Here is a 110,780-nt window from a genome sequence, read left to right on the forward strand (position 1 = left end):
GATGCCTTGTGGGGGGCCGTGGGCGGCTACCTGTTTCTGTGGTCCGTGTACTGGCTGTTTCGCTTGGTGACGGGCCAAGAAGGCATGGGCCAGGGTGACTTCAAACTGCTCGCCGCCCTGGGGGCCTGGTTTGGCTGGCAGGCCCTCATCGCCCTGGTCATGGTGGCTTCGCTGTCCGGCCTGGTGGTCGGACTCTGGCTCAAGTGGCGTCAGCGTCTGCCTGCGGGCGGCTATATTCCGTTTGGGCCGTTCCTGGCCCTGGCCGGGGTGGTCCAGATGGTCTGGGGCAGCTCCACTTGGTTGACCTTGTAAGCATGCACACATGAACCCATCCCCTCCTTGGCGCATTGGCCTCACGGGCGGCATCGGCAGCGGCAAAAGCACCGTGGCTGGCATGCTGGCCAGGCTGGGCGCAGCGGTGATCGACGCCGACGCCATCTCGCGCAGCGTCACGGCCTCAGGCGGGCGGGCCATTCCCGCCATTGCCGAGCGGTTTGGTCCAGGCATGATCGGCGCAGACGGCGCCATGGACCGGCAAGCCATGCGCGAGCGGGTGTTCAGCGACCCGGCGGCGCGCCAGCAGCTTGAAGCCATCATCCATCCGTTGGTGGGCACCATCACCCGCGAACAGACCGAAGCGGCCATCGCCCAAGGCGCGCGCTGTCTGGTGTTTGACGTGCCTTTGCTGGTCGAATCCGGCAAGCGCTGGCGCAGCCAGGTCGACCGGGTCTGGGTGGTCGATTGCGAACCCGCCACCCAACGCGAGCGGGTCATGGCCCGCAGTGGCCTCTCGGCCGATGAAGTCGATCGCATCATCGCCCAGCAAGCCACACGTGTTCAGCGCCTGGCCTGCGCCGATCTGGTGGTTTTCAACCAAGGGCTGAACCTGCCACAACTGGAGCACCAAGTCACCGAAATGGCCCATCACTTCGGGCTATGATCCAGACAGATTGAAAGACGCTGCGTGATCCTGTACGAATACCCCTTCAACGAGCGCATCCGCACCTACCTGCGGCTGCAACAGCTGTTTGACCGGCTCGGTCAGTTGATGCCGCGCCCGGACGCGATGGACCACCATTTTGCGCTGACCACGCTCTTTGAGGTGATGGAAGTGGCCTCGCGCTCCGAACTCAAATCGGATGTCTTGAAGGACCTGGAACGCCAGAAACAGGTTTACAACAGCTACCGAGGCAATCCGGCGATTTCTGAAAAAGCGCTCGACGGCGTGATCGCCCAGCTGGACACGCATTTCGAAGCGCTCAACGCCATCAACGGCAAGCTCGGCCAGTCCCTGACCGAAAACGATTTCCTGATGAGCATCCGTAGCCGCGCCGTGATCCCCGGCGGCACCTGCGAGTTCGACCTCCCGGCTTACCATGCCTGGCAACACCGCGACAGTGCGAGCCGCCTGGACGACCTGACGCGCTGGACGGCACCATTCGCTTCGCTGTCGCAAGCTGTGGGCCTCTTGATCCAGATGCTGCGCGAATCGGGCAGCAAGCAAAAGGTCATGGCCGTGCAAGGCCAGCTGCAGCAAAACCTGCCGCAAGGCCGCAGCTTCCAGCTGCTGCGTTTGCGCATTGACCCGAGCCTGGGCATCACCCCCGAAATCAGCTGCAACCGGTTGGTGGTGGTGATCCGCATGATGCAGCAATTGCCCGACGGCAAGCTGCAGGCGTGCACCGAAGACGTGCCGTTTGAAATGTCCTTGTGCGCATGAGCGGATCGAGCCAGCCCGAATTCGCCGAGCGCCGGGTGCGCTGCCCCGGTTGCGAAGGCCTGAGCCTGTACAGCCCACGCAACCCCTACCGCCCGTTTTGCTCGGCCCGCTGCAAAGGCATCGATCTGGGCGCTTGGGCCGAAGAGAGTTTTCGCCTACCGGAAGACACCCCGCCTGACGAGCCGTTTGGCGACCCCAGGCTGCAGTAACTCACGCGTGAGTGGGGCCTGAAAAACTGCGCTCTTCGGCCAGCCAGGCCAGCACAGGCACTGTGCCGGGCAAGACAGGGGTTTCTGTCACAGGCAGCACCTGCCACGCGAACGATTGCCCCTCGCGCATCTGCAAGTCCCCCTGCCAATCCCGCACCTTGCAAAAGTGCAAGCGCACCAAGGCATGGGGATAGTCCACCATCTGGGTTTTCCAAAGTTCTGCAGCACCGATCGTGATGCCCAACTCTTCCTGCAGTTCGCGGCGCAAGGCCTGCTCCACCGTTTCACCGACTTCGAGCTTGCCGCCCGGGAACTCCCAGTAGCCTTCGTACACCTTGCCCACCGGGCGCGATGTCAGCAAGAAGGCCCCCTCGGGCTGCAGCAGGATGCCGACAGCGACATCCACCACCTTGCGATCAGCACCACCCTCGCGGGCCCGCTCGCCATCGGCCACCAATGTGCCCATGACACTCAGGCCTCACGGCCCATGTAATCACGGGCGAACTGGTAAGCCACACGGCCACTGCGCGAGCCGCGCTCCAGTGCCCACAGCAAGGCGGCAGGCCGTGCCTCTTCGATCTGCGCAGCCGTGGCCCCCAATGCGCCCAGCCACTGATTGGCAATGGTCAGGTATTCGTCCTGCGAGAAAGGGTAGAAGCTGATCCACAGGCCAAAGCGCTCGGACAGCGAAATCTTCTCTTCCACCCCTTCGCCCGGGTGCACCTCGCCATCGGGCGTGTGCTTGTAGGTGAGGTTCTCGCTCATGTACTCGGGCAGCAGGTGGCGGCGGTTGCTGGTAGCGCACACCAGCACGTTGGGCGTCGAGGCGGCGACCGAGCCGTCCAGGATAGACTTGAGCGCCTTGTAGCCGGGCTCGCCGTCCTCAAAGCTCAGGTCATCGCAATAGACCAGAAACTTTTCAGGACGCCCCGACACCACCTCGACGATGTCGGGCAAATCGGTCAGGTCTTCCTTGTCCACCTCGATGAGGCGCAGGCCCTGCGGGGCATAGGTGTTCAGGCAAGCCTTGATGAGCGAGGACTTGCCCGTGCCGCGCGCGCCCGTGAGCAGCACGTTGTTGGCCGGGCGGCCATGCACGAACTGCTCGGTGTTGCGTTGCAGCTTTTCTTTCTGGTCGTCGATTTCCTTGAGGTCGCCGAGCGTCATGGCGGCCACATGGCGCACCGGCTCGAGCACACCATGGCCCGACGAGCGTTTGCGGTAGCGCCAGGCGATGGCCTGCGTCCATTCTGGCGCCGACAAAGGTTGGGGCAAAACCGAATCAATGCGGTCGACCAGCTGGCTGACCTTGTCCAGCAGTTGTTCGAGGGTGGTGCTCATGAGCGGTAGTCGGCGTTGATGGACACGTAATCGTGGCTCAGATCACAGGTCCAGACGGTGTCACTGGCGGTGCCACGGCCCAGGCCCACGCGCACGGTGATCTCGGCCTGCTTCATGACGCGTTGGCCGTCCTCTTCCTGGTAAGCCGGGTGGCGGCCGCCCAGGGTGGCCACATGCACATCGTCCAGGTGCAGCTCGATCAGGCTCTGGTCCAAGTCTTCAATGCCTGCGTAACCCACAGCCGCCAGGATGCGGCCCAAATTGGGGTCACTGGCATACATGGCGGTTTTGACCAGGGGCGAGTGGGCAATGGCATAAGCCACCAGACGGCATTCCACCTGGGTCTTGCCGCCTTCGACCTGCACGGTGATGAACTTGGTCGCGCCTTCGCCGTCGCGCACGATGGCATGTGCCAACTGGCGTGCCACCTGCAACATGGCGGCCTTGAGGGCCTGGCCTTCGGCAGAGTCCCAGGAAGTGATGGGCGCGTGGCCCGCCTGGTGCGTGGCGATGACCACAAAGGAATCGTTCGTCGACGTGTCGCCATCGATGGTGATGCGGTTGAACGAACCATCGGCCAGCTCGCGCGCCAGCGCGGGCAGCAGCTCAGGCGCAATGGCCGCGTCGGTGGCCAAAAAGCCCAGCATGGTGGCCATGTTGGGGCGGATCATGCCCGCGCCCTTGCTGATGCCGGTGATGCTCACCGTTTTGCCACCGATCTGCAGCTGCACGCTGGCCGCCTTGGGCACGGTGTCGGTGGTCATGATGCCTTCGGCGGCCTTGGCCCAGTTCGAAGCCGCGGCATCTGCCAAGGCCGCTGGCAAGCCCGCCACAATGCGGTCCACAGGCAGCGGCTCCATGATCACGCCGGTCGAAAACGGCAGCACCTGACCCGGCTGGCATGACAGCAAAGCCGCCACAGCCTCGCAGGTCTGGCGCGCGTGGGCGAGGCCCGGTGCGCCCGTGCCTGCATTGGCGTTGCCCGTGTTGATGACCAAAGCGCGGATGTCTTGGTTGGCCTGCAGGTGCTCACGGCAGACCTGCACAGGCGCGGCGCAAAAACGGTTTTGGGTGAAGACACCCGCCACGCTCGCTCCGGCGTCGAGCAGCAAGAGGCTCAGGTCCTTGCGGTTGGCTTTGCGCACACCGGCTTCGGCAATGCCCCAACGCACACCGGCAACCGGATGCAACTGGGCGGGATCAAGGGGGGGCAGGTTCACGGGCATGAGAATCTTTCTGCGAATGTCGGGTGAAATGCTCCGTCAATCGGAGGCCTCAAAGAGAAGCGGGCCGAAGCCCGCCGAGAAAAATCAATGCAGCATCAAGCCAGCTTGCCGTGGCACTGCTTGAACTTCTTGCCACTGCCACAAGGGCAAGGGTCGTTGCGGCCCACACCGGCAAACTGGCCGATGTCAAAGCCGTCTGCGGTGGTGACGTGTTCTGCGCCGGTTTCGTCCGGCGCGCTGTAGGTCACATTGCTGATGTGTTCGGCACGCTCTTCGATCGACTGAGCCGCTTCCTGGGCCTGCTCGCCGGACTGGATCTGCACATTCATCAAGACACGCGTGACTTCGTTCTTGACCGAGTCGAGCAATTGACCGAACAGCTCAAACGCTTCGCGCTTGTATTCCTGCTTGGGTTGCTTTTGGGCATAACCACGCAGGTGGATGCCCTGGCGCAGGTAGTCCAGCGCACTGAGGTGTTCGCGCCAGTGCGTGTCGATGCTTTGCAGCAAAACCATGCGCTCGAAAGACACAAAGTTCTCGGCACCCACCAGGTCCAGCTTGGCCTGGAAGTGGACATGCGCAGCAGCGATCACAGCTTCGAGGATGTCCTCGTCGGTGATGGCGCTGGACGCCTGCACTTTTTCACGCAAATTCAGTTGCAACTGCCATTCGCTGGCCAGGACATTTTCCAGTCCGACCAAGTCCCATTGTTCTTCCACCGACTCATGGGGCACAAACTGACGCACCAGATCGGTAAAGCACCCTTCGCGCAACGAAGCCATCTGGGCATTCAGGTCCTGCGCATCCAGGATGTCGTTGCGCTGCTGGTAGATCACCTTGCGCTGGTCGTTCGATACATCATCGTATTCAAGCAGCTGCTTGCGGATGTCGAAGTTGCGGGCCTCGACCTTGCGTTGTGCGCTCTCGATGCTGCGGGTCACGATGCCCGCTTCGATGGCTTCGCCCTCGGGCATCTTCAGGCGGTCCATGATGGCGCGCACACGGTCACCCGCAAAGATGCGCATCAACGGGTCGTCGAGGCTCAAATAGAAACGCGAAGAACCGGGATCACCCTGGCGGCCCGAGCGGCCGCGCAGCTGGTTGTCGATGCGACGCGACTCATGGCGCTCGGTCGCGATGATGCGCAGACCGCCTGCGGCCTTGACCTGCTCGTGCGTCTTTTTCCATTCCTCGCGCAGGGCGGCCACCTTGGCCTGGCGTGCGTCTTCGGACAGCGATGCGTCTGCTTCGATGGCCTGCACTTCTTTTTCGATGTTGCCGCCCAGCACGATGTCGGTCCCGCGACCGGCCATGTTGGTGGCGATGGTGATCATGCCGGGGCGACCGGCCTGGGCCACGATGTCGGCTTCACGGGCGTGCTGCTTGGCATTGAGCACCTGGTGGTCCAGCTTGGCGCGGGTCAGCAGTTCGGAAATCAGTTCAGAGTTCTCGATCGAGCTGGTGCCCACCAGCACGGGCTGACCCCGGTCGTGGCACTCACGGATGTCGGCGATGGCCGCATCGTATTTTTCCTTGGCGGTCTTGTACACGCGGTCCAGCTGGTCTTCGCGCTGGCTCTTGCGGTGCGGCGGAATGACCACGGTCTCCAGACCGTAGATTTCCTGGAACTCGTAAGCTTCGGTATCGGCCGTGCCCGTCATGCCGCCCAGCTTGGTGTACAAGCGGAAGTAGTTCTGGAAGGTGATCGAGGCCATGGTCTGGTTCTCGGCCTGGATTTGCACCCCTTCCTTGGCTTCGACCGACTGGTGCAAGCCATCGCTCCAGCGGCGACCGCTCATGAGGCGACCTGTGAACTCGTCCACGATCACGATTTCACCGTCCTGCACCACGTAGTGCTGGTCACGGTGGTACAGGTGCTGCGCGCGCAGTGCCGCGTTCAGGTGGTGCATCAGCGTGATGTTGGCCGGGTCATAGAGGCTTGCGCCTTCAGGGATCAAGCCCAGCTTCGCCAGCACCTGCTCGGCTTTCTCGTGGCCGTCTTCGGTCAGGAACACCTGGTGAGATTTTTCATCCACCGTGAAGTCGCCCGGTGTGATGATGCCCTCGCCCGTGCGGGGATCGGCTTCGCCTTCCTGGCGTGTCAGCAGGGGCACCACCTGCTTCATGGCCAGGTAGACCGCAGTGTGGTCTTCGGCCTGCCCGCTGATGATCAGGGGCGTGCGTGCCTCGTCGATCAGGATGGAGTCCACCTCGTCCACGATGGCGAAATTGAGCACGCGCTGAACGCGGTCCTGCGGCTCGTAGACCATGTTGTCACGCAGGTAATCAAAACCGTATTCGTTGTTCGTGCCGTAAGTGATGTCGGCGTTGTAGGCCGCCTGCTTTTCCTCGCGCGAGAGGTTGGGCAGGTTGATGCCCACGGTCAGGCCCAGGAAGTTGTACAGGCGCGCCATCCATTGGGCATCGCGGTTGGCCAGATAATCGTTCACCGTCACCACATGCACGCCCTTGCCTGCCAGCGCGTTGAGGTACACCGGCAGCGTGGCCGTCAGCGTCTTGCCTTCGCCGGTGCGCATCTCGGCAATCTTGCCGTTGTGCAGGGCAATGCCACCCGTCAGCTGCACATCGAAGTGGCGCATTTTCATCACGCGCTTGGAGCCTTCACGCACCACGGCAAACGCTTCGGGCAAGAGGGCGTCCAGCGTTTCACCAGCGGCGAGTCGGTCACGGAACTCTTGGGTTTTGGCCTTCAACGCCTCGTCGCTCAAACCTTCCAGACTGGGCTCCAGGGCATTGATGCGCTCAACGGTCTTGCGGTATTGCTTGAGCAAGCGGTCGTTGCGGCTGCCGAAAATTTTGGTGAGGAATGGAATGGCCATGTCTGCACGGTGCAAGGCGGCTTGAAGCCACGCCTGGACCGCTCGTCCTGTCTAGTTAAAGGTTGCAATCTGCCGGGGGTGAAGCAAGCCCCCCCTTGTCCCGGCCAACCTTGGATTTTAGCGGGTGAGCAAGGCATTTCCGGGCTGAAAACGTGCCAATCACCCCTGTGCCTCAAGGTCTGATTGATAATTGGTCAAGACCGCCACACCATGCAACGACGCCACCACGCCATCCCCCTGCAGCAAGCTGCGCACGAGTCACCGACTTTTGCCTTGCTGGCCAGCCGGATCCAAGCATCATCCGAGCGGATGCAGGCCATCAAAAGCCTGCTGCCCGCCCCATTGCGCGCCAGCATGCAGGCAGGCCCCATTGAAGATGGGCAATGGTGCCTGCTGGTCAGCTCCAACGCGGTGGCCGCGAAACTGCGCCAGTTTGTGCCCGCCTTGCAGGCCCACCTGCAAAGCAAGGGCATGCCCGTCAACGCGATCCGCATCAAGGTCCAAAGCCGCAGCCTCTGAGCGAGGGGCCAGCTTGAAAGCAGGCAAAGAAAAAGGCCCTGATTTGCATCAAGGCCTTTTCAATGTGTGGTGCCGCTTGTCGGATTCGAACTGACGACCTACCGCTTACAAGGCGGGTGCTCTACCAACTGAGCTAAAGCGGCACGGGTGAGATTCTAACCTCACAGAACGCAGAGTCTGCGCCCGTGATGAATTTTTATTTCACGCGTTTGAGTGCCGGTCGCGGACCCGCAGGCGGTGGCGCATCGCCATCGTCTGCCGTGTTCAGCGACGCTGGCGTTTGCGCAGGCACAGCCGACAAAGGCTGCGCCGCTTCATCGTCGCTCACTGGGAAGGCCATGCCTTGCCCGTTCTCACGGGCATACACCGCCATGACCCGGTGCACTGGCACCATGATGTCGCGTGCCTGTCCACCGAAACGGGCCTTGAACTCGATGAAGTCGTTGCCCAGCTTGAGTGAGCTGGTGGCGTCATAGCTGATGTTCAGGACGATCTCGCCGCCTTGAACATGCTCGCGGGGCACTTGCACCGACGCATCGACCTTCACTGCCACATAGGGCGTGAAGCCGTTGTCAGTGCACCACTCGTACAAAGCCCTGATCAGGTAGGGCCGGGTCGAAGGCAATTGCGCGTCCTGCATGATCGGCATGGCGATTACTTGCGCATGACCTTTTCAGAAGGGGTCAGTGCCTCAATGTAGGCTGGGCGCGAGAAGATGCGCTCGGCGTACTTGAGCAGCGGGGCGGCGTTCTTGGACAACTCGATGCCGTAGAAGTCCAGACGCCACAGCAGCGGTGCAATGGCCACGTCCAGCATGGAGAAGTTGTCGCCCAGCATGAACTTGTTTTTCAGGAACACGGGGGCCAGCTGCGTCAGGCGGTCGCGGATGTGCGAACGGGCTTTTTCCAGGGCCTTGTCGTTGCCTTTGAGCGCGCGGTTTTCCAGCGTGGTGACGTGGGTGAACAGCTCTTTTTCAAAGTTCAGCAGGAACAGGCGCACACGGGCACGGTCCACCGGGTCACCGGGCATCAGCTGAGGGTGTGGGAAGCGCTCATCGATGTACTCGTTGATGATGTTCGACTCGTACAGAATCAGGTCACGTTCCACCAGGATCGGCACCTGGCCGTAGGGGTTCATGACGCTGATGTCTTCGGGTTTGTTGTACAGGTCAACGTCACGGATTTCGAAGTCCATGCCCTTTTCGAACAGCACAAAGCGGCAACGATGGGAAAAGGGACAAGTGGTTCCAGAATAAAGCACCATCATGGCTAGAGGCTCCTCTACAAAATCAAAAAGAGTGGGCAGCCATTTGGAGGCCGACCCACTCTGCAAGACCCGAAGCTTTCGGGTCGAAGGGGAAGATTACTTGACGTCTTTCCAGAACGCGGCGTTCAGGCGCCAAGCGATCACAGTGAAGCACAACAAGAACAGCAGCACCCACACACCCACGCGCACGCGTGTGTTCTGTGCGGGCTCACCCATCCACTGCAGATAGTTCACCAGATCACCCACAGCCTGGTCGTATTGCAGGGGGGTCATGGTGCCAGGCTTGATCTGCTTCCACTTGCCGGTGAAAACTTCCACCGTGTGGCCATGCTCTTCGCGTTCTTCGAAGATCGGCTGACGCTCGCCCTGCAACTCCCACAGCACGTGCGGCATGCCCACGCTCGGGAACACCATGTTGTTCCAGCCAGTGGCCTTGGTCTCGTCACGGTAGTAAGTGCGCAGGTAGGTGTACAAGTAGTCAGCGCCTGTGCCCTGGCCAGCTTTGGCGCGGGCGATCACGGTCAGGTCGGGCGGGTTGCCACCGAACCATTCCTTGGCCTGCTTGGGATCGATCGCGGCCTTCATGGTCTCGCCCACTTTATCGGTCGTGAAGAGCAGGTTGTCCTTGATCTGCTGGTCGGTCAGACCGATGTCTTTCAGGCGGTTGAAACGCATGAAAGCAGCAGAGTGGCAGTTCAGGCAATAGTTCACAAACAGCTTGGCGCCGTTTTGCAGGGAAGCCAGGTCGTTGGTCTTGACGGGCGCCTTGTCCCAGGCAATGCCGCCACCGCTGGAAGCGTGAGCACCTGCAGCCAAACCGAGGGCCATCACCAAGCCCAGAGCGATATTTTTCAGATTTTTCATGTTCGTCACTCTCCGGGATCTCAGTGAGGCTTGAAGGTCACGCGGTCAGGCACGGCCTTGGGCGTACCCAGCTGGCTCCACCAGGGCATCAGCAGGAAGAAGCCAAAGTAGAACAGGGTACCGAATTGAGACACGCGCTCACCGATGGGGGAAGGTGGCTGAACACCCAAATAACCCAAGATCAGGAAGATGATCACAAACACGCCATACAGGTATTTGTGCCAGTCAGGACGGTAGCGGATCGACTTGACCGGGCTGTTGTCCAGCCAAGGCAGGAAGAACAGGATGACGACAGCGCCACCCATCACGACCACACCCCAGAATTTGGCATCGATCGACAGCATCAGGGCAGAAATCACCACGGCAGCACCGACCACGGCCAGCTTGAGCACCTGAGGCAGCTTGCCCTTGACGACGGCCAGCACAGCACCACCGACCACGCAAGCGATCAGGACGTACATCATTTCGGTGGTGATGGCACGCAGCATCGAATAGAAGGGCGTGAAATACCAGACGGGCGCGATGTGCGGCGGAGTCTTGAGCGGATCGGCCGGGATGAAGTTGTTGTACTCCAGGAAGTAGCCGCCCAGCTCAGGCGCGAAGAACACAATCGCTGTGAACGCCATCAGGAAGACGCTCACACCAAAAATGTCATGCACGGTGTAGTAAGGGTGGAAAGGGATGCCATCCAATGGCTTGCCATTGGCATCCTTGGGGGCGTTCGGGCCCTTGATTTCCACGCCATCGGGGTTGTTGGAGCCCACGTCGTGCAAAGCCAGCAAGTGCGCCACCACCAAGCCCAAGAGGACCAGCGGCACAGCGATCACGTGGAAGCTGAAGAAGCGGTTCAGTGTGGCATCGCCCACCACGAAGTCGCCACGGATCAGCAAAGCCAAGTCAGGACCAATGAAAGGAATGGCCGAGAACAGGTTCACGATCACCTGGGCGCCCCAATAGGACATCTGGCCCCATGGCAGCAAGTAGCCCATGAAGGCTTCGGCCATCAGGCACAAGAAAATCGCGCAACCGAAGATCCAGACCAGCTCGCGCGGCTTGCGGTAGCTGCCGTACATCAGGCCACGGAACATGTGCAGGTACACCACCACAAAGAAGGCCGAAGCGCCAGTGGAGTGCATGTAACGGATCAGCCAGCCCCAGGGCACATCGCGCATGATGTACTCGACCGAAGCAAATGCCAGATTGGCATCGGGCTTGTAGTGCATGACCAGGAAGATGCCGGTCACGATCTGAATCACCAGCACCAGCAAGGACAGCGAACCGAAGATGTACCAGAGGTTGAAGTTCTTCGGTGCGTAGTACTCGGCCATGTGGACGCGGTAGGCGTCGAAGGCGGTGGGGAAACGGTTTTCAAACCAATTGCTCAGTTTGGCGCCCGCTGAGGCGTTGGGGGAAATTTCCTTGAATTCAGCCATGTCTCTCTCCATCAGGCCTTCTTGTCTTCACCCACCAACAACTTGGTGTCCGACAGGTACATGTGCGGTGGCACTTCGAGGTTGTCTGGTGCGGGCTTGTTCTTGAACACGCGGCCAGCCAGGTCGAAAGTCGAGCCATGGCAAGGGCACAGGAAGCCGCCATTCCAGTCATCGGGCAGCGAAGGCTGAGCGCCGGGCTGGAACTTGTCGGAAGGCGAGCAGCCCAGGTGCGAACAGATGCCCACGCCGACAAAAATTTCCGGCTTGATGGAGCGGTGCTGGTTCTTGGCGTACTCGGGGGTGGGGTAAGCCTTGCGATCCGAGTTGGGGTCGGCCAACTGCGCCTCGGTTTTTTTGAGAGACTCCAGCTGATCGGAAGTCCGCTTCATGATCCACACGGGCTTGCCGCGCCATTCCACGGTCATTTTTTCACCGGGTTTGAGGCCGGAAATGTCCACTTCCACCGCGGCACCGGCGGCTTTCGCCTTTTCGGATGGCTGGAAAGTGCTGACAAATGGGGTGGCCACGGCCACTGCACCGACGGCTCCGGCAGCACCGGTGGCGACAAGCCATGTCCGTTTGCTGCTGTCGACTGGGGTATCACTCATGGAAATCCTCTGCGAGTCTGAATCTGGGTCAACCTTGGATTGTAGCGGACAGAAACAGACAGACTTCTTACAAAATTTAAGCCGCTGTGGCCAAACGAATCTGGCAGGATGATCCCCATCTTCACCGACGGAGTTTCACCATGTCGTTCATTCATGAATTTAAATCTTTTGCACTCAAAGGCAACGTCATGGACCTCGCTGTCGGGGTGATCATCGGCGGCGCCTTCGGCAAAATTGTGGATTCGGTCGTCAGCGACCTGATCATGCCCCTGGTCAGCAAAGCGTTCGGCGGACTTGATTTTTCAGGCTACTACATTGCCCTGTCGGGCCAAACGGCGGGCCTGCCGTTGGCCGAAGCCAAAAAACTCGGTGCAGTCTTCGCTTATGGCAATTTCATCACCGTCGCGCTGAACTTCGCCATTTTGGCCTTCATCATTTTCGTGATCATTCGCCAAATGAACCGTCTGACGGCCAGCCGCGATGCGGCCCCTGCAGCCCCCACCGAGCCGCCTCCCCCCAGCGAAGATGTGCTGCTGCTGCGCGAAATCCGCGACAGCCTGAAAAACAAGTCCTGAAAGTCCTCAGATCGGCAAACCCGCCAGCTGGCGCGCCATGCGCAAGGCCTGGATCAGGCTGCTGGGGTCTGCCCTGCCTTGTCCGGCCAGTTCCATGGCCGTGCCGTGGTCCGGGCTGGTGCGGATCAAGGGCAGGCCCAGGGTGACGTTCACGCCCTGCTCCACCCCCAGGTACTTGACCGGGATCAAGCCCTGGTCGTGGTACATCGCGATCACCACATCGAACTCACCCGGCTGGTCGGCTTTGCGCCGGGCCCGCATGAACACGGTGTCCGGCGCAAAAGGCCCATGCACATCCATGCCCTCTGTGCGCGCCTGGGCCAGCGCCGGTTGCAGCACCTCGATTTCTTCCCGGCCAAACAAACCGCCTTCGCCTGCGTGCGGGTTCACCCCCGCCACCCCGATGCGAGGCGCGTGCCCCAGCAAGCGGCTGAGCGATGCATGCGTGATGCGCAGCGTCTGCAACACCTGCTCATGGGTGATGGCCTCCAGCGCATCGCGCAGCGACACATGGATGCTGACCAGCACCGTGCGCAACTCGTCATTGGCCAGCATCATGCGCACCGGCATGGCGCCCGGCGCCACACCGGCATGGCGAGCCGCCTCGGCTTGCAGCAACTCGGTGTGACCCGGGTACGCATTCCAGGGCACCCCTGCGGCGTGCAAAGCCTCTTTGTGCAACGGCGCGGTGACCAATGCAGCCACCTCGCCGCGCAAGGCGGCCCGGGTGGCCCACAACACGCATTCACCCGCCAAGCGTCCTGCGCGGGCATCGATCTGCCCCCAAGGCAATACAGGCGCCGCGTCCACCACCTGCAGCACGGGCACGCAGCGCTCAGGCACTTGCCAAGCCTCAGCGGCGGCGGTGATTTCGCAAACCGGCAGGCCCACGGGCGACGCCACCAGGGCGGCTGCGCGGCGCATGACACCCACATCGCCCGCTACAAAGCAGCCCCGCGTCAGGATCGGCGCTTGCAGCCAAGCTTTGGCGATGGTCTCGGGGCCGATGCCGCACGGGTCACCCGGCGTGATGGCGATGGGCAGGGGATGGAGTTCGCTCATGGCTCAGGCCGGGTTGTCGATGTCGATGAACTCGTGCACCAGCCCCAGCTGCGCCGCCACATGCGCGGCCACAGCGGGCGCGCCATAGCGCTCGGTGGCATGGTGCCCACAGGTCAAAAAGGCCACGCCCGTCTCTCTGGCCAGGTGGGCCTGCGGCTCGGAGATTTCGCCCGTGATGAAGGCATCCGCCCCGGCTGCGATGGCCGCTTCAAAATACCCTTGTGCGCCCCCTGTGCACCAGGCCACACGGCGAATGGCGCGCCCATCACCCGGCACGCAGACCACCGAGCGCCCCAGCAACGACTGCACGTGCGCCGACAGCGCATCGGCATGGGTCAGATCGCAAGCGCCCACAAAACCCAGATCCTGTTCACCAAAGCGGGCATCGGCCTGCCAGCCCAGCACACGGCCCAGCTGCGCGTTGTTGCCCAGCTCGGAGTGCGCATCCAGCGGCAGGTGGTAAGCAAACAGGTGGATGTCATGCGCCAGCAGCAAACGCAAACGCTCACGCATCCAGCCGGTGATGCGACCATCCTGGCCTCGCCAGAACAGCCCGTGGTGCACCAACACAGCGTCGGCCTCTGCGGCTATGGCCGCCTCGATCAAAGCACGGCTGGCCGTGACGCCGCTGACCAGCTTGCGGATGTCACGCCCACCCTCGACCTGCAGGCCGTTGGGGCCGTAGTCGCGGAATCTCTCAGGCTGCAGCAGCGCGTCCAGCGTCTGGCCCAGGGTTTTGGCATCGATCATGGGTGTGTGGCGTGTGGGTGAATCGCTATTGTGGCGCAAGCCTTTGCATGCGCCGTACAGGTCAAGCATTCTCCGAGCCACACCCCGGAAAATGGCAGCACGGTCGAAAAAAGGGACAATCCCGACCATGAAACGCTCCTGGCTTCTTTTTTCGCAATCGGTGACCGTGCTGTTGGCCCTGTGGTTCATCGTCGCCACCCTCAAACCTGAATGGCTGCAAGGCGTACAACGCAGCGGCGGCATGACCCTGCTGCAGGCCCCCGCCACCAGCACCGAGGCGCGCGTGGCGGGCAGCCTGAGCGGCGCAGCACAAAAAGCGTCCCCGGCCGTGGTCAGCATCAACACCAGCAAGGCCAAGCAGTCCAAGCTGCAAGACCCCTGGTCACGTTACTTTCATGGCGACCCGGACGAAGACAACTCGGCAGGCCTGGGCAGCGGCGTGATCGTCAGCCCCGAGGGGCACATCCTCACCAACAACCATGTGATCGAGGAGGCCGACGACATCGAAGTAGTCCTGACCGATGGCCGCCGCGCGCAAGCCAAGGTGATCGGCACCGACCCGGACAGCGACCTGGCCCTGCTCAAAATCACCATGGACAAACTGCCGGTCATCGTGCTCGGTCAGTCGGAGGGCCTGCGTGTGGGCGACATCGCCCTGGCCATTGGCAACCCCTTTGGCGTAGGCCAGACCGTGACCTCGGGCATCGTCAGCGCGCTGGGCCGCAACCAACTGGGCATCAACACTTTTGAAAACTTCATCCAGACCGATGCCGCCATCAACCCCGGCAACTCGGGCGGTGCGCTGGTCGATGTGAATGGCCACCTGATCGGCATCAACACCGCCATCTATTCCCGCTCGGGCGGCAACATGGGCATCGGCTTTGCCATTCCCGTGTCCACAGCCCTGTCGGTCATGAAAGACCTGATCCGCGACGGCAAAGTCACCCGAGGCTGGATTGGCGTGGAGCCCCAGGACCTGAGCCCGGAGCTGGCCGCGACATTCAATCTGCCCTCTGGCACAGGCCAGGACGCCTTGACGGGCGTGGTCATCACCGGCGTGCTGCAAAACGGCCCGGCAGCCAAAGCGGGCATCCGCCCCGGAGATGTGATCGTGAAAGTCAACAGCCAGTCGGTTGGCAATGTGTCCGAGCTGCTCAGCAGCGTGGCCAGCTTGTCACCCGGTGCCAAAGCCCAGCTGCAGGTCTGGCGCCGTCAGGGCCTGACGGACATCACCATCACGCCAGGCCAGCGCCCCTCGCCGCGCCATCGCTGATGGCCGCAGGCTGCGCGGCCAACTCAAGCCGAAGGTTCTGCGTCAGGTGCCTGCGTGTGCTTGATGAAAATCTGCGCCGCCCAAATGCCCATTTCGTAAAGCAGGCACATGGGAATGGCCAGCGCCAGTTGTGACACCACATCGGGCGGCGTGACCACGGCTGCGATCACGAAGGCCAGCACCACAAAGTAGCCGCGGAAGTCCTTGAGCTTTTGCACGCTCACAATGCCCATGCGGGCCAGCACCACCACCACCACCGGCACCTCAAACGCCAGGCCAAAGGCCAGGAACATGGTCAGCACAAAGCTGAGATAGGCCTCGATGTCAGGCGCGGCCGTGATGCTCTTGGGTGCAAAGCCCTGGATGAACTTGAACACCTGCCCGAACACGAAGAAGTAGCAAAACGCCACCCCCACGAAAAACAACAAGGTACTGGACACCACCAAAGGCAGGATCAGCTTTTTCTCATGGGCATACAGGCCTGGCGCCACAAAGGCCCACATCTGGTAGAGCACCACCGGCAAGGCGATCAAAAACGCCGTCATCAGCATGATCTTGAGCGGCACCATGAACGGCGAGATGACCGAGGTCGCGATCAGCGTGGCCCCCTTGGGCAAATGCGCCACCAAAGGCGCGGCCAGCAGGTCGTACAGCTCGCCTGGGCCAGGGTAAAGCGACAGGGCCACCGCCGCCACCGCGATGGCCAGCATGGCACGCACCAGGCGGTCGCGCAGCTCGATCAGGTGAGCGACAAAGGGCTGCTCAGTGCCGGCCAATTCGTCTTCGGGCTTGGGAGGGGTATCGGACATGAGGGAATCCAGGGGTCAGCGCAGCCGCTTGCCGCAGTGACCAGTGCAATCAGTTGAGTGGCTTGGGCCGGTAACGGGCCACGCGGGCCGCGCCGGACAAGGCTTTGGTCCGCACGCCCGAGCGGGCTTTGTACCACTGCGGCACAGCGCCGCGCTTGAGGCGCCAGTGCTTGCCAGGGTGCTTGTATTCAGGCGGGGGTGGCGTCCAAGGCGACGACTCGGCCGACGCGCTGGACGTCACCTCGGCCCAGTCCTTCTCGAAATCCGAAGCACTGGTCTGCACCGACTGCTCCACATCGCGGGCGGCGGATTCGACCGTGTCCTTCATCTTTTTGAGCTCTTCCAGGTCCATGGACCGGTTGACCTCGGCCTTGACGTCGGCCACATAGCGCTGCGCCTTGCCCAACAAGGTGCCCACTGTTCGCGCCACGCGCGGCAGTTTCTCGGGGCCGATCACAATCAGCGCCACAGCGCCAATCAGCGCGATTTTGGAAATGCCTAAATCAAGCAAAACGGGCCTGGCTGTTCAGTTCAGGACTTGGTCTTGGCTTCCACGTCGATCGTGGTTTTGTCAGCCTGAACCTGCTGCGCTGCCACAGGGGTCGCGGGCTTTTCTTCGGAAGTGTTGCCTTCTTTCATGCCGTCCTTGAAGCCCTTGACGGCGCCGCCCAGGTCAGAACCGATGTTCTTGAGCTTTTTGGTGCCGAACACCATCACGACGATCAGCAAAACGATCAGCCAGTGCCAAATGGAAAAGGAACCCATGAAATTCTCCTAACGTTGATTCGGGATTCTAAAGGGGTTGTCCGGGTGCATGGCAAACGCCTGCAAACCCAAGGCCATCCCCAGTCTGTCAGCCCCTGAGCCAGGGACGCGGGCCACCCATGACGTGCATGTGCAGGTGGTGCACCTCTTGGCCGCCCTCTGCCCCATTGTTGACCACGATGCGGAAACCGCCCTCCGGGTAGGGGTTACAGCCCTCCTGCAAAGCCAGCTGGGGGGCCAGGGTCATCATGTGGCCCATCAGAGCCGCATGCTCGGGGGCCAGGTGCGCCATCGAGGGGATGTGCAGCTTGGGGATGATCAAAAAGTGGATCGGCGCCCAGGGCGCGATGTCATGAAAGGCATACACATGGTCGTCCTCGTGGACCTTGCGCGACGGGATCTGGCCCGCCACGATCTTGCAGAAGATGCAGTTGTCGCTCATGGTTGAAAACTTCATACAGCAGACGGGTCCGGCATGGCCTGACCCCGATTGAGCCGCACCATGCCCAGCACGACGCGGTAAAGAAACCAGATGGAAATCACCACCCAGGCCAGCCAGCCCGGGAAGAAAAACAGAGCCCACAGGGGCGCGGTCAGCAGGTACAGCAGCGCCGCCCACAGCACCGTGCGCAGGCGGTAGCCAAAATGGCTGCGCTGCCAGCCCTGCACATCACCACGCTTGACCAGATCGATGATCAGCGCCACCACCAGCAGCAAGGGGCCGACCTGCCCGCCCGGAATCACCGCCCCGACGGCCACCACCAGGTGCAGCACGTAGCTGACCCAGCTGATCGTCAGATCGCTGTCCTGCTGGAAGTCGTCGGTGCTCATGGCATCACTCGCCGGACGCTTCGCGCGCTTGCGCCTTGCGCAGGGCTTTTTCTTCGAGGCCGCTCAGGCCCTCACGGCGGGCCAGTTCGTTGACCACATCGGCGGGCGTCAAGCCATAGTGGGCCAGCGCGATCATGCTGTGGAACCACAGGTCAGCCACCTCGTAGACCAGCTTGGCTTTGTCCCCGCCATGGTCCACGTCTTTGGCCGCCATCACGGTCTCGGTGGCCTCTTCGCCGATCTTCTTCAAAAAAGCGTCGGGCCCTTTGTGCAGCAGGCGGGCCACGTAGCTTTTTTCAGGGTCGCCGCCATTGGCGGGTTTGCGGCTTTCGACCACGGCCGCGAGGCGGTCAAGGATGTCCTGGTTGGTCATAGGCTTAGGGCGCTCACTTGTAAATGGTTTCAGGGTCCTTCAGGACCGGGTCAACAGCCCGCCAGCCGTCGGGCTGCAGACTCTGGAAAAAGCAGCTGTGCCGCCCCGTGTGGCAGGCAATGCCCGGCTCGTGGCCCAGCTGGGTCACCTTGAGCAGCACGACATCGTTGTCGCAGTCCAGCCGGATGTCGTGCACGGTCTGTACATGGCCGGACTCCTCGCCCTTGAACCACAGCTTGTTGCGCGAACGGCTGAAATACACCGCCCGTTTCAGTTCGGCGGTTTTTTGCAGCGCCTCGCGGTTCATCCACGCGAACATCAGCACGTCGCCAGTGTCTTTTTCCTGGGCGATCACGGGCACCAGGCCTTTGTCGTCCCATTTGATCTTGTCGAGCCAATTCATGTTCACAACCTGACAGGAATGCCACGCTCGCGCATGCGCTCTTTGGCTTGTTGTACGGTGTACTCCCCGTAATGGAAGATGCTGGCCGCCAACACCGCATCCGCCCCGCCGATGCTCACGCCGTCAGCCAGGTGATCGAGGTTGCCCACACCGCCCGATGCGATCACGGGCACGCTCACAGCGTCGCTCACGGCGCGGGTCAGTTGCAGGTCAAAACCGCTTTTGGTGCCGTCGCGGTCCATGCTGGTGAGCAGGATTTCACCTGCGCCGTACTCGGCCATTTGCGTGGCCCAGGCCACGGCGTCCAGGCCCACGTTTTTGCGGCCCCCGTGGCTGTACACGTCCCAGCCGGGGCCCATGGGCAAACCGTTGGCGCCGATGCGCTGTTCGTCTTCGGGCGTGCGACGTTTGGCGTCGATGGCGACCACGATGCACTGCGCACCGTATTTGTCAGACGCGTCGCGGATGACTTGCGGGTTTGCAATCGCTGCCGAGTTGAAACTGGTCTTGTCGGCCCCGGCGTTGAGCAGGCGGCGCACGTCTTCGACGGTGCGCACGCCGCCACCCACCGTCAGCGGAATGAACACCTGGCTGGCCACGGCCTCGATGATGTGCAGGATCACGTCGCGGCCGTCGCTGGTGGCGGTGATGTCCAAAAAGGTGAGTTCGTCAGCGCCCTGCTCGTTGTAGCGGGCCGCGATTTCGACCGGATCGCCCGCGTCGCGCAGTTCGACAAAGTTGACGCCCTTGACCACGCGACCGCCGGTCACGTCGAGGCAAGGGATGATGCGTTTGGCGAGCATGGAGACTTCTCTTGTTGGATGGTTCAGGGGTTCAGCACTTGCAAGCGCTGCCAGCCCGCCCAGCGCCCGCCCGCAGGCAAGGTGATGGGCTCGTACACCTGCGCAGCTTCGACGCAGAGCATCTGGCGCCAGCCGTCATCGGGCATGTCGGCCAGGCGCTTGCACAGGTCTTGCGCAGGGTTCCAGACCACGGTGTTGACCCAGCTGGGGCTTTGGCTGATCTGCAGGGTCTGGTTCAGCGTCATCGGATTCGGTGCAGCTTCGTACACGCGGTCAAATTCGGCGGCAAAGCGGAGGGTGTCGGCAGCGGTCGCATGGGTGTCGCTGAGCGAATCCCATTCGGGCTGGCCGCCCAGGCCCTGCAGCGTGGCTTGCGTCACGTCGGGCACGGCCAGGTAGGTGTGCAGTGCGCCCGAAAACGCCAAGGGCTGCGCATCGGTGTTGTGGATGCTCAGGGTCAGCTGCACCGCGCCAGGGCTCAGATCGATGTGCAGCTGGGCCTCAAAGGCTTGAGGCCACCACTGGCGGGTCTGGACGTTGTCTTGCAAGCGCAGTGTGAGGCGTGCATGCTCAGCGGTCAGTTCAGCTGCATCGGCCAGCCAGGCCACGTTGCGTGCAAAGCCGTGTTTGGGCAAGCGGTCGGCCAGGGGGCCGCGCTGGTTGAACTGCGGAAAGCACACGGGCACACCGCCTCGGATGGCGGCCTGGCCGTTCATCACGCTTTGAGGGCTGAGGTACAGCCGCTCTTGCCCGCCCGAGACCCAGGACAGCACATGCGCGCCGTGCAAGGCCACCACCAGGCGGTCGCCCGCTGGCAGCGCCAACTCGCAAGCCGGCAGACCTGCGAACACGGTGTCGCGACAAGTGGCCTGCCCGGTCATCTGGCGTTGCCTGTGGGGTTCAACCGTTGAGTTCGTCAGCGCGTTGCTGCGCCAGCGCAAAGTCGAGGTCGCCCGAGTAGATCGCACGGCCGCAGATCACGCCTTCCACGCCTTCGTCTTCGACCGCGCACAGCTGCTCGATGTCGGCCATGTTGGACAGGCCGCCCGAAGCGATCACGGGGATGGTGAGGGCCTGCGCCAGCTTGACGGTGGCGTCGATGTTGATGCCACTGAGCATGCCGTCACGGCCGATGTCGGTATAAATGATGGACTCGACGCCCCAGTCCTCGAACTTCTTGGCCATGTCGACCACTTCGTGGCCGGTGAGCTTGCTCCAGCCGTCGGTGGCGACTTTGCCGTCCTTGGCGTCCAGGCCCACGATGATGTGGCCACCAAAGGCGGTGCAGGCGTCTTTCAAGAAACCCGGGTTCTTGACGGCAGCGGTGCCGATGATGACGTAGCGCAGGCCGCTGTCGATGTATTTTTCGATCGTGTCCAGATCGCGGATGCCACCACCCAACTGCACTGGAATGTCGTCGCCCACGGCCTTGAGGATGGCCTTGATGGCGCCAAAGTTTTGTGGCTTGCCTGCAAACGCGCCGTTCAGATCCACCAGGTGCAGGCGGCGTGCGCCTTTTTCGAGCCAGGTGCGTGCCATGGCGGCCGGGTCTTCACCGAAGGTCGTGGCTTGGTCCATATCGCCCTGCTTGAGGCGAACGCAGTGGCCGTCTTTGAGGTCAATGGCGGGGATCAGAATCATGGCAAGTTAAAAGCAGGTGAAAGAAAAACGGCAGTGAAAACCACTCAAGGCTGCCAGTGGAGAAAATTGCGGAACAAGGCCAAGCCCTGGGCCGCGCTCTTTTCGGGGTGAAACTGGGTCGCAAAAATATTGTCGCGGGCCACTGCGCAGGCAAAGCGGCCGCCGTAGTCGGTCTGGGCCGCACTGTGCGCCGGGTTGGCCACTTGGGCGTAGAAGCTGTGCACAAAATAGTACCAGCTGCCGTCGGCAATGCCGCGCCACAGCGGGTGCGCAGGTGCATCTTGCCAGACCTGGTTCCAGCCCATTTGCGGCACTTTGTAGCGGGTGCCGTCGGGCTGCGTTTGTCCGACCAAATCGAACTTGACCACGCGGCCGGGGATCAAACCCAGGCCGGGCGTGTCGCCCTCGTCGCTGTGGTCCAGCAGCATCTGCATGCCCACACACACGCCAAACAGGGGTTTGCTGGCGGCGGCTTCAAGCACGGCCTCCATCAGGCCCGACTCGCGCAACTCGCGCATGCAGTCGGGCATGGCACCCTGCCCCGGCAGGACCACGCGGTGCGCGTCGCGCACCACTTGCGGGTCAGACGTCACCGTCACTTCGGCATGGTCCACGCTGGAGGCCGCATGGATGACCGCCTGCGCCACGCTGCGCAGGTTGCCCATGCCGTAGTCCACCACTGCGACGCGATTGACGCTCATGCTCAGAGACTTCCCTTGGTCGATGGGATCACGCCCGCCGAACGTGGATCAAGTTCAAGCGCTGCGCGAATGGCCCGTGCGAAAGCCTTGAAGATGGTCTCGCACTGGTGGTGCGCATTCACGCCCTTGAGGTTGTCAATGTGCAGCGTGCACAGGGCGTGGTTCACAAAGCCCTGGAAGAACTCGAATACCAACTGGGTGTCGAGCGCGCCGATCATGCCGGAGGTGAAATTCACGTCCATGTGCAAACCCGGGCGGCCCGAAAAATCCACCACCACGCGGCTCAAGGCCTCGTCGAGTGGCACATAGGCATGGCCATAACGGCGGATGCCTTTTTTATCGCCAATGGCTTGCGCGAAAGCCTGACCCAAGGTGATGCCAACGTCTTCCACCGTGTGATGGCCGTCGATGTGCAAGTCGCCTTCGCAGGCGATGTCGAGGTCAATCAAGCCGTGGCGGGCGATCTGGTCGAGCATGTGGTCCAGAAAACCGATGCCGGTATTCAGCTTGGCCTGGCCCGTGCCGTCCAGGTTGAGGGCGACGCGGATGTTGGTCTCGGCCGTCTTGCGGGTGACTGCAGCGGTGCGGTTCATAAGGAGGCTTTCAAAGCGGCGAGGAGTTGGTCGTTTTCTGCGGCAGTGCCCACCGTCAGACGCAGGCAATTGGCCAGCAATGGGTGCATTTTAGAAACGTTCTTGACCAGCACTTTGTGGGCTTTCATACCCTCAAAGATTCGGGCCGCATCGGGCACGCGGGCCAGGACCATGTTGGCCTCGCTCGGGAACGGGGTCACGCCGGGCAAGGCGGCCAGCGCTTGCAGCAAACGGGCACGTTGCTCGCGCAGGTCTTTGGCCTGGGCAGCAAACACCTCGGCATGCTCCAGCGCGAACAGCGCGCACTCGTAATTGAGCACACTGATGTTGTAAGGGGGGCGCACTTTGTCAATCTCGGCCACCAGGGCCTTGGGGCCCACCATGTAGCCCAGACGCACACCGGCCAGACCGAACTTGCTGAGCGTGCGCATCAAGAGCACATGCGTGTGGCGCGTGATGCGGTCCATGTAGCTCTTGCTGGCAAAGGGCTGGTAGGCCTCGTCCATGACCACCAGGCCGCCTTGTGCGCCTTGGGCCAGGACGATCTTCTCGATCGTGTCGTCGTTCCACAGGTTGCCCGTGGGGTTGTTGGGGTAGGCGAGGTAGATGATGGACGGCTTGTGCTCGGCAATGGCGGCCAGCATGGCCGCTTCGTCGAGTTCAAAGTCAGCCGTGAGCGGCACGCCGTGGAAGGCCAGGCCTTGCAGCTGGGCGCTCATGGCGTACATCACAAAGCCGGGCAAGGGCGCGAGGATGCTTGCTCCAGGCACATCGCAGGCCATGGCCAAGAGCGAGATCAACTCGTCCGAACCGTTGCCCAGCATGATGTCAAAACCATCGGGCATGCCCGCGTGCTGGGCCAGCGCTGCGCGCAGGTCGTTCACGCGGCCATCGGGGTAGCGGTTGAGCGCCAGCGCGCCCAGGCGCTCGCCCAAAGCCTTTTGCAAATCAGCAGGCAGGCGGTGCGGGTTTTCCATCGCATCGAGCTTGACCATGCCGACCGAATCCTGGATGGCATAGGCGTGCATGGACTGCACGTCCTGGCGGATGCGTTGCATGAGTTGGGGGCTGACGTTGCTCATTGGGTGTCTCGCATCGGGGGCACAGGGTTCAAACGCAACTCAGCGGCACGGGCATGGGCCTGCAGGCCTTCGCCATAAGCCAATTCTGCGGCGATGCGGCCCAGCGGCTGCGCTCCGGCTTCGCTGACCTCGATCAGGCTGCTGCGTTTTTGAAAGTCGTACACGCCCAAGGGCGAGGAGAAACGCGCCGTGCCGCTGGTAGGCAGCACGTGGTTGGGACCGGCGCAGTAGTCGCCCAGCGACTCGCTGGTGAACGCACCCAAAAAGATCGCGCCCGCATGGCGCAGCAGCGGCTCCCAGCGGTGCGGGTCGCGGCTGGAGACTTCCAGGTGCTCGGGCGCGATGCGGTTGCTGATGGCGCAGGCTTCTTCCATGTTGCGCGTGAGGATCAGCGCACCCCGGTCGTTCAGGCTCTTGGCGATGATCTCGCGGCGCGGCATCTCGGGCAACAGGCGGTCAATGGCGGCCTGCACCGCATCAATGTAGGCCGCATCGGGGCACAACAAAATGCTTTGTGCGAGCTCGTCGTGCTCGGCCTGGCTGAAGAGGTCCATCGCCACCCATTCGGCGGGGGTGGTTCCATCGGCCAACACCAGAATTTCTGAGGGCCCCGCAATCATGTCGATGCCCACGGCGCCGAAGACGCGCTTTTTGGCGCTGGCCACATAGGCGTTGCCCGGGCCGGTGATCTTGTCGACCTTGGGGATGGTCGCCGTGCCGTACGCCAAAGCAGCCACGGCCTGCGCGCCGCCCACGGTGAAGGCGCGGCTCACACCGGCCACACAGGCGGCGGCCAGCACCAGCGGGTTGCGCACGCCAGCTGGCGTGGGCACCACCATGATGATGTCCTGCACCCCGGCCACATGGGCAGGGATGGCGTTCATCAACACCGAAGAGGGGTAAGCGGCTTTGCCGCCGGGCACGTAAATGCCCACGCGGTCGAGCGGCGTCACCTTCTGGCCCAGCAGCGTGCCGTCTTCGTCGCGGTAGCTCCAGCTCTCGCCCGAGGCTTTCTTTTGGGCCTCGTGGTACCGGCGCACACGGCTGGCTGCGGCTTGCAGGGCTTCGCGCTGGGCAGCGGGCAGACTGTCCAAAGCGGCTTGCAGCTCGGTCTGGGTGATTTCGAGCGCCTTCACATCGGTCGCTTGCAGGCCGTCAAAGCGCTGGGTGTACTCGAGCACGGCCGCGTCGCCGCGCTTTTGCACATCGGCCAGGATGTCGGCCACGCGCTGCTCGATGGCGGCGTCGGTGTCGGCAGACCAATGCAAGCGGGCCGCAAAGGCCGCTTCAAAACCGGCGTCGGCCGTGTTCAGTTGCAATGGTTTGGCGTACAGGGCCATGTTCAGTCTTTCTTCACGGCGCCCGCAAAGGCGTCGATGATGGCGCGGATCGGCGCCTGCTTGAGCTTGAGCGCGGCCTGGTTCACCACCAGACGCGAGCTGATGTCCATGATGCGTTCGACCTCGACCAAGTGGTTGGCCTTGAGCGTGTTGCCTGTCGACACCAGATCGACAATCGCATCGGCCAAGCCCGTCAGCGGGGCCAGCTCCATGCTGCCGTAGAGCTTGATCAGGTCGACGTGCACGCCCTTGGTGGCAAAAAAGTCACGCGCAATCGCAGTGTATTTGGTGGCCACTTTCAGGCGTGCACCGGTGCGCACCTGTGCGGCGTAGTCGTAGTCGGCGCGCACCGCCACGCTCATGCGGCATTTGGCGATGTTGAGGTCCAGCGGCTGGTACAGGCCCTGGCCGCCGTGTTCGATCAAGGTGTCCAAACCCGTCACACCCAGATCGGCGCCGCCGTATTCCACATAAGTGGGCACATCGCTGGCGCGCACCAGCACCACGCGCACATTGGCCTGGTTGGTCGGCAGGATCAGCTTGCGCGATTTTTCGGGGTCTTCGAGCACCTCGATGCCTGCAGCCTGGAGCAGCGGCAGGGTTTCGTCAAAGATGCGTCCTTTGGACAGGGCCAGTGTGATCATGTTCGTTTCAGCCAGGGCTTGCGCCCCGGGTTTCATTGGATGCGTTCGATGTCGGCGCCCACAGCGCGCAGTTTGGCTTCCATGCGGTCGTAACCGCGATCCAGGTGGTAGATGCGGTCCACAATGGTTTCACCTTCAGCCACCAGCCCTGCAATCACCAGACTGGCCGAGGCGCGCAGGTCGGTCGCCATCACGGTGGCGCCCGAAAGTTTCTCCACGCCTTCGATCACCGACACCTTGCCGTCGATCTGGATGTGCGCGCCCAGGCGCACCAGCTCGTTGACGTGCATGAAGCGGTTTTCAAAAATCGTCTCGGTCACCTTGCTGGCCCCCTTGGAGATGCAGTTGAGCGCCATGAACTGCGCCTGCATGTCGGTTGGGAAGCCCGGGTATTCGGTGGTGCGAAAGTTTTGGGCCTTCAAGCGCCCTTCGGACTTCACACGGATGAAGCCCTCACCGGCTTCGATCGTGGCCCCGGCATCGCGCAGCTTGTCGATGACCGCGTCCAGGTGGTCAGCACGGCCGTGGCGCAGCACCACATCGCCGCCCGTGGCGGCGACCGCACACAAGAACGTGCCCGCCTCGATGCGGTCAGCCACCACCTGGTGCTCACCACCATGCAGGCGCTCTACGCCCTGGATACGGATCTTGCTGGTGCCGTGGCCTTCGATCTTGGCGCCCATGGCAATGAGCATTTCGGCCAGGTCGGTGATCTCGGGCTCCTGGGCCGCGTTTTCGAGCACGGTTTCGCACTCGGCCAAAGCGGCCGCCATCATGAAGTTCTCGGTGCCCGTCACTGTGACCATGTCGGTGGTGATGCGCGCGCCCTTGAGGCGCGTGCGGCCTGCGGGCAGGCTGGCCAGCATGTAGCCGTGCTCCACCGTGATCTCGGCACCCATGGCCTGCAAGCCCTTGATGTGCTGGTCCACCGGACGTGAGCCGATGGCGCAACCACCGGGCAGCGACACTTTGGCGCGACCAAAACGGGCCAGCAAGGGGCCCAGCGCCAACACCGAGGCGCGCATGGTTTTGACCAGCTCGTAAGGGGCTTCGGGGTTGTTCAGTGCGCCCGCATCGAGCGTGACACTGCCGTCAGCGTGGTGCTCGGCCTGTACGCCCATGTTGCGGATCAACTTGAGCATGGTCGACACGTCCTGCAGGCGCGGCACATTGCGCAGCGTCACCGGCTCGGCCGTGAGCAAAGCAGCGCACAGCTCGGGCAAGGCAGCGTTCTTGGCACCGGCCACGTCGATCGTGCCTTGCAGGCGGTTGCCGCCACGAATTTTGAGTTTGTCCATTGGAAAAATCGGTACGGTGTGGGTGTCAGGCAGCGGAGCGGCTCAGCGCCCTTGTGCAGCCCACTCGGCGGGCGTGAAAGTTTTCATCGACAGGGCATGCACCTCATCGGTGTGCATTTTTTGGCCCAAGGTGGCGTACACCTTCTGGTGGCGGGCAATCAGGCGCAAGCCATTGAAAGCCTCGGACACGACCACTGCATTCCAGTGGCGGCCATCGCCATCGACCTCCAGATGGGCGCATGGGAGCCCTGCGGCGATGATGGCGTGAAGTTGCTCTGCGTTCATGAAGGTTCAGCTCCGGATCTTGTAGCCGGTGCGCAAGAGGTGAAGGGTGACGCCGCTGACCAGCGCCAGGGCCGTGCCCACCACGGCCAGACTGGTCCAGGGTGAGACATCGCTTTGGCCAAAGAAACCATACCGGAAACCGTCAATCATGTAAAAGAACGGGTTGAGGTGGCTCAGCTGCTGCCAAAACGGTGGCAAGGAGTGGATGGAATAAAACACGCCCGACAGGAACGTCATGGGCATGATGATGAAGTTCTGAAAGGCGGCCATCTGGTCGAACTTTTCAGCCCAAAGGCCCGCGATCACGCCCAAAGCGCCCATCATGGCCGCGCCCAGAATGGCGAAGGCCAGAATCCACAAGGGGTAGACAAAGTGGATGTTGACCATCCAGCCGGTGATGACGAACACGCCCAGACCCACCGCCAGACCGCGCACCACCGATGAGCCCACATAGGCCACAAACCAGCTGCGGTGCGACAGCGGCGTGAGCAGCAGGAACACGATGTTGCCCATGATCTTGCTCTGCACCAGGCTCGACGAGCTGTTGGCGAAGGCGTTTTGCAGCACGCCCATCATGATGAGGCCCGGCAAAAGGAAGGAGGTGTAGGCCACCTGGTCGTAGACCTTGACATGGTCTTCGAGCACATGGCCAAAGATCAGCATGTAGAGCACCGAGGTGAGCACGGGCGCAGCGATGGTCTGGAAAGCGACTTTCCAGAAACGCAGGACTTCTTTGTAGAGAAGGGTTTGCCAGCCGGTCATGCCGAAACTCCGGTTGCGGGTTGCTTGCGGTTCATGACTTCCAGGAACACATCTTCGAGGTCAGGCTGGCGAATTTCCACATCTTCGGCCACCAGGCCCGCCGCGCGGATGGTGGCCAGGTGGTTTTCGATTTCGAGCGCGTTGTGCACCGGCAACTGAACGATGCGGCCGGTCACACGCGCCATGGCGGCCAGGGCCGCAGGCAGCTCGCCATCGAGCTTCATGCGCAGCACCTGGCTGGTGGCGGACTTGAGCAGGTCGGAGGTGCGCTCCAAAGCCACCACCTCGCCGCGCTTGAGCATGGCGATGCGGCCGCACAGGGCTTCGGCTTCTTCCAGGTAGTGCGTGGTCAGCAGCACGGTATGGCCTTGCTTGTTGAGCTTGGCGATGAACTGCCACAGTGTCTGGCGCAATTCGACGTCCACACCTGCAGTGGGCTCATCGAGCACGATCACACGGGGTTTGTGCACCAGGGCCTGCGCCACCAGCACGCGGCGCTTCATGCCGCCCGAGAGTTGGCGCATGTTGGCGTTGGCTTTGTCGGTCAGGCCCAGGCTGTCGAGCAGCTCGTCGATCCAATCGTCGTTGCCCTTCACACCGAAATAGCCCGACTGGATACGCAGCGATTCACGCACGGTGAAAAACGGGTCAAACACCAGCTCTTGCGGCACCACACCCAGCAGACGGCGGGCGGCGGCGTAGTCGGTCTGCACATCGTGGCCATGCACCTGCACACGGCCTTCGCTCGCCCGGCTCAAACCGGCCAGGATGCTGATCAGGGTGGTCTTGCCTGCGCCGTTGGGGCCCAGCAGGCCGAAGAATTCGCCCTCCTGCACCTCCAAAGACACCTGTTTGAGCGCCTGAAACGCAGACGCACCCGCACTGCGGGCAGGGTAGATCTTGGAAACGGATTGGAAAGAGAGCGCAGACATGAAGGGCCTATTTTAAGTGTTCCATCGGTCTGGGCTGGCAGATGCACGGGGAATTGGCCTGCAAACGGCAAAGCACCTGGACAATCCGGCGCTGGCAGAGCCTGTGCCCAGCGAATTCAGTCACCCAAAAGCGCCTTCACCCCATACAAAGCCGCCAACTCCTGCAGCTTGGCTGGTATGTGCCGGACCTCAAAGGCTTGGCCCAAAGCCAGCGCCTCGCGGCGGCAAGCCAGCAACACCGCGAGCGCCGAAGAGTCGAACTGGGTGAGGGCCGAAGCGTCGAGCTGCCAGGCCGCACCGACAGGTGCCGCGCGCATGGACTGCACCCACCCGTCCCGGCAGGCTTTGGCCTGGGGGTGCATCAAGGTGGCGGGCAGTTTGAATGCGGTCATGGCGCAGGTGCTCAGGATTTTTGCGCGTTGGCCTTGTTGCGCTCGGCCAGGCTGTTGATCAGCGCGTCGATGCCGCCCGCATTGATTTCCTTGGTGAACTGGCTGCGGTAGTTCTCAATCAGCCAGACACCGAGCACATTCAGGTCAAAAATCATCCAGCCCGCGCCTTCGCCGGGGGTTTTTTCCAAGCGGTAGTCCAGCTGTATCGGGTCGCCCTTGCCGCGCACCTCAGTGTTGACCACCAGGTTCTTGTCGTCTTGCCCAGGGCGCAGCGGCTTGACCACCACACTCTGGTCACTGACTTGGCTCAAGGCACCCGAATAGGTGCGCACCAGCAGCAGTTTGAATTCGTCCTGCAGGCGTTTTTGTTGCTCGGGTGTGGCCTTGCGCCAGGCGGGGCCAGTGGCCAGCGCCGTCATGCGTTTGAAGTTCACATTCGGCATGACTTTGCTGTCGACCAGCTGGATGATCTTGCTGACGTCGCCGTTGCGCAAAGCCTTGTCGGCCTTGATCGTGTCCAGGGTTTCGGTGCTCATGCGCTTGATGAACGCGTCTGCACTCTCTTCGGCCGCGTGGGCGACACCCATGCCGGTCATCCCGATCAAGGCCAGGGTCAACAACAAACGGCGGGGCCAGGTGGCCAATGACAATGTATTTTTCATGCAGCTGACTGTAAAAACAAAATCCGGCTTCGCACGGATGGAGGTGTGAACATCTGTAACGGTCTCACTTGCCGGACAGCTCCGGGTCGTTGTAATCGAAATCGGACGGCGGATTGCCGTCGTAGATGTCATTTTCGCGCTTTTGCAAATAGGCATCGCGCACGAAGCTGTAGGGGTCGAGCGAAGCTGCCTTGACTGTGTCGACCGTCTTGAGCAGGCTGGCGCGCAAGTCCGTGACACGCAGTACGGTCAGGGTGCTGCGCGTGGCCGTATCCCTGACGTTCTGGCTCGGATCGCCCTTGAAGTCGAGCGGCAAAGCCAGACCGTCGCGCAAAGTGGATGGCCCCAAAATGGGCAGCACCACATAAGGCCCGGAAGGCACACCCCAGTAACCCAGGGTCTGGCCAAAGTCTTCCTTGCGTTTTTCGATGCCCATCTCGGTCGCGATGTCCAGCACGCCGGCCATGCCAAACACCGAATTGACCGACACGCGCATCAGCGTCTCGGCCGTGGCCTGCCCCTTGAGCTGCAAAGCACTGTTGGCCATGGACCAGACATCGCTCAGGTTACCCAAAAAGTTGTGCACCCCCGTGCGTGCAAATTTGGGAAGCACCTTGTCGTAAACCTGCGCCACAGGGCGAACCACGGCGGTATCGACCACATCGTTGAAGGCGTAAATGCGGCGGTTCATGGCCTCCCAGGGGTCACGCGCATCGGCCGCCATCGCGCTGCACTGCAGGGCCGCCAGCGCAATTGCCAGCCACAGCGAGCGCAGAGTTTGGGAACTCATGGCTTGCCGCCTTCCGACTTGGCAGGCTCGGCGGCCTTGCTGTACAGGAACTGGCTGATCAGGTTTTCAAGCACGATGGCCGACTGGGTCGAGCCAATGCGGTCACCCGCAGCGAGGTTTTTTTCATCCGCACCGGGCACGATGCCCACATACTGCTCGCCGAGCAAACCGCTGGTCAGGATGGACAGCGAGCTGTCTTTGGGGAATTCGTTTTTGGATTGCAGCGCCAGAGTCACCTGCGCCTGAAAGGACTCGCCGTCGAACACGATCTGTTTGACGCGGCCGACCACCACGCCCGCGCTTTTGACCGCCGCACCGGTCTTGAGGCCGCCAATGTTGTCGAACTTGGCCGTGACTTCGTAGTCCTTGCTGAAACTCATTTGCAGCAGGTTGGCCGACTTGAGGGCCAGGAACAACACCGCCACCGCACCCAGCAACACAAACAAACCCACCCAGACATCATTTTTGGAACGTTGCATGGCAATCCCTCTTCTTCAAATACTGAACATCATCGTGGTCAAGATGAAATCCAGACCCAGAACCGACAAGGAAGACACGACCACACTGCGGGTGGTGGCACTGGCCACACCCTCGGGTGTCGGCTGCGCCACATAGCCTTGCAGCAGCGCGATGAACGTGACCGCCACGCCAAACACCACGCTCTTGACCATGCCGTTGCCCACGTCCTTCCAGACATCGACACCACTTTGCATCTGGCTCCAGAAGGAGCCCGAATCCACACCGATCAGCAACACGCCAACGGCGTAGCCCCCCAGGATGCCCACCGCACTGAACACGGCCGTGAGCAGCGGCAAGGCGATCACGCCGCCCACAAAACGCGGTGCCAGGATGCGCTGCACCGGGTCCACGGCCATCATCTCGAGCGCCGTGAGCTGCTCACCGGCCCGCATGAGACCGATCTCGGCCGTGAGCGACGCACCCGCGCGTCCCGCAAACAGCAAAGCGGCCACCACCGGACCCAACTCGCGCACCAGGCTCAGTGCCACCAAGAGGCCCAAAGCTTCGGCCGAGCCGTAGCGCTGCAGCGTGTAGTAGCCCTGCAAGCCCAGCACAAAACCGACAAACAACCCCGAGACGGTGATGATGGCCAGCGAATAATTGCCCAAAAAATGCACCTGGTCGCGCACCAAACCAAAGCGGCGCAGCGCCGTGCCTGACATGACCAGCAGTCGGATGAACAGACGCGCGCCATAGCCCCAGTCGGCCAAGGCCTGGCGCGTCATGGCACCGAGCGCGGCCAGCCAATCGATCAGCCGGTTCATGCCGGCCTCCTGTCGTAATCCTGCGCCACCGTGGGTGCCGGGTAATGGAAGGGCACGGGTCCATCGCTCAGGGCATGGACGAACTGGTGGATCAAGGGATCGGTGCTGGCGCGCAGCTCGGCCGGCGAGCCTTGCGCCGCCACAGCACCGTTGGCCAGCACCACCACATGGTCGGCGATCTCGAAGGTCTCGGTGATGTCGTGCGACACGATCACGCTGGTGATGCCCAGGCTGTCGTTCAAGCGGCGGATCAGGCGCGCGGCCGTGCCCAGCGAGATCGGGTCGAGCCCGGCAAAAGGCTCGTCGTACATGATGAGGTCCGGGTCGAGCGCAATGGCCCGTGCCAGTGCCACACGGCGGCTCATGCCACCGGAGATTTCAGAGGGCTTGAGGTCGCGCGCACCGCGCAAGCCCACGGCGTCGAGCTTCATGAGCACAATGTCGCGCACCATGTCTTCGGGCAGGTCGGTGTGCTCGCGCAAGGGAAAAGCCACGTTGTCGAACACGCTGATGTCAGTGAACAAGGCGCCGAACTGGAACAACATGCCCATGCGTCGGCGGGCCGCGTACAACGCGGTCTGCTGCATGGTGGTCACGTCCTCACCATCAAAGCGCACCTGGCCTTGTTGGGCTCGGATTTGACCGCCGATCAGGCGCAGCACGGTGGTCTTGCCACCACCCGACACGCCCATCAGGGCCGTGACCTTGCCACGCGGCACGCCAAAGCTGACATCGCGCAAGATGACCCGTTCACCGTAACCGAAGGTCAGATGATCGAGCTCGACAAGGAATGGACTGGCGTGGGTGGTCATGAAAAACAAGAGCCGGGGAAACCGGCTCTTGCGATGTTATGCGACCAAGATGAACAGGATGTAAACCTTGGTGTTCTAGGGATTTTACCTAGAACCAAAAACCCTCAGCGCGGCAGGTCGCTTTGACCCATCAGGAACTCGTCCACCGCACGCGCCGCTTGACGGCCTTCGCGGATGGCCCAGACCACCAGCGACTGACCACGGCGCATGTCACCCGCCGCAAACACCTTGTCCACATTGGTGGCATAGCCACCTGTGAAGTCGGTGCTGGCCTTGGCGTTGCCACGGGCGTCCTTGTCGATACCAAAGGCGTCGAGCACGGTCGCGACCGGGTTGGTGAAGCCCATGGCCAACAAAACGAGGTCGGCTTTGTATTCCTTCTCGGTGCCAGGCACCTCGACCATCTTGCCGTCCTTGAACTCGACCTGCACAGTCTTGAGACCCGTGACCTTGCCTTTTTCGCCGATGAACTCCTTGGTGGAGATGGCGAACTCGCGCTTGAGGAGGCCTTTTTCGGCGCTCTCGTCATGGCTGGAGCTGGTGCGCAGCTTCATGGGCCAGTAAGGCCAGACCATCAGCTTGTTTTCTTTTTCGGGCGGCTCGGGCATCACCTCGAACTGGGTCACGCTGACGGCGCCGTGGCGTGTGCTGGTGCCCACGCAGTCGCTGCCGGTGTCACCGCCACCGATCACGATGACGTGCTTGCCATCCGCGCGCAACTGGCCTTTGAGCTTGTCGCCCGCATTGACCTTGTTTTGCTGGGGCAGGAACTCCATCGCGAAATGGATGCCGTCCAGGTCGCGGCCCGGCACGGGCAGGTCACGCGACTGCTCGGAACCACCCGTCAGCAGCACCGCGTCAAAGTCTTTCTTGAGCTGCTCGGCGCTGATGGTTTCCTTGGCCCAGTTGGTGACCTTGGAGTCCTTGGGCCACTCGCCCACCAAGACGCTGGTGCGGATCGTCACGCCTTCGGCTTCGAGCTGCTTGACGCGGCGGTCGATGTGCGACTTTTCCATCTTGAAGTCGGGGATGCCGTAGCGCAGCAAACCACCGACGCGGTCGTTCTTCTCGAACAGGGTCACGTCGTGGCCCGCACGCGCCAGCTGCTGGGATGCAGCCAGACCCGCAGGGCCTGCACCGATCACGGCGACCTTCTTGCCGGTCTTGACCTTGGCCGGACGCGGTGTGACCCAGCCCTCGGCCCAGGCGCGGTCGATGATGGCGTGCTCGATGGATTTGATGCCCACGGCGTCACCGTTGAAGTTCACCACGCAAGCGGCTTCGCAAGGTGCGGGACAGATGCGGCCAGTGAACTCGGGGAAGTTGTTGGTGCTGTGCAGCACCTCGATCGCGTTTTTCCAGTCACCGTGGTAGACCAGGTCGTTGAAGTCCGGAATGATGTTGTTGACCGGGCAGCCGTTGTTGCAGAAAGGCGTGCCGCAGTCCATGCAGCGCGCGCCCTGGGTTTTGGCTTGCTCTTCGGTCAGACCGATCACGAACTCGCCGTAGTTCTTGAGGCGCTCGGCAACGGGCTTGTAGCCCTCTTCGATGCGCTCAAATTCCATGAAGCCTGTGACTTTTCCCATGATGTTTCCTTCGATTCTTGACGTTGGGCTCAGGCGGCGACAGGCTTGGCGGCCTGGGCAGCTTTCTTGGCGTTGATTTCACCCAAAGCACGCTTGTATTCGTTCGGGAACACCTTCACGAACTTCGCACGGGCCGTGGCCCAGTTGTCGAGCAACTCGCGGGCGCGCTGACTGCCGGTCCACTTGAAGTGGTCTTCCAGCAGTTTCTTGAGCTGCGCTTCGTCGCTCTGGTCACGGTGCCACACGTTGCGGTCGATCTGCGCTTCCTGCTCGGCAGTGGACAGCACTTTTTCCATGCTGACCATGGCGGTGTTGCAGCGCGAAGCGAACTCGCCGTCTTCGTCGTACACATAAGCGATACCACCGCTCATGCCTGCGCCGAAGTTGCGACCGGTTTTGCCCAACACAGCCACGGTGCCACCGGTCATGTATTCACAACCGTGGTCGCCTGTGCCTTCAACGACCGCCGTCGCGCCCGACAGGCGCACCGCGAAACGCTCGCCGGCCACGCCAGCGAAGAAGGCTTCACCGGTGGTCGCGCCGTACATGACGGTGTTGCCCACGATGATGTTTTGCGAGGCCACACCACGAAAGTCCAGGCTGGGGCGCACCACCACACGACCACCCGACAAACCTTTGCCGGTGTAGTCGTTGGCTTCGCCGATCAGGTACAGCGTGATGCCGTTGCACAGGAAAGCACCAAACGACTGACCGCCCGTGCCTTCGAGCTGGATGCGGATGGTGTCGTCCGGCAGACCTTCGGGGTGCACCTTGGTCACCGCGCCGGACAACATGGCACCGACCGAGCGGTTCACGTTGCGGGCCGTTTCCATGAACTGCACCTTCTTGCCGTGATCGATGGCCTCGCGGCTCTTGGCGATCAGCACATTGTCCAGGGCCTTGGCCAGACCGTGGTCCTGGGTTTGCACATGGCGCACGTCGGCATCCACCGTGACTTGGGGCACAGCCAGCAGGCGAGAGAAGTCCAGGCCACGGGCCTTCCAGTGGCTCACGCCAGCGCGCATGTCGAGCAGGTCGGCGCGGCCCACCATGTCGTCGAACTTGGCAATGCCCAGCTGGGCCATGATCTGACGCACTTCTTCGGCGATGAAGAAGAAGTAGTTGACCACGTGCTCTGGCTTGCCGGTGAACTTCTTGCGCAGTGCCGGGTCCTGTGTGGCCACGCCCACCGGGCAGGTGTTGAGGTGGCACTTGCGCATCATGATGCAGCCTTCGACCACCAGAGGTGCGGTGGCGAAGCCGAATTCGTCTGCGCCCAAGAGCGCGCCAATCGCCACGTCGCGGCCAGTCTTCATCTGGCCGTCGGCCTGCACGCGGATACGACCGCGCAGGCCGTTGAGCACCAGGGTCTGCTGAGTTTCGGCCAGACCGATTTCCCAGGGCGAGCCAGCGTGCTTGACAGAAGACCAAGGCGAAGCGCCCGTGCCACCGTCGTGGCCAGCGATCACGACGTGGTCGGCCTTGCACTTGGCCACACCGGCGGCGATGGTGCCGACGCCGATTTCGGACACGAGTTTGACGCTGATGTCGCTGTGCGGGGCCACGTTCTTGAGGTCGTGGATCAGCTGGGCCAAGTCCTCGATCGAGTAAATGTCGTGGTGTGGGGGTGGCGAGATCAGACCAACACCCGGCACCGAGTGACGCAGCTTGCCGATGTACTCGGACACTTTGCCGCCGGGCAGCTGACCGCCTTCGCCAGGCTTGGCGCCCTGGGCCATCTTGATCTGGATCTGGTCAGCGCTCGACAGGTATTCGGCAGTGACACCGAAACGGCCCGAGGCCACCTGCTTGATGCGCGAGCGCAGCGAGTCGCCCGCCAGCAAAGGCAGATCGACTTCGACGTTGGCTTCGCCGATCACGCTCTTGAGCGAGTCGCCCTGTTTGATCGGGATGCCCTTGAGTTCGTTGCGGTAACGGTTGGCGTCTTCGCCACCTTCACCGGTGTTGCTCTTGCCGCCGATGCGGTTCATGGCCACGGCCAAGGTGGCGTGCGCTTCGGTAGAGATAGAACCCAGCGACATCGCGCCAGTGGCGAAACGCTTGACGATTTCGGCCGCAGGCTCGACCTGCTCCAGCGGGATGGCTTTGGACGGGTCGATCTTGAACTCGAACAGACCGCGCAGCGTCATGTGGCGCTTGCTCTGGTCGTTGATGATCTGCGCGTATTCCTTGTAGGTGCTGAAGTTGCCCGCACGGGTGGAGTGCTGCAGCTTGGCAATCGCGTCGGGCGTCCACATGTGCTCTTCACCACGGGCGCGCCAAGCGTATTCGCCGCCTGCGTCGAGCATGGTGGCCAGCACCGGGTCGTCACCGAAGGCGGCGGTGTGCATGCGGAAGGCTTCTTCGGCGATCTCGAACACACCGATGCCGCCCACTCGGCTGGCGGTGCCAGTGAAGTACTTGTTGATGGTTTCGCTGTTGATGCCGATGGCCTCAAACAACTGTGCACCGCAGTACGACATGTAAGTCGACACGCCCATCTTGGACATGATCTTGGACAGGCCCTTGCCGATCGCCTTGATGTAGTTGTAGATGGCTTTCTCGGCCGACAGGTCACCGGGCAGTTCTTTGTGCAGCGCAGCCAGGGTTTCCATGGCCAGATAGGGGTGCACGGCTTCGGCGCCATAACCGGCCAAGACCGCAAAGTGGTGCACTTCGCGAGCGGTGCCGGTCTCGACCACGAGACCTGCGGTGGTGCGCAGGCCTTCGGTCACCAGGTGCTGGTGGATGGCCGACAGCGCCAGCAGCGCAGGCACAGCCACCTGGGTGGCGTTGACGCCACGGTCGCTGATGATCAGGATGTTGTGACCGCCCTTGATCGCGTCCACGGCTTCGGCGCACAGCGAGGCCAACTTGGCTTCGACGCCTTCACGACCCCACAGCGCGGGGTAAGTGATGTCGAGTGTCGCACTCTTGAACTTGCCCTTGGTGGCTTGCTCGATGTTGCGCAGCTTGGCCATGTCAGCGAAGTCCAGGATCGGCTGGCTCACTTCGAGGCGCATGGGCGGGTTGACCTGGTTGATGTCCAGCAGGTTGGGCTTGGGGCCGATGAAGGACACCAGCGACATCACAATCGCTTCGCGGATCGGGTCGATCGGCGGGTTGGTCACTTGCGCGAACAACTGCTTGAAGTAGTTGTACAACGGCTTGTTCTTGTCAGAGAGCACGGCCAGCGGGCTGTCGTTGCCCATGGAGCCAATGGCCTCTTCCCCGGCCGAGGCCATGGGGGCCAGCAGGAACTTGATGTCTTCTTGTGTGGTGCCAAAAGCTTGCTGCAGGTCGAGCAAAGGCACATCGGATGCGGGCGCTTGCACAGGGGCAGCAGCCACATCATCGAGCTTGATGCGCAGGTTCTCGATCCACTGCTTGTAGGGCTTGGCGCTGGCCAGACCGGCCTTCAACTCTTCGTCGTTGATCATGCGGCCTTGTTCCAGATCGATCAGGAACATCTTGCCGGGCTGCAGACGCCACTTGCGGACAATCTTGCTTTCGGGAATCGGCAGCACGCCGGTTTCCGAACCCATGATGACCATGTCGTCGTCGGTGATGATGTAACGCGAGGGGCGCAGGCCGTTGCGGTCCAGCGTGGCGCCGATCTGGCGGCCGTCGGTGAACACGATGGAGGCGGGGCCGTCCCATGGCTCCAACATCGCAGCGTGGTATTCATAGAAGGCCTTGCGGCGCTCGTCCATGGTGGTGTGCTGCTCCCAAGGCTCAGGGATCATCATCATCACGGCCTGGCTGATGGGGTAGCCCGCCATCGTCAGCAGTTCCAGGCAGTTGTCAAACGTGGCGGTGTCGGACTGACCAGCGAAGCTGATGGGGTACAGCTTTTGCAGGTCATTGGCCAGCACGGGCGAAGACATCACGCCTTCGCGGGCCTTCATCCAGTTGTAGTTGCCCTTGACGGTGTTGATCTCGCCGTTGTGCGCCACATAGCGGTAAGGGTGGGCCAATGGCCACTCGGGGAAGGTGTTGGTGGAGAAGCGCTGGTGCACCAGGCCCAGGGCCGAGACGCAGCGCTCGTCTTGCAGGTCCAGGTAATAGGTGCCGACCTGGTCGGCCAGCAGCAGGCCCTTGTACACCGCGGTGCGGCTGGACATGCTGGGGATGTAATACTCGTTGCTGTGCGTCAGATTCAGGGCCTGGATGGCGGCGCTGGCGGTCTTGCGGATCACGTACAGCTTGCGTTCCAGCGCGTCTTGCACGATCACGTCGGCACCACGGCCGATGAAAATCTGGCGCATGACCGGCTCTTTTTCGCGCACACGGGGCGACATGGGCATCTCGCGGTTGACCGGCACATCGCGCCAGCCCAGCACCACTTGGCCTTCGGCCTTGACGGCGCGCTCCAGTTCTTGCTCGCAGGCCATGCGCGAGGCATGTTCTTTGGGCAGGAAGACCATGCCCACACCGTATTCACCAAACGGCGGCAGGGCCACGCCCTGTTTGGCCATCTCTTCGCGGTACAGCGCATCGGGCAACTGAATCAGGATACCGGCACCATCGCCCATGAGCGCGTCCGCGCCCACGGCACCCCGGTGGTCCAGGTTTTCAAGGATCTTGAGGGCCTGCGTCACGATGGCGTGGCTCTTTTGGCCTTTGATGTGAGCGACAAAGCCGACACCGCAAGCGTCATGCTCATTGGCCGGGTCATACAGACCGGTTTGTTGGAAGAGTTCTTTATCGGCTGCCGTGGTCATGGCGCACTCCTAGGGTTTTTACGCAGGGAAACGAGTTTAATGCACTGCAGCAACCATGCCAAGATAATTAATTGGGGTCAGATCCCAATTAATTCAGCCTTTATCCTGATCGCAAATTAATTGGGGACAGATTTAATCAACCGTCTTTTTGAAAGGCCGCCCTGCCTTGCGAGGCGCCAGACGCCGTGTGGTGGACTGCTGCAACTCCTCGACGAACCCGGGGGAGCCCAGCGCCCAGCCCGACAGTGCGCTGCGGGTGAGTTGGTCCTTGTCGGCCTGCGCCAGTCCGCTCTGCACCCACTCGGCATAAGCCGCCTCACGGGCAAAGGGGGTGTTGCCCAAGCCCCAAAACAGGGCGTGCGGCGTCACCAATTTGTCGCTCACCTGTCCAATACAGTGCCGATGGCTGGACCATTTGAAGTCTGCAGCTTGCGCCACCATGCCCGCCCGCACCGGGTTCAGGTCGATGTAGGCCATGCAAGCCAAAAGATAGCGCTCACTCTCAATGAGGTTGCTGCGGTAACGGCCCTCCCACAACGTACCCGTGCGGTGGTGACGCAGATTGAAGTAACGGACATAGGCGCGGCCCACCGCCTGCATCATCTGTGGCAATCCATCGTCGGTTTCGGGCGTGACCAGCAGATGGAAGTGGTTGTCCATGACCACATACGAATGGATGGCCACCTTGAAGGTCTGTGCATGCTCTTGCCACAGCGCCAGCAAACGCTCACGATCGACATCGTCGCGCACGATCGCCTGGCGGTCATTGCCGCGCTGGATGACGTGGTGCGGGTAAGCGGCAACGGTGAGGCGGGGTTGGCGGGCCATGTGCAAATTGGGCAGAGAGTGTCCCAGTTTAATTGGGATCTGACCCCAATTGATGCCAACGCCACCATAATGCCCATCATGAACACGCAAGCCCCCACTTTGCGCATCGGCACCGGCGCAGGTTATGCCGGTGACCGCATTCCACCGGCCGTAGAGCTGGCCGAAAAGGGCCAACTGGACTACCTGGTCTTTGAATGCCTGGCCGAGCGCACGATCGCGTTGGCGCAGCTCGAACGCAGCCAGCAGCCCGAGCGCGGTTTTGACCCGATGCTGGCCGAACGGATGCGCGCCGTGCTGGCCCCCTGCATGGCCCACGGCACCCGCATCATCAGCAACATGGGCGCAGCCAACCCCCTGCAGGCCGGGCATGCGGTGTTGGCCATCGCCCGCGAACTGGGCCTGCCCCAGGTCAAGGTGGCGGTGGTGCTGGGCGACGATGTGCTGGCCCACTTGCAGGCGGACGGTCTGTCGCTGCCCGTGCTCGAATCCGATCAAAGCCTGGCCGACTTCGCGCCGCAACTGATTTCGGCCAACGCCTACCTGGGCGCTGAGGCCCTGCTGCCCGCTTTGCAGTCCGATGCGCAGGTCATCATCACCGGCCGTGTGGCCGACCCTGCCCTCTTCCTCGCGCCGCTGGTGCACCACTTTGGCTGGGCCTTGGACGACTGGCCGCGTCTGGGCAAAGGCGTGCTGGTCGGGCATTTGCTCGAGTGCGCGGCGCAGATCACGGGTGGCTACTTTGCCGATCCAGGTTTCAAGGACGTGCCCGGCCTGGCCCGGCTGGGCTTTCCACTGGCCGAAGTCAGCGCCTCGGGCGACGCCGTCATCACCCAAGTGGCGGGCTCGGGCGGCTGCGTCACGGTGGCCACCTGCACCGAGCAGCTGCTGTATGAAATCGAAAACCCCGCACGCTACCTGCAGCCTGATGTGGTGGCCGACTTCTCGCAAGTGCAATTGCAGCAGGTCGGCCCCAACCGTGTGCAGGTCACGGGCGGCGGCGGCTGCCCACGCACCGACACGCTGAAGGTCACCGTGGGCTACCGCGACGGCTACATCGGCGAAGGGCAAATCTCTTACGCAGGCCCGGGCGCACAGGCGCGTGGGCAACTCGCGCTCGACCTGGTGCGCGCACGGCTGGCCGATGCGGGCTACAACAACGGCGAAGGCCGCTACGACCTGATCGGCGTCAACGCCATCTTCGGTCATGACGCGGGCGCCGCGACACTGCAGCCTGCCGAAGTGCGCGCCCGCGTGGCCCTGCGCGTGCCCACACTGCGTCAGGCCCAGCATGTGGCACACGAGGTCGAAGCGCTTTACCTCAACGGCCCGGCAGGCGGCGGTGGCGCCACCCGCTCGGTGCGCGAAGTGATTGCCGCAGCATCTGTGCTGATGCCGCGTGAAGCTGTGCACACCCACACGGTTCTGCTCAACGCGGAAGGACTCTGACATGCTGCTGAGCGACATCGCCCACACCCGCACCGGAGACAAAGGCAACCGCTCGACCCTCTCGGTCATCGCCTACGACAAAAAAGACTTTGCCCTGCTGGAAAAACACCTCACAACCGAGCGGGTGCGGCAACACTACGCTGGCATCGTGCACGGCCCAGTCGAGCGCTACAGCTTGCCGCAACTGGGTGCACTCAACTTCGTGATGCACCAGGCCCTGGGCGGCGGCGTGACCCGCTCGCTGGCCCTGGACGCCCACGGGAAATGCCTGAGTGCCAAACTGCTGAGCCTTGTGATTGAATAAGCTCAAACCTTTGAATCAGGAACCTCACATGAAATACACCTGCCTCGCCACCTTTTTGGCCACTGCCCTGATGGCCACGGCCTCCGCTCACGCCCAAACCTACCCCAGCAAACCCATCAAAGCGATCGTGCCTTTTGCCGCAGGCAGCGCCACCGACCAGATCGGCCGCGCCTTTGTGCAAAAGATGTCCGAACAACTGGGACAGCCCATCGTCATTGAAAACAAGGCCGGCGTGAACGGCATGCTGGGCGCTGACGCCGTGGCCAAGTCCGCACCTGACGGCTACACCCTCATGGTCGGCACCAACAGCACCAACGCCGCACTCAAGAGCCTGATGAAAAAGTTGCCCTACGACCAGGACACCGCTTTTGCACCCATCGGCTACATGGGCTCGGTGCCACTGATCGTGGCCGTCAACAACGACGTGCCCGTCAAAAACCTCAAGGAACTGGTCGCGGCCGCCAAAGCCAAACCCACCCAGCTCACGTTTGCCAGCGCAAGCACTTCGCAACGCGTGTCCACTGAAGTGCTGATGAGCATGTCGGGCATCCAGATGACGCATGTGCCCTACAAGAGCGGCCCTGCGGCCATGACCGACCTGATCGGCGGCCAGGTGAACCTGTTCACCGCCGACTTTGCCGTGATGCTGCCCCAGGTCAAAGCGGGCAAGATCCGTGGCCTGGCGGTCACCTCCACACAACGCTCCAAAGCCATCCCCGAGCTGCCCACCGTCAACGAAGCCCTGGGCCTGAAAGACTACGAACTGATCGCCTACTTTGCGATGTTTGCGCCTGCAGGCACCCCGGCCGACGTGATCGCCAAACTCAACAAAGCCCTGAACGCAGCGGCCGCTGACAAGGACATCATCGACAAGTTCTCGGCCATCGGCTTTGAAACCAGCCCCGGCACACCCGAGGCGCTGGCCCAGCGCAACAAGGCCGAAACCGCCAAGTGGGCCAAGGCCATTCGGGACGCGAAGATCGAAGCCGAGTGAGGACCGCTCAAGCGCTGACCCCATTCAGGGCTGGATAACGGTGCGACAGCAGGGTTTCCAGTCCAAATTCCTTGAGCAGTGCCTGCAAGCGCTCAGCCGCTGAGCGCTTTTTCTGGCCGGTGTACTTGGCCAAAATCAACTCGTTTTTCATCGAGTGCTCCCAGCCCACCAATTCGGTCACGGTGACCGCATAACCCTGTGACTCCAGGTACAGGCAGCGCAGCACGTTGGTCAGTTGACTGCCCACCTCGCGTGTGTGCAGGGGGTGACGCCACAGTTCGGCCAGGGGCGTGCGCTGCAGATTGAGCGCCTTGTGCTGGTTCAGCGCCCGGGCCAGCTCGGCCTGACAGCAAGGCACCAGCACCATGTATTTGGCTTTCTTTTGCAGACCAAAGGCGATGGCGTCGTCGGTGGCGGTGTCGCAGGCGTGCAGCGCGGTGACCACATCGATCTGTTCAGGCAGCTCAGTGCTCTGGGTCGATTCGGCCACGCTCACGTTCAAAAAGCGCATGCGCTCAAAACCCAGGCGCTCGGCCAACTGGCGCGAGGACTCGACCAGCTCACTGCGCGTTTCGATGCCGTAAATCGTGCCTTGGCCCAGCGCTTTGAAAAACAGGTCGTAAATGATGAAGCCCAGATACGACTTGCCTGCGCCGTGGTCGGCCAGTGTGGGGCCTTGGTCGCTGGCGGGCAGCTCCAGCAAGAGCTTTTCGATGAACTGGAACAGGTGGTACACCTGCTTGAGTTTGCGGCGCGAGTCTTGATTCAGCTTGCCGTCGCGCGTGAGGATGTGCAGCTGTTTGAGCAACTCAACCGATTGCCCGGGGCGCACTTCGGGCGGCAGGGCTTGGCTGTCGAAAGTGGATGGTTTTTTCTTCATGGTGTGGCATCCACATCGAGCTTTTTCCAGCCGTCCAGACCCAGCTTTTTCATCATCGCCATGTTGGTCTCGTAAATCATTTCGGCTTCGGGGAAGGCCTCCACTGCCCGATCGATGCTGGCCTCGCGGATCAAGTGCAGCGTGGGGTAAGGCGAGCGGTTGGTGAAGTTGGTGATGTCATCGGGCTCGGTGTCCGCGAACTGGAAGTCGGGGTGGAAACTCGCGATCTGGAATTCACCCTCCAGATCCAGCTCCTGCAGCACACCATCGGCCTCGTCCAGAAAGTCATTGAAGTCCAGAAAGTCGCGCAGCATGTGCGGCACGATCAGCAGCACGGTCTCGCGCTCCTCAGCAGGCAAAGCGGCCAGGGCCTGCAGTTGTTCAATCAACTCATCACGCAGACCTTCCAGGCCTTTGGCTTCGCTCACGGCGTAGTGAATCTGGCCCTTGACGTGCGGGGCCTTGGCAAAGGGGCACAGGTTCAGACCGATCACGGCACGTTCGAGCCAGCGCACGGTGTCGGTGATCTCGATGGGAAGTTGGGGAGAAATTTCGGTCATGCACCGATTGTGCCTGTGCCTTGCAGCAGCTCAGGCAGCTTGTCGCGCCAGCAAGCGCCCAGCCAACCAAGCCAGGACAGCCCCACCCACACAACACCCCACCGTGACCAGTGGCGTGAGCTGCCACCCCCCCGCTTGCGCAGCCACCGCGGCCACCACGGGCGGCCCGACAAACTGGCCCAGCGCAGACAACTGCTGCACCCAGCCCACGGTGGTGGCCACCTGCTGCTCGCCCGGTGCCAGCCGCACCGCCAGGCCGAACAAAGTGCCCGGCACCAGACCACCCACGCTCGAGAACAAGAGCACCCCAGCAAAGCGCAGCCAAGGTGCGCCCTCAGTGAACGATGCAAAAGCCAGTGTGCTGCCCAAGGCCATCGCGCCAAAGCCCAGCCACAAGGTCGAGCGGGGTGCCCATCCGCGCTGCAGCAATCGGCCCGAGGCCATGTTGCCCGCCATGTTGACAGCCGCGGCCATGGCCGTGAGGACACCCAGCAGCGCCCCGCTCACGCCCGCTGCGGCATAAATCGACGGCAAAAAGCCCACCACCGCCAGCCACTGGCCCGAATACATGCCAAAAGTGAGCGCCACCAGCCAAGGGCCGGGTGCGCTCAGGGTGCGGCGCAAACGGGTCCAAGCGCCCTGACCTGCGGGGTCCGCATGGACGGGTGGGTCTGCAGGCACGGCACGCCACAGCCCCAAGGCCATGACCAGCGACACGACCGCAAACAGCCACCACCACGCCCCCCAGCCCCAGGCCGGAATGAACAGCGGCCCCAGCAGCAAAGCCAGTGCCGTGCCCGTGGGCATGTACGCACCCCACACGCCCAGCATGCCGGGCAGTTGCGCAGGCGGCACCAGACGGCGGATCAAGGCGGGGGCAGGCAAGGCCACCAGCAAAAAGCCCAGGCCTTCAAGGGCACGCAAGACCAGCAAGGCCTGCACCGAGGTGGCGAAACCGCCCAGGCCACTGGCCAGCGCCAGCATGCACAGGCCGCGCACCATGCTGCGTTTGAGGCCCATGCCGTCGGCCAGCAAACCCATGAACACCGCCAGGCTCAAGCCCGCCAGTTGCACGATGGACAGCAGAAAACCCGATTGCACCAGCGTGAGGCCCAACTCGGCTTGCAAGGCGGGCAAGGCTGGGGGCAGCTTGCCCACCTGTAGGGCGGCCACACCGCCTGCGGCCACCACCAGCCAGGCCACGCGCACAGGCTGTGCGCCAGATGCACTCACAGCAGCTTGCGCCCCGTGAGGCGTTCGTGTTCGCGCAGCGCAAAGCGGTCGGTCATGCCCGCGATGTAGTCGGCCACTGCGCGGTGGCGGTCCTCACGGGCGGCAAACTCGGCGCGCATCTCGCTCGGCTGCGCCAAATAGGCATCGAACAATTCGCGCACGGCCTGCTTGGCCTGGCCCATGATCTGCGTGACCTGGGGGTGGCGGTAAAGGCTGGCAAACAAAAACCGCTTGAGCTCGGCGCTGCGGGTTTTCATCTCGTCCGAAAAACGCAGCAATGGCCCGGCCAGCCGCGCCTCGTCGGCCGTTTGCACGCCCGCTGCGGCAATCGCAGCGCGTGTGGTGTCGATCACGTCGTACACCTGCTCGCTGAGCATGCGGCGCGTGCTCTCGTACAGCCAGCGGCGCGGTTTGTCTTTGAGCTGCGGGTGCTCGGCCAGCGCCTGCAGGCGGTAGTGGTCAAACAGCGGCACCTCCTGCATCTGGTCCAGCGAGAGCAGGCCCGAGCGCACGCCGTCGTCGATGTCGTGCGCGTTGTAGGCAATCGCATCGGCCAGGTTGCACAACTGCGCCTCCAGACTGGGTTGGGTGCGGTCCAAAAAACGCCGGGCCACGCCCCCGGGCTCCAGCGCATCGATGGCCTCGGCGTTGGGGCGTGAGCAATGCTTGAGGATGCCTTCGCGGGTTTCAAAACTCAGGTTCAGGCCGTCGAACTCGGGGTAGCGCTCTTCAAGCTGGTCCACCACGCGCAGGCTTTGCAGGTTGTGCTCAAAGCCGCCGTGCTGTTCCATGCACTCGTGCAACGCGTCCTGACCCGCATGGCCAAAAGGGGTGTGGCCCAGGTCGTGCGCCAGCGCCACGGCTTCCACCAGGTCTTCGTTCAGACCCAGGGCCCGCGCAATCGAGCGGCCCAGCTGCGCGACTTCGAGCGAGTGCGTGAGGCGCGTGCGGAACAGGTCGCCCTCGTGGTTGAGGAACACCTGGGTCTTGTAAACCAGGCGACGAAAAGCCGTGGAGTGGACGATGCGGTCACGGTCGCGCTGAAACGCGTTGCGCGTGGGCGCAGGCAGCTCGGCATGGTGACGCCCCCGGCTTTGCGACGAATGGCTGGCCCAAGGGGCCAGGCCGGATGAGTTGCGGCGGTCAGGCACAGCAGGCGTCAATCACATCGCGCACCACCGCGTCGGGCGCACCCTGCACAGCCGCTTGGCCAGGGCCGTTGATGACCACAAATTGGATGTCGCCGCCCACGGCCTTTTTGTCCAAGCGCATGTGCGCGATGTAGTCGCCGGCATTGTCACTGGCGTGCAGAACCGGCCCACGCACAGGCAGCCCGGCGCGCTCAATAAGTGCTTTGAGGCGCGTCACAAAACCAGCATCGACCTTGCCCAGGCGCTGCGACAGCTCGGCGGCCATGACCATGCCGCACCCCACGGCCTCGCCGTGCAGCCAAACGCCAAAGCCCAGTCCCGCCTCAACAGCGTGGCCAAAGGTGTGGCCAAAGTTCAGGATGGCGCGCAGACCCGCTTCGCGCTCGTCCTGCCCCACCACCCAGGCCTTGATCTCGCAGCTGCGCTTGACGGCATGGGCCAGTGCGGCTGGTTCACGCGCCATGAGCGCACCGATGTGGGCTTCGATCCAAGCCAAAAAGTCCATGTCGGCGATTGGGCCGTATTTGATGACTTCAGCCAGCCCGGCGCTGAGCTCGCGCTCGGGCAGGGTCTTGAGGGTGTCCAGGTCACACACCACCCGTACCGGCTGGTAGAACGCGCCGATCATGTTCTTGCCCAGCGGGTGGTTGATCGCGGTCTTGCCGCCCACCGACGAGTCGACCTGTGACAGCAGCGTGGTGGGCACCTGCACAAAGGGCACGCCACGCATGTAGCTGGCCGCAGCAAAGCCGGTCATGTCACCGATCACGCCACCGCCCAGGGCAAACAACACCGTCTTGCGGTCGCAGCCCCTGGCCAGCAAGGCATCAAAAATCAGGTTCAGGGTCTGCCAGTCCTTGTGCGCTTCACCATCGGGCAGCACCACGGTGTGGATCTGCTTGTAATGCGGGGCCAAGGCCGTGCGCAGCTGCGCTTCGTAGAGCGGGGCCACCGTGTCGTTGGTGACGATCATCGCGGCCTGCGCTTTGGGCAAACCCGCCCAAGTTTCAGGACGGGCCAAGAGGCCGGCGCCGATCTGGATGTCGTAGCTGCGGTCGCCAAGCGCAATGGCGACGGTTTCAATGGGGAAAGGATGCTGAGCCATAGCCCTCAAGTGTAGGGCCTGGGCAGACCTGCCACGGTGCCCGTGCTGCGTCAGGAAGCGGCAGGGGAATGGGTCTGGGTGCGCGCAGGCAGGTGCCCGGCCAGCTCCAGCTGCATCAGGATCATGTTGACCAGGGTGGACACCGAGGGGCGTCCTGTTTCGATCACAAAGTGCGCGGCATCACGGTACAGCGGATCACGCGCGTCATAGAGCGCACGCAAGCGCGAGAGCGGGTCTTCCACCTGCAAGAGCGGACGCACCGTGTCGTGGCGCAAGCGGCGGTACACGTCTTCGGGTGATGAGCGCAGGTAAATCACCTGCCCCCGGTCGTGCAAATGGCGGCGGTTGGCCTCGCGCAGCACCGAGCCGCCACCTGTGGACAAGACCCCCTGGTGGTGCTGGCTCAGGTCGTCGAGCACGGCTTGTTCGACATCGCGGAAAGCCTCTTCGCCTTCGCGGGCAAAGTACTCGCGGATCGAGCAGCCCAGGCGGTCTTCGATCACGTGGTCCGAGTCGACAAAAGGCACACCGAGACGGCGCGCCAGCTGGCGCCCGATGGTGGTTTTGCCCGAGCCCGGAAGGCCCACGAAGATGATGGTCAAGACAGTCTCACACGCGAAAAGCAGGCGTCTGGCGGCCCCTCAAAGGCCTGTGCGCCGGAGGTGCAAGTGTATTCGACGCAGCGTTCAGCCCCCGCCAGGCTTACTCGGTTCAGCGCTTGACCGCGGGGGCCTGTGGACTCGCTGGCCTGGGGTCGGGTGCACCCGCCACCGGCCCCACCATGTCGGCCGCAGGCGTGCTGTCGGCCATCACCCGGGGCGTCAGGAACACCAGCAACTCGCTTTTGCGGCGGGTCTGCTGGCGGTTGCGAAACAACCAGCCCACCAGTGGCACATCGCCCAGGCTGGGCACTTTGGCCTCGTCGCTTTTGTCGGCGTCTTCAAAAATGCCCCCCAGCACCACCGTGCCACCGTCCTGCACGCGCACCTGGGTTTTGACGTGCTTGGTGTTGATCGCATACCCGGCGGTGGTCAGTTGCCCCACGCTGTCGCGGTTGACGTCCACCTCCAGCACCACCGAGCCGTCGGGCGTGATCTGCGGTGTGACTTCGAGCTTGAGGTTGGCCTTGCGGAAGGTGATGGACGTCATCGTGGTGCCACCCGTGGCTGCAGCCGTCTGGTAGGGCAACTCGGTGCCCTGCTCGATCAGAGCCTTGGTCTGGTCGGCGGTGATGACCCGTGGGCGCGAGACCACCTTGCCCCGGCCATCGGCCTCGAGCGCCGACAACTCCAGGTTGAGGAATTTGTCGGCCGCCGGGTTGAACAAGGACACGGCAAAGCTGGCAGGGCTCACCAAGGTTTGGCCTGCGTTGCCTGCGGCCAGCGCCACCTGGTTGCCGGTGACCACGCCCGCGCCGGTGGTGGCGTTGGTCGCGCCCAGCGCCAAGGTGCGGCCGCCCACAGCACCCGTGCTGCCCGCGCCCCAGCGCACGCCGAGCGACTCGCCAAACTGGTCATCGGCCTCAACGATGCGCGCCTCGATCAGGACTTGGCGCACTGGCACATCGAGCCGGGCAACCATCTGCTGCAATTCGGCCAGGCGGGCGGGCACATCCGAGATGAACAGCTGGTTCGTTCGCGGCTCGGCCAGAACGCTGCCGCGTGCGCTGAGCCAGCGCGCAGTCGATGCACCCGAGCCGCCCCCCACAGGGCCGCCACCCTGCAAGCGCTGCGCCACCTCGGTGGCCCGGGTGTATTGCAGGCGCAGCGCCAACATGTGCAAGGGGCTCACAGCCTCCAGGGCCGTTTGCGCTTCGAGGTGTTTTTTCTCGCGCTGCAGCCATTCGTCTTGCGGCGCCACCCAGATCACCCGCCCTTCCTGGCGCGAAACCAACCCCTTGGACTGCAGCACGATCTGCAAAGCCTGCGGCCAGGGCACGTCTTTGAGCCGGACCGACACACTGCCCGTCACGGCGTCGGTGGTCACGACGTTCAAGCCGGTGAAGTCGGCAAACACCTGCATGAGTGCGCGCAACTCGATGTTCTGGAAGTTCAGGCTGATCGGCGCATCCGCCGCCACTTGCGCGGCAGCGGGTGGCGCAACGTCCGCCACCGGGGCCGCACCCGCCGCGGGCCAGAGCAAACACACCAGCACAGGGCCGCAGATTTTGAATGTGGTCATGGCGAAACCCCTTGCAAACGCAACATGTGCACCCCACCCGGGGGCTTGAGCGCTTGCAGCGCCACCGAGTCCGGGTGAATGGTTTGGATGCGGTAACCCTCTTGCGCGACAGACGCACCCGGCCCCAGCACCGCCCAGTGCGGCCCGGCGGCCAGCACCGCTTGCCAGCGACCATCCTGCTGCCAAACACCCAACAGGCGGGTCTGGTCCAATGTCCAGTGACGCGGATCGGCAGACAGCCAAGCGGGCTCCGAAGCATTCGGGGCCCGGCCCAGCTCGACCACAAAGGGGTCTGCAAGGCCCGCCGAACCCCGCCGGGCTGCCGCATCCCAGTGGGCGGGCCAGGCCTCGCCACTGGCTGGCCCCGGGCGCAACCACACACGCCACACGCCGTCCCACTGCAAATGCCCAGTTGACCCGCTCACACTCACACTCAAACGGTCCAGCGACCAAACCGGACCTGCATCGGTCAAGGAAGCCCAAGCGCTGGCCATGTCCGAGTACCGCCCCTGCATGCGCACGGCCACCGCCTGGCTGGGCAAAGGCCCAACTTCTTGCAGTGCCTGCGGCCGCAAGGCTTCCAGCTGCAAGCCCTGCTGTTGCAAGCCTTTTTGCAACACAAGCCACAGACCGGGCGCATCGCGCACATCCGGCAGGCGCTCTATCAGGGCCGGGGCATCTGATGCGCGTGCTTCGCGGGCTGTTGACACCTTCCCCGCGGGTGCTCTCGCACCCGGGCTCACATCTTGCAGGGCTTGCACCTTCTGACGCAGCTGCGCGTGCGCCTCGAATTCGTCCATGGCCCACACCATCACCAGCCCCAAACCTGCCAGGCAGGCCGCCAGGGCCCAAGCCCAACGGTGCAAGCCTCCCAAGAGCAAGGCGCGAACAGCCGCCGATGACTCGATCCTGCTCATGGCGTCCTCATGGCGCACGCCGGGTTGTAGAGGACGTCAATGACGGCCAGGGGCCATGCCACACAAACAGTTGGCCTGTGTCCGCAGGACTGGCCACCAGACTGACCAAGGTCAAGGGACTTTGCAGCTTCTCGGACAAGCGCAACTGCGCCGTGATCAAGGCTTGGGCATCGCGTGTGCGGCCCTGCAGCTCCAGCCGGTCGCCGTCCACCTGCAGGCGTTCCAAAGCCCAGCCAGTGCGTCCGGCTTCTTGCATCACCGCTTGGTGCAGACGAACCCAAGCCTCTTGGTGTTGCTGCACTTGCCGCAAAAATGCCTGCTGGCGTTGGGCCAGGGCCTGTGCCTCCTGCCGGGTTTGGTCTTCCCGCGCCTGCGCCTGCTGCCGCACACTTTGGGCCATCAGCCTGTCATGCTCAGACGACAGCGCATCCAGGTTCTGACGCACCCCATACAGCACGCCCCAGCCCATGGCCAGTCCGACCCAGCCGCCTGCCAAGGCCGAAGCCCAGCGCCAACGCAGGCGGCGCTGGCGGGCCTGCATGGGGTGATGGAGCAAATTGAAAGCGGTGTTCATGACAAAGCCCTCAAGCCCGCGCCACAGGCACACAGCCAGGCCCAGGCTGGCGTGCCGCGCAGGGCTTGCAAAGCCTCACCGATCGCCATGTCAGCAGCGGCATCGGTGGGGGACGGCCAGGAAAACCGCCAATCCCGGTGAGGCTGGGCACGCAGATTTCCCGCACCGCCAAGCAAGGCCAGCGCCGCACGCAACGCCGCTTGCTCGTGGTGCTCAATGGCTGGCAAGCGCCAGCCCGCAGCACGGGTGTGTTTGCGCCAGGCATGCACCTCGCTGCGCAAGCAAGCGAGCCAATGCACGTGCTGGATCGAAGGTTCATCTGCCGCCAGCACCTCAAAATCAAAACTGACCTCCTGCGCAGGCACATTCAGGTGCTGCGCAGCCTCGAGCTGGACTTCGGCTTGGAGTGCATCCGCGTCCAATGCAGCCGGGCAAGCAAATTGCCCACTCTGGCAACGGCTCATGGGCAAGGCCAACACCAGACGGCGGTGCCTGCGCACCTCCTGCTCACTCGCCTCGCGCAAACTCTCCACCAGCCAATCGTGGTAATTGTCCGATGCCTGGACCCACGCGGGGGGCGACAAATGGAGCGCCCGCTGCACACGGACTTCGCGGTCAGCCGTCTGCCCCAAAGACACCAGTGTGACCCCGTGGTCCCCGAGCGCGATGCCCCATGCGCTGGTGATTCTGCGAAATGGGAAACCTGGCCACAGCTTGAGCCCTGAACGCACGGCATACCCCCTTGTGCTGAGGCCTGAAACAGCCCTCTGGCGGTTTTTTAGCATGAGCATCCGAAGATTTCAACTCATTTTGAAAACCATAGATTTCAAAAAATCCATCATGCCGACCCCAGGGACCCCCGGATTTTTATAATCAGCGACCCGTTGGCCATCCGCGTCAGCGACCACCACAGTCCTATGACCCAACGCCCTCCCCACACGCCCGAAGCACCAGCCCAGCCTGCGGCCCGCGCCAACGCTTCACCGACCTTCGCCTCCCTGTTGATCCGTCTGGGGCTGTGGGCTGCGGGCCTGGTGATTGCTGGCCTGCTCGCTTTGTTGATGGTGGTGGGTGTGGCCATGGTGGTCGCCTACCCTAACCTGCCTGACATTTCGGACCTGGCCGACTACCGGCCCAAGCTGCCGCTGCGGATCTACACCGCCGACGGCGAGCTGATGGGCGAGTTCGGGGAAGAGCGTCGCAACCTCACGCCCATCAAGGACATCCCCAAAGTCATGAAGGACGCGGTACTGTCCATCGAAGACGCGCGCTTTTACCAGCACGGCGGCGTGGACTACCTGGGCATCTTGCGTGCAGGCGTGGCCAACCTGGGCCGCGTCAAGAGCCAGGGCGCGTCCACCATCACCATGCAGGTGGCCCGCAACGTCTACCTGTCGACCGAAAAAACCTACACCCGCAAGATCTACGAGATCCTGCTGACCTACAAGCTCGAACACATGCTGACCAAGGACCAGATCCTTGAGATCTACATGAACCAGATTTTCTTGGGCAACCGGGCTTACGGCTTCGCTTCGGCCAGCGAGATCTATTTCGGCAAGTCGCTCAAAGACATCAGCATCGCCGAAGCCGCCATGCTCGCGGGCCTGCCCAAAGCGCCGTCGGCTTACAACCCCATCAGCAACCCCAAGCGCGCACGCTCACGCCAGCTCTACATCATCGAGCGGATGGAGGAGAACAAGTACATCACCGCCGCGCAGGCCAAGGCCGCCAAGGCAGAACCTCTGAAATTGCGCTCGGCCGCCGACAAGAACAACCTGCATGCCGAGTACGTGGCAGAGACCGTGCGCCAGATGATGTTTGCGCAGTACGGCCCCGAGACCTACACCCGAGGCCTGAATGTGTACACCACCTTGCAGTCCAGTGAGCAAAAAGCCGCTTACCGGGCCTTGCGCCAAGGCATCCTGGACTACGAGCGTCGCCAGATTTACCGGGGGCCCGAGAAGTTTGTGGACCTGCCCACCGACCCCAAGAAGCTCGAAGAAGCCATCGACGATGTGCTGGACGACCACCCGGACAACGGGGATCTGCTCTCGGCCGTGGTGCTCGAAGCGACGCCCCGCAAGGTGGTGGTGGTGCGCCAGAACGCCGAGCAGATCGAAGTCACCGGCGATGGCTTGAAGCCTGTGCAGTCCGGCCTGTCCGACAAGGCACCCCCTGCTGTGCGCCTGCGTCGGGGTGCGGTGGTGCGCATTGCCCAAACCGCCAAGGGCAGCTGGGAAATCACCCAGCAGCCCGAAGTCGAAGGCGCCTTCGTGGCGGTGACACCGCAGACCGGCGCCATCCGTGCACTGGTGGGCGGCTTTGACTTTGCCAAAAACAAATTCAACCACGTCACACAAGCCTGGCGTCAGCCAGGCTCGAGCTTCAAGCCCTTCATTTATTCGGCTGCGCTGGAAAAAGGCATCACGCCTGCCACGGTGGTGAACGACTCGCCACTCTTTTTTGACAGCAGTGTCACGGGTGGTCAGCCCTGGGAACCCAAAAACTACGACGGCACTTTCGACGGGCCCATGAGCTTGCGCAAAGGCCTGGCCAAATCGAAAAACATGATCTCCATCCGCGTGCTGCAAGCCGCGGGCACGCGCCACACCCAGGAGTGGATTGGGCATTTCGGTTTTGACGAAGAAAAACACCCGGCCTACCTCACCATGGCGCTGGGTGCAGGCTCCGTCACGCCCATGCAAATGGTCACCGCGTATTCGGTCTTTGCCAACAACGGTTTCCTGGTGCAACCGCACCTGATCACGCGCATCACCGACCCCAAGGGCAAGGTGCTCGTCGAAAGCCCGCCGCCGGAGCAACCCACCGAAGAGCAGCGCGCCATCCCCTCGCGCAACGCCTACGTGATGGGCAGTCTGTTGCAGGAAGTGACCCGTTCAGGGACAGCCGCTCGAGCCCAGGCCATGCTCAAACGCCCCGACCTGTATGGCAAAACCGGCACCACCAACGATGCGATGGACGCCTGGTTTGCGGGCTACCAGCCCAACCTGGCTGCAGTGGTCTGGATCGGTTACGACACACCGCGCAAGCTGGGCGACCGCGAAACCGGTGGGGGCCTGAGCCTGCCGGTTTGGATCAGTTTCATGGAAACCGCATTGCGCTCGCAGCCCGTGGTCGTGCCCTCTGTGCCCGAAGGCCTGGTTCAAGCCGGTGGCGAATGGCTCTTTGACGAATACGCCAACGGCGGCGGCGTGAAGTCGCTGGGCCTGGGAGACTCGCCAGCGGTCGGGGGCGGCGTGACCGACGAAAAGCGCAAGATCCTGGACCTGTTCAGGAACTGAGGTCCGATATCAGGCGTGAAAGGCCAGCGCCTGGCCGGACTGTTCGCTGGCGTAGCGCGACAGGCTGGCCCAGAACTCGCCCTGGCCCTTGGTGTCCTGCCACTGCGCGCCATCGAACTTGTAGTGAAAGCCCCCGCAACGTGCCGCCAGCCAGACTTCATGCAACGGTTTTTGCAGGTTGATCACGATCTGACTGCGGTTGGCAAAGGTGATGGTGACCATGCCACCCACACGTTGGTTGTCCAGGTCGGCGTCGGATTCGTCGTTGATGCGGTCACAGCTGGTTTCTACGCCAGCCAGCAGGCGCTCGGCCTGGTCCAGAAATTCAAGGTCGGTCATTACAATCGATGCATGTTGAGAGTTCTGAAGATTCTAGTCATCGCCCAAGTCCTTGCGGCCTGTGCGGCGATGCTCGCGGCTTGTGGCCAGAAAGGGCCGCTCGTGCTGCCCCAGACCCCTGAGTCGGTCGGCCGTGCCACGCTGCCCCAAACCCTCAACCCCTGGCGCCAGCCAGGCACTCCCACGCCCTCGGCTGTCCCTGCAAGCCCTGCCGCAGCCAGCGCATCCGATCCTGCACGCTGAACCCACGCACCGTCCCATGAACACTGACCTGAACGCATCCGCCCTGCCGGGCCAACCCTTCCTCGCCTACCAGGGCAGCGATCTGATGATCGAAGGCGTGCGCCTGGCCGACTTGGCCCAAACGCATGGCACACCGCTGTTCGTGTACTCCAAGGCGGCCATGCTCTCGGCGCTGGCCGCCTACCAGCGCGGCTTTGCAGGTCGCCAGGCGCAGATTTGCTACGCCATGAAGGCCAACTCCAGCCTGGCCGTGCTGCAGGTGTTTGCCAACGCCGGTTGCGGCTTTGACATCGTTTCGGGGGGCGAGCTCGCCCGCGTGCTGGCCGCAGGTGGTGACCCCGCCAAGGTCATCTTCTCGGGCGTTGGCAAGACCCGCGCCGAAATGAAACAGGCGCTGCAGGTGGGCATTGGCTGCTTCAACGTCGAAAGCGAAGCCGAACTGGACGTGCTGAGCGACGTGGCGGTGAGCTTGGGCAAACAAGCCCCGGTCAGCCTGCGCGTGAACCCTAACGTCGACCCCAAGACGCACCCCTACATCTCCACTGGCCTCAAGGGCAACAAGTTCGGCATCGCGCACGAGCGTGCCGTGCAGGTCTACCAGCACGCGGCCAGCCTGCCGGGCCTGAAGGTGGTGGGCATCGACTGCCACATCGGCTCGCAGATCACCGACACCACGCCCTACCTGGACGCGATGGACCGCATCCTGGACCTGGTGGCGGCCATTGAAGCCGCGGGCGTGCCCATCCACCACATCGACTTTGGTGGCGGTCTGGGCATCAACTACAACGGCGACACCCCGCCCGAGGCCGATGCCCTCTGGGCGCAACTGCTGGCCAAGATGGACGCACGCGGCTACGGCCAGCGTCAGCTCATGATCGAGCCGGGCCGCTCGCTGGTGGGCAATGCCGGTGTGTGCCTGACCGAGGTCATGTACATCAAGCCCGGTGAGCAAAAGAATTTTTGCATCGTCGACGCGGCCATGAACGACCTGCCACGCCCGGCCATGTACGAAGCCTTCCACCAGATCGTGCCCCTGTCGCCTCGCAGCGGCGACGCTGCGACCTACGACGTGGTCGGCCCAGTGTGCGAGAGCGGCGACTGGATCGGCCGCGACCGCCAGCTGGTGGTGCAGGCCGGTGATGTGCTGGCCGTGCTGTCGGCCGGGGCGTATTGCATGAGCATGGCCAGCAACTACAACACCCGGGGCCGCGCCGCCGAGGTGCTGGTCGATGGCGAGAAGGCTCACCTGATCCGCCAGCGCGAATCGGCATTCGACACCTTTGCGCTGGAGCAGCTGGTCGGTTGAGCCTGCGCCTGGGGCCCAAGTCCCCGCCTCAAGCGGGGCGTTGCTTCAAGCGCCTGAGCACGCGCCAGCTCAGCAGCGCGGCGAGGATGAGGGCATAGATCAAGACTTCGCCGTACAGGCGCTTGCCCGAGCGCATCCACCAAAAATGCAGCACGGCCAGCACAGCCACCGCATACACGGCGCGGTGCAAGACCTGCCAGCGGGCTGCGCCCAGCCAGCGGATGGCGCGGTTGAACGAGGTGGCGGCCAGCGCCAGCAGCAGCACAAAGGCGCTGAAGCCTACCAGGATGAAGGGCCGCTTGGCGATGTCCCGCGCGATGTCGCCCCCGTCCAACCCCATGTCGAACACGGCGTAGCACAGCAAATGCAGCGCGGCATACCCAAAAGTCAGCAAGCCCAGCAGGCGGCGAAAGCGCGCGAGTTCGGGCCAGCCCAGCACGGTGCGCAAGGGCGTGACCGCCAGCGTGATGCACAGGGCGCGCAAGGCCCAGTCGCCCGTGGCACGGATCAGCGTTTCGGCCGGGTTGGCACCGAGTTGATCGGCCAGCGTGCGCCACAGCAGCCAGGCCAGCGGCAACAGGCCGATGGCGAGCAGCGCCCACCAGGCTGTGCGCGTGCGAAGCCAGCTGCGCATCAAAAGAATTTTTTAAGGTCCATGCCCGCGTAGAGCTGGCCCACCTGCGTTTCGTAGCCGTTGAACATCAGCGTCTTGCGTTTCTTGGCCAGCAGACCGTCCTCGCCGATGCGCCGCTCGGTGGCCTGGCTCCAGCGGGGGTGGTCCACATTCGGGTTCACGTTCGAATAAAACCCGTACTCCTGCGGTGCGGCCTTCTCCCAGGACGAGCGGGGCTGCTTGTCGGTGAAGCGGATCTTGACGATGCTCTTGCTGCTCTTGAAACCGTACTTCCACGGTACCACCAGGCGCACGGGTGCGCCGTTCTGCTTGGGCAGCACTTCACCGTACATGCCAAAGGCCAGCAAGGTGAGCGGGTGCAGGGCTTCGTCCATGCGCAGCCCTTCCACATACGGCCAATCCAGCGCGCCACCGCGCACACCGGGCATGGTTTTCTCGTCGGCCTGGGTGATGAACTCCACAAATTTGGCGCTGCCTTGCGGCTCCACGCGCTTGATCAGGTCGCCGAGCGAGTAACCCACCCAGGGGATGACCATGGACCAGCCCTCCACGCAGCGCAGGCGGTAGATGCGCTCCTCCATGGGGCTGAGCTTCATCAGGTCTTCGAGGCCGTAGCGCCCGGGCTTTTTGACCAGGCCTTCGATCTCGACCGCCCAGGGCTGGGTTTTGAGGGTGTGGGCGTACTTGACCGGATCGGACTTGTCGGTGCCGAACTCGTAGAAGTTGTTGTAGCTGCTCGCGTCCTTGTAGGGTGTGGGCTTGTCCATGACGTTGGCCCCGACCACCGCCGAGGCCGCGCCGGGCAAAGGCGCCAGGACACCGGGGCGAGCGGTTTGAGCGAGCGCTTCGCGCCCAGCCCAGCCGCTCAAGGCCAGGCCTGCCGTGCCTGCGGCCAGGCCCTTGAGCCATTCACGGCGATCCTGGTAGAGCGCCTGCGGTGTGATCTCGCTGGACAACGGGTGGATGAATCCAGTGTCTTGGGTACGAATGAGCATGGTGTTCCCCTGATGAACCCGGGCCACGATGGCCCTGGCTGTGGATTGTGACCTTGATCCATTCGCCCTGCAGGGCGTGCAGCTTACGGGGACACCCGAAGGCTCACAGAGTGCCGTAACTGTGCAGGCCGCTCAGGAACATGTTGACGCCCAAAAAGGCGAAGGTCGTGACCGCAAGTCCAGCCAGCGCCCACCAGGCGGCCACGGTACCGCGCAGGCCTTTCATGAGGCGCATGTGCAGCCAGGCCGCGTAGTTGAGCCAGACGATCAACGCCCAGGTTTCCTTAGGATCCCAGCTCCAGTAACCGCCCCATGCTTCGGCCGCCCACAAGGCACCCAGCACGGTGGCGATGGTGAAGAAGGCAAAGCCCACGGCAATGGCCTTGTACATCACGTCGTCCAGGATCTCCAGTGCAGGCAGGCGCTCGGCGATGCGGCGACGTCCCAGCAAAATGCCCGCGGCGATCAGGGCCGAGATGGCGGCGTACACCACCCAGTAACTGCCGCCTGCCTCGGCGATGCCACGCTGGCGGAACGCGATGGGCACAAAGCACAGCGCCGCGCCCAAGAGCCAGATCGGCGTCAGGCGCAGCCAGCGGGTTTCATCGGCCTGCTGCTTGATCAGGTAGGCGAACGCCACCATGGCCGACAGTGCAAAGGTGCCATAGCCGATGAAATTGGCGGGCACATGCAGCTTCATCCACCAGCTCTTGAGCGCGGGCACCAGTGGCTGGATCTCGTGCGCCTCGCGCACCAGCGTGTACCAGAGCAAAAAGCCCACGGCTGCACTGACCACCAGCATCACAAAGGCGCCCAACGCACGGGTTTGGTACTGGTCTTCGTAGTACAGGTAGAAAGTCGCGGTCATCCAGCAAAACATGACGAACACTTCGTACAGGTTGCTCACCGGGATGTGGCCAATGTCGGGACCGATCAGGTAACTCTCGTACCAGCGCACCATGGTGCCCACCAGCGCGAGCACCACCGCCACCCAGGCCATGCGCGAGCCCAGGGTTTCGAGCGTGTCACTCTGTCCCCGAATGAACATGCCGCCCCAATAGAACATGGTGCTGATGAAAAACAGCATGCTCATCCACAGGATGGCCGACTGGCTGGAGAGGAAATACTTGAGACCAAAAACCGTGTCGGCCCGGGCCAGGTCGCCCTGGTAGCTGTAGACCGCCAGCAGGGAAAACGCCGCCACTGCCAGCATCAGGTGGCGCAGCGGACGCCAGAACCAGCCCAACCACACAGCCGCTGGCCAGGCACACACCAGGATGGCTTTTTCATAAACATCCATCGCGTGCTGGTAATTGGCGAAGGCAAACACCATGCCCACCAGTGCGAGCAGGGCAAAGCCCCAGTCGGCCAAGCTGCGGCGGGAAAAGAAACCCGGGTTCAAGGTGACGGTGGTGTTCATGCAGCGTTCTCCGAGGTCAGCAAGCGAGCCTTGAGTTGTTCAAATTCGCGGTCAGCGTCCATGGTCTTGCGGTTGGACGAGAGGGCCATGACGGCGTGCGCGCCCCCGCCCGCAGGCGTGAGCCAAACCCACAAGCGGCGCTCACGCACATAGAGCATGGCAAACACGCCCAAAATCAACAAAGCGCAGCCCAGGTACACCAGCGTCTTGCCCGGGGCACGCGCGACCTGGAACACACTGGCTTGCACCTGGGTGAAGTCCTTGAGCATCAGCGCCATCGGCGCGGTGTACAGCGGCGCGTCGCTCAGCGCCAGCACCGCCTGGCTCATGAAGCCCTGCACCTTGTCCTGCGGCAGGGGTTGGACACGGGCCTGCTCACGGGCCACGGTGTCGAGCTCCAGCAGCACACCATTCAAAATGCGCACCAGCATCTCCCCCGCACGGGCACGCTCGGCTTCGGGCACATTGCGCTCCATGAAGTCGGCCAGAGCCTGCAGACCTGCCACAGGTCGGTCCTTGCCCGCCTCAAGCCCGGCAAACAGGCCCAGAGCCCGGGTGGCCGACTCAGCCAAGGGTTTGGCCAGATCGGGGCGCTGGGGGTCCACCGCCTGGCGGGCGTAGCGCTGAATGGCACGTTCACGCAGCTCGGCTGACTGCAAGGCGCTGCGCAGGCGCACAAAACCGTCCATGCTGGCGTTTTCGTCGGCAGGCACACGCATATAACGGTAGGCTTCCCCAGGGTTCTCACGCATGCCCAGCAGGAACACCGCCTGGCCGTCGCCCATGTCCACAGGAGCCATGTAGTTGTTGTATTCACGGGCTTGGCCCGCAGCGTCGCGCAACTTGTAGCTCACGCTTGGGCCGACATTGCGCAGCTCTTTTTGGGTCGTGGTCTTGTGGCCAGCGCCCAGGCGTCCTTCGATGCTTTCGCGCAGATTCACGGCGCGCACATCCACCGCTTTGTCGCCACCGCGCCCAGCGTCGGCAAAGTTTTCCACGTTGATGGTGCGCAGCCCGGTGAACTCCAGACGCAGCTTGTCCGTGCCGTTGGTCAGTTCGGTGCCGCCGCCGATCGTGCCTTCCACCTCAAAAGGCTTGCTGGCCGCCGTCATGGGCACCGCCTGCAACTTGACGGTGGAGCCGCCATCGTCAAAGCTGGACTGGTAAATTTCGATGCCCTTGAAGTTGGCCGGGTGGTTGACCTCGACGCGGGCCTCTTGTTTCTCGCCCGTGGCCTTGTCGTGGATCACGATGTCGCTGGCAAAAAGCTTGGGCATGCCGGTCGAGTAGTACTCGACGATGAACTTTTTGAGCTCGATCGCAAACGGCAAGTCCTGCAGCAGGATGCCATCCGACTGGTTCAGGATCGCGGTGCTCGATGCGGTGTTTTCCGCCACCATCACATTGCCCCGAAAAGTGGGGTTGCGCTCGGACAGGCGGTGCTGCGCCGGCACATCGGCGATCAGGCCGCCGCCGTTGTAAACCGACTTGCCGCCGAGCAGCATCTGGGCACGCACAACCAGGTCACCGTCGAGCAAGCCGCCCACGCACACCAGCACGATGGCCGAGTGGGCCGCGATGTAGCCCATCTTGTTGGCCGCACCCGCCTTGGCCGCCAGCATCCATCCCTGACCCTGCGGGGTGTCGCGCGACTGCAGCTTGACCTTCCAGCCGCCCGTGGCCAGCAACTGGCCCAGGCGGTGGGCCGCGGCCTCAGGGGCATCGCCCAACACGCCTTCGGCCTTGTGGTGGAAGGCCTTGAGGCTTTGCTCGCGGATATTTTCCTTGTAGGCCTTCAGGTCGGCCAGGATCTTGGGGGTGTTGCGTGCAATGCACAGGCTGGTGCTGGTGACCAAAAACGCCAGGATCAGCAAAAACCACCAGGCGCTGTAGACCGAATAGAGGCTGAGCGATGCGAACACCTCGGCCCAGAACGGGCCGAACTGGTTGACGTAGTTGGGCAGGGGCTCGTGCTGCTTGAGCACCGTGCCGATCACCGAGGCAATGCAGATGACGGTGAGCAGGGAAATGGCGAACCGCATGGACGACAGCAGTTCCACCGCTGCACGCCAACGGGCCGAGCCGTGCTCTACTTCAAGACCTTGGGAGGAAACAGTCATCTTGGCCAAGTCAAACAGGCAAATAAAAAGCGGGCCTGGACCCGCTGAAAAGAAACAGGCCGGGAAACCGGCCTGTTGCTGGAGGCCCTGCGCACAGAAGCCCCGATTGTGTCCCAGTCAGCCACTGCCGACTGAAACCCCTTGAACCCTGGGGCTAACCCAGCGGCTCAGCGGGACATGGGGTTCAACGCAGACCGGCGATGTAGTCGGCCACGGCCTTGATTTCGCGGTCGTTCATTTTGGCGGCCACACCGGTCATCTGGGCACTGTTCTTGCGAACGCCGTCACGGAAAGCGACCAGCTGGGCCGCAGTGTAGTCGGCATGCTGGCCCGCCAGGCGGGGGTACTGGGACGGAATACCCGCGCCGTTGGGCGAGTGGCAGCCCGCACAAGCGGCGATCTGGCGGTCGGCGATGCCACCACGGTAGATGCGCTCGCCCAGGGCCACGGTGTCCTTGTCTTTGGCAAAACCGGCTTTGGCAGGCTTGGCGGCGAGCCAGTAAGCGATGTTGCGCATGTCATCGTCGCTCAGAGCGGCCACCATGCCGCTCATCACGGCGTTGGCGCGCTTGCCGGATTTGAATTCCTGCAACTGCTTGACCAGGTACTCGGGGTGCTGCTGGGACAGTTTGGGGTTGACCGGGGTGGTGGAGTTGCCGTCAGCGGCGTGGCAAGAGGCACACACCGCGCCAAACGAGGCTTCGCCTTTGGCGAGATCGGGCTTGGCAGCCTTGGTGGCGGGGCCATTGGCCAGAGCGGAACCCGCGATCAGGGCAACCATCAGAAAAGAAACAATCGACTTCATGGGGATCATCCAGGAGTTGGCGCAAAACCCAAGGATTCTACAATGCCGTCAGCGTCAGTTTCCTGACGACCCAACCCGGCCCCATTGATGACCTCCAGACCCTCCGCTTCTTCGGCCCCCGTGACCCCAGGCCCTGCCCCGGCCGCACCCCCCGCACAGGACGCCAAAGCCGTCACGCCCATGGGCTGGATGCACACCGCCAGGTTCCTCACCACGGCGGCCCAACTGCACCACCTGCCCGTCTACGATCTGCCGGAAATCGCCTTCGTGGGCCGCTCCAACGCGGGCAAGTCCACCTGCATCAACACCCTGACACAGCAAAAACAGCTGGCCTTTGCTTCCAAAAAACCCGGCCGCACCCAGCACATCAACCTGTTTTCACTGGGCAAGCAAGGCATCACCGATGCCGTGCTGGCCGACCTGCCGGGCTACGGCTACGCCGCCGTGGCCAAGATGGACAAAGCCCGCTGGCAGCAAGTCATGGCCAACTACCTGGTCAGCCGCCCCAACCTGCTGGGCATCGTCATGATGTGCGATCCGCGCCACGGCCTGACCGAGCTGGACGAGGCCTTGCTCGACATCATCCGCCCCCGCGTGGCGGAAGGTCTGAAATTCCTGATCGTGCTGACCAAGTCCGACAAACTCACCCGCGCCGAGCAGACCAAGGCCTTGTCGATCGCCCGGCTGCAAGCGGGCGGCGGTGAAGTCAAACTCTTTTCGGCACTCAAAAAACAGGGCGTGGAAGATGTGGCCCAGCTGCTGTGGGACTGGACGCACACACCCGACGGCAGCCCGATCCAGGCGGCCAGTGCCCAGGCACCGGGCGAAGGCTCCGAGCCCCCCGCCCTGGACGAGTGAAGAGGCCCGCCTTGATCGAGACCTGGCAGCAAGCCCTCCCCCATGGCATCACCCTGAGCTGCCGCGCCAGCGGGGCCCGGGGGCGCCCGGTGCTCATGTTCCTGCATGGCTTTCCGGAAGCCGCTTTCGTCTGGGACGACCTGCTCGAACATTTCGCGCGCCCTGAAAACGGCGGCTACCGCTGCGTGGCCCCCAACCTGCGCGGCTACGAGCATTCCAGCGCACCCACTGAGGTGCAGGCCTACCGGGCGAAGTTTCTGGTGCAGGACATCCTGGCCCTGATCGATGCGCAGTGCGGCGCAGACCAGGCCCTGGCGGCGCTGGTGGCCCACGACTGGGGCGGCGCGCTGGCCTGGAATCTGGCCAACCAGCATCCCGCACGCTTGCGCCAGCTGGTGGTGATCAACTCGCCCCACCCCGGGCCCTTTGTCCGGGCCATGCAAAGCCACCCGGCCCAGCAGGCGGCCAGCGCCTACATGAACTTTCTGGTGCAGCCCGATGCGGCGGCCCAGCTGTCGGCCAACGGTTTTGCACGCTTGCTGGGCTTTTTGCGCGGCCATGACGACTCGCTGGACGGCAGCCACGACCTCGCGACCCAGGCCAGCGTATGGCTCACGCCCGAGATGGCAGACCGTTACCGTGCCGTCTGGAGCCTGGGCCTGCAAGGCGGGCTCAACTACTACCGGGCCTCGCCGCTGCGTCCGCCCTCGGCGCAGGACCGCTCGATCCTGGACGTCAGCCTGCCCCCCGAGATGCTGCACATCACGGTGCCCACCCTGGTGCTGTGGGCACAGGACGACATCGCCCTGCTGCCCTGCCTGACCGAGGGGCTGGAGCAACACATCCCTGACCTGAAACGGGTGGACATCGACGGCGCCACGCACTGGGTGGTGCATGAGCAGCCCGAGCGCGTGATCGCGGAGATCAGCGCCTTCCTCAAGCCTCAGTAAACGCCGGGTTGGCCCTCGGGCCGGGTCTTGAAGCGGCGGTGCACCCAGTGGTACTGCTCGGGCATGGTGCGGATGTAGCCTTCGAGCAGCTGGTTCATGCGGGCCGTGTCCTGCGTCAGATCACGGCTCGGAAAGTCGCTGATCGGGGCATGCGCCTCGATGCTGTAACCCTCTGGCGTCATGCGCGTGACCACGGGCACCACACGGGCATTGGCCACCCGCGACAGACGGGACAGTGATGTGACAGTCGCCGCTTGGCCCACCTTCATGAAGGGCACAAAAATCGATTCATTGCGCCCAAAATCCATGTCCGGAGACAGGTGCAAAGGCTCGCCCCGCTTGAGACCGGCCAGGATCTGGCGCATGCCCTCGTGGCGGAAGTGCGGGCGCGCATTGCCCCCCCGCTCGCGCCCGGCGCGGACCCATTTTTCGACCACCCGGTTGGACTGCGCTGAGAAAATGAAAGCCACGGGCACGGGCATCTTGAGCGAGACCGCGGTGCCTCCGGCGTCCAAGCCCACAAAGTGCGGCGCGAACATCACCAGTGGCCCCGAGGCAGTCAAGGCGTCCACCTCACCCGTCCATTGCAGGCGCTGGCGCACCACGTCCAGCGGCGCATGCCACAGCCACGAACGGTCGAGCACCGACTGGCCAAAGGCCACGAAATGGCGGTACGCCAGCGCACGGCGCTCGGCCTCGCTGAGTTCAGGAAAACACAGACCCAGATTCACCAGCACGATGTGACGGCGCGAGCGCGCCGCGTGCCAAAGCAACCAGCCAAAACCTTGGCCCAGCGCCCGCACCCAGGGCAGAGGCAGGACCGCGAAAAACCGCATCAACGCTATCAACACATGAGCCACAGGCAAGACCTCTTCACTCGGAACGCGGTTGTTTGTAACGGGCATAACCCCACAAGTACTGACCGGGCTGCTGGCTGATCACACGTTCCATGGCCTGGTTGATCTGCACCACGGCCACATCCAGATCCGGCGACAAATCGTGCCCCAGACTGCGGGTGTGCAGGCGGTAGCCCTGCCCCCAGGGCAAACGCTCACCCCAGATCACCACCACGCGGGCCCCGGTCTGCAGCGCCAGGCGGGCCGCCAGGGTCATGGTGTAGGCGGGTTTGCCAAAAAATGGGGCCCACTGGCCCATGCCCTCGGGCGGCACCTGGTCGGGCAGCAGACCCACCGCACGCCCGGCGCGCAGGGCCTTGATCATCTGGCGCACACCCGCCAGGTTGGTGGGCACCGCCTCCAGCCCCGGGCGGTTGCGTGCCGAGGCCATGACTTCGCCCAGATCGGCACGCCGTGCCGGACGGTACAGCACCGTGAGCGGCCCGTGTTCAGCAGAAAACCTGGCCGCCAGCGCCTGCGCAGTGATCTCGAAGCAGCCCAGGTGGGGCGTCAAAAACAGCACACCCTGCCCGCTGGCGTAGGCCTGCACTGCAGCGCGGTCGTCGGCCCACAGCACCGGGGCTGGTTGACCAAACCACAAACGCGGCAACTCGGTCGACATGGCCCCCGCATGGCCAATCGCCGCCACCACGCGTCCCCAGCCCAAACCGGCCTGGTGGGCGTTATCCATGAAGCGGCGGCGGTAGGTGGGCGACAGCAGCCAGGCCAGCCAGCCTGCGGCGTGCCCGAGCAGGTGCAGTGCCCACAAAGGCCAATGGCTGAAAAATCGGAACCAGGAAAGCATGGGGGGATTTTGCCCTGAACCGCCAAGGTGCTGGCCAAACGGCTTGGCGGCTTACCTGTTTTTTCATGTCGACCTACCCATTTCACAGCCTTGGGCCCCGGTGTTGTGCCGCCTAGCATGGCCCGAAGAGCTGTCGAGAAAACCATCGCAAACGCCAAACCCCACCCCCTGCCCATGAAAAACAATAAAACTGCATCCAACTACCTCAGCACCACCCAGGCCGCACAGCGCCTGGGCCTGTCGGTCGGGACCATCCAGCGCATGGTCGAAGCAGGTGTTTTACAGGCTTACACCACGCAAGGCGGGCACCGACGCATACTCACCTCATCTTTGACCCACTATTGCCGTGGTGCCACTGGCGTCAGCGAATCGAGCGCCCAGGTCTACGTGCTTGCCGCCACAGCGCCCCCGGCCCCCGACGGACCTGCCTTGGCGCAAATTGCAGGCCTTCAGCTGATCACCAATCCGCTGGAACTGACGGGACTGCACCACAAAATACACGTGATCTTCATCGATGCCCGCATCCCCTGGTTGCCTTGGCACAACCTGGACCTGGCCGACAGCCTGGGGACCGATGCGCACTGCATCCTCTATAACAGTGGCCAATTGCCTGAACCCCTGCAGGCTGCCCTGCAAGGCCAAGCCACGCTTTACCCCGGCAATGTCAGCGCCGATCTGGTGCAAGGCTATCTGCTGGGTCACAGCACAGCCAGCCTGCAAGGTGCGCATCAGCCAACGCACCACCCCAAGCCTGACAAAACAGGGAATTTGAAGACGCCACATCATTGAAGGCAAATTGAACTCTTGAAACGGAAGCAAAAGCCCTTATGATTAGCACTCGATGGAGTTGAGTGCTAACAATGCTCCACAAAGTTAATGAGTACCAACATTTGGTGCTTGCGTTTACCAACCCTTGTTTCATATCCAGGAGATTCCATGAAACTGCGTCCTTTGGGCGATCGCGTGATCGTCAAACGTATCGAAAGCGAAACCAAAACAGCCTCGGGCATCGTGATTCCCGACTCGGCTGCTGAAAAGCCCGATCAAGGTGAAGTCCTGGCCGTCGGCCCTGGCAAGACCAACGACAAAGGCGAGACCAAAGCCCTGAGCGTGAAAGTCGGCGACCGCGTGTTGTTCGGCAAGTACAGCGGCCAGACCGTCAAGGTCAATGGCGACGAGCTGCTGGTCATGAAAGAAGAAGACCTGTTCGCGGTAGTCGAGTGATTTGCGGGACAGACCGACCGACGCGCGAAGCGCCCAGTCGCTCTGTCCTCAACTGATTAATCAAATTTAGGAGCTTAAAAATGGCAGCAAAAGACGTGATTTTCGGCGGCGAAGCCCGCGCACGCATGGTTGAAGGCGTGAACATTCTGGCCAACGCGGTCAAAGTGACTCTGGGCCCCAAAGGCCGCAACGTGGTGCTGGAGCGCTCATTTGGCGCCCCCACCGTGACCAAGGACGGCGTGTCCGTGGCCAAGGAAATCGAACTCAAAGACAAACTGCAGAACATGGGCGCACAGATGGTCAAGGAAGTCGCTTCCAAGACTTCTGACAACGCTGGCGACGGCACCACCACCGCCACCGTGCTGGCCCAAGCCATCGTGCGCGAAGGCATGAAGTATGTGGCTGCTGGCATGAACCCCATGGACCTCAAGCGCGGCATCGACAAGGCTGTGGCAGCCCTGATCGAAGAGCTGAAGAAAGCATCCAAGCCCACCACCACTTCCAAAGAAATCGCCCAGGTCGGCTCGATTTCTGCCAACTCTGATTCCAGCATCGGCGACATCATCGCCAACGCCATGGACAAAGTGGGCAAAGAAGGCGTGATCACCGTGGAAGACGGCAAGAGCCTGCAAAACGAACTCGACGTCGTGGAAGGCATGCAGTTCGACCGCGGCTACCTGTCGCCCTACTTCATCAACAACCCCGAAAAGCAAGCCGCCTTGCTGGACAACCCCTTCGTGCTGTTGTTCGACAAAAAGATCAGCAACATCCGCGACCTGCTGCCTACGCTGGAAGCCGTGGCCAAAGCCGGTCGTCCCCTGCTGATCATTGCCGAAGAAGTCGACGGCGAAGCCCTGGCCACTTTGGTGGTCAACACCATCCGTGGCATCTTGAAGGTTGTCGCCGTGAAAGCCCCTGGCTTCGGTGACCGTCGCAAGGCCATGCTGGAAGACATCGCCATCCTGACCGGCGGCAAAGTGATCGCTGAAGAAGTCGGCCTGACCCTCGAAAAAGTGACTTTGGCAGATCTGGGCCAAGCCAAGCGCATCGAAGTGGGCAAGGAAAACACCATCATCATCGACGGCGCTGGTGCCGCTGGTGACATCGAAGCTCGCGTCAAACAAATCCGCGTGCAGATCGAAGAAGCCACGTCTGACTACGACCGCGAGAAGCTGCAAGAGCGCGTGGCCAAGTTGGCTGGCGGTGTGGCCGTGATCAAGGTCGGCGCTGCCACCGAAGTCGAAATGAAGGAAAAGAAAGCCCGCGTGGAAGACGCCTTGCACGCCACCCGCGCTGCGGTGGAAGAAGGCATCGTGGCTGGCGGCGGTGTGGCTCTGCTGCGTGCACGCCAGACTGCTGGCGCCATCAAAGGCGACAACGCTGACCAAGACGCTGGCATCAAGCTGGTGCTCAAGGCCATCGAAGCGCCCCTGCGCGAGATCGTGTACAACGCCGGTGGCGAGCCCTCGGTCGTCGTGAACGCCGTGCTGGGTGGCAAAGGCAACTACGGCTTCAACGCCGCCAACGACACCTATGGCGACATGATCGAAATGGGTATCCTGGACCCCACCAAAGTGACACGCACTGCGTTGCAAAACGCAGCGTCTGTGGCCTCTTTGATGCTGACCACCGAGTGCATGGTCTCCGAAGCCCCCAAGGACGATGCCCCAGCCGGTGGCATGCCTGACATGGGCGGCATGGGTGGTATGGGCGGCATGGGCATGTAATGCGTCAATGACCTCGGTCAAGCCTCGGCTTGACCCCGGTGCCACAATCAACCCTGCAGGTGCAAATCTGCAGGGTTTTTTTCTGTCTGGACGGATACGCACATGAATTTTCAGCAATACCACGGCGCGATGCTCCTCAAGTACGCGGGCATTAGCTTCATCTCGGGTGCTGTGAACCACGGCTTTTTCAGCGGCGAGCGCTCGCTGTGGACCGCCGCCATCGGCATGGTGCTGTTCGTGCTGGGTGCGTGGATGGAGCACAGTCTCAGGGACCAAACGACAGACACCCCACAAACAGGCCTGCTCCCAACCTTGGTGCTTGGCGCCCTGCTGTCGATCGGTCTGGGCTTTTTCACCGGCGGCTTGCAGCATTTTCCGGATTCACCGGCGCGCAGCGCCTGGGTGGTGCCTCTGGGTTTTTTCATTTCCGTACTCGCTTTGGCATGGAGCACCTCACACGCCTGGCAACGCAGCACCACGGTGTATGTGGTCCTGGTGGGTGCGCTGGTGGCAGGTGGCAGTTATGGTGTCTGGCAATGGCTGGCGCAGCACCCTGAATGGGCCGACACAGGCCATTCACATGACGCCAGCACCAAAGCAGAACACAGCCATGCCGAGGGTGCCCATGCTGACCATGCGACAGCCCAAGCGCCTGCAGCCATGCTGATCACCCGCAGCGTCGAGATCAGGATGGACGACCAGATGCGCTTCACGCCCTCCAAGGTGGATGTGCGCGAAGGCGAAACCATCCGCTTTGTGGTGCGCAACGCAGGCAAGACCGCCCACGAAATGGTGTTGGGCTCAGACGCCGACATCCGCGAACATGCTCAAGCCATGCAGCAGGGCGCAGGCCATGGTGACGGCCACAGCCACGGCACGGGCGCAGCCATCACACTGGCAGCCGGTCAGACAGGCGAGCTGGTGGTCAAGTTTGACCAGGCCACCACGCTGCAAATGGCCTGCCTGATTCCTGGCCACTACGAAGCGGGCATGCGCGGCACCGTCCAGGTGTCAGAAGCGGTGTCTGCGCAAGCTGCGCCCAAGGCAGCCGCACACGACCACAGCACACACAAGCACTGAGTGGACGGCCATCGCAGCGAGGGCGCCGCTCCTGCAGGCCTGTGGGAGCCCCGCCCTCGGGGCGATGGCTCGAGCGCCGTACAGCGTGTCAGCGCACGCGCTGTAACAAAGCCGCCGTGGACGCGTCCAGGCCACTGGCATCGCCCGAGACGATGCGCGCATGGATGTCTTTCGCCAGCACCTTGCCCAGCTCCACACCCCACTGGTCAAAGCTGTTGATGCCCCAGACCGAGCCGCTCACGAACACCCGGTGTTCCTGCAGCGCGATCAAGGCCCCCAAGCTGGCAGGCGTGAGTTCATCGAGCAGCAAGAAGGTGCTGGGCCGGTTGCCGGTGAAGTGTTTGTGCCCGCCTTCGTCGGCTTTGCCCAGCATCAGCGCCTGTGCCTGCGCGATCACATTGGCCAGCAGCAGCTCATGGTGGTCTTTCAGGCTGTGCGTGGGCTTTTTGACAGCAATGAATTCCAGCGGCACCACGTCGGTGCCCTGGTGCAGCATCTGGAAGTAAGCGTGCTGGCCATTGGTGCCGGGCTCGCCCCACAGCACGGGTGAAGTGCCATAGGGCAATGCCTGGCCGTTGCGGTCCACGCGCTTGCCGTTGCTCTCCATCTCCAGCTGCTGCAAATACGCTGGCACCCGGCGCAAGGCGCTGTGGTAAGGCGCAATCGAGCGGCTGGTGTAGTTCAAAAAGTTGCGGTACCAGACATCAAGCAAACCCAGGCGCACCGGCAGGTTGGCTTCGAGCGGCGCGGTCTGGAAGTGCTGGTCCATCTCGTGCGCTCCGGCCAGCAAATCCCTGAAGCCCTGCGACCCGATGGCGATGGCCACGGGCAAACCAATGGCCGACCACATGGAATAGCGTCCGCCCACCCAGTCCCAAAAGCCGAATGTGGTGGTGATGCCCATCTCGGCGGCTGCCGCCACGTTGGTGGTGAGCGCTGCGAAGTGTCTCGCCACATCGCGGCCACCCTGGGCCTGGAACCAGGCCAGCGCCGAGCGGGCGTTGGTCATGGTCTCGATGGTGGTGAAGGTTTTGGAGGCGATCAGGAACAAGGTGTTCTCGGCCTTCAGCCCCTTGAGCACTGACGCCAGTTCATGGCCGTCCACATTCGACACGAAATGGAAGCGTTTGCCCGGGATCACGAAGTCTTGCAGGGCCAGCACTGCCATCTGCGGGCCGAGGTCCGAGCCACCGATGCCGATGTTCACCACGTCGGTGATCTGCGCATCGGCTCTCACCTGTTCGGCGTAAGCCAGCATGGGTTGGAGGGTGTCGTGCACCAGCTTCAAGGGCGCGGCCAGTTCACCGGACAAGGAGCCTTCCGGCTGGCGCAGCAGCCAATGCATCACAGCGCGGTCTTCGGTGGCATTGATGTGCTCGCCACGGAACATCGCATCTCGGTGTGCCGCCAACCCCGTCTGGCGGGCCAGTTCTTGCAACAGCGCTTCGGTAGCGGCGTCTACATGGTTTTTCGACAGATCGGCAAACACATGGGGCGCGGTCTGGCTCAGGGCATGCGCACGCGCAGCATCTTGCGCAAAAGCAGTGCGCAAATCGAAACCGGCAAACGCCTCGGCATGTTGCTGCAGGCTCTGCCAAGCAGCGGTCTGGTCACAACGCATCTCAGGCTTTCTTCATCAGGTCTTCGAGTTTGACGGCATCGGTGCAGAAAGCGCGAATGCCTTCGGCCAGCTTCTCGGTGGCCATGGCGTCCTCGTTGAGCGCCAGGCGGAAAGAGGCTTCGTCGTACTGCACAGCGGGCAAGTCCATGGCTTGGGCTGCAGACGCGTCCAGCGCCTGGGTGAGCGGGGCCTCGCTGGCCGCCAGCTGGGCCAGCAGCTCGGGGCTGATGGTCAGCAGGTCGCAACCGGCCAGCGCCGTGATCTGGCCGATGTTGCGGAACGACGCGCCCATGACTTCGGTGGCGATGCCGTGCTTTTTGTAGTGGTTGAAGATGGCGCGCACCGACTGCACACCGGGGTCGTTGGGCCCGGCCTTGGCGGCTTCGTCCCAGGCCGCGCCAGCCGTCTTTTTGTACCAGTCGTAGATGCGGCCCACAAAGGGCGAGATCAGCTGCACCTTGGCCTGACCGCACGCCACTGCCTGGCAAAACGCGAACAACAGCGTCAGATTGCAGCGGATGCCTTCGCGCTCCAGTTCGGCAGCGGCCTGGATGCCTTCCCAGGTCGAAGCGATCTTGATCAACACACGCTCACGGGGGATGCCTTGCGCTTCGTACAAGGCCATGATGCGGCGCGCACGCGCCACGGTGGCGGCGGTGTCAAAGCTCAGGCGGGCATCCACTTCGGTGGACACGCGACCCGGAATGGTTTGCAGGATCTCGCAGCCAAAACGCACCAACAGGTGGTCCATGACGACGTCCAGTGGCTGACCCCGGTGGGCGGCCACGGTCTCGGCCAACAAAGGCGCGTATTCGGGCTTTTGCACGGCCTTCAGGATCAATGACGGATTGGTCGTCGCGTCCTGTGGCTGGAACTGGGCCAGTTGCTTGAAATCACCGGTGTCGGCGACCACGGTGGTGAATTTTTTGAGGGCTTCGAGTTGGTTCATGGCGGTTTTTTTGAAAATCCTGTTGAATTATCCGTGAAACAAAGTTACATTACAAACAAATTTTTCCTGTAACTCGATAACCGAAATCGATTAACCATGGCTTTTGATCTCGTTTTCTTCGGCGGCACCGGTGACCTCGTGTGGCGCAAACTCATGCCCGCCCTGTTCCAGGCCTACCGCCACGGCACCTTGCCCGAGGGCGGCCGCATCATCGGCGTGGGCCGCGACGACCTGAGCGACGAACAATACCGCCAACAGATCCAGTCCCGCTTTGAACAAGTCGAGGGTGACAAGCGCCCCAACAGCGAAGAATTCGCCCGCTTTGCCAGTCTGCTGTGCTACGTGCGCATGGACCTGTCCAAGCCCGAAGCCTACGCCGCGCTAGCTTCCCGTTTGGCCGAGCGGGAAACCGACCATGTGGTGATGTACCTGTCCACCGCGCCCAGCCTGTTCACCACCGTCTGCGAGCAGCTCGCGGCCAGCGGCCTGAACACGCCCAAAACACGCATCGTGCTCGAAAAACCGCTGGGCCACGACCTGGCGTCCAACCGGGCCATCAATTTGGCAGTGGGCAAGGTCTTCAAAGAGCAGCAAATCTTCCGCATCGACCACTACCTGGGCAAGCCCGCGGTGCAGAACCTGTTTGCCATGCGCTTTGGCAACGCCCTGTTCGAGCCCCTGTGGCGCCGCGAGCACATCGCCAACATCCAGATCACCATGGCCGAAGAACTGGGCGTGGAAAAGCGTGGTGGCTTTTACGAAAGCACGGGCGCACTGCGCGACATGGTGCAAAACCATGCGCTGCAACTGCTGTGCGCGATCGCGATGGAGCCGCCCATCAACGCCCACGCCGATGCGATCCGCGACGAGAAACTCAAGGTGCTGCGCGCCTTGAAGCGCTGGACCCCCGAGACGCTGAGCCAGCACGTGATCCGCGGTCAATACGCCGCCGGCAATGTCGAAGGCCAGGCCGTGCCAGGCTACCGTGAAGAGCCTGGCGTGAGCCCCAGCAGCAGTACCGAGACCTTTGTGGCCCTGCGCACCGAAATCGCCAACTGGCGCTGGGCGGGCGTGCCGTTCTACATCCGAACCGGCAAGCGCATGGCTTCACGCGAGGCGCACATCGAGATCAACTTCCGCCCCACACCGCACGACATCTTCCAGACCCCTGTGGGCCAGGTCAACAAGCTGGTCATCCACCTGCAACCCAAAGACGGGCTGGAGCTGCACCTCTTCGCCCAAGGCCAGAGCAAACGCGGCCAGGGCGCCAATGGCCAGACCCTGAGCCCGGTGCACCTGGACCTGGACTTTGACAAACGCTTTGGCAGCGAACGCGTGGGCGCTTATGAACGCCTGCTGCTGGACGTGCTCGACGGTCGCCTGAACCTGTTCGTCCGCAGCGATGAGCAAGAAGAAGCCTGGCGCTGGGTGGAGCCCATCCTGCAGCACTGGGCCAGCGACACCATCGGCCCACGGCCTTACGCGGCAGGCACCTGGGGGCCCAGTGCTTCGAGCGCCATGATCGCGCGCGATGGCCATTGCTGGTCCGAAGAAATTTAAACGACACTTTCCCCAAACGCACAGACCGGAGACAGACCATGCTCGAACGCATCAAGGCTTCCTTGCCCTCGCTGGCCCCTGCCGAACAAAGGGTGGGCAAACTCGTGCTGGCCGATCCCCGTGCGTTTGCCAACCTGCCGGTGACCGAGCTGGCAGACCGTTCGCATGTGAGCAAACCCACCGTGGTGCGTTTTTGTCGCAGCATGGGCTACGACGGTCTGTCGGACTTCAAGCTCAAACTCGCCGGCAGCGTGAGCGAAGGCGTGCCCTTCATCCACCGCAGCGTGGATGTGGACGACAAGACCAGCGACATCGCTGTCAAAGTGATCGATAACACCGTGGCGGCCTTTCTCAAGTACCGCAACGACGCCAGTTCGTTTGCGCTGGAGCACGCGGCGCAGGCCCTGGCCGAGACACAGAAAACCGGGCGCCGCATCGAGTTCTATGGCGTGGGTAACTCGGGCATCGTGGCGCAAGACGCGCAGCACAAATTCTTCCGCCTGGGCGTGAACGCCATCGCCTACAGTGACGGTCACATGCAGGTCATGAGCGCATCGATGCTGCGCCCTGGCGACTGCGCGGTGATCATCTCCAACTCGGGCAGGACCCGCGACCTGATGGACGCCTGCGACATCGCCAAAAAACAAGGCGCGACCACCATCGTCATCACCGCCAGCGGCTCGCCGCTGGCCAGTGCAGGCCACATCCACCTCACGGCCGACCACCCCGAGGGCTACGACAAGTACAGCCCCATGGTCTCACGCCTGCTGCACCTCTTGATCATCGACATCCTGGCCACCACCGTGGCGCTGCGCATTGGCGAAGAACTGCAGCCCACCCTGCGCGACATGAAAAACAATTTGCGCAGCAAGCGCTACACCTGAGTCCTCAGGGCCAGTGGATGCGGATCAAGGTGCCACGGCCATCAAGCACCGGGCTGTGCACGCTGACCTGTGCGCCATGCTGGCTGGCGATCTCCTTGACAATGGCCAGCCCCAGACCACTGCCCGGCACGCCCGAAGGGGCGGCGCGGTAAAAGCGCTCAAAGACATGCGGCTGGTCCACTGAAGAAATGCCCAGGCCATCGTCTTGAACCTCCAGCCAGGTTTTCCCCACACGCACGGTGATGCGCGCACCAACTGGACAGTGGTGGATCGCATTGTCGATCAGGTTGCTCAACGCTTCCTGCAACAGCAAGGCCACCCCCTGCACCTGGACATCCGGCGCCTGCACTTCGAGCCCCAAGTCGTCACCTTCCTGGTGCGCGCGCAGCGAATGCGCCCGAGTCACTTGGCGCGCCAAATCCACCAGGTCCACTACCTCCGGGCTGTGCATTTCACGTGCATGCTCCACACGGGTCATGGCCAACAGTTGCTCCGTCAGTCGCACTGCATCATCGGTGGTTTGACCTGCGGCGCGCAGCACATGTTGCAGCTGACTCGGCTCGGCATTGCGCTGGGCCAACGCCAGCTGCGTTTTGAGCACCGTCAAGGGTGTGCGCAACTGGTGCGCGGCATTGTCCAGAAAACGCTTGCGGATGTCGATCAGGCGTCCCAGGCGCTCAAGGTAGCTGTTGAGCGTCTCCATCAAGGGACGCAATTCACGCGGCACCTCGGATGAATGGATCGGCGAAAAGTCGTCCACCGCCTTGTCGGCCAATTGCTGCCTGAAAGACTCCAGCGGACGAATGCCCCGCTGTACCCCCCACACCACCAACAGGGCTGCCGCCAACAACAACACGCCTTGGCTGCTCAAGGTGTCCCGCAAAATGTGCTCGATCAACTGCTGGCGCACTTCCATGGTTTCAGCCACCGTGATCTTGACCAGGGGATGGGGGAGACCCGCCTCTTCCATCACATGCGTGAGCTGTGCCAAACGCACCGACTGCCCCGCATACAGCGCATCGTCAAATTGAACCAAAGCGAAATATTTGACAGCCGAGGCCGCGCGCGCCGGCACATCGGGCAAGCTGGCGTCTCCCGCAAGCCACTGCCCCTGAGGTGTGGTCACTTTATAAAAGAGACGCGAACCCGTGTGATTCTCAAAAAGATAGCCTGCCGCGCCCATCACATCGAGCTGCAGATGGCCATCCTTGATTTCCAGCTCTTCGGCCAGCGTGCGGGCCGCCAGGTACAGCGAACGGTCATAGGCTTCATTGGCCCCATGCACGGCATTGCCGTAGGACACATAAGCATTGATCGCCATCAAGCCCAGCAGTGGCAACAAGATCCAGCTGAGCAGTCTTCTGCGCAGGGATCGGGTCAGCATGTCTCGGATCCATATCAACATGGCACGGCACTCATGCACCCGACCCGCCAGGCCAGGTCAGCATGTAGCCCAACCCCCGAAACGTGGTGATCAAGACCGCCGGGCCTGAACCCGAAGGGATGGCCTCCAGCTTTTTGCGCAAGCGGTAAATCAGCACCTCCACCGCATCCAGGCCTGTGGCCTCATCCGCAAAGACCTGTTCATGCAAATGCTCCTTGCTGACGGGGCGATGCGGCGACTCCAGCAAGACCCGCAGGGCCGACACCTCGCGGCGGGTCAGTGACAGCACCTGCCCGAGCAGTTGCACCACGCCGGTTTCCCGGTCCATTTCGAGCGGCCCCAGGCGCAAGGCCAGGGATTTGGTGCGCCCAGGCCTGCGCAGCAAGGCCTGCAAGCGGGCCTCCAGCTCGCTCAGGTCAAACGGTTTGGGCAAGTAATCATCCGCCCCCATGTTGAGCCCCAGTACCCGGTCGGGCACACTGGCCCGCGCCGTGAGGATCAGCACCGGCACAGCATCACCACGGGCGCGCAAAGCCTGCAAAACGCTCAGGCCATCCTGGCCCGGCAGCTGCAGATCCAGCAGCACAGCATCCAGGCCGTGACCCGCCTGCAAGGCCGCATCCGCTTGCACGCCATCGGTGGCAAAACGGACCTCCATGCCTGCCTGGCGCAAGGCGGTGCCCAGCCACAACGCAATGTCAGGCGTATCTTCCACCAGAAGGATGCGAGGCTTTAGGGTATTCACTGAACTGGTTTGACAGGTGTTTGACAGATTCGCGCAGCGCCAACGCCCACAATGGGCGCTATATGGGGGTGGATCATCCATCCCCTATGGTTTTTTCATTTTCACACAGGAGCCTTCCATGACTTTGTCCAAACGTGATTTCCTGACTTGGGGTGCCGCCGCTGGCGCCTCCGTGGCGCTGCCCGCATGGGCCCAATCCAAACCGCTGGTGGCCAGCATCAACATGTTTGTGCCAGCCGCCCCCGGTGGCGGCTGGGACGGCACCGCACGCGCCATTGAGCGCGCTGCCAAAGCCGCGGGCCTGGTCGGCAACATGCAATTTGAAAACGTCGGTGGTGCCGGTGGCATGGTCGGTCTGCCCCGCTTCGTGAACCAGCGCAAGGGCCAGGGCAACACGCTCATGATCGGCGGCTCGGTCATGATCGGGGCCGGCATCGCCAACAAGAGCCCCATCACCATCAAGGATGTGACCCCCATCGCTCGCCTGACCGAAGAAGCCGGCGTGATCGTGGTGCCTGCCAGCGGCAAGATCAAGACCTGGAAAGAGCTCGAAGCGGCCATCAAAGCCAACCCCAAGGCCGTCTCGGTCGCAGGTGGAAGCGCTGGCGGCACCGACCACCTGATTCTGGGCATGCTGATCAAAGCCCTGGGTAAAAACCCCCGCGAAGCCGCCTATGTGGCTTTTGCTGGCGGCGGCCCTGCCAACGCGGCCATTTTGGGCGGGCAGGTGAGCGCAGGCATCTCGGGCTGGTCCGAATTTGAAGAACAAATCAAGGCCGGTCGCATGATCCCCTTGGCCGTCTCGGGCAAGCGCCGCATTCCAGGCGTGAATGTGCCCACACTGACCGAGCTGGGCGTGAACGTCACCGAGTCGAACTGGCGCGGCGTTTTTGCGCCGCCCGGCATCACCACCGCACAGCGTGAAGCCATGATCGACTTCATCACCAAGGTGAACGCCTCGGCCCCCTGGCACCAGGAATTGGAGACCCGCAAGTGGACCGACGCCTTCATGACCGAAAAACCATTTGAACGCGATCTGGCCAAAGACATTGCCGATAAAGAAGTCCTCATGAAAGAGTTGGGCTTGGCATGAGGCCGCTGCACGTTGCGGTCGTGCTGGCCGTCCTGGGCGCCGTGGGTGCCTGGCAAGTCACGCTGATTCCCGAGTCACTCATGCAGATGACCGTGGGACCCACCCTGGTGCCTGGCGTGGTGGTGGCCGGCTTGCTGGTCTTGACCGTCCTGTACGGCGTGAGCGCTGCTCGCGGACGCCAGGTGGATGAAAGCCATGCCGAAGACCAAAGCCCCCTGCCAGGCGCCAGCACCCGACTGCTGAGCTTGCTGGGCGGTGGTCTGGCCTTCATTGCACTGATTGGCCCACTGGGCTTCATCATCCCCGGCACACTGTGCGGCATGGGCGTGGCCCGCTCTTTTGACGCGCCATTCGGCCTCAAATCGCTGCTCATCTGCACCGCCATCGCCACCACCTTCTGGCTGCTGTTTGCCGTGGTGCTGGGCGTGGGCCTGGGCCCGGCGCTGCCCTGGCTCTTCTGATTCCGGAGTAAAGCATGTCTTCTTTTGACGCCTTGATGGCGGGCTTTGGCAACGCCCTGCAACCCGGAACCCTGATGTGGGGTTTCGTGGGTTGCTTTGTCGGCACCCTGATTGGTGTGTTGCCGGGCATTGGCCCGGCGCTCACCATTGCCTTGCTGCTGCCCCTGACCTACCACGTGCCGGCGACCAGCATGTTCGTGATGTTCGCAGGCATTTATTACGGTGCGGCCTATGGTGGCTCGACCACCTCGATCCTCATCAAGACACCGGGTGAGGCCGCGTCGATGATGACGGCGCTCGAAGGCAACAAAATGGCCCGCAGCGGCCGCGCTGGACAGGCCCTGGCCACCGCCGCCATCGGCAGCTTTGTGGCAGGCACCATCGGCACACTGGCATTGACCTTCTTCGCCCCCATGGTGGTGGAAGCCGCACTGGCTTTTGGCCCTGCCGAATACTTCAGCCTGATGGTGCTGTCGCTCGTGGCCGTGTCAGCGGCACTGGGCAACTCGGTGCTTCGTGGCCTGCTGGCCTTGGCGGTGGGCATGCTGTTTGGTCTGGTGGGTATTGACCTGCAAACCGGTCAGCCCCGCTTCACTTTTGGCCAGGCTTCGCTGCTGGACGGCATCGAAGTCACTGTGGCCGCGGTGGGCATCTTTGCTGTGGGCGAGGCCTTGTACCTGGCCTGGCAAGGCCGCGAATCCAAGGCCGGTGAGGTCATGCAGGTCTCAGGCAGTCTCTGGATGAGCAAAAAAGATTGGGGGCGCTCCTGGAAAGCGTGGCTGCGTGGGGCCTTCTATGGCTTCCCCATCGGCGCCATGCCTGCGGGTGGTGCGGAACTGCCCACCCTGCTGTCTTATTACACCGAGAAAAAACTGAGCAAGCACCCTGAGGAATTCGGCCACGGGGCCATCGAAGGTGTCGCAGGCCCCGAAGCCGCCAACAACGCGGCTGCCGCTGGCGTGTTGATGCCCTTGCTCACCCTGGGCATCCCCACCTCAGCCACTGCGGCCATCATGTTGTCGGCCTTTGAAGGTTACGGCATCCAGACAGGACCCCAGCTGTTTTCATCGCAAGGCAGCCTGGTGTGGACGCTGATCGCCAGCCTCTACATTGGCAACATCATCTTGCTGGTGCTGAACCTGCCCTTGGTCGGTTTGTGGGTCAAACTGCTCAAGATCCCCCCCCCATGGCTCTACGCCGGCATCATCGTGATCTCGACCGCAGGCGTGTACGGGGCAGGCAACTCGGTCTTCAACGTCGGTTTGTTGTTCGTGTTCGGCTTGATCGGCTACGCCATGCGGCGTTTTGACTTCCCGGCGGCGCCGCTGATCGTGGGCCTGATTCTGGCCCCTATGGCCGAGCAATCCATGCGCCAGGCCCTGACCATCAGCATGGGCGACTGGAGCACCTTCGTCACCCGTCCCCTGTCGGCCAGCCTGTTGGGTGTGGCAGCCGTGCTGGTGGCCACGCCACCGATCTACCGCTTGCTCAAGCGGGCTTGACATCCAGCCTTATCAAAAAGGCCTGTCCGTTGGACAGGCCTTTTTACATGGAACGCAAGGCGCCGATCTCAACCGGTCACACCACCGCATGACAAGCGATCTTGATCCCCTTGAAGTCACGCAAGGCGGGCCGCTCGGTTTTGCAAATGTCGGTGGCCTGCGGGCAGCGCGGGTGAAAGCTGCAGCCGTTGGGCGGGTTGAGCGGGTTGGGCACTTCCCCTTGCACCGGGGTGCGGGCACGGCCTGTGTCGTGCATTTTGGGAATCGCGTCCAGCAGCATACGGGTGTAAGGGTGCTGCGGATTGGCAAACAGCGTGTGCTTGTCGGCCAGCTCCACCAAGCGGCCCAAATACATCACCCCCACCTGGTCGCTCACATGGCGCACCACGGCCAGGTTGTGGCTGATGAAGAGGTAGGTCAGTCCCCGCTCACGCTGCAGGTCTTTCATGATGTTGAGCACCTGCGCCTGCACGCTCACATCGAGCGCCGAGGTCGGCTCGTCACACACTAAAAACTCAGGCGCTGTGGCCAAAGCCCGGGCAATCGAAATGCGTTGGCGCTGCCCGCCCGAGAATTGGTGCGGGTACTTGGGCATGTCGAGCGCCGACAAGCCCACCGATTGCAGCAACTCGGCCACGCGCGCCTGGAGCTCAGCTGCATCTTTGATCAAGCCATGCTCGCGCAGGGGCTCACCAATGATGGCTTCGACCGTCCAGCGCGGGTTCAGGCTCGCATACGGGTCCTGAAAAATCATCTGGATGCGCTGGCGCATTTGCCGCGCATCGGGTGACTTGAACGCGGCATGCGCGTCTTGCCCGTCAAAGGTCAGGCCACCGCGTGTGGGCTCGTACAGGCCCACCAGCAAACGGGCGACGGTGCTCTTGCCACAGCCCGACTCGCCCACCAGGGCCAGGGTTTTGCCTTTTTCAATCTCAAAGCTGACGCCGTCGACCGCATGAAGCAGCTGTCGGGGTTTGCGTTCCATGACGCGGTTGAGCCAAGGGGCCGACACATCGAATGTCTTGGCCAGATCGTTGGCCACGACCAGGGGTCGTTGGGGTGTGTGGCTCATGCGGCACTCCCATCGTGCAACCAGCAGGCGGCGCGGGTGGCCCCTGCCACTTTCAACTCGGGGCGCTGCTGCAGACAGCGGTCAAACGCTTTGGGGCAGCGCGGATTGAAGGCACAGCCGCTCGGAATCGCGTTCAAGCGCGGCATGGCGCCATCGATCTGGTTGAGGCGTTCGCGGTCACTGTCCATGTCGGGGATCGAGGCCATCAGGCCTGCGGTGTAAGGGTGTGCAGGGTGGTTGATGACCTCGTGCACCGGGCCGATTTCGGCGATGCGCCCGGCATAGAGCACGGCCACACGGTCACAGGTTTCAGCGATCACGCCCATGTCGTGCGTGATCAGCATGACGGCCGCGCCACGTTCCTTGCAGACCTTTTTGAGCAGCCCGATGATCTGAGCCTGGATGGACACATCGAGCGCCGTGGTCGGTTCATCGGCCACGATCAGTTGCGGCTCGGCCGCCAGCGCCAGGGCGATCACCACACGCTGGCGCATGCCGCCTGAGAACTCGTGCGGGTAGTGGTCAATGCGTTCTTCGGCGGCCGAAATGCCCGTGTCCTTGAGCAACGCAATGGCGCGTTCACGCGCCTCTTGAGGTGTGACCGACAAGTGCGCCAGGATCGTCTCCGTCAATTGCCGGCCAATCGTGTACAGCGGGTTGAGCGAAGTGAGCGGGTCTTGAAAAATCGCCCCGATCTTGCGCCCCCGGATGTGGCGCATCTGGTCGGCATTCAGATTGTCGATGCGCTGACCTTCGAGCACGATCTGCCCACTGGCCACGCGGCCCGGCGGCTCCAGCAAACCGATGATGGAGGCCCCGGTAAGGGACTTGCCCGCACCCGACTCCCCCACCACCCCCAGAATTTCGCCGGGGGCAATGTCGAAGGAAATGTCGTCGAGCGCACGCAAGGTGCCATGGCGGCCAGGGAACTCCACCACCAGATTTTTGACTTGTAAAAGGCTCATCGCAATCTCGGATTCAGTGCATCGCGCAACCAGTCACCCAGCAGGTTGACCGACAAGGCAATCAGCACCAGCATCAGCCCGGGGAAGATGGTGATCCACCATTCGCCCGAGAACAAAAAGTCGTTGCCCACGCGGATCAATGTCCCCAGCGATGGCGATGTGGGCGGTGCGCCCACACCCAGAAACGACAGCGTGGCCTCGGTGATGATGGCCGTCGCCACCTGGATGGTGGCCAGCACCATGACCGGCCCCAGCACATTGGGCAGCACATGCCTGACCATGATGCGCAGTGGCGCCACGCCCGTGACACGGGCGGCTTGCACGTACTCCTTGTTGCGCTCGACCAGCGTGCTACCACGCACGGTGCGGGCGTACTGCACCCAGCCGGTGAGCGAGATCGAGATGATCAGCACCCCGAAAGCCAGCGACTCGTTGGCATTGGGGAACAAGGCCCGGCCCACGCCCGCGATCAGCAAGGCCACCAGGATGGCCGGGAAAGACAGCATGACATCGCACAAGCGCATGAGCAGCGAATCCACCCAGCCTCCTCGAAAGCCCGCCAGCAGGCCCATGGCCACGCCAAAGGCCACCGACAGCGCTACCGAGGCCAAGCCAACGATCAGGGAGATGCGCGAGCCGTAGATCAGGGCCGACAAGATGTCGCGCCCCTGATCGTCGGTGCCCAGCACATACTTGGAAGTCCCTCCGTCCAACCACGCAGGCGGCAAACGGGAATCGCTCAACTCCAGCGTAGCCAAATCAAACGGGTTGGTGGGTGACACCCATCCGGCAAAGACCGAACAAAAAAGGCAGACGAAAGCGATGAAGGCCGCCACCATCGCCATGGGCGATTGACGGAAGCTGTACCCCACATCGCTGTGCCACCAACGCTGCCAAATTTGCTGCATGCTCAAACCTTATTTGACGCTGATGAACTTCCAGGCCATGCCGTTGTCAGGGAACTGCACCAGCTCGATGTTCTTTTTGGCCGCCCAGTTCAGCGCCTGTTGGTGCAAAGGCAGGTGGCCCACATCGTCCTGATGGATCTTCATGGCTTCGCGGATCATTTCGTTGCGCTTTTTCTGATCGGTCTCAGAAGCCACCTTGTCGGTCAGTTCATCCACTTTAGGGTTGCTGTAAGAACCCAGGTTGAACTGGCCGCGACCACCGTCGCCCGGTGTGGACAAGATCGGGTACATCACGTTGTGCGCATCCACCGTGCTGGCGGTCCAGCCCAGCATGTAGAAGCTGGTGTTGCGGCTCAGGATTTTGGGGAAATAAGTGCCCTTGGTCTCGGCTTCGAGGTTGATCTTGACGCCGATTCTGGCCAGGTTGGCGGCCACGGCCTGGCAGATTTCTGCATCGTTCACGTAACGGTCATTGGGGCAGTTCATCTTGACTTCAAAACCGCTGGGGTAACCGGCTTCGGCCATCAGCTTCTTGGCCGCTTCCACGTCATAAGGCAAGCGCTTGCCCAGATCTGCAGGATAGCCATTGACCTGTGGTGGCATCATCAAAGCCAATGGCGTGGCCGCACCACGCATCACACGGCTCTTGATGGTCTCGATGTCGATGGCCTGGTAGAAGGCCTTGCGCACGCGGATGTCCTTGAACGGGTTTTTGCCCTTCACGTTGGAGTACAGCAATTCATCGCGTTTTTGGTCCATGCCCAAAAAGATCGCGCGCAACTCAGGGCCTTGCAGTACTTTGAGTTTGTCATTGGCCTTGATGCGTTCCACGTCCTGCACAGGCACCGGCTCCATCACATCCAGTTCACCGGACATCATGGCTGCGACACGGGTGGCATCGTTGCCGATGACCGTGAAGATGACCTCGTCCACGTTGCCTGGCACCGTGGTCCAGTAATTGGGGTTGCGCACGAAGCGTGTCTGCACATTCGGCTGACGTTCCTTCACCATGAAGGGGCCCGTGCCATTGGCTTTGAAGGACGCGGCGTTTTCGATGCCCTTGCGCCGATCGACCGGCTTGGTGGCCTGATTTTCCTCACACCACTTCTTGCTCATGATGTCCCAGTGCGTGACCAGCTCGGGCACGATGGGGAACGGTGCATTGGTGATGATGTCGATGGTGTGGTCGTTGATCTTCTTGATCTCTTTGAACTGGCCCACATAGCTCTTCATGTCGGAGCCCTCGCCCTTGGCACGCTCGTAGCTGAAGATCACATCATCGGCTGTGAAGGGGGTGCCGTCATGGAACTTGACACCCTTGCGCAGCTCGAAACGCCACACGGTGGGGGCGGTCTGCTTCCAGCTGGTCGCCAGCAGGGGGGCCAGTTTGTAATTGGCATCGCGTGTGATCAGGGACTCGTAGACGTTTTCCACCACCGAAATTTGCAGGGACTCGTTGAGCGAGTGCGGGTCCATCGACAGGGCGTCGCCCTGATTGCCGATGCGCAAGGTGACGGCAGAGGCCGACACAGCCGACAGGGCCAACGCAGCAGCCAGTGTGGCCACGAGGGGGTTGAGTTTGAAAGCCATGGACATCTCCTTGTGATGAATGAAATGGGTGAACTGAAAAATCAATCCCGTTGCAAGGGCATGGCCTGCTCCACCAAACTGGCGTGCAAGGCTGCGCCCAAAGGCAGGATCTCGTCGTTGAAATCGTAACGGCTGTTGTGCAGCGGATGCGGTCCAGGCCCATGGGGCAAACCCTGACCGATGCGGATGTAGGCTCCTGGCTTGACCTGCAGCATGAACGAGAAATCTTCACCGCCCATGCTGGGCGTCATGTTGCGCCATACCCTGTCAGCACCCACCAGATGGGTCGCCACATCGGCCACAAAATTCGCCTCAGGCACGGTGTTCACCGTGGCCGGGTACACCCGTTCGTACGCCACTTCAGCCGTGGCACCAAAGCCTTGCGCCACACCCGCGCACAAAGCCTTCAAACGGTCTTCGATCTGTTGTTGCACCGTTTCGCTGTAAGTGCGTACCGTACCCACCAAGGTGACCTCGCCGGGGATCACGCTCATGGCTCCCGGGTGACCGCCTTGCATCGAACAAATGCTGACCACCGCCTGGTCAAACGCCGACAGATTGCGTGCCACCACGCTCTGGGTGGCGGTGATGATGTGGCCTGCCACCAGCACCGGGTCGATCGCCTGGTGAGGCCTGGCACCATGCCCACCTTTGCCATGAATCCGAATTTCGATCCGGTCCACCGCCGCTTGCATGGGCCCCGGGGTGACGCCCACCACGCCCAAGGGCACATCGGGGGCATTGTGCTGGGCGAACACTTTTTCGCAGGGAAAGCGCTCGAACAAACCGTCTTGCATCATGGCCCGGGCACCCGCGTAGCCTTCTTCTCCCGGCTGGAAAATCAGCACCGCGGTGCCATCAAAGCGGCGTGTCTCAGCCAGGTATCGGGCCGCGCCCATCAGCATGGCGGTGTGCCCATCATGGCCGCAGCCATGCATCAATCCAGGCTTGGAGGACTTCCACACGCAATCATTGAACTCTGTGAGTGGCAAGGCATCCATGTCGGCCCTCAGGCCCACCATGCGGCCAGGGTTGCCGGCCGATCGGCCCTGTCCATGCACCAGCGCCACCACGCCCGTTTTGCCCAACCCGGTATGGATGCTGTCCACACCGCAGACCTCGAGGCCTTCCACCACACGGCCCGAGGTGTAGACCTCTTCAAAGCCCAGCTCAGGGTGCGCATGCAGGTCGCGTCTGAAAGCGGTGAGCTCTGGGTGGAATTGGGCGATGTGCGCAAAAGCACGACCATGCCCCAAGGTGGATTGCAACGCAGCGCTCATGTCAATGGCCTCCCGCCTTGCCCACACGCAAGCGCGGGTCGACCGCGAAATACAGCAAATCCACCACCAGGTTGATCACCACAAAGATGAGCGCAATCAGGCACAAATAGGCCGCCATCACCGGGATGTCGGCAAAGGTCACCGCCTGAATGAACAGCAGGCCCATGCCAGGCCACTGAAAGACCGTCTCGGTGATGATGGCAAACGCGATGAGCCCCCCCAGTTGCAGGCCCGTGATGGTCATGACGGGTACCAGGGTGTTCTTGAGCGCGTGGCCAAAGTGGATCGCCCGATTGGACAAACCCCGCGCGCGGGCGAATTTGATGTAGTCGGTGCGCAGCACTTCCAGCATTTCGGCCCGCACCAGCCGCATGATCAGGGTCAGCTGAAAAATCGCCAAGGTCACCGCTGGCAACACGATGTGGTGCCAGCCTTTGGCCGTCAACAGCCCCGTGCTCCACCAACCCAACTGCACCACCTCGCCCCGGCCAAAGCTGGGGAACCAGTGCAGCCACACGGCAAACGTGAGGATCAGCAAAATGCCGATCAGGAAGGTCGGCAAGGACACGCCCAGCAAGGACAAGGTCATGAGCAGCTGACTGAGAAAAGTCCCCCGGCGCAAGGCGGCATACACCCCCATGGGGATGCCGATGACCAGCGCCATGGTGGCCGCCACCAAAGCCAACTCCAATGTGGCAGGGAAACGCTCTGCGATCAAACGCGACACTTTGGCGCCCTGGCGCAGGCTCAGTCCAAACTCGCCCTGCACCGCATTGCTCAGGAAATGCCAGAACTGCACAAAAAAGGGTTGGTTCAGCCCCAGATCCGCGCGCAGTTGGCTGATCTGGTCAGGCGTGGCGTCTTGCCCCAACAGAAAGACCACGGGATCACCCACATACTGGAACAACAGAAATGAAATGAAGGCCACCGTGACCATGACGATCGCGGCCTGAATCAGACGCTGAAGGATGAAAGCAAACATCAATGTTCCTTGAACCAGAAACCACTATGCAACATTCGAGCCCGCCTGAGTGAGAGGGAATTCCCCCAAATGGGCTGTCGCGCACAGGACTGGTGCAAGCGCCTGCCATCGTGCTGACCCATCGAGTCATTTGGTCTTGCTTTTCATTGGCATGGGTATTGCTGAGATTCCAATGGAATTCAACTACCCAAGAAGGAAATTCACCATGAACAAGAAATTCGCATGGCTCGCCCTGACCGCCGCAGCCGCCGGAGCCCAAGCTGCTGACTGGAGCGATACCGCTCTGACCTACCGCCAAGGCTCTGCCTTCGCGGAGCCCTTCAACACCAAGGACATCTCCAAAAACATCCTGGGCCTGACGCATGCCAGCGGCTACAAGTACGGCTCCAACTTCTTCAACGTCGACCTGCTGATGTCCGACAGTAAGGACCCGGCATCGGCAGGTTCCAGCACAGGCGCTCAAGAGGTCTACGCGGTTTACCGCAACACGGTGGACCTGTCCAAAGTCACCGGCAACGCCTACAAATTCGGCATCGTGCGTGGCGTGGGCGTGACGGGCGGCTTCGATTTCAACAGCAAGGCCGATGCGGGCTACAACTCCAAAAAGCGCATGCTGGTCGTCGGCCCCACTTTGATGCTGGATGTGCCCGGATTTTTGAACATCAGCTTGCTGGAATTGTTTGAAAGCAACTCCCCTTACAGCACCTACAGCCACTCGGGCGTTGGCCGCTACACCTACAAGAGCCACCCCATGATCGGCCTGTCCTGGGGCATTCCTTTCCAGGTCGCCAGTGTGCCCTTGTCATTCGAAGGCTACGCCAACTTCATTGCAGCCAAGGGCAAGAACGAATTTGGGGCTGACACCGCGGCAGAGACGAACATCGACATGCAAGTGATGTACGACCTCAGCGGCACCAAGACCTTCAAAGTCGGTTTGCAATACCAACACTGGAAAAACAAATTTGGCAACAATGCTTCTGGTCCCGCTGGCTCTGGAGCCTTTGCCAAGACCCCCATGGTCCGGGCTGAATACCACTTCTGACGTCTGATTGCCCCATCCAAGGCCACCATGCGGTGGCCTTTTTCATGCCCCGGACCACAAACCCGTTCAATCCAGACGAATCTCTCCGTACCAGGCTCGGGTCTTGCCTTGTGTGTTGTCGGTGTCGGTCATGATGGCCAGGCCCAGCAAAGCCCCGGGCGGCTCGCCAAAGGCTTTTTCAAAGTCTGCTCGGATCTGGCGCTCGTAACGCACCCATTGCTGGAGCCGATCTGCACCAGACTCGACCACAATCTTGCGCACACGGTCGGTGCGCGGATTCACAATGACCGTTTCTGCAGGCTGCTGGTTGCTCCAGACGTACATCAAGGTCGCGTAGGGCATGTCCTCACCGGTCAAGGCACGGGACAGCTCACTGAGCATGGCGTTCTTGGGTGAAAACTTCTGCCGGTCACCATCAAAGGCCAAGATCAGCCGGACAGGCGAGTCTTCGGTTTCCCGCTGACGCATGTCGGCCTCGGCGATCAGCGCCTGGACCTGCCATTCGAACGTCAGGCGGCCCAGACGGCTCGGCTCAATGTGCAGTTTTTGTCTGAGCATGCTGGCCGAGCCTTCGGAGTCGGCCCGCAGACTTTGCCGCCCCTGGTGCGTTTCCAAGCGAAACGCCGTGCGCAGCTTGCCTGGCAGCAAAACGGTCTCCCACTGCGCCTTGTCTTGGGCCGAGAAGCTCAAAGGCCATTGACCCAAAGCCGCCTTGGAGGGTGACGGCGCAGAGGCACAGCCGCCCAGACTGACCAAAGTCAAAAGCGCCAAAATGCCTGCCGCTGCACCCCATCGAATGCACGCAATCCCCATGGAGGGTCTCCTGATTGAACAACGCGGAGATTAACTCAAGAAAAACCCGCATCAGGCAAGCCTGCTGCGGGTTTTGGGATCACACTGGCTCAGGCCAGTAGCTGGCTGATCAGAACGAGTGGCGAACGCCGAACTCGTAACCTGTGGTGTTACCGCCAGCGACCGTGGTCTTGTCGCCACCACCAACCACAAACTGCTTGCCTGTGCCTTTGTTGTCCACCACAGAGTAGTTGGTGTACAGCGCGGTGCGCTTGGACAGGTTGTGCACATAGCCCACGGTCATTTGGGTGGCGTCATTGGCAACACCCACAGCCTTCAAGTCTGTGTAAGCGGCACGGACTTCACCTGTGCCAGACACTTTGTACTGAACGCCCACCAGATTGCTGGTGGTCTTGGTCACGCCCACTTTGTTCTCACCCCAGAGGTACATCAGCTTGGCTGCACCCAACTGGTAGTTAGCGGCAAAGTTGCTCTGTGTGTAATCGCCCGTGGCAAACTTGGTCTTGCCAGTGGCTGCGGACAAGTTCAGCGGGCCATTGGCATACGAAACGCGGCCACCAACGTATGTGTCGTTCTGCTTTGTGGCGCCTTCGTTGCTCAGGTGTTCACCAAACGCGTACATCACGTTGGCCTGGTAACCGGCCACATTGGGCGAGAAGTAGTTGATGCCGTTGTTCGAACGAACGTGTGTGCTGGATGTGGTGCCGCCGGCGGCCACTGGGTAAAACAGCTGACCAGCATTGCCCACACCGTTGGTACCGAAGGGGTGGTAAGCGACGGTCAAGTTGGTGAAGGTGGGGACATAGTCACGGCCCAGACGAACTTCACCGAACGAACCCGACAGCTCCACGGTGGAGCGGCGCTGCAATGTGAGTGAACCGGGTTGATCGATGGCCAGAGCGCCTTCGAGCCAGAAGCCGGCTTTCATGCCGCCGCGGAGGTCTTCGGTGCCGCGGAAACCCAGACGGCTGGAGGTGTTGCCGTCCGAAGCCAGCTGGCTGCGGGAAACGGAACCAGCGGTGCCATTGGCACTGGTGTGAACATAGCCAATGTCAGCTACGCCAAAAATGGTCACGGAGGACTGTGCATGGGCTTGACCGCATGCAATAGCCAGCAAAGCTGCAGAAACAAGGGGGATTTTTCAAGAGAATCTCCCGTGAATTTAAAAAAACCCACCGTGTTGCCACGGTGGGTTTTAATTTCTGAATCTCAAACTGTCTTACGACAGCGTGGGATTAGAAGGCGTGAGTCACACCAGCAGAGATGCGCTTGCCATTGGTAGCTGCAGCGCCATTGCCGTTGCCGTTGGCATACAGAGCGTACAGGCGGGTGCGCTTGCTCAGGCTGTAGAAGTCACCGATTTCGTAGGCGTCAGCCTTGGTGGTGTCGTTCTTGGCGTAGCCAACGAACAGGGAGTGTGCGCCGGCGGGCACGTAAGCCTTGGCAACGTAACCCTTACCCTTGGCGGAGTCGGTGTCGACATAACCCAGCATCGCGGAGAAGCTGCCGAAGTTGTAGGTGGCATTGGCACCCACGGGGCTGGTCTTCACACCAGTAGCAGAAGTCACGCTGGCGGTGGTCAGGTTGGCGGTCAGAGGACCGTTGACGTAAGCGAGACCCAGTTCGTTTTGCTTGGCCAGAGGCGTTGCCAGACCGGAAGTGTCGCCAGTCAGCTGTGTAGAAGCCTGAACGCTGAAGCCACTGAAGGCAACCGAGCGGTACTGGATCTGGTCGTTGCTGCGGGAACCCATGGCATTGAAGCCCAGGCCAGTGGCCAGAGCTGGGTCGGTGTAGGTAGAGGGCATGGTGCCGATAGAACCGTTGAAGCCAACGGTGTACTGGCGGCCCAGGCGCACTTCACCCAGGGACTTGCTGGCCAGGCTCACCCAAGACTGACGCTGGAAGGTTTGGGTTGCAGTGTTGTCGATGGTGCCAGTATCAGGCTTGAAACCAGCTTCGAATGTGAAGTTGGCAGACAGACCACCGCCCAGGTCTTCCGTACCACGGAAACCCCAACGGCTGTCTGAACCGTCAGCACCGCCGACCAATGCAGTCTTGCTGCCGTTGGTGGACTGGAAACCGATGTTGGCCAAGCCGTACAGGGTCACGGAAGATTGAGCGAAAGAAGCGGTGGCGGCCAGGGCAGCCAGAGCAATCAGTGATTTTTTCATTGCAAATTTCTCCAAGGTTTAAGAAGTGCTTGAAGTCTGAACATGTTTTCAGGACCTCTTGCCAACCCCCATTTAGGAAGTTGAGGCTATTGCACCAGACAGAAACGCCTTCGCCAAGCAAACGTCGATAAAAAAAGCTTTTTCGTTGCAATCCAGCAACACAACCGAGGGCTTACCCTTAAAAAGACACATCAAACCTTCTTTTTTCCCGTTTAACTTCAAAGAGTTATATCGATATTTTCAGTTTTCACATTGAGCCTTTGATTTGAGTCACAAGACCTGAAAAGTCATGCTTTTGTCACACTGAGCAGACGTACACTTGTGCCTCATGAACACCGACGCCCTGCTCATGGCCGCTGACAGCGCATTGCGTACGCTGTGGGCCGAACCCCACTCCAGTCGCCCCTGTCCTGTGCCCACTGCGGGCGCCCAAACGCTCCTTGAAAGCGAGCGCCGCGAAGCCGCCGCCCTCATGCGGGTCAACCATGTGGGGGAAGTGTGTGCACAGGCCCTCTATACAGGTCAGGCATTGGCTTGCCAGAGCCGGGCATTGCGCGAGAAGCTGGCCGAAGCCAGCCGCGAAGAAACCGACCACCTGGCCTGGACACTGAAGCGGCTGCGTGAATTGAACGACCGCCCTTCGCTCCTGAACCCACTCTGGTACGCCGGGGCCTTTGCCATCGGCTATGCCGCAGGCAAGCTGGGCGGCGATCAGGTCAGCCTGGGCTTTGTGGTAGAAACTGAGCACCAGGTGGAGGCCCATCTGGAGGGGCACATGGAACAGCTGCCTGCGGGCGACACCGCTTCACGCGCCATCGTGGCGCAGATGAAGGCCGATGAAATCGCGCATGCCCAGATGGCACAACGCGAAGGCGCGGTGGAGCTGCCCGCCCCCATCCAGGGCCTGATGAAAGCCGCCGCCAAGGTGATGACCACCGTGGCGCACCGGATTTAAACCCTCCCGGCTTGGGGCCAGCCGCTCAAGCGGCCACTTCCACCAGATCAAAGCCCGTGGTGATTTCCGCGGTCTTGCCCAGCATGATGCTGGCCGAGCAGTATTTGTCATGGCTCATGGCAATGGCCCGCTCCACCGCCGATGCCGGAATGCCTTTGCCTGTCACGGTGAACTGCATGTGGATTTTGGTGAACACCTTAGGATCGGTGTCAGCGCGTTCGCTCGTGAGCTTGACGCTGCAGCCGCGCACATCGTGGCGACCGCGCTTGAGAATCAGCACCACGTCGTAGGCGGTGCAACCGCCAGTACCCGCCAGCACGGTTTCCATGGGTCGGGGTGCCAGGTTCTGGCCACCATTCTCGGGCTTCGCAGCATCGGGGGCGCCGTCCATCGCAATCACGTGGCCACTGCCGGTTTCGGCCAAAAACCCCATGCCCGAACGGGTGCCTGAGGCGCCGGTCCAGCTGACTGTGCATTCCATTGTCGTTTTCCTTTGTTGTGGTGTGCCAAGGCACAGGACCCTCCCATGGGATCCATGGCCCTGACTTTACAAGTTTTTTCATTTTGAAACGCCGCAACTGCTGCAATGCAGCAATCGAGCCATTACAATTGTGAACAGTCGTGCTTTTTTGCACGAACCACTTGTCTCCTCCACCCTCTGAAAAGGTGGATTTGCCCCGATCCGCAAGGTTCGGGGCATTTTTTTGGCCCGTCAATCAAAATAAATAAAAAGAATTAATATATCCCGTCAATGACCCTCAGACGGAGATATTCCATGCGCATTTGCTCTGCCCTTGAATGCACGCCATCGCCTGGCCTGACTTTCTGCCTGCGGCTGAGCTGGTGGATGTGCCTCATGGCCTTGAACAGTTCCGCCTGGGCCCAGTACGAAATGACCGTAGTCGAGCCAGGCCGAGAACACCGGCAATTCGAACGGGTCGAGATCACAGGCTCCAGTGTGGTCAATCCACGCAGTCGGGAAGCCCTGCCTGTGCGCATTGTGGACCGCAAGGAAATCGAACGCATGGGTGTGCAAACCGTGCCTGAACTGGTGCAGGGCCTGTCGTCCATGCACTCCTTCACGGAGGCGGGAGGAACCAATATTTCAGGGCAAGGTGGCTACCGCTCGGCCGCCATCCATGGTTACGAAGCGGGAACGCTGGTCCTGATCAACGGGCGCAGACTGCCCTCATTTGCCAAGCAACGTCCGAATGTGGACCGCACGGCAGCAGACCTGTCGATGCTGCCTTTGCGCGCCATTGAGCGTGTGGAGATCCTGACCGATGGTGCCTCGTCGGTCTATGGCAGCGATGCCATCGCCGGCGTGGTCAACCTGATCACGCTGCAGCAGGCACCGGGCTTGAGTCTCACCGCCGAGAAGATGAGCACCACAGGCACAGGCGATGGCTACAGCACAGGCATCAGCTGGGGACACGGCAAGCTGGACCAGGACGGGCACGCAGCCACTTTCCACCTGGAAAGGACGCAACGCGACCCTGTGCGCATGCGCGACCGCAGCTACACCGACCTGCATGCAGGCGTCTACACCCTGGACGCTCAAGGAGCTCCGGTTTACTACGTCCCTCAAAACAGCTTCCCCAACACCGCCCCAGCGCAACGTCTTAGCACCAGCACCGATGCAACGCAGTGCCCCGGGGGACTGGATTACAGCCTGACACGGCGCAGCGGCACCAGCTGGCCCACCCCATTCCAATGCCAGACCAGCCAATTGCGGAACACCTACCTGTACCCCGGCTACAGCAGCACCAACCTCTGGTCATCGTTCGAGAAACAGACCGATGCGACCTTGACAGTGTTCTCGGAGCTTGGTGCCCAACAGCAACTGAGCGAATACCAACGCATCGTCAATGGCCGGGCCAGCAGAGTCGTGAACGGAGACACGCTGTACTACGATGCCGAAAGCTTCAATCCTGGATATGCGCGGGAAAAGCAAAACAACCACCGTTGGGTGGTGGGTGTCCGTGGCCAATGGATGGACTGGTCCTACACCTTGTCGCACACCCAGGCAGAAAACCATTTTCGGACCACCAATACGGGGGGGTTTACCACGGGCAGCAACTGGGCCACCCTGCTGAATGCATCCGAGTGGCTCCAGGATCCGGTCAGCTATTCCGATGCCACCTGGGCCAAAATCCAGGCGCGCTTTGCACCGGACACGCTGTCCCAGGAATACCGCACGCGATTGCAGGACACGCAACTGCAAGCTTCACGCACCATTGGAGAAAACCAGTGGGGCGACATCAAGTTGGGCACTTTGCTGTTCAGCAACCAGTCGTCCTTGGTCAACTCGCTGGCCAGCAACCCGGACATCTACCCGCTGCGACGCACCGACCGTGGGGGGGCGATCGAGTTGCAACTGCCCTTGTATGAGCGGCTCGAATTCGTGAGCAGCATGCGTGCCGAAAAGTACAGCGATTTTGGCAGCGTGGTGACGGGCAAAATGGGCACCAAACTCGAACTCGGCCAAAACACCCACCTGCGTGCGAGCGTGGGGACCGGGTTTCGGGCGCCGACCTTGGCCCAGACCAGCGCAGGCAACTACGCCATCTTCGCCTCCACCTCCACCACAGATTCGTACTCCTCCGGCAACCCGGACCTGAAACCGGAGAAATCCCGGCAATGGAGTCTGGGCATCCTGTCCCAGCCATCTTTGCAATGGCTGCTGGCCATGGACTTGTGGGCACTGGATGTGCGCGATGTATTTGGCGTCTGGACACAGTCACAAATTTTTGCCGATCCCGCACTGAAGGACCTTTACTACACCGCCAACTACAACAGCGCAGGCAAGGCTCGCTATGTTTTCATCCCGTTCAATCAGGGCACCATGGCGAAATCGGGCATCGATTACCAAGCCCGTTACCGCTGGCCCGTCGATCTGGGACGGATGTGGGTTGGTCTGGAAGGGACCTACAACCTCCAATCCAACCGCAGCAGTTACCCAGGTCAGGCGCCAATTTCCGATCTGGCCAACTACAACGCCAACACCGGCACGGTGACTGCACGCCACATCCTGCGCCTGACCACTTCCCTGGAAGCCCGTCAATTCGGCATCACCGCGCAACTCCACTACCACTCCGGCAACCTGGAACCCGTACCCGTTCTGGTGAACGCACAGGGCATCTCGCAGGACAGCGACGCCTACCCTCACACAGTGCATGGCCACTGGACGCTGAATGTTTCGGGCAAATACCAACTCACCCCCGCCGTGAGTCTGCGCACCCACATCAGCAACCTGACCAACCGCACACCCCCTGTGCGTTACAGCAGCCCCTACTACGGCACAACACTGGCCGACACCCGGTATGACGACTATTACGGCCGAACCGTGCGTGTGGCCATGGACATCCGATTTTGAAAAATGGCAGCAGGCTGCGCGCTATGATTCCAACAACGACCGCCACTGGCGCGGCCCTGCGCACCCTGCCGACATGACCACCTCCAAGCTCAAACCCGCCGACTACCTCAAGAAAATCCTCAACGCCCGCGTCTACGATGTGGCCACCGAATCGGCGTTCGAACCTGCCAAAGTCCTGTCGCACCGCCTGCACAACAAGGTGCTGCTCAAGCGCGAGGACCAGCAGCCCGTGTTCAGCTTCAAGCTGCGCGGGGCCTACAACAAACTGGCGCACCTCACGCCTGCACAGCTCAAAAAAGGCGTGATCTGCGCCTCGGCCGGCAACCATGCCCAGGGCGTGGCGCTGGGCGCGAGCAAGCTGGGCGCGCGCGCCGTGATCGTGATGCCCACCACCACCCCGCAGGTCAAGATCGATGCGGTCAAAGGCCTGGGCGGTGAGGTGGTGCTGTTCGGCGACAGCTATTCGGACGCCTACAACCACGCCGTCACTCTGGAAAAGAAACAGGGCCTGACCTTTGTGCACCCGTTCGACGATCCGGACGTGATCGCGGGCCAGGGCACCATCGCCATGGAGATGCTGCGCCAGCACCAGGGCCCGCTGGACGCCGTGTTCGTCGCCATTGGTGGCGGCGGCCTCATCAGTGGCGTGGCCAACTACATCAAGGCGGTGCGCCCCGAGGTCAAGGTCATCGGTGTGCAGATGAACGACTCGGACGCCATGATCCAGTCGGTGGACGCCAAAAAACGCGTGACGCTGGCCGATGTGGGCCTGTTTTCGGACGGCACCGCCGTCAAGCTGGTGGGTGAGGAAACCTTCCGCATCTCGCGCCAGCTGGTCGACGAGTACATGACGGTGGACACCGACTCGGTGTGTGCTGCCATCAAGGACATTTTTGTCGACACCCGCTCCATCGTGGAGCCAGCAGGCGCGCTGGCGGTGGCGGCCATCAAGCAATACGTGGCCCAGCACAAGACCAAAGGCCAGACTTACGCGGCCATTTTGTGCGGCGCCAACATGAACTTTGACCGCCTGCGCTTCGTGGCCGAACGCGCCGATGTGGGCGAAGAAAAGGAAGCGTTGTTTGCCGTCACCATCCCCGAGGAGCGTGGCAGCTTCAAGCGCTTTCTGGAAGTCATTGGCAACCTGCCCGGTGGCCCCCGCAACGTGACCGAGTTCAACTACCGCATGAGCGACTCGGACCAGGCCCATGTGTTCCTGGGCTTGAGCACACACGGCAAGGGTGAAAGCACCAAGATCGCGGCCAGCTTCAACAGGCACCAGTTCAAGGCCATCGACCTGACTCACGACGACCTGGCCAAAGAGCACATCCGCCACATGGTGGGCGGGCACTCGGCCCTGTCGCAAGACGAGCGGCTGCTGCGTTTCGTGTTCCCCGAGCGCCCTGGCGCTTTGCTCAAGTTTTTGAGCCTGATGCGCCCGGGCTGGAACATCTCTTTATTCCACTATCGCAACCAGGGTGCCGATTACGGCCGAATCCTGGTGGGCTTGCAGGTGCCGGCCAAAGACGACAAGGCGTTTGCTAAGTTTCTGGACACGCTGGGCTACCCGCACATCGAAGAAACGAACAACCCCGTCTACAAGCTCTTCCTGCGCAGCTGAACCGCCCGCACCGCCTTCAGGGCGCGCTGGCGGGACCCGTCATCTGCAATGCCCATTGCGCAGGCCCCGTTGGGTTCTGGCCCAACCAGGCCTGCCTTGGCGCCAGCTTTTGCAGGTACACACCCTCCTGCAAGGCTTGGCCCACGCGCCAGGCCTTGGGCGGCTGGCCATCCACGGCGATGAGCGCGCTGCCCCGGCCTGATGCGGCAGAAATCACGCCCACGAGCTGAAAACGGCTGGACTCGGCCGCCACCACGGGCTGAGGCTGCGCCTGGCCCAAGGCCCGCGCCATGTGCGTTGTATCGGCCGTTGGCATGGCTGCAGGCGCTGCCACGGCAGGCAACACCCCCGCCGATTCACGCGGGAAATGCAGCACCCAGAACGCCACCCCTGCCGCCACGGCAAACCACAGCAAGGCCGTGACCAGGGCAAGCGCCAGCCGGGCGAAAGGTACAGACCGGAATACGACTTGGGAACGCAACATGCAAAGATTATGATCGAAGCACACAGGCTTGACGGCCTGTCGCCGATCTGTACCGGCCCCGTCCAAAGAAAGAATCCATGCGTGCTTTGAAAACCCGACCCCAGCGCCGCCAGCGCGGCTTCACCCTGATCGAGCTGATGGTGGTGCTGGCCATCATCGGCGTGCTGGCCGCCATGATCGTGCCCAATGTGCTGGGCCGTGCCGACGACGCCCGAGTCACCGCCGCACGCACCGACGTGAGCAACCTGATGCAGGCACTCAAGCTCTACAAACTCGACAACCAGCGCTACCCCAGCCCCGAGCAAGGCTTGCAGGCCCTGGTCGCCAAACCTGTGAGCGAGCCCGTGCCCGTCAACTGGAAGCCCTACCTCGACAAGTTGCCCAACGACCCTTGGGGGCGCCCCTACCAATACCTGAGCCCCGGCATCAAGGGCGAGGTGGATGTGCTCTCATTTGGCGCAGACGGTCAGTCCGGCGGCGAGGGCCGCAATGCCGACATTGGCAGCTGGCAGTAAGCGCCCCCGTGGCGATGGCGGCTTCACTTTGCTGGAGCTGCTGGTGGTGGTGGCCCTGATCGCCATCGCCACTGCCGGGGCCAGTCTGGCATTGCGTGACAGCGCAGACGGCGCGCTGGACCGTGACGCCCAGCGCCTGGCCGCCTTGCTGGAAACCGCCCGGGCCCAGGCCCGCGCCAGTGAGCTCACGGTGGTCTGGCGCACACAAGCCGCAGGTTTTGTCTTCGAAGGCCTGCCACCTCCGGGCTTGCCCCGCCAATGGCTGGCCCCCACCACGTTTGCCCACGCTACCCCGGTGCTGCTGGGGCCAGAGCCCTTGATCCCGCCGCAGGCGATCGCACTGTCGAGCACCACCCGGCCTGATCGGCGCCTGTGGGTGGTGACCGATGGCCTGCGGCCGTTCACAGTGCAAAACAGCCCCACGATGGAGACGCGGTGATGAAGCGCGCTGCTGCAGGAGCCAGGCCCCAGTCGCAATTCGCTGCACCAGGCTTCACCCTGATTGAAGTGCTGGTCGCCCTCAGCATCGTCGCCGTGGCCTTGCTGGCCGGGCTCAAAGCCACAGGATCGCTCAGCCGCAATGCCGAGCGGCAAAACATCAGCATGCTTGGCCAGATTTGCGCGGAAAACGAGCTGATTCGCCTGCGGCTGCGCAGACAGCTGCCCGACACGGGCAACAGCCAGATCGACTGCCCCCAGGCCGACCGCATGTTGCAAGTGAACCTGTCGGTGCGCCCCACGCCCAACCCCAATTTCAGGCGCGTGGACGCCCGGGTGCTGGAGCAGGGCCAGTACGTGCTGCAACTGTCCACCGTCATGGGGCGCAACTGATGGGCCGCTCCCACAGCCATTGGCAACGAGGCTTCACCCTGATCGAGGTCCTGGTGGCCATCAGCATCATGGCGCTCATGGCGCTCATGGCCTGGCGCGGCATCGACAGCATGCTGCGCACCCAATCGGGCCTGCAGCAGCGGGCCGACCAGATCCGCACCCTGCAAGCGGGCCTGGCACAGTGGCAAACCGACCTCAACCAACTCGCCGAGCTGCCAGGCACCCCCAGCTGGGACTGGGACGGCAAAGTGCTGCGGCTCACGCGCCGGGCAGTGCAAGCCGCTGACGGTGTGCAGGTGGTCGGCTGGACCTGGCGCAGCAACCCGGCCCGCCCCGGTGGCGGCGACTGGCAGCGCTGGCAATCCGCCCCCGTGCAAACCACTTCGGCCTGGCAAAACGCCTGGCAAATGGCCCAGGTCTGGAGCCAAACCCCCACCGCAGAAGCCCTGCAGGGCCAGGTGCAGGTCCACCCCCTGTCGGGCTGGCAACTGTTGGTACACCGAGGCGGCAACTGGACCAACCCCTTGTCGAGCGATGCGGTCAGCGCCAACAAAGCCGATACCCCCGCTGTGGTGGGCACGGTGCCTGACGGCGTGCGGCTCATACTGAACCTGCCTGGCACCACCCCCGTGACCGGCACGCTCACGCTCGACTGGATACGCCCCAACCTGTCGGGAGGCCCGGGATGAAACGCGGCCATCCCTCTCAGCAAGGCGCCGCCTTGCTCAGCGCCATGGTGGTCGTGGCGCTGGTGGCCACGCTCGCCTCTGCGGCGCTGTGGCAGCAGTGGCGTCAGGTCGAGATCGAAACGGCCGAACGCGGCCGCAGCCAGACGCAGTGGATGATGACCGGGGCACTCGACTGGACACGCCTGATCCTGCGCGAAGACGCCCTGTCAGGACCGGACAAAAACGTGGACCACCTGGGCGAGCCCTGGGCGCTGCCCGTGCAGGAGTCCAAGTTGTCGACTTTCCTGTCGCAAGACCAACAGTGGCGCGAAGGCGATTCAGAAGTCTTTTTGTCCGGCCAGATCACCGATGCGCAATCGCGCATGAACGTGATGAACCTGATCGAGGATGGCCGTGTCTCGCCCGAGGCCTTGGCCCGCTTTGCCAAACTGTTCCAACGTCTGGACCTGCCAGCCGCACAACTGGCTGAGCTGGCCGCCCGTTTGCAGCAAGCCACCGCACGCATCACCCCGAACGCAACACGCCCAGTGAGTCCAGCCGATGCCCCCTTGATGCCCCAGCAAACCAGCCAGCTGGTCTGGCTGGGCCTGAGCGCAGACACCCTGGGGGTTCTTGCGCCCCACATCACTGTGCTGCCCGTACCCACGCCCGTCAACCTCAACACCGCCTCGGCCACCGTGCTCGAAGCCATGGTGCCCGGACTGGACGCAGGTGGTGCACGGCAGTGGGTGCGCCAGCGCGAACGGGGCCACTGGGCCACGCTGGATGCAGCACGTCTGGCTCTGGGGCCATCAGGCCAGGGGATCGACGCCAAAGTCCACTCGGTGAGCAGCCAATTCTTTGAGGTGCGGGGCCGCATGCGCATTGACCAGGTCGTGCAAGAAGAGCTGGCGATGGTGCAGCGTGACACGGGCCAGGTGCGCATGCTCTGGCGTGTGCGCTCAAGCACTCGCCATGCAGCAGACGAAACCGCACCGACCAGCGCCTCGCGCGCCCTACAATGAATCTCTGATGCGCACCCTGATCGTCCAACTGCCCCTCTCGCCCGCCAGCGCGGCTGTGGCCTACCCCCACGCCTGGGTCCATACCCCTGCCACCGCGGGTCGCATGGCGGTGCATTGGGCCCAGGCCGCCTTGCTGCCCACCGCCGAGCGGGGCAGTGAAGTCGTCTTGATGGTGCCCGCACAGGCCCTGTCCTGGCAGCAGCTGGAGCTGCCCGCGGGCTTGCACAAACAACCTTCGCGGGTGCTCGCGGCATTGCAAGGCGTGCTCGAAGACCGCTTGCTGGCCGACCCGGCCAGCCTGCACCTGGCCCTGCAAACCGACTGGGCGGACACCGCCCGCCCCTGGGTCGCGGCCTGCGACAAGGCCTGGCTGTCAGGGCATTTGCAGGCGCTCGAAGCCGCAGGGCTGACGGTGCACCGCATCGTGCCGGAGGTCTCGCCCAACACCGACGCCTTGCACGTGCTGGCACTGGGCGACACCGAATCGGGTTGGCTCTGGTTCAGCCACAAAGAGCGTGGTGTCTGGGGCAGCCCGATCAAGTCGGTGCAGGCCAGCGACTGGCCCGCCTGGCTGGGCCCATTGGACGATGCAATCCCCTTGCAAGCCATGGCTGAGCCGGCTTTGGCCAGCTGGCTGAGTGACCGACTCAGCGACCGCCCAGGCCCCCCCGCACAACTGCTGCAACCCCAGCAGCATTGGCTGCAGGCGCTGGTCAGCGACTGGGACCTCGCGCAATTCGATTTGCAAACCCACACGCATGCGCGGCGGCTCAAGTCCTTGCAGAAGTTCGCCAATGCGCTGTGGACGACCCCTGCATGGCGGCCCGCCCGCTGGGGCCTGGCCCTGCTCGTGCTCACCCAGTTGGTCGGGCTCAACGCCTGGGCCTGGAAGACCCGCGCCGACTGGCAAGCCCAGCGGCAGGCCATGACGCGTATCCTGCAAGAGACATTCCCCAAAACCACGGTGGTGGTCGATGCCCCCTTGCAGATGGCGCGCGAAGTCGCCCGTCTGCGCCAAGGCTCGGGGCAACTCGCCCCGCATGACCTGGAGAGCGTGCTGTCCGCACTCGGCCAGGCCCTGCCGCCAGGCATGAGCGCCCCCACGCAACTGGTGTTTCAGCCCGGTCAATTGCAAGTGCAGGGCTTGACGCTCACCGCCGTTCAACAACAAAGCATCGAGCAGGCCCTGCAACGCCAGGGTTACCGCTGGCGCGCCGAAGACGGGGGCGGTGTGATCACAGTCCCAGGGAACACGCCATGAACCCCACCACACCGACTTCGCACCCGGCACGGGCCGCCGTGCTGGCTTTCTGGGCAGCCCGTCCACCCCGTGAGCGCCTGTTGCTGGTGCTGGCCGCCGTGGTCATGGGGTCCGCCCTGCTCTGGCAAATCGCCATCGCCCCGGCCCTGCAGACCTGGCGTGAAGCCCCCAGCCAACAAGCCGCACTCGATGCCCAGACCGCGCAAATGCTGCAATGGCAGGCGCAGGCCAAAGGCCTGCAGACGACCGCCCCCTTGTCGCGTACAGCGGCGCTGCAACAGCTTGAAAGCAGCGCAGCCCAGTGGCTGGGTCCGGACGCCCGTGTGAGCCTGCAAGGCGAGCAGGTGCGCATCACCCTCAAAGCCGCCCCGGCCGACGGCCTGTCGCGCTGGCTGGAGCAAGCCCGCAGCCAGGCACAAGCCCTGCCGGTTCAGGCACAGCTGCAACGCAGCACCTCGGCACCCAGCGCCCCCTCTGCATGGCCTGCGCCAAATGCAGCACCCCAGCCCACGCAGGCCGCCGCTGGCACCTGGAGTGGCTCCCTGGTGCTGGGCTTGCGCTGAACACCCTCTGCACACCATGACGACCCACCTGCCCCGCCGCACCGCCGTTGCCCCGCAAGGGGTTTGGCGCTGGGCGGTTGGGGGCGTGTTGCTGGGCGCCTTGGCAGCCACTGGGTGCTGGGCACCTGCACGCTGGCTGACTTGGGGCCTGAGCGAAGCCAGTCAAGGGCGTGTCTTGCTGCAAGCGCCGCGTGGCACGGTCTGGCAAGGCTCGGCCCAACTGGGCCTGAGCGGCGGCGCAGGCAGCCGCGACCTGCAAGCCCTGCCCGGACGACTGTCGTGGACGCTCGGCCCGAGCACACAAGGTTTGGGCCTGGCATTCACCCTGCACGCCGACTGCTGCATGCATGAGCCCCTGCAACTGCAACTGACGACCCGCCTGGGGCAATGGGTCCTGCGACTGGGCCAACACCAGTCGATGTGGCCCGCCGGACTGCTCAGCGGTCTGGGTGCGCCCTGGAACACCCTGCAACCCGAAGGCCAGCTGCAGCTGCGCACCGATGCCCTGCAACTGCAATGGTCCGCGGGCCGGCTGCAGTGGCAAGGCCTGGCCGAACTCACGGCACGCGACATGTCATCGCGCCTGTCCACGCTGCGCCCCATGGGCAGTTACCAAATCCAGGTCACAGGTGCCGCTGACGGCGCATTCACCGCCACCCCACAGGTGCAGCTGAGCACCTTGTCGGGCGCCCTGCACTTGAAGGGACAAGGCCAATGGCTGGGCGAGCGTCTGCGCTTCACGGGCGAAGCCTCGGCCGCCGAGGGGCAGGAAGACAACCTGTCCAATCTTCTGAACATCATTGGCCGCCGTGATGGCACGCGCAGCCTGCTTTCTCTGGGATGAACCCATGCACACCTCTCGCCTTCACCCGATCCTTGGCCTGAGCGCCCTGGCCCTGGCCTGCACACTGAGCGCTGGCCTGGCCAGCGCGCAAACCGCTGCCGATGGCAAAACCGCCGTGCGCGCGGGTGAGCAGGTGGTGCTCAATTTCGTCAATGCCGACATCGAAGCCGTGGCCCGCACCGTGGCCACCCTGTCCGGGCACAACGTGGTGGTGGACCCCCGGGTCAAAGGCACCATGACGCTGTCGAGCACGGTGGCGGTGGCACCCGCACAGGCGCTGCGCCTGTTTGGCGCCCAGCTGCGCACGCAGGGCTTTGCGCTGGTGGAGTCTTCGGGCCTGTACACCGTGGTGCCCGAAGCCGAGGCCAAGCTGCAAAGCGGTCCGGTCTCCGCCGGGGCCGTGCCTGCAGGCAGCGGGCAGGTGGTCACCCAAATCTTCCGCCTCAACCACGAGTCCGCCAGCAACCTGGTGCCCGTGCTGCGCCCGCTCATCAGCCCCAACAACACCATCAACATCACCCCCGGCACCAACGCGCTGGTGATCACTGACTACGCCGACAACCTGCAACGCCTGTCGCGCATCGTGGCCGCGCTGGACGTGGCCAACGCCAGCGGGGTCGAAGTCATCCGGCTCAAGCATGGCATCGCCAGCGACATGGCGGCCATGGTGCAGCGCCTGGTGGACTCGGGTGCAGCAGCCACAGCGGCAGCCCCGGGTCAAACCGACAGCGGTTTCCGCACCACCGTGCTGGCCGAGGTGCGCACCAATGCGCTGATCGTGCGTGCGGCCAACCCGGCGCGCACGGCCCTGGTGCGCTCGCTCATCGAGCAACTCGACCAGCCCAGCGCCACGGGCGCAAGTGCGGCCAGCGGCAACATCCATGTGGTCTACCTGAAAAACGCCGACGCCACCAAGCTGGCGACCACACTGCGCGCGGCCATGGCGGCCAGCGGCAGCACGGCCAACACCGCCCTGACGGGGGCATCTGCAGTGAACACCCCCCCCATGACGGGTGCCGCTGCCGGCACCCCTGCAGGCGCCAGTGCCTCGGTCCAACCCTCCACAGGGGGCCAGATCCAGGCCGACCCGGCCACCAATGCCTTGATCATCACCGCGCCTGAACCGCAGTACCGCCAGCTGCGTGAAGTCATCGACAAACTCGACCAGCGCCGCGCGCAAGTCTATGTGGAGAGCCTGATCGCCGAAGTCAGCGCCGACAAGGCGGCCGAGTTTGGCGTGCAGTGGATGAGCGGCACAGGCACCACCACCGGCAAAGGCACGGTGGGCCTGCTGGGCACCAACTTCTCTGTGGGCGGCACCAATTTGCTGACGCTCGGCGCTGCCGCGGCCAACGGCAATTACACCGCCTCCACGGGTCTGAACCTGGCCGTCGGTCAGCAACGCAACGGTGCACTGGCGCTGGGAGCGCTTGCGCGCTTTTTGCAATCCAGCGGCGACGGCAATGTGCTGTCCACACCCAACCTGCTGACGCTGGACAACGAAGAAGCCAAGATCGTGATCGGCCAGAACGTGCCTTTTGTGACCGGGTCCTATGCCGCAGCCACGGCAGGCACCACCAACCCGTTCACAACCGTTGAACGCAAGGACGTGGGCTTGACGCTCAAGGTCAAGCCCCAGATCAGCGAGAACGGCACGGTGAAGATGCAGATCTTCCAGGAGGTCAGCAGCGTGGTGACCGCCTCCATCGACTCCAAGAACGGCCCGATCACCAACAAGCGCTCCATCGAATCGAATGTGCTGGTCGAAGACGGCTCCATCGTGGTGCTCGGCGGCTTGCTGCAGGACGACGCCACTGCCAGCCAGGAAAAAGTGCCGGGCATGGGCGACATCCCGCTGTTTGGCAACCTGTTCAAGGCCGAAACCCGTACCCGCAAGAAAACCAACCTGATGGTCTTCCTGCGCCCGGTGGTGGTGCGCGATGGCGCAGCCACCGAAGCCCTGTCGCTGGGCCGTTACGAGCAAATGCGCCTGACCCAGCAAGGCATCCAGCCTGTGAACGGTGCCCCGTCTGTGCAGGGCTCGGCGGTGCTGCCCGAGCTGCAAGCGACGCCCGTCAAGACACCGCCCGCTGCCAAGCCCTGAAGGCACTGCACGATGCGCTACCCCCTGCCTTACGCCTTTGCCCGCGACCACGGCCTGCTGCTCGAGGACGATGGCCAGCATCTGACCCTGTGGCTCAGCCCCGACAGCCAGCGCCAGGCGCTGTCCGAAGTCTCGCGCCAGTTCGGCCACCTGCACCCTGAGCGGCACCTGAACTGGCTCACCCAGGACACCGCCAGCCTGCGCCAGCGCATCCAGCAGGCCTATTCGGGCAGCCAGGCGCAAGGCGGCTCCAGTGCGGCCGATGTGGTGAGCGAAGTGGAGTCCGAAGCCGACCTCTCGCGCATGATGCAGGAATTGCCAGCAGTAGAAGACCTGCTCGAAGCCAGTGACGATGCGCCTATCATCCGCATGCTCAACGCCTTGCTGACGCAGGCCACGCGCGACGGCGCCAGCGACATCCACATCGAACCCTACGAGCGCCATTCGAGTGTGCGCTTTCGCATCGATGGCGGCTTGCGCGAGGTGGTACAACCAAACCGGGCGCTGCATGCCGCACTGATCTCGCGCCTGAAGATCATGGCCGAACTCGACATCGCCGAAAAACGTTTGCCCCAGGACGGCCGCATCAGCCTGCGCCTGGGCAGCCGTGCCGTCGATGTGCGGGTGTCCACCTTGCCCAGCGCCCATGGTGAGCGCGCCGTGTTGCGCCTGCTCGACAAAAGCGAGGCACGCCTCACCCTTGAAGCCGTGGGCATGCAAGGCCGTGTGCTGCAGCACGTCGAACAGCTGATCGCCCAACCGCACGGCATCTTGCTGGTGACCGGGCCCACGGGCTCGGGCAAAACCACCAGCCTGTACGCTGCGTTGCAAAGGCTCGACGCCAGCCGCAGCAACATCATGACGGTGGAAGATCCGATCGAGTACGAGCTGCCCGGCGTGGGCCAGACGCAGGTCAATGCCAAGATCGACCTGACCTTTGCCAAGGCACTGCGCGCCATCCTGCGGCAAGACCCGGACGTGATCATGATCGGCGAGATCCGCGACTTCGAGACCGCGCAGATCGCCATCCAGGCTTCGCTCACTGGCCACTTGGTGCTGGCCACGCTGCACACCAACGACGCCGCCAGCGCCGTGACGCGTCTGACCGACATGGGCGTGGAGCCGTTCTTGCTGAGTTCATCGCTGCTGGGTGTGCTGGCGCAGCGTCTGGTGCGCAAACGCTGCGCCGACTGCGGCGGTGCGGGTTGCGAACACTGCGGGCACACCGGCTACGCAGGACGCACGGGCATTTTTGAACTGCTGGTCGCCAGCGACGAGATCCGCAGCCAGATCCACAAACGCGCGGCCGAATCCGATTTGCGGGCCACCGCCCTGGCCCAGGGCATGGTGCTGATGCGCGACGACGGCCAGCGTCTGGTCGATGCGGGCATCACCAGCGCCGAAGAGTTGCTGCGCGTGACGCGCGACTGAAGAGCCCATGCACACCGTCCGCTCGGCCTCCGTTTTGTGCATTGCCTGGTGCTGCACTTGGGGGATAACGGGCGTGGCATGGGCACAGGACAAAGCCATTCAACCGCCGACCGAGGCCCCTGCCCCCACTTGGAATTACAGCCTGGGCTTGCGCTGGCATGCCGACGACCTGAGGCACCCGGGTCTGCGCTTCGGCCCCATGCTGGGTTTGCAATATGGCCGCTGGCGACTGGGTCCTGTCGACGGCGAAAACTGGCACCGTTTTGGCCAGGTGCAACAAGACAACAGCCTGACCTACGACTGGTTGCGCATACACAACCTGCGCACTTCGCTGTCAGCAAGCATCCAGAACCTGGAGCGGGACTCCTCGCTCGACAGCGTTCGCTCAGGCAAAAAAACCCTGCAGGCCAAAGCCAGCATGGATTATTTTTTGCCCAACCGCTGGAGCATCGGCATGATCGTCACCCACGACATGCTGGACAAAGGTGGCGGCACAGCGCTCTCGCCCAACTGGACCTACCGCGAGCCCCTGAGTGACAACGCCACCTTGTTGTTCAGCCAGTCGATCACCTGGGGCACAGCGTCTTATTGGCAGACCCGCCAGCAGCGCGCGCCCGACTTGCCCGCCCACCAAGGCGCCGGCCTGGGGCACTGGGACACCTCCTTGACCTACCGTTACCGATTCCAACCGCACTGGGTCTTCTTCAGCCAGGCGGGCATGGGTCGGGCCATCCGCCCTGTGCTTGCCGCCGAGCTCTCACCCACCTTCATCTACAGCGCACAATTGGGTGTGATTTATTTCAGCCGTTGACCCATGCCTGCCTACCGTTTTGAAGCCCTGCAGCCCGATGGCCACGCCCGCAAAGGCGTGGTCGAAGCGGACAGCCAGAAAAGCGCACGCACCCAGCTGCGCACGCAAGGCCTGGTACCGCTCTCGGTCGAGCCCATCGGAACCAGCGACAAAGGTGCCAGCGAGGCCTTGCCCTGGTGGCAACAACCGATCACGCAAGCACGGGCGTTCAGCGCCAGCCAACGGGCGGTGTGGACGCGCCAGCTGGCTGGCCTGGTGGGCAGTGGCTTACCCCTGGAACGGGCCTTGTCCGCCCTCGCCGAGGAGGCCCCCACCGAGCGGCAAAAACACCTGATGGCCACCATCCGCGCCGAGGTCAATGCCGGCAGCAGCCTGGGCCGGGCGCTGGGCCAACACCCCCGTGAATTTCCCCTGATTAACCAGGCGGTGATCGCCGCAGGCGAGCAAAGCGGCCACCTGGGCCAGGTGCTGGAACAACTGGCGAGCGACCTCGAAGAACAACAAACCCTGCGCGCCAAGCTGCTCGGGGCGGCCCTGTACCCGGCCATCGTCACCCTGGTGGCGCTGGCCATCGTGGTGTTTCTGGTGACCTCGGTGGTGCCGCAGGTGGCGGGCGTCTTTGCAGGCAGCCAGCGCCAGCTGCCCTTCTTGACGGTCGCGATGCTGGCGGTGAGCGACGGGGTGCGGCAATGGGGCTGGCTCGTGGTCTTGCTGGCCGTGGCCGCAGGCGTGGCCTTGCGCGTGGCGCTGCGCCAGACGGCGTTCCGTTTGCGCTGGGACGCGGCCTGGCTGCGCCTGCCCGTGATCGGTCGCTTGAGCCTGGGCTACAACAGCGCCCGTTTTGCCTCGACACTGGCCATGCTCAGCGCAGCAGGGGTGCCCATCCTCAAGGCGCTGCAGTCCGCGGCCGACACGCTGTCCAACCAGGCCCTGCGCGCCGACGCACTCGAAGCGCTGGTGCGCGTGCGCGAAGGTGCGCCGCTCGGGCTGGCCCTGTCACAGCACGCCCGCTTTCCGGGTCTGCTGTCGATGTTTGCCAAGCTGGGCGAGCAAACTGGGCAGCTGCCCGTGATGCTGCAGCGCGCGGCGCAGCAGCTGTCGGCCGAAGTGCAGCGCCGCGCCATGGCGCTCGCCACGGTGCTGGAGCCTTTGCTGATCGTGGCCATGGGCGGCATGGTGATGCTGATCGTGCTGGCGGTGCTGATGCCAATCATGGAATTGAACCAATGGGTGAAATGAGGAGGGGTCATGGCTGCAACGCTTGAAGGCCAGTTGGTGGTGGCGATTTCTTCGCGCGCCTTGTTCGACTTTGAAGAAGAGAACCATGTGTTCGAGCAAGGCGATGACCGGGCATACATGAAGCTGCAACTGGACCGTCTGGAGGAGCCCGCCAAACCCGGTGTGGCGTTCTCGCTGGTGCGCAAGCTGCTGGCTTTCAACGATGTCGACACCCAGCGTGTGGAGGTGGTGATCCTCTCGCGCAACGACCCGGTCTCGGGCATGCGCGTGTTCCGCTCGGCGCAGCATTACGGCCTGCCCATCCAGCGCGGCAGTTTCACCCGCGGGCAGTCGCCCTGGCGTTACCTCAAGCCGCTCAACGCCAACTTGTTTTTGTCGGCGCACCTGCCCGATGTGCGTGCGGCCCTCGATGCGGGCGTGCCCGCTGCGCAGGTTTACCCCCTCTCGGCCCACGCCTCCGAAGACCACCCGCACGAGGTGCGCATCGCCTTTGACGGTGACGCGGTGCTGTTTTCCGACGAGGCCGAGCGCGTGTTTCAAGCCGAGGGGCTCTCGGCTTTTCAAAAGCACGAGCGTGACAAAGCCACCCTGCCCTTGTCGGCTGGTCCCTTCAAGCCCCTGCTGGCGGCTCTGCAGCGGCTGCAGCGCGATGGCACCCCCGCCATGCGCATCCGCACGGCACTGGTCACCGCCCGCAGTGCCCCGGCCCACGAGCGCGCCATCCGCACCCTGATGGACTGGAACATCGAAGTCGATGAAGCGATGTTCCTGGGTGGGCTGCCCAAAGGCGAGTTTTTGCGCGAGTTCGAGCCGGACTTCTTTTTTGACGACCAAACCGGACACATCGAATCGGCGGCGCGGCACGTGCCCGCCGGGCATGTGGCCTCGGGCGTGGCCAACACACCCTGATCCCCCCGATCAGTCGGGCACGACTTCGGCAGGGCGGCGCCCTTCGCGCCGGGCGATCCACACCGTGGCACCCAGAATGACCAAAGCGCCCGCCCAAGTCCACTGACTGGGCACATCGCCAAACACCAGCCAGCCTGCCACAGAGGCCCAGACCAGGTCCAGGAAACGCAGCGACTGCGTAGCCGAAATGTCGGCGGTGTGAAACGCGCGCGTCAGGCAGTAATGGCCAAGGGTGCCCAACACCCCGGTCATGGCGAACGCCCCCCACTGCACCAGGGTCGGTGTTTGCCAGTTCGGCAAGGCCATGGGCAGGCTGAACACAGTCACCGTGAGGGCTTGCCACAGCACGATGACCCCGGCTTTTTCATAACGCGTGAGGGCCTTGGTGATCAAGAACGACGCGGCAAACACCGGGGAAGACGCCAGCATGATCAGGTTGTACCAACCGCCCGAGCCCGAGAGCTTGGGCAAGACCACCACCAGCACACCGGCAAAACCAATGAGTGCGGCCACCCAGCGGTCGCGGTGCATGGGTTCGCCCAAAAACCAGGCGGCGCCCAGCATGATGAAGATCGGACCCGTGAAGCCAATGGCCGTCATGTCGGCCAGCGGGATGTTGGGCAAGGCCGTGAACCACAGAATCAGCCCCAGCGTGTGCACGCCGCCGCGCCAGAACTGGCCCACGATGTTGACGGGTCGGTACGCCTGCCAGCCGTGGCGCCAGACCAGCGGCAGCATGACCACCAGACCAAAGAGGTAACGCAAGAATTGGGTCTCGTAGACGTCCAGCTGCATGGACAGTCCGCGCGCCAGGGTGTTCAGACAGGTGAAGAGGATGCCGCCCAACACCATCCACAGCATGCCCCGCACAGGCGCAGGCCAGGTGAGCAACTCGCGTCGGGTGCGGCGGTGGGCCAGCGCAGCGCGCCGCCATGGCCCATGAAAAAAGGGCTTGCGTGAATTCATGCAAGCCCTCGGGATTCAGACTGTTTCACACGCCCAATGTAGAGGGCATGTGCCGTGCTGTCAGTCGCTTGGGTTACCCCC

Annotated in this window: 114 protein-coding genes and 1 tRNA gene (1 of these 115 only partly in view); 41 read left to right on the forward strand and 74 right to left on the reverse strand. The window is 62.7% G+C overall.

What is annotated here, in order from left to right; all coding sequences use genetic code 11:
• The 4 genes in view from IC609_RS02570 to IC609_RS02585 are tightly spaced (at most 24 nt apart) and all read left to right on the forward strand, a layout consistent with a single transcriptional unit that may run on beyond the window.
• Nucleotides 1–312: the final stretch of a prepilin peptidase gene (locus IC609_RS02570; RefSeq protein ID WP_191817880.1), read on the forward strand. 516 nt of this gene lie to the left of the window's left edge; 312 of the gene's 828 nt are visible here — the last part of the coding sequence; its start codon lies off the left edge, out of view; it ends in the stop codon at nucleotides 310–312.
• 10 nt (nucleotides 313–322) lie between these two features.
• Nucleotides 323–940, forward strand: coding sequence for a dephospho-CoA kinase (gene coaE / locus IC609_RS02575; RefSeq protein ID WP_191817881.1), 618 nt, complete (start codon nucleotides 323–325; stop codon nucleotides 938–940).
• Nucleotides 941–964: 24 nt separating this feature from the next.
• Nucleotides 965–1,720, forward strand: coding sequence for a cell division protein ZapD (gene zapD, locus IC609_RS02580; protein WP_191817882.1), 756 nt, complete (start codon nucleotides 965–967; stop codon nucleotides 1,718–1,720).
• Nucleotides 1,717–1,929, forward strand: a complete 213-nt coding sequence (locus tag IC609_RS02585) for a DNA gyrase inhibitor YacG (RefSeq protein ID WP_191817883.1) — start codon at nucleotides 1,717–1,719, stop codon at nucleotides 1,927–1,929. Before zapD ends, IC609_RS02585 begins: the two co-directional genes overlap by 4 nt.
• 1 nt (nucleotide 1,930) lies before the next feature.
• On the opposite strand, the gene IC609_RS02590 is transcribed toward IC609_RS02585, so the two are convergent.
• The 4 genes from IC609_RS02590 to secA all read right to left on the reverse strand — a co-directional run bounded on the left by IC609_RS02590 (nucleotide 1,931) and on the right by secA (nucleotide 7,336).
• A complete protein-coding gene (locus IC609_RS02590; RefSeq protein ID WP_191817884.1) occupies nucleotides 1,931–2,395 on the reverse strand; it encodes an NUDIX domain-containing protein in 465 nt (154 codons plus the stop codon).
• Nucleotides 2,396–2,400: 5 nt separating this feature from the next.
• Complete coding sequence (locus IC609_RS02595) at nucleotides 2,401–3,270, reverse strand: ATP-binding protein (RefSeq protein ID WP_191817885.1); 870 nt, start codon at nucleotides 3,268–3,270, stop codon at nucleotides 2,401–2,403.
• Nucleotides 3,267–4,496, reverse strand: a complete 1,230-nt coding sequence (argJ, locus tag IC609_RS02600; RefSeq protein WP_191817886.1) for a bifunctional glutamate N-acetyltransferase/amino-acid acetyltransferase ArgJ — start codon at nucleotides 4,494–4,496, stop codon at nucleotides 3,267–3,269. Before argJ ends, IC609_RS02595 begins: the two co-directional genes overlap by 4 nt.
• A 95-nt stretch (nucleotides 4,497–4,591) precedes the next feature.
• Nucleotides 4,592–7,336, reverse strand: a complete 2,745-nt coding sequence (secA, locus tag IC609_RS02605) for a preprotein translocase subunit SecA (RefSeq protein ID WP_191817887.1) — start codon at nucleotides 7,334–7,336, stop codon at nucleotides 4,592–4,594.
• 210 nt (nucleotides 7,337–7,546) lie between these two features.
• Here secA and IC609_RS02610 point away from each other — a divergent pair, with 210 nt between their 5' ends.
• Entirely contained in the window at nucleotides 7,547–7,855 is a 309-nt protein-coding gene (locus IC609_RS02610) for a DciA family protein (protein WP_191817888.1), read from the forward strand.
• Between the two features lie 67 nt (nucleotides 7,856–7,922).
• Here the strand turns inward: IC609_RS02610 and IC609_RS02615 are convergent.
• The 6 genes from IC609_RS02615 to petA all read right to left on the reverse strand — a co-directional run bounded on the left by IC609_RS02615 (nucleotide 7,923) and on the right by petA (nucleotide 12,026).
• Nucleotides 7,923–7,998, reverse strand: a tRNA-Thr gene (locus tag IC609_RS02615).
• 53 nt (nucleotides 7,999–8,051) lie between these two features.
• Nucleotides 8,052–8,495, reverse strand: a complete 444-nt coding sequence (locus tag IC609_RS02620; protein ID WP_191818885.1) for a ClpXP protease specificity-enhancing factor — start codon at nucleotides 8,493–8,495, stop codon at nucleotides 8,052–8,054.
• Between the two features lie 14 nt (nucleotides 8,496–8,509).
• Nucleotides 8,510–9,121, reverse strand: coding sequence for a glutathione S-transferase N-terminal domain-containing protein (locus IC609_RS02625; RefSeq protein ID WP_191817889.1), 612 nt, complete (start codon nucleotides 9,119–9,121; stop codon nucleotides 8,510–8,512).
• A gap of 96 nt (nucleotides 9,122–9,217) precedes the next feature.
• Nucleotides 9,218–9,985, reverse strand: a complete 768-nt coding sequence (locus IC609_RS02630) for a cytochrome c1 (RefSeq protein ID WP_408610989.1) — start codon at nucleotides 9,983–9,985, stop codon at nucleotides 9,218–9,220.
• A 20-nt stretch (nucleotides 9,986–10,005) separates the two neighbouring features.
• The gene (locus tag IC609_RS02635; RefSeq protein WP_191817890.1) at nucleotides 10,006–11,418 is read right to left on the reverse strand and encodes a cytochrome b; all 1,413 of its coding nucleotides are present in this window, start codon (nucleotides 11,416–11,418) and stop codon (nucleotides 10,006–10,008) included.
• Nucleotides 11,419–11,429: 11 nt separating this feature from the next.
• The gene (petA, locus tag IC609_RS02640) at nucleotides 11,430–12,026 is read right to left on the reverse strand and encodes a ubiquinol-cytochrome c reductase iron-sulfur subunit (protein ID WP_191817891.1); all 597 of its coding nucleotides are present in this window, start codon (nucleotides 12,024–12,026) and stop codon (nucleotides 11,430–11,432) included.
• A gap of 140 nt (nucleotides 12,027–12,166) precedes the next feature.
• On the opposite strand from petA, the gene mscL reads away from it, so the two are divergent.
• The gene (gene mscL, locus IC609_RS02645) at nucleotides 12,167–12,601 is read left to right on the forward strand and encodes a large conductance mechanosensitive channel protein MscL (RefSeq protein ID WP_191817892.1); all 435 of its coding nucleotides are present in this window, start codon (nucleotides 12,167–12,169) and stop codon (nucleotides 12,599–12,601) included.
• Nucleotides 12,602–12,607: 6 nt separating this feature from the next.
• Here the strand turns inward: mscL and pdxA are convergent, their stop codons facing one another.
• Nucleotides 12,608–13,663 (reverse strand): 4-hydroxythreonine-4-phosphate dehydrogenase PdxA, encoded by a 1,056-nt coding sequence (gene pdxA / locus IC609_RS02650; RefSeq protein ID WP_191817893.1) that lies wholly within the window; start codon nucleotides 13,661–13,663, stop codon nucleotides 12,608–12,610.
• Nucleotides 13,664–13,666: 3 nt separating this feature from the next.
• Nucleotides 13,667–14,413, reverse strand: coding sequence for a Nif3-like dinuclear metal center hexameric protein (locus IC609_RS02655; protein WP_191817894.1), 747 nt, complete (start codon nucleotides 14,411–14,413; stop codon nucleotides 13,667–13,669).
• A gap of 127 nt (nucleotides 14,414–14,540) precedes the next feature.
• Here IC609_RS02655 and IC609_RS02660 point away from each other — a divergent pair, with 127 nt between their 5' ends.
• A complete protein-coding gene (locus IC609_RS02660) occupies nucleotides 14,541–15,686 on the forward strand; it encodes a S1C family serine protease (RefSeq protein WP_191817895.1) in 1,146 nt (381 codons plus the stop codon).
• A gap of 23 nt (nucleotides 15,687–15,709) precedes the next feature.
• Here IC609_RS02660 and tatC read toward each other — a convergent pair whose 3' ends face one another.
• The 28 genes from tatC to IC609_RS02800 all read right to left on the reverse strand — a co-directional run bounded on the left by tatC (nucleotide 15,710) and on the right by IC609_RS02800 (nucleotide 40,025).
• On the reverse strand, nucleotides 15,710–16,495 hold the full coding sequence (gene tatC / locus IC609_RS02665; RefSeq protein ID WP_191817896.1) for a twin-arginine translocase subunit TatC: 786 nt from the start codon (nucleotides 16,493–16,495) through the stop codon (nucleotides 15,710–15,712).
• 49 nt (nucleotides 16,496–16,544) lie between these two features.
• Nucleotides 16,545–17,006 carry a Sec-independent protein translocase protein TatB gene (tatB, locus tag IC609_RS02670; protein ID WP_191817897.1) on the reverse strand — a complete coding sequence of 154 codons (462 nt, stop codon included), beginning with the start codon at nucleotides 17,004–17,006 and terminating at the stop codon, nucleotides 16,545–16,547.
• 20 nt (nucleotides 17,007–17,026) lie between these two features.
• A complete protein-coding gene (gene tatA / locus IC609_RS02675) occupies nucleotides 17,027–17,260 on the reverse strand; it encodes a Sec-independent protein translocase subunit TatA (protein WP_191817898.1) in 234 nt (77 codons plus the stop codon).
• 88 nt (nucleotides 17,261–17,348) lie between these two features.
• Complete coding sequence (locus IC609_RS02680) at nucleotides 17,349–17,702, reverse strand: histidine triad nucleotide-binding protein (protein WP_191817899.1); 354 nt, start codon at nucleotides 17,700–17,702, stop codon at nucleotides 17,349–17,351.
• An 11-nt stretch (nucleotides 17,703–17,713) separates the two neighbouring features.
• The gene (locus IC609_RS02685) at nucleotides 17,714–18,091 is read right to left on the reverse strand and encodes a DUF4870 family protein (protein ID WP_191817900.1); all 378 of its coding nucleotides are present in this window, start codon (nucleotides 18,089–18,091) and stop codon (nucleotides 17,714–17,716) included.
• Nucleotides 18,092–18,095: 4 nt separating this feature from the next.
• Entirely contained in the window at nucleotides 18,096–18,464 is a 369-nt protein-coding gene (locus IC609_RS02690; protein ID WP_191817901.1) for a phosphoribosyl-ATP diphosphatase, read from the reverse strand.
• Between the two features lie 13 nt (nucleotides 18,465–18,477).
• Entirely contained in the window at nucleotides 18,478–18,867 is a 390-nt protein-coding gene (hisI, locus tag IC609_RS02695) for a phosphoribosyl-AMP cyclohydrolase (RefSeq protein ID WP_191817902.1), read from the reverse strand.
• A gap of 2 nt (nucleotides 18,868–18,869) precedes the next feature.
• Nucleotides 18,870–19,670, reverse strand: coding sequence for an imidazole glycerol phosphate synthase subunit HisF (hisF, locus tag IC609_RS02700; protein ID WP_191817903.1), 801 nt, complete (start codon nucleotides 19,668–19,670; stop codon nucleotides 18,870–18,872).
• A 23-nt stretch (nucleotides 19,671–19,693) separates the two neighbouring features.
• Nucleotides 19,694–20,551, reverse strand: a complete 858-nt coding sequence (locus IC609_RS02705; RefSeq protein ID WP_191817904.1) for a D-hexose-6-phosphate mutarotase — start codon at nucleotides 20,549–20,551, stop codon at nucleotides 19,694–19,696.
• Between the two features lie 19 nt (nucleotides 20,552–20,570).
• On the reverse strand, nucleotides 20,571–21,311 hold the full coding sequence (gene hisA, locus IC609_RS02710) for a 1-(5-phosphoribosyl)-5-[(5-phosphoribosylamino)methylideneamino]imidazole-4-carboxamide isomerase (RefSeq protein WP_191817905.1): 741 nt from the start codon (nucleotides 21,309–21,311) through the stop codon (nucleotides 20,571–20,573).
• Between the two features lie 44 nt (nucleotides 21,312–21,355).
• Complete coding sequence (gene hisH / locus IC609_RS02715) at nucleotides 21,356–22,012, reverse strand: imidazole glycerol phosphate synthase subunit HisH (protein WP_191817906.1); 657 nt, start codon at nucleotides 22,010–22,012, stop codon at nucleotides 21,356–21,358.
• A gap of 2 nt (nucleotides 22,013–22,014) precedes the next feature.
• Nucleotides 22,015–22,605: an imidazoleglycerol-phosphate dehydratase HisB gene (gene hisB / locus IC609_RS02720; protein ID WP_191817907.1), complete on the reverse strand. Its 591-nt coding sequence runs from the start codon at nucleotides 22,603–22,605 to the stop codon at nucleotides 22,015–22,017.
• On the reverse strand, nucleotides 22,602–23,687 hold the full coding sequence (gene hisC, locus IC609_RS02725; protein ID WP_191817908.1) for a histidinol-phosphate transaminase: 1,086 nt from the start codon (nucleotides 23,685–23,687) through the stop codon (nucleotides 22,602–22,604). The genes hisB and hisC overlap by 4 nt, the downstream gene beginning before the upstream one ends.
• A complete protein-coding gene (hisD, locus tag IC609_RS02730) occupies nucleotides 23,684–25,027 on the reverse strand; it encodes a histidinol dehydrogenase (protein ID WP_191817909.1) in 1,344 nt (447 codons plus the stop codon). The genes hisC and hisD overlap by 4 nt, the downstream gene beginning before the upstream one ends.
• Nucleotides 25,028–25,029: 2 nt before the next feature.
• Entirely contained in the window at nucleotides 25,030–25,671 is a 642-nt protein-coding gene (gene hisG, locus IC609_RS02735; RefSeq protein WP_191817910.1) for an ATP phosphoribosyltransferase, read from the reverse strand.
• 32 nt (nucleotides 25,672–25,703) lie between these two features.
• The gene (murA, locus tag IC609_RS02740) at nucleotides 25,704–26,969 is read right to left on the reverse strand and encodes a UDP-N-acetylglucosamine 1-carboxyvinyltransferase (protein WP_191817911.1); all 1,266 of its coding nucleotides are present in this window, start codon (nucleotides 26,967–26,969) and stop codon (nucleotides 25,704–25,706) included.
• 42 nt (nucleotides 26,970–27,011) lie between these two features.
• Complete coding sequence (locus IC609_RS02745; RefSeq protein ID WP_191817912.1) at nucleotides 27,012–27,254, reverse strand: BolA family protein; 243 nt, start codon at nucleotides 27,252–27,254, stop codon at nucleotides 27,012–27,014.
• A gap of 6 nt (nucleotides 27,255–27,260) precedes the next feature.
• Nucleotides 27,261–28,016, reverse strand: a complete 756-nt coding sequence (locus tag IC609_RS02750; RefSeq protein ID WP_191817913.1) for an ABC transporter permease — start codon at nucleotides 28,014–28,016, stop codon at nucleotides 27,261–27,263.
• Complete coding sequence (locus tag IC609_RS02755) at nucleotides 28,013–28,948, reverse strand: ABC transporter ATP-binding protein (RefSeq protein ID WP_191817914.1); 936 nt, start codon at nucleotides 28,946–28,948, stop codon at nucleotides 28,013–28,015. The genes IC609_RS02750 and IC609_RS02755 overlap by 4 nt, the downstream gene beginning before the upstream one ends.
• Nucleotides 28,949–29,064: 116 nt before the next feature.
• On the reverse strand, nucleotides 29,065–29,340 hold the full coding sequence (locus tag IC609_RS02760; RefSeq protein ID WP_225223966.1) for an STAS domain-containing protein: 276 nt from the start codon (nucleotides 29,338–29,340) through the stop codon (nucleotides 29,065–29,067).
• 11 nt (nucleotides 29,341–29,351) lie between these two features.
• Nucleotides 29,352–30,002 carry an MlaC/ttg2D family ABC transporter substrate-binding protein gene (locus IC609_RS02765; protein WP_408610990.1) on the reverse strand — a complete coding sequence of 217 codons (651 nt, stop codon included), beginning with the start codon at nucleotides 30,000–30,002 and terminating at the stop codon, nucleotides 29,352–29,354.
• A 64-nt stretch (nucleotides 30,003–30,066) separates the two neighbouring features.
• On the reverse strand, nucleotides 30,067–30,792 hold the full coding sequence (locus IC609_RS02770) for an MlaA family lipoprotein (RefSeq protein WP_191817915.1): 726 nt from the start codon (nucleotides 30,790–30,792) through the stop codon (nucleotides 30,067–30,069).
• The gene (gene mlaD / locus IC609_RS02775; protein ID WP_191817916.1) at nucleotides 30,789–31,271 is read right to left on the reverse strand and encodes an outer membrane lipid asymmetry maintenance protein MlaD; all 483 of its coding nucleotides are present in this window, start codon (nucleotides 31,269–31,271) and stop codon (nucleotides 30,789–30,791) included. The genes IC609_RS02770 and mlaD overlap by 4 nt, the downstream gene beginning before the upstream one ends.
• Nucleotides 31,272–31,286: 15 nt before the next feature.
• The gene (mlaE, locus tag IC609_RS02780) at nucleotides 31,287–32,075 is read right to left on the reverse strand and encodes a lipid asymmetry maintenance ABC transporter permease subunit MlaE (RefSeq protein WP_191817917.1); all 789 of its coding nucleotides are present in this window, start codon (nucleotides 32,073–32,075) and stop codon (nucleotides 31,287–31,289) included.
• Nucleotides 32,072–32,887, reverse strand: a complete 816-nt coding sequence (locus tag IC609_RS02785; protein ID WP_191817918.1) for an ABC transporter ATP-binding protein — start codon at nucleotides 32,885–32,887, stop codon at nucleotides 32,072–32,074. Before IC609_RS02785 ends, mlaE begins: the two co-directional genes overlap by 4 nt.
• Before the next feature lie 104 nt (nucleotides 32,888–32,991).
• The gene (locus IC609_RS02790; protein WP_191817919.1) at nucleotides 32,992–34,473 is read right to left on the reverse strand and encodes a glutamate synthase subunit beta; all 1,482 of its coding nucleotides are present in this window, start codon (nucleotides 34,471–34,473) and stop codon (nucleotides 32,992–32,994) included.
• Nucleotides 34,474–34,502: 29 nt separating this feature from the next.
• The gene (locus IC609_RS02795; protein WP_191817920.1) at nucleotides 34,503–39,197 is read right to left on the reverse strand and encodes a glutamate synthase-related protein; all 4,695 of its coding nucleotides are present in this window, start codon (nucleotides 39,195–39,197) and stop codon (nucleotides 34,503–34,505) included.
• A gap of 132 nt (nucleotides 39,198–39,329) precedes the next feature.
• On the reverse strand, nucleotides 39,330–40,025 hold the full coding sequence (locus tag IC609_RS02800) for a transposase (protein ID WP_191817921.1): 696 nt from the start codon (nucleotides 40,023–40,025) through the stop codon (nucleotides 39,330–39,332).
• A gap of 78 nt (nucleotides 40,026–40,103) precedes the next feature.
• Here IC609_RS02800 and IC609_RS02805 point away from each other — a divergent pair, with 78 nt between their 5' ends.
• The 3 genes from IC609_RS02805 to IC609_RS02815 are packed head-to-tail and all read left to right on the forward strand — an operon-like array spanning nucleotide 40,104 to nucleotide 42,769.
• Nucleotides 40,104–41,471, forward strand: a complete 1,368-nt coding sequence (locus IC609_RS02805; RefSeq protein WP_191817922.1) for an acyclic terpene utilization AtuA family protein — start codon at nucleotides 40,104–40,106, stop codon at nucleotides 41,469–41,471.
• Nucleotide 41,472: 1 nt separating this feature from the next.
• Nucleotides 41,473–41,775, forward strand: coding sequence for an AtuA-related protein (locus IC609_RS02810; RefSeq protein WP_191817923.1), 303 nt, complete (start codon nucleotides 41,473–41,475; stop codon nucleotides 41,773–41,775).
• A gap of 28 nt (nucleotides 41,776–41,803) precedes the next feature.
• Complete coding sequence (locus IC609_RS02815) at nucleotides 41,804–42,769, forward strand: Bug family tripartite tricarboxylate transporter substrate binding protein (protein WP_191817924.1); 966 nt, start codon at nucleotides 41,804–41,806, stop codon at nucleotides 42,767–42,769.
• A 7-nt stretch (nucleotides 42,770–42,776) separates the two neighbouring features.
• Here the strand turns inward: IC609_RS02815 and IC609_RS02820 are convergent, their stop codons facing one another.
• From IC609_RS02820 to pilM, 10 genes are all read right to left on the reverse strand, one after another.
• Nucleotides 42,777–43,649, reverse strand: coding sequence for a class I SAM-dependent methyltransferase (locus IC609_RS02820; protein WP_191817925.1), 873 nt, complete (start codon nucleotides 43,647–43,649; stop codon nucleotides 42,777–42,779).
• Nucleotides 43,646–44,209: a DUF1415 domain-containing protein gene (locus IC609_RS02825; protein WP_191817926.1), complete on the reverse strand. Its 564-nt coding sequence runs from the start codon at nucleotides 44,207–44,209 to the stop codon at nucleotides 43,646–43,648. The genes IC609_RS02820 and IC609_RS02825 overlap by 4 nt, the downstream gene beginning before the upstream one ends.
• Before the next feature lie 30 nt (nucleotides 44,210–44,239).
• Complete coding sequence (locus IC609_RS02830) at nucleotides 44,240–45,442, reverse strand: MFS transporter (protein WP_333473620.1); 1,203 nt, start codon at nucleotides 45,440–45,442, stop codon at nucleotides 44,240–44,242.
• A complete protein-coding gene (locus IC609_RS02835) occupies nucleotides 45,439–46,593 on the reverse strand; it encodes a deoxyguanosinetriphosphate triphosphohydrolase (RefSeq protein ID WP_333473622.1) in 1,155 nt (384 codons plus the stop codon). Before IC609_RS02835 ends, IC609_RS02830 begins: the two co-directional genes overlap by 4 nt.
• Nucleotides 46,586–47,698 (reverse strand): 3-dehydroquinate synthase, encoded by a 1,113-nt coding sequence (aroB, locus tag IC609_RS02840; protein WP_191817927.1) that lies wholly within the window; start codon nucleotides 47,696–47,698, stop codon nucleotides 46,586–46,588. The genes IC609_RS02835 and aroB overlap by 8 nt, the downstream gene beginning before the upstream one ends.
• Nucleotides 47,699–47,748: 50 nt before the next feature.
• Nucleotides 47,749–48,300, reverse strand: a complete 552-nt coding sequence (locus IC609_RS02845) for a shikimate kinase (protein WP_191817928.1) — start codon at nucleotides 48,298–48,300, stop codon at nucleotides 47,749–47,751.
• Between the two features lie 109 nt (nucleotides 48,301–48,409).
• A complete protein-coding gene (locus IC609_RS02850; protein ID WP_191817929.1) occupies nucleotides 48,410–49,879 on the reverse strand; it encodes a type IV pilus secretin PilQ in 1,470 nt (489 codons plus the stop codon).
• Complete coding sequence (locus IC609_RS02855) at nucleotides 49,876–50,796, reverse strand: hypothetical protein (RefSeq protein ID WP_191817930.1); 921 nt, start codon at nucleotides 50,794–50,796, stop codon at nucleotides 49,876–49,878. Before IC609_RS02855 ends, IC609_RS02850 begins: the two co-directional genes overlap by 4 nt.
• Before the next feature lie 7 nt (nucleotides 50,797–50,803).
• Nucleotides 50,804–51,370, reverse strand: a complete 567-nt coding sequence (locus IC609_RS02860; protein ID WP_191817931.1) for a hypothetical protein — start codon at nucleotides 51,368–51,370, stop codon at nucleotides 50,804–50,806.
• Complete coding sequence (pilM, locus tag IC609_RS02865; RefSeq protein ID WP_191817932.1) at nucleotides 51,367–52,101, reverse strand: pilus assembly protein PilM; 735 nt, start codon at nucleotides 52,099–52,101, stop codon at nucleotides 51,367–51,369. The genes IC609_RS02860 and pilM overlap by 4 nt, the downstream gene beginning before the upstream one ends.
• Nucleotides 52,102–52,287: 186 nt before the next feature.
• Between pilM and IC609_RS02870 the strand changes: the two genes are divergently transcribed.
• Nucleotides 52,288–54,672, forward strand: a complete 2,385-nt coding sequence (locus tag IC609_RS02870) for a penicillin-binding protein 1A (protein ID WP_191817933.1) — start codon at nucleotides 52,288–52,290, stop codon at nucleotides 54,670–54,672.
• Nucleotides 54,673–54,681: 9 nt separating this feature from the next.
• Here the strand turns inward: IC609_RS02870 and cyaY are convergent, their stop codons facing one another.
• The gene (gene cyaY, locus IC609_RS02875; protein WP_191817934.1) at nucleotides 54,682–55,011 is read right to left on the reverse strand and encodes an iron donor protein CyaY; all 330 of its coding nucleotides are present in this window, start codon (nucleotides 55,009–55,011) and stop codon (nucleotides 54,682–54,684) included.
• A 12-nt stretch (nucleotides 55,012–55,023) separates the two neighbouring features.
• Between cyaY and lptM the strand changes: the two genes are divergently transcribed.
• Entirely contained in the window at nucleotides 55,024–55,254 is a 231-nt protein-coding gene (lptM, locus tag IC609_RS02880) for an LPS translocon maturation chaperone LptM (RefSeq protein ID WP_191817935.1), read from the forward strand.
• 16 nt (nucleotides 55,255–55,270) lie between these two features.
• Nucleotides 55,271–56,560, forward strand: a complete 1,290-nt coding sequence (gene lysA, locus IC609_RS02885) for a diaminopimelate decarboxylase (protein ID WP_191817936.1) — start codon at nucleotides 55,271–55,273, stop codon at nucleotides 56,558–56,560.
• 28 nt (nucleotides 56,561–56,588) lie between these two features.
• Here the strand turns inward: lysA and IC609_RS02890 are convergent, their stop codons facing one another.
• From IC609_RS02890 to IC609_RS02910, 5 genes are all read right to left on the reverse strand, one after another.
• Complete coding sequence (locus IC609_RS02890; protein WP_191817937.1) at nucleotides 56,589–57,194, reverse strand: protein-methionine-sulfoxide reductase heme-binding subunit MsrQ; 606 nt, start codon at nucleotides 57,192–57,194, stop codon at nucleotides 56,589–56,591.
• Entirely contained in the window at nucleotides 57,194–58,189 is a 996-nt protein-coding gene (gene msrP / locus IC609_RS02895) for a protein-methionine-sulfoxide reductase catalytic subunit MsrP (RefSeq protein ID WP_191817938.1), read from the reverse strand. Before msrP ends, IC609_RS02890 begins: the two co-directional genes overlap by 1 nt.
• A 103-nt stretch (nucleotides 58,190–58,292) precedes the next feature.
• Nucleotides 58,293–59,609, reverse strand: coding sequence for a c-type cytochrome biogenesis protein CcsB (gene ccsB, locus IC609_RS02900; RefSeq protein ID WP_191817939.1), 1,317 nt, complete (start codon nucleotides 59,607–59,609; stop codon nucleotides 58,293–58,295).
• The gene (locus IC609_RS02905) at nucleotides 59,606–61,729 is read right to left on the reverse strand and encodes a cytochrome c biogenesis protein ResB (RefSeq protein ID WP_191817940.1); all 2,124 of its coding nucleotides are present in this window, start codon (nucleotides 61,727–61,729) and stop codon (nucleotides 59,606–59,608) included. Before IC609_RS02905 ends, ccsB begins: the two co-directional genes overlap by 4 nt.
• A 184-nt stretch (nucleotides 61,730–61,913) precedes the next feature.
• The gene (locus IC609_RS02910; protein ID WP_191817941.1) at nucleotides 61,914–62,534 is read right to left on the reverse strand and encodes a c-type cytochrome; all 621 of its coding nucleotides are present in this window, start codon (nucleotides 62,532–62,534) and stop codon (nucleotides 61,914–61,916) included.
• Between the two features lie 87 nt (nucleotides 62,535–62,621).
• Here IC609_RS02910 and yihA point away from each other — a divergent pair, with 87 nt between their 5' ends.
• Both yihA and IC609_RS02920 read left to right on the forward strand, forming a co-directional pair.
• Complete coding sequence (gene yihA, locus IC609_RS02915) at nucleotides 62,622–63,392, forward strand: ribosome biogenesis GTP-binding protein YihA/YsxC (protein WP_191817942.1); 771 nt, start codon at nucleotides 62,622–62,624, stop codon at nucleotides 63,390–63,392.
• 11 nt (nucleotides 63,393–63,403) lie between these two features.
• Nucleotides 63,404–64,342, forward strand: coding sequence for an alpha/beta fold hydrolase (locus tag IC609_RS02920; RefSeq protein ID WP_225223967.1), 939 nt, complete (start codon nucleotides 63,404–63,406; stop codon nucleotides 64,340–64,342).
• On the opposite strand, the gene IC609_RS02925 is transcribed toward IC609_RS02920, so the two are convergent.
• Nucleotides 64,336–65,247, reverse strand: a complete 912-nt coding sequence (locus IC609_RS02925; RefSeq protein WP_408610991.1) for a lysophospholipid acyltransferase family protein — start codon at nucleotides 65,245–65,247, stop codon at nucleotides 64,336–64,338. The two genes, IC609_RS02920 and IC609_RS02925, sit on opposite strands and share 7 nt — an antisense overlap.
• Nucleotides 65,216–66,043, reverse strand: coding sequence for a lysophospholipid acyltransferase family protein (locus IC609_RS02930; RefSeq protein ID WP_191817944.1), 828 nt, complete (start codon nucleotides 66,041–66,043; stop codon nucleotides 65,216–65,218). The genes IC609_RS02925 and IC609_RS02930 overlap by 32 nt, the downstream gene beginning before the upstream one ends.
• Nucleotides 66,044–66,217: 174 nt before the next feature.
• Here IC609_RS02930 and IC609_RS02935 point away from each other — a divergent pair, with 174 nt between their 5' ends.
• From IC609_RS02935 to IC609_RS02950, 4 genes are all read left to right on the forward strand, one after another.
• On the forward strand, nucleotides 66,218–66,832 hold the full coding sequence (locus IC609_RS02935; RefSeq protein WP_191817945.1) for an excisionase family DNA-binding protein: 615 nt from the start codon (nucleotides 66,218–66,220) through the stop codon (nucleotides 66,830–66,832).
• Between the two features lie 147 nt (nucleotides 66,833–66,979).
• Nucleotides 66,980–67,267, forward strand: a complete 288-nt coding sequence (gene groES / locus IC609_RS02940) for a co-chaperone GroES (RefSeq protein ID WP_191817946.1) — start codon at nucleotides 66,980–66,982, stop codon at nucleotides 67,265–67,267.
• An 80-nt stretch (nucleotides 67,268–67,347) separates the two neighbouring features.
• Nucleotides 67,348–68,994 (forward strand): chaperonin GroEL, encoded by a 1,647-nt coding sequence (gene groL, locus IC609_RS02945; protein ID WP_191817947.1) that lies wholly within the window; start codon nucleotides 67,348–67,350, stop codon nucleotides 68,992–68,994.
• A gap of 102 nt (nucleotides 68,995–69,096) precedes the next feature.
• A complete protein-coding gene (locus IC609_RS02950; protein WP_191817948.1) occupies nucleotides 69,097–70,074 on the forward strand; it encodes a cupredoxin family protein in 978 nt (325 codons plus the stop codon).
• An 88-nt stretch (nucleotides 70,075–70,162) separates the two neighbouring features.
• Here the strand turns inward: IC609_RS02950 and pgi are convergent, their stop codons facing one another.
• Nucleotides 70,163–71,695, reverse strand: coding sequence for a glucose-6-phosphate isomerase (gene pgi, locus IC609_RS02955; protein WP_191817949.1), 1,533 nt, complete (start codon nucleotides 71,693–71,695; stop codon nucleotides 70,163–70,165).
• A gap of 1 nt (nucleotide 71,696) precedes the next feature.
• Nucleotides 71,697–72,644, reverse strand: a complete 948-nt coding sequence (gene tal, locus IC609_RS02960) for a transaldolase (protein WP_191817950.1) — start codon at nucleotides 72,642–72,644, stop codon at nucleotides 71,697–71,699.
• Nucleotides 72,645–72,740: 96 nt separating this feature from the next.
• Between tal and zwf the strand changes: the two genes are divergently transcribed.
• Nucleotides 72,741–74,204, forward strand: a complete 1,464-nt coding sequence (gene zwf, locus IC609_RS02965) for a glucose-6-phosphate dehydrogenase (protein WP_191817951.1) — start codon at nucleotides 72,741–72,743, stop codon at nucleotides 74,202–74,204.
• Nucleotides 74,205–74,242: 38 nt separating this feature from the next.
• Nucleotides 74,243–75,088: a MurR/RpiR family transcriptional regulator gene (locus IC609_RS02970; RefSeq protein WP_191817952.1), complete on the forward strand. Its 846-nt coding sequence runs from the start codon at nucleotides 74,243–74,245 to the stop codon at nucleotides 75,086–75,088.
• Between the two features lie 4 nt (nucleotides 75,089–75,092).
• Here IC609_RS02970 and IC609_RS02975 read toward each other — a convergent pair whose 3' ends face one another.
• Nucleotides 75,093–76,472, reverse strand: coding sequence for a sensor histidine kinase (locus IC609_RS02975; RefSeq protein ID WP_191817953.1), 1,380 nt, complete (start codon nucleotides 76,470–76,472; stop codon nucleotides 75,093–75,095).
• Nucleotides 76,473–76,503: 31 nt separating this feature from the next.
• Nucleotides 76,504–77,187 (reverse strand): response regulator transcription factor, encoded by a 684-nt coding sequence (locus IC609_RS02980; RefSeq protein WP_333473623.1) that lies wholly within the window; start codon nucleotides 77,185–77,187, stop codon nucleotides 76,504–76,506.
• A gap of 148 nt (nucleotides 77,188–77,335) precedes the next feature.
• On the opposite strand from IC609_RS02980, the gene IC609_RS02985 reads away from it, so the two are divergent.
• From IC609_RS02985 to IC609_RS02995, 3 genes are read left to right on the forward strand one after another with little or no spacing between them, the layout of a single operon-like run.
• Complete coding sequence (locus IC609_RS02985) at nucleotides 77,336–78,310, forward strand: Bug family tripartite tricarboxylate transporter substrate binding protein (protein WP_191817955.1); 975 nt, start codon at nucleotides 77,336–77,338, stop codon at nucleotides 78,308–78,310.
• Nucleotides 78,307–78,771, forward strand: coding sequence for a tripartite tricarboxylate transporter TctB family protein (locus tag IC609_RS02990; protein WP_191817956.1), 465 nt, complete (start codon nucleotides 78,307–78,309; stop codon nucleotides 78,769–78,771). Before IC609_RS02985 ends, IC609_RS02990 begins: the two co-directional genes overlap by 4 nt.
• A gap of 14 nt (nucleotides 78,772–78,785) precedes the next feature.
• Complete coding sequence (locus tag IC609_RS02995) at nucleotides 78,786–80,273, forward strand: tripartite tricarboxylate transporter permease (protein ID WP_191817957.1); 1,488 nt, start codon at nucleotides 78,786–78,788, stop codon at nucleotides 80,271–80,273.
• Nucleotides 80,274–80,349: 76 nt separating this feature from the next.
• Here IC609_RS02995 and IC609_RS03000 read toward each other — a convergent pair whose 3' ends face one another.
• Genes IC609_RS03000 through IC609_RS03025 form a run of 6 tightly spaced genes read right to left on the reverse strand, consistent with a single transcriptional unit; the run spans nucleotide 80,350 to nucleotide 87,070 of the window.
• Nucleotides 80,350–81,345 (reverse strand): ABC transporter ATP-binding protein, encoded by a 996-nt coding sequence (locus tag IC609_RS03000; protein WP_191817958.1) that lies wholly within the window; start codon nucleotides 81,343–81,345, stop codon nucleotides 80,350–80,352.
• Nucleotides 81,342–82,310, reverse strand: a complete 969-nt coding sequence (locus IC609_RS03005) for an ABC transporter ATP-binding protein (RefSeq protein WP_191817959.1) — start codon at nucleotides 82,308–82,310, stop codon at nucleotides 81,342–81,344. The genes IC609_RS03000 and IC609_RS03005 overlap by 4 nt, the downstream gene beginning before the upstream one ends.
• Nucleotides 82,307–83,218, reverse strand: coding sequence for an ABC transporter permease (locus IC609_RS03010; RefSeq protein WP_191817960.1), 912 nt, complete (start codon nucleotides 83,216–83,218; stop codon nucleotides 82,307–82,309). Before IC609_RS03010 ends, IC609_RS03005 begins: the two co-directional genes overlap by 4 nt.
• Nucleotides 83,219–83,227: 9 nt before the next feature.
• Nucleotides 83,228–84,808: an ABC transporter substrate-binding protein gene (locus IC609_RS03015; RefSeq protein WP_191817961.1), complete on the reverse strand. Its 1,581-nt coding sequence runs from the start codon at nucleotides 84,806–84,808 to the stop codon at nucleotides 83,228–83,230.
• A 41-nt stretch (nucleotides 84,809–84,849) separates the two neighbouring features.
• Complete coding sequence (locus tag IC609_RS03020) at nucleotides 84,850–86,088, reverse strand: M20 aminoacylase family protein (RefSeq protein WP_191817962.1); 1,239 nt, start codon at nucleotides 86,086–86,088, stop codon at nucleotides 84,850–84,852.
• 1 nt (nucleotide 86,089) lies between these two features.
• Nucleotides 86,090–87,070, reverse strand: a complete 981-nt coding sequence (locus tag IC609_RS03025) for an ABC transporter permease (protein ID WP_191817963.1) — start codon at nucleotides 87,068–87,070, stop codon at nucleotides 86,090–86,092.
• A 205-nt stretch (nucleotides 87,071–87,275) separates the two neighbouring features.
• Here IC609_RS03025 and IC609_RS03030 point away from each other — a divergent pair, with 205 nt between their 5' ends.
• Complete coding sequence (locus IC609_RS03030) at nucleotides 87,276–88,112, forward strand: outer envelope protein (RefSeq protein WP_191817964.1); 837 nt, start codon at nucleotides 87,276–87,278, stop codon at nucleotides 88,110–88,112.
• 66 nt (nucleotides 88,113–88,178) lie between these two features.
• Here the strand turns inward: IC609_RS03030 and IC609_RS03035 are convergent, their stop codons facing one another.
• The 3 genes from IC609_RS03035 to IC609_RS03045 all read right to left on the reverse strand — a co-directional run bounded on the left by IC609_RS03035 (nucleotide 88,179) and on the right by IC609_RS03045 (nucleotide 91,096).
• On the reverse strand, nucleotides 88,179–88,925 hold the full coding sequence (locus IC609_RS03035) for a DUF3047 domain-containing protein (RefSeq protein WP_191817965.1): 747 nt from the start codon (nucleotides 88,923–88,925) through the stop codon (nucleotides 88,179–88,181).
• Nucleotides 88,926–89,034: 109 nt separating this feature from the next.
• A complete protein-coding gene (locus IC609_RS03040; RefSeq protein ID WP_225223968.1) occupies nucleotides 89,035–90,042 on the reverse strand; it encodes a porin in 1,008 nt (335 codons plus the stop codon).
• A 118-nt stretch (nucleotides 90,043–90,160) separates the two neighbouring features.
• On the reverse strand, nucleotides 90,161–91,096 hold the full coding sequence (locus IC609_RS03045; RefSeq protein WP_191817966.1) for a porin: 936 nt from the start codon (nucleotides 91,094–91,096) through the stop codon (nucleotides 90,161–90,163).
• Nucleotides 91,097–91,424: 328 nt separating this feature from the next.
• Here IC609_RS03045 and coq7 point away from each other — a divergent pair, with 328 nt between their 5' ends.
• Complete coding sequence (gene coq7 / locus IC609_RS03050) at nucleotides 91,425–92,051, forward strand: 2-polyprenyl-3-methyl-6-methoxy-1,4-benzoquinone monooxygenase (protein ID WP_191817967.1); 627 nt, start codon at nucleotides 91,425–91,427, stop codon at nucleotides 92,049–92,051.
• A gap of 25 nt (nucleotides 92,052–92,076) precedes the next feature.
• Here coq7 and IC609_RS03055 read toward each other — a convergent pair whose 3' ends face one another.
• Nucleotides 92,077–92,532 (reverse strand): OsmC family protein, encoded by a 456-nt coding sequence (locus IC609_RS03055; protein ID WP_191817968.1) that lies wholly within the window; start codon nucleotides 92,530–92,532, stop codon nucleotides 92,077–92,079.
• Between the two features lie 375 nt (nucleotides 92,533–92,907).
• Here IC609_RS03055 and IC609_RS03060 point away from each other — a divergent pair, with 375 nt between their 5' ends.
• Both IC609_RS03060 and ilvA read left to right on the forward strand, forming a co-directional pair.
• Nucleotides 92,908–95,427 carry a TonB-dependent receptor plug domain-containing protein gene (locus tag IC609_RS03060; RefSeq protein WP_191817969.1) on the forward strand — a complete coding sequence of 840 codons (2,520 nt, stop codon included), beginning with the start codon at nucleotides 92,908–92,910 and terminating at the stop codon, nucleotides 95,425–95,427.
• A gap of 73 nt (nucleotides 95,428–95,500) precedes the next feature.
• A complete protein-coding gene (gene ilvA, locus IC609_RS03065; protein ID WP_191817970.1) occupies nucleotides 95,501–97,048 on the forward strand; it encodes a threonine ammonia-lyase, biosynthetic in 1,548 nt (515 codons plus the stop codon).
• A gap of 16 nt (nucleotides 97,049–97,064) precedes the next feature.
• On the opposite strand, the gene IC609_RS03070 is transcribed toward ilvA, so the two are convergent.
• Nucleotides 97,065–97,532 carry a general secretion pathway protein C gene (locus IC609_RS03070; RefSeq protein WP_191817971.1) on the reverse strand — a complete coding sequence of 156 codons (468 nt, stop codon included), beginning with the start codon at nucleotides 97,530–97,532 and terminating at the stop codon, nucleotides 97,065–97,067.
• 77 nt (nucleotides 97,533–97,609) lie between these two features.
• Here IC609_RS03070 and gspG point away from each other — a divergent pair, with 77 nt between their 5' ends.
• Genes gspG through IC609_RS03135 form a run of 13 tightly spaced genes read left to right on the forward strand, consistent with a single transcriptional unit; the run spans nucleotide 97,610 to nucleotide 109,733 of the window.
• Nucleotides 97,610–98,047: a type II secretion system major pseudopilin GspG gene (gene gspG, locus IC609_RS03075; protein WP_191817972.1), complete on the forward strand. Its 438-nt coding sequence runs from the start codon at nucleotides 97,610–97,612 to the stop codon at nucleotides 98,045–98,047.
• Nucleotides 98,022–98,486: a prepilin-type N-terminal cleavage/methylation domain-containing protein gene (locus IC609_RS03080; RefSeq protein ID WP_191817973.1), complete on the forward strand. Its 465-nt coding sequence runs from the start codon at nucleotides 98,022–98,024 to the stop codon at nucleotides 98,484–98,486. The genes gspG and IC609_RS03080 overlap by 26 nt, the downstream gene beginning before the upstream one ends.
• Nucleotides 98,486–98,878, forward strand: coding sequence for a type II secretion system minor pseudopilin GspI (gspI, locus tag IC609_RS03085; protein WP_191817974.1), 393 nt, complete (start codon nucleotides 98,486–98,488; stop codon nucleotides 98,876–98,878). The genes IC609_RS03080 and gspI overlap by 1 nt, the downstream gene beginning before the upstream one ends.
• A complete protein-coding gene (locus tag IC609_RS03090) occupies nucleotides 98,878–99,567 on the forward strand; it encodes a PulJ/GspJ family protein (RefSeq protein ID WP_191817975.1) in 690 nt (229 codons plus the stop codon). The genes gspI and IC609_RS03090 overlap by 1 nt, the downstream gene beginning before the upstream one ends.
• Entirely contained in the window at nucleotides 99,564–100,571 is a 1,008-nt protein-coding gene (gene gspK, locus IC609_RS03095) for a type II secretion system minor pseudopilin GspK (RefSeq protein ID WP_191817976.1), read from the forward strand. Before IC609_RS03090 ends, gspK begins: the two co-directional genes overlap by 4 nt.
• Nucleotides 100,572–100,578: 7 nt before the next feature.
• Nucleotides 100,579–101,832: a type II secretion system protein GspL gene (gene gspL, locus IC609_RS03100; protein WP_191817977.1), complete on the forward strand. Its 1,254-nt coding sequence runs from the start codon at nucleotides 100,579–100,581 to the stop codon at nucleotides 101,830–101,832.
• A complete protein-coding gene (gspM, locus tag IC609_RS03105) occupies nucleotides 101,829–102,395 on the forward strand; it encodes a type II secretion system protein GspM (RefSeq protein WP_191817978.1) in 567 nt (188 codons plus the stop codon). The genes gspL and gspM overlap by 4 nt, the downstream gene beginning before the upstream one ends.
• A gap of 16 nt (nucleotides 102,396–102,411) precedes the next feature.
• Nucleotides 102,412–103,239 (forward strand): type II secretion system protein N, encoded by an 828-nt coding sequence (gene gspN / locus IC609_RS03110; RefSeq protein WP_191817979.1) that lies wholly within the window; start codon nucleotides 102,412–102,414, stop codon nucleotides 103,237–103,239.
• Nucleotides 103,240–103,243: 4 nt separating this feature from the next.
• Entirely contained in the window at nucleotides 103,244–105,343 is a 2,100-nt protein-coding gene (gspD, locus tag IC609_RS03115; RefSeq protein ID WP_191817980.1) for a type II secretion system secretin GspD, read from the forward strand.
• 12 nt (nucleotides 105,344–105,355) lie between these two features.
• Nucleotides 105,356–106,774 carry a GspE/PulE family protein gene (locus tag IC609_RS03120; protein WP_191817981.1) on the forward strand — a complete coding sequence of 473 codons (1,419 nt, stop codon included), beginning with the start codon at nucleotides 105,356–105,358 and terminating at the stop codon, nucleotides 106,772–106,774.
• Nucleotides 106,775–106,781: 7 nt separating this feature from the next.
• Nucleotides 106,782–107,585 carry a MipA/OmpV family protein gene (locus IC609_RS03125; protein WP_191817982.1) on the forward strand — a complete coding sequence of 268 codons (804 nt, stop codon included), beginning with the start codon at nucleotides 106,782–106,784 and terminating at the stop codon, nucleotides 107,583–107,585.
• A 3-nt stretch (nucleotides 107,586–107,588) separates the two neighbouring features.
• Nucleotides 107,589–108,824 carry a type II secretion system inner membrane protein GspF gene (gspF, locus tag IC609_RS03130; RefSeq protein ID WP_191817983.1) on the forward strand — a complete coding sequence of 412 codons (1,236 nt, stop codon included), beginning with the start codon at nucleotides 107,589–107,591 and terminating at the stop codon, nucleotides 108,822–108,824.
• Nucleotides 108,825–108,833: 9 nt separating this feature from the next.
• Nucleotides 108,834–109,733, forward strand: a complete 900-nt coding sequence (locus IC609_RS03135) for a 5'-nucleotidase (RefSeq protein ID WP_191817984.1) — start codon at nucleotides 108,834–108,836, stop codon at nucleotides 109,731–109,733.
• A 9-nt stretch (nucleotides 109,734–109,742) separates the two neighbouring features.
• Here IC609_RS03135 and IC609_RS03140 read toward each other — a convergent pair whose 3' ends face one another.
• Entirely contained in the window at nucleotides 109,743–110,699 is a 957-nt protein-coding gene (locus IC609_RS03140) for a DMT family transporter (protein ID WP_191817985.1), read from the reverse strand.
• Nucleotides 110,700–110,780: the final 81 nt, after the last annotated feature.

The organism is Limnohabitans radicicola, from assembly GCF_014837235.1.
In the GTDB taxonomy this organism is placed as follows: domain Bacteria; phylum Pseudomonadota; class Gammaproteobacteria; order Burkholderiales; family Burkholderiaceae_C; genus Limnohabitans_A; species Limnohabitans_A radicicola.

Bases quoted from the DNA above. Each gene is read 5' to 3' on its own strand.
- coaE (WP_191817881.1), top strand. From the start codon at position 323: ATGAACCCATCCCCTCCTTGGCGCATTGGCCTCACGGGCGGCATCGGC.
- IC609_RS02585 (WP_191817883.1), top strand. From the start codon at position 1,717: ATGAGCGGATCGAGCCAGCCCGAATTCGCCGAGCGCCGGGTGCGCTGC.
- IC609_RS02590 (WP_191817884.1), bottom strand. From the start codon at position 2,395: ATGGGCACATTGGTGGCCGATGGCGAGCGGGCCCGCGAGGGTGGTGCT.
- IC609_RS02595 (WP_191817885.1), bottom strand. From the start codon at position 3,270: ATGAGCACCACCCTCGAACAACTGCTGGACAAGGTCAGCCAGCTGGTC.
- argJ (WP_191817886.1), bottom strand. From the start codon at position 4,496: ATGCCCGTGAACCTGCCCCCCCTTGATCCCGCCCAGTTGCATCCGGTT.
- secA (WP_191817887.1), bottom strand. From the start codon at position 7,336: ATGGCCATTCCATTCCTCACCAAAATTTTCGGCAGCCGCAACGACCGC.
- IC609_RS02610 (WP_191817888.1), top strand. From the start codon at position 7,547: ATGCAACGACGCCACCACGCCATCCCCCTGCAGCAAGCTGCGCACGAG.
- IC609_RS02620 (WP_191818885.1), bottom strand. From the start codon at position 8,495: ATGCAGGACGCGCAATTGCCTTCGACCCGGCCCTACCTGATCAGGGCT.
- IC609_RS02625 (WP_191817889.1), bottom strand. From the start codon at position 9,121: ATGATGGTGCTTTATTCTGGAACCACTTGTCCCTTTTCCCATCGTTGC.
- IC609_RS02630 (WP_408610989.1), bottom strand. From the start codon at position 9,985: ATGAAAAATCTGAAAAATATCGCTCTGGGCTTGGTGATGGCCCTCGGT.
- IC609_RS02635 (WP_191817890.1), bottom strand. From the start codon at position 11,418: ATGGCTGAATTCAAGGAAATTTCCCCCAACGCCTCAGCGGGCGCCAAA.
- petA (WP_191817891.1), bottom strand. From the start codon at position 12,026: ATGAGTGATACCCCAGTCGACAGCAGCAAACGGACATGGCTTGTCGCC.
- mscL (WP_191817892.1), top strand. From the start codon at position 12,167: ATGTCGTTCATTCATGAATTTAAATCTTTTGCACTCAAAGGCAACGTC.
- pdxA (WP_191817893.1), bottom strand. From the start codon at position 13,663: ATGAGCGAACTCCATCCCCTGCCCATCGCCATCACGCCGGGTGACCCG.
- IC609_RS02655 (WP_191817894.1), bottom strand. From the start codon at position 14,413: ATGATCGATGCCAAAACCCTGGGCCAGACGCTGGACGCGCTGCTGCAG.
- IC609_RS02660 (WP_191817895.1), top strand. From the start codon at position 14,541: ATGAAACGCTCCTGGCTTCTTTTTTCGCAATCGGTGACCGTGCTGTTG.
- tatC (WP_191817896.1), bottom strand. From the start codon at position 16,495: ATGTCCGATACCCCTCCCAAGCCCGAAGACGAATTGGCCGGCACTGAG.
- tatA (WP_191817898.1), bottom strand. From the start codon at position 17,260: ATGGGTTCCTTTTCCATTTGGCACTGGCTGATCGTTTTGCTGATCGTC.
- IC609_RS02680 (WP_191817899.1), bottom strand. From the start codon at position 17,702: ATGAGCGACAACTGCATCTTCTGCAAGATCGTGGCGGGCCAGATCCCG.
- IC609_RS02685 (WP_191817900.1), bottom strand. From the start codon at position 18,091: ATGAGCACCGACGACTTCCAGCAGGACAGCGATCTGACGATCAGCTGG.
- IC609_RS02690 (WP_191817901.1), bottom strand. From the start codon at position 18,464: ATGACCAACCAGGACATCCTTGACCGCCTCGCGGCCGTGGTCGAAAGC.
- hisI (WP_191817902.1), bottom strand. From the start codon at position 18,867: ATGAATTGGCTCGACAAGATCAAATGGGACGACAAAGGCCTGGTGCCC.
- hisF (WP_191817903.1), bottom strand. From the start codon at position 19,670: ATGCTCGCCAAACGCATCATCCCTTGCCTCGACGTGACCGGCGGTCGC.
- IC609_RS02705 (WP_191817904.1), bottom strand. From the start codon at position 20,551: ATGACCGGGCAGGCCACTTGTCGCGACACCGTGTTCGCAGGTCTGCCG.
- hisA (WP_191817905.1), bottom strand. From the start codon at position 21,311: ATGATTCTGATCCCCGCCATTGACCTCAAAGACGGCCACTGCGTTCGC.
- hisH (WP_191817906.1), bottom strand. From the start codon at position 22,012: ATGAGCGTCAATCGCGTCGCAGTGGTGGACTACGGCATGGGCAACCTG.
- hisB (WP_191817907.1), bottom strand. From the start codon at position 22,605: ATGAACCGCACCGCTGCAGTCACCCGCAAGACGGCCGAGACCAACATC.
- hisC (WP_191817908.1), bottom strand. From the start codon at position 23,687: ATGAGCAACGTCAGCCCCCAACTCATGCAACGCATCCGCCAGGACGTG.
- hisD (WP_191817909.1), bottom strand. From the start codon at position 25,027: ATGGCCCTGTACGCCAAACCATTGCAACTGAACACGGCCGACGCCGGT.
- hisG (WP_191817910.1), bottom strand. From the start codon at position 25,671: ATGATCACACTGGCCCTGTCCAAAGGACGCATCTTTGACGAAACCCTG.
- murA (WP_191817911.1), bottom strand. From the start codon at position 26,969: ATGGACAAACTCAAAATTCGTGGCGGCAACCGCCTGCAAGGCACGATC.
- IC609_RS02745 (WP_191817912.1), bottom strand. From the start codon at position 27,254: ATGAACGCAGAGCAACTTCACGCCATCATCGCCGCAGGGCTCCCATGC.
- IC609_RS02750 (WP_191817913.1), bottom strand. From the start codon at position 28,016: ATGACCGGCTGGCAAACCCTTCTCTACAAAGAAGTCCTGCGTTTCTGG.
- IC609_RS02755 (WP_191817914.1), bottom strand. From the start codon at position 28,948: ATGTCTGCGCTCTCTTTCCAATCCGTTTCCAAGATCTACCCTGCCCGC.
- IC609_RS02760 (WP_225223966.1), bottom strand. From the start codon at position 29,340: ATGACCGCATTCAAACTGCCCGCCACCTTGATGCACCCCCAGGCCAAA.
- IC609_RS02765 (WP_408610990.1), bottom strand. From the start codon at position 30,002: ATGAAAAATACATTGTCATTGGCCACCTGGCCCCGCCGTTTGTTGTTG.
- IC609_RS02770 (WP_191817915.1), bottom strand. From the start codon at position 30,792: ATGAGTTCCCAAACTCTGCGCTCGCTGTGGCTGGCAATTGCGCTGGCG.
- mlaD (WP_191817916.1), bottom strand. From the start codon at position 31,271: ATGCAACGTTCCAAAAATGATGTCTGGGTGGGTTTGTTTGTGTTGCTG.
- mlaE (WP_191817917.1), bottom strand. From the start codon at position 32,075: ATGAACCGGCTGATCGATTGGCTGGCCGCGCTCGGTGCCATGACGCGC.
- IC609_RS02785 (WP_191817918.1), bottom strand. From the start codon at position 32,887: ATGACCACCCACGCCAGTCCATTCCTTGTCGAGCTCGATCATCTGACC.
- IC609_RS02790 (WP_191817919.1), bottom strand. From the start codon at position 34,473: ATGGGAAAAGTCACAGGCTTCATGGAATTTGAGCGCATCGAAGAGGGC.
- IC609_RS02795 (WP_191817920.1), bottom strand. From the start codon at position 39,197: ATGACCACGGCAGCCGATAAAGAACTCTTCCAACAAACCGGTCTGTAT.
- IC609_RS02800 (WP_191817921.1), bottom strand. From the start codon at position 40,025: ATGGCCCGCCAACCCCGCCTCACCGTTGCCGCTTACCCGCACCACGTC.
- IC609_RS02805 (WP_191817922.1), top strand. From the start codon at position 40,104: ATGAACACGCAAGCCCCCACTTTGCGCATCGGCACCGGCGCAGGTTAT.
- IC609_RS02810 (WP_191817923.1), top strand. From the start codon at position 41,473: ATGCTGCTGAGCGACATCGCCCACACCCGCACCGGAGACAAAGGCAAC.
- IC609_RS02815 (WP_191817924.1), top strand. From the start codon at position 41,804: ATGAAATACACCTGCCTCGCCACCTTTTTGGCCACTGCCCTGATGGCC.
- IC609_RS02820 (WP_191817925.1), bottom strand. From the start codon at position 43,649: ATGAAGAAAAAACCATCCACTTTCGACAGCCAAGCCCTGCCGCCCGAA.
- IC609_RS02825 (WP_191817926.1), bottom strand. From the start codon at position 44,209: ATGACCGAAATTTCTCCCCAACTTCCCATCGAGATCACCGACACCGTG.
- aroB (WP_191817927.1), bottom strand. From the start codon at position 47,698: ATGGCTCAGCATCCTTTCCCCATTGAAACCGTCGCCATTGCGCTTGGC.
- IC609_RS02850 (WP_191817929.1), bottom strand. From the start codon at position 49,879: ATGACCACATTCAAAATCTGCGGCCCTGTGCTGGTGTGTTTGCTCTGG.
- IC609_RS02855 (WP_191817930.1), bottom strand. From the start codon at position 50,796: ATGAGCAGGATCGAGTCATCGGCGGCTGTTCGCGCCTTGCTCTTGGGA.
- IC609_RS02860 (WP_191817931.1), bottom strand. From the start codon at position 51,370: ATGAACACCGCTTTCAATTTGCTCCATCACCCCATGCAGGCCCGCCAG.
- IC609_RS02870 (WP_191817933.1), top strand. From the start codon at position 52,288: ATGACCCAACGCCCTCCCCACACGCCCGAAGCACCAGCCCAGCCTGCG.
- cyaY (WP_191817934.1), bottom strand. From the start codon at position 55,011: ATGACCGACCTTGAATTTCTGGACCAGGCCGAGCGCCTGCTGGCTGGC.
- lptM (WP_191817935.1), top strand. From the start codon at position 55,024: ATGTTGAGAGTTCTGAAGATTCTAGTCATCGCCCAAGTCCTTGCGGCC.
- lysA (WP_191817936.1), top strand. From the start codon at position 55,271: ATGAACACTGACCTGAACGCATCCGCCCTGCCGGGCCAACCCTTCCTC.
- IC609_RS02890 (WP_191817937.1), bottom strand. From the start codon at position 57,194: ATGCGCAGCTGGCTTCGCACGCGCACAGCCTGGTGGGCGCTGCTCGCC.
- msrP (WP_191817938.1), bottom strand. From the start codon at position 58,189: ATGCTCATTCGTACCCAAGACACTGGATTCATCCACCCGTTGTCCAGC.
- ccsB (WP_191817939.1), bottom strand. From the start codon at position 59,609: ATGAACACCACCGTCACCTTGAACCCGGGTTTCTTTTCCCGCCGCAGC.
- IC609_RS02905 (WP_191817940.1), bottom strand. From the start codon at position 61,729: ATGACTGTTTCCTCCCAAGGTCTTGAAGTAGAGCACGGCTCGGCCCGT.
- IC609_RS02910 (WP_191817941.1), bottom strand. From the start codon at position 62,534: ATGAAGTCGATTGTTTCTTTTCTGATGGTTGCCCTGATCGCGGGTTCC.
- yihA (WP_191817942.1), top strand. From the start codon at position 62,622: ATGACCTCCAGACCCTCCGCTTCTTCGGCCCCCGTGACCCCAGGCCCT.
- IC609_RS02925 (WP_408610991.1), bottom strand. From the start codon at position 65,247: ATGCCCGTTACAAACAACCGCGTTCCGAGTGAAGAGGTCTTGCCTGTG.
- IC609_RS02930 (WP_191817944.1), bottom strand. From the start codon at position 66,043: ATGCTTTCCTGGTTCCGATTTTTCAGCCATTGGCCTTTGTGGGCACTG.
- IC609_RS02935 (WP_191817945.1), top strand. From the start codon at position 66,218: ATGAAAAACAATAAAACTGCATCCAACTACCTCAGCACCACCCAGGCC.
- groES (WP_191817946.1), top strand. From the start codon at position 66,980: ATGAAACTGCGTCCTTTGGGCGATCGCGTGATCGTCAAACGTATCGAA.
- groL (WP_191817947.1), top strand. From the start codon at position 67,348: ATGGCAGCAAAAGACGTGATTTTCGGCGGCGAAGCCCGCGCACGCATG.
- IC609_RS02950 (WP_191817948.1), top strand. From the start codon at position 69,097: ATGAATTTTCAGCAATACCACGGCGCGATGCTCCTCAAGTACGCGGGC.
- pgi (WP_191817949.1), bottom strand. From the start codon at position 71,695: ATGCGTTGTGACCAGACCGCTGCTTGGCAGAGCCTGCAGCAACATGCC.
- tal (WP_191817950.1), bottom strand. From the start codon at position 72,644: ATGAACCAACTCGAAGCCCTCAAAAAATTCACCACCGTGGTCGCCGAC.
- zwf (WP_191817951.1), top strand. From the start codon at position 72,741: ATGGCTTTTGATCTCGTTTTCTTCGGCGGCACCGGTGACCTCGTGTGG.
- IC609_RS02970 (WP_191817952.1), top strand. From the start codon at position 74,243: ATGCTCGAACGCATCAAGGCTTCCTTGCCCTCGCTGGCCCCTGCCGAA.
- IC609_RS02975 (WP_191817953.1), bottom strand. From the start codon at position 76,472: ATGCTGACCCGATCCCTGCGCAGAAGACTGCTCAGCTGGATCTTGTTG.
- IC609_RS02985 (WP_191817955.1), top strand. From the start codon at position 77,336: ATGACTTTGTCCAAACGTGATTTCCTGACTTGGGGTGCCGCCGCTGGC.
- IC609_RS02990 (WP_191817956.1), top strand. From the start codon at position 78,307: ATGAGGCCGCTGCACGTTGCGGTCGTGCTGGCCGTCCTGGGCGCCGTG.
- IC609_RS02995 (WP_191817957.1), top strand. From the start codon at position 78,786: ATGTCTTCTTTTGACGCCTTGATGGCGGGCTTTGGCAACGCCCTGCAA.
- IC609_RS03000 (WP_191817958.1), bottom strand. From the start codon at position 81,345: ATGAGCCACACACCCCAACGACCCCTGGTCGTGGCCAACGATCTGGCC.
- IC609_RS03005 (WP_191817959.1), bottom strand. From the start codon at position 82,310: ATGAGCCTTTTACAAGTCAAAAATCTGGTGGTGGAGTTCCCTGGCCGC.
- IC609_RS03010 (WP_191817960.1), bottom strand. From the start codon at position 83,218: ATGCAGCAAATTTGGCAGCGTTGGTGGCACAGCGATGTGGGGTACAGC.
- IC609_RS03015 (WP_191817961.1), bottom strand. From the start codon at position 84,808: ATGGCTTTCAAACTCAACCCCCTCGTGGCCACACTGGCTGCTGCGTTG.
- IC609_RS03020 (WP_191817962.1), bottom strand. From the start codon at position 86,088: ATGAGCGCTGCGTTGCAATCCACCTTGGGGCATGGTCGTGCTTTTGCG.
- IC609_RS03025 (WP_191817963.1), bottom strand. From the start codon at position 87,070: ATGTTTGCTTTCATCCTTCAGCGTCTGATTCAGGCCGCGATCGTCATG.
- IC609_RS03030 (WP_191817964.1), top strand. From the start codon at position 87,276: ATGAACAAGAAATTCGCATGGCTCGCCCTGACCGCCGCAGCCGCCGGA.
- IC609_RS03035 (WP_191817965.1), bottom strand. From the start codon at position 88,925: ATGGGGATTGCGTGCATTCGATGGGGTGCAGCGGCAGGCATTTTGGCG.
- IC609_RS03045 (WP_191817966.1), bottom strand. From the start codon at position 91,096: ATGAAAAAATCACTGATTGCTCTGGCTGCCCTGGCCGCCACCGCTTCT.
- coq7 (WP_191817967.1), top strand. From the start codon at position 91,425: ATGAACACCGACGCCCTGCTCATGGCCGCTGACAGCGCATTGCGTACG.
- IC609_RS03055 (WP_191817968.1), bottom strand. From the start codon at position 92,532: ATGGAATGCACAGTCAGCTGGACCGGCGCCTCAGGCACCCGTTCGGGC.
- IC609_RS03060 (WP_191817969.1), top strand. From the start codon at position 92,908: ATGGCCTTGAACAGTTCCGCCTGGGCCCAGTACGAAATGACCGTAGTC.
- ilvA (WP_191817970.1), top strand. From the start codon at position 95,501: ATGACCACCTCCAAGCTCAAACCCGCCGACTACCTCAAGAAAATCCTC.
- IC609_RS03070 (WP_191817971.1), bottom strand. From the start codon at position 97,532: ATGTTGCGTTCCCAAGTCGTATTCCGGTCTGTACCTTTCGCCCGGCTG.
- gspG (WP_191817972.1), top strand. From the start codon at position 97,610: ATGCGTGCTTTGAAAACCCGACCCCAGCGCCGCCAGCGCGGCTTCACC.
- IC609_RS03080 (WP_191817973.1), top strand. From the start codon at position 98,022: ATGCCGACATTGGCAGCTGGCAGTAAGCGCCCCCGTGGCGATGGCGGC.
- gspI (WP_191817974.1), top strand. From the start codon at position 98,486: ATGAAGCGCGCTGCTGCAGGAGCCAGGCCCCAGTCGCAATTCGCTGCA.
- IC609_RS03090 (WP_191817975.1), top strand. From the start codon at position 98,878: ATGGGCCGCTCCCACAGCCATTGGCAACGAGGCTTCACCCTGATCGAG.
- gspK (WP_191817976.1), top strand. From the start codon at position 99,564: ATGAAACGCGGCCATCCCTCTCAGCAAGGCGCCGCCTTGCTCAGCGCC.
- gspL (WP_191817977.1), top strand. From the start codon at position 100,579: ATGCGCACCCTGATCGTCCAACTGCCCCTCTCGCCCGCCAGCGCGGCT.
- gspM (WP_191817978.1), top strand. From the start codon at position 101,829: ATGAACCCCACCACACCGACTTCGCACCCGGCACGGGCCGCCGTGCTG.
- gspN (WP_191817979.1), top strand. From the start codon at position 102,412: ATGACGACCCACCTGCCCCGCCGCACCGCCGTTGCCCCGCAAGGGGTT.
- gspD (WP_191817980.1), top strand. From the start codon at position 103,244: ATGCACACCTCTCGCCTTCACCCGATCCTTGGCCTGAGCGCCCTGGCC.
- IC609_RS03120 (WP_191817981.1), top strand. From the start codon at position 105,356: ATGCGCTACCCCCTGCCTTACGCCTTTGCCCGCGACCACGGCCTGCTG.
- IC609_RS03125 (WP_191817982.1), top strand. From the start codon at position 106,782: ATGCACACCGTCCGCTCGGCCTCCGTTTTGTGCATTGCCTGGTGCTGC.
- gspF (WP_191817983.1), top strand. From the start codon at position 107,589: ATGCCTGCCTACCGTTTTGAAGCCCTGCAGCCCGATGGCCACGCCCGC.
- IC609_RS03135 (WP_191817984.1), top strand. From the start codon at position 108,834: ATGGCTGCAACGCTTGAAGGCCAGTTGGTGGTGGCGATTTCTTCGCGC.
- IC609_RS03140 (WP_191817985.1), bottom strand. From the start codon at position 110,699: ATGAATTCACGCAAGCCCTTTTTTCATGGGCCATGGCGGCGCGCTGCG.